The organism is Streptomyces sp. NBC_01198 (assembly GCF_036010485.1).
Classification (GTDB): Bacteria; Actinomycetota; Actinomycetes; order Streptomycetales; family Streptomycetaceae; genus Actinacidiphila.
Genome location: NZ_CP108568.1, coordinates 6,262,571 through 6,365,000, shown reverse-complemented (window position 1 = coordinate 6,365,000; position 102,430 = coordinate 6,262,571). Strand labels below are relative to the sequence as shown.

Here is a 102,430-nt window from a genome sequence, read left to right as displayed (position 1 = left end):
GTAGCTGATGCCCTGGTCGGAGTTGAGCCGGCGGGACACCGCCTCCTTGGCGATCATCTTGTTCACCCGGAAGTGCTTGCCGATGTCGCGCAGGAACTCGATGGCGGACAGGCCCGAGGTCCAGTCCAGGTTGTTGACCATGAGGGCCGCGTTCGGCCCTTCGAAGGACAGGTAGGGCTCGATCTGCCCTCGTACCCGCTCCACCCACTCGGCGACGACCGAGGGGTCGTTCAGCGTCCGCTCGGCGTTGGGCTTGGGGTCGCCGATCAGCCCGGTGGCCCCGCCGACCAGGCCCAGCGGGCGGTGGCCGGCCAGCTGGAGCCGGCGGATGGTGAGGATCTGGACGAGGTTGCCGAGGTGCAGGCTGGGGGCCGTGGGGTCGAAGCCGCAATAGACCGTGACGGGCCCGTCCGCGAACGCCTTGCGCAGTGCGTCCTCGTCAGTGGATACGGCGATCAGCCCGCGCCACTGCAGCTCGTCGACGATGTCCGTCACGGTTCCGTGTCTCCTCGGATATGGGTCGGCCAGGGGCCGGGCAGGGGCCGGATGTCGGTGCGTGCCCGGCTGAGGGGTGCGCACGGCGGCAGGTGTCCTGCCGGTGCGGTCGTGACGAGCCTACGCGGTCCTGGCCGCCGGTCGCGCTGCGGATTTCACCGCTTGCGCGGGGTGTGCGCGCGATAGGGGCTGACGGTGGGGTCGCCGTCGATCCAGTAGCGCCAGGGGTGGTCGGCCCCGTCGCCGCCCACTCCGGTGCGCGGCCCGGTGCGGATCGCGGCCGGGTCGGGCGGGGTGCCGGTGAGCATGCGGAACGGTCCGCCGCCGGCCGAGCAGGCGTCGGCCCCGTTGAGGTCGCGGTCGACGGACAGGGCGGTGGCGAGCCTGGCCGGTCCCTGGGCGAGGTCGGTGTCCTTGCGCGAGGAGGGGCGGTGGATGCGGGCCAGGTCGGCGCCCACGGTGATCATGCCTGCTCTGAGCAGGACCCCGCTGGGCCTGCCCTCGGGGCCGCAGACCAGGTTCAGGCAGTGCCACATGCCGTAGGTGAAGTAGACGTAGGTGTACCCGGGCGGTCCGAACATCACCGCGTTGCGGTCGGTGCGGCCTCGATAGGCGTGCGAGCCGGGGTCGTTGGGGCCGTCGTAAGCTTCGACCTCGGTCAGCCGCAGTTCGATCGGGCCGTCGTCCGTGCTGCGGACCAGGACCCGGCCGAGCAGGTCGGGGGCGATCTCCAGGACCGGTCGGTCGAAGAACGTGCGGCCCAGCGGGGTCCGCTCTGGTGCGGTGATCACGGGGCACGAGCGTAGTGGAACCAGCCGGCTGCGCTCTGCGTTCGTAGAGTTCGCCAAGATCTGTGCAGGAAACGGCAAGGGGAGGGTGTCCGGTAATGGGCTTCAAGAAGCTGATGGCGAGTCTGGGTGCGGGTGGGGCGTCGGTGGAGACCGAGCTGTTCCGGGCCGATGTGACGCCGGGCGGGGTGGTCCAGGGCGAGGTGCGGATCCAGGGCGGTTCGGTCGAGCAGCGCATCCAGGGGCTGTCGGTGGGCCTGCAGGCCAAGGTGGAGGTGGAGCGCAAGGACGCGCAGGGCAACGACGTCGAGTACCACCAGAACATCGAGTTCCACACGCAGCAGATCGGCTCGGAGTTCGTCCTGCAGCCGGGGGCGGTGCACAACGTGCCGTTCGCTCTCGACGTGCCGTGGGAGACGCCGGTGACGATGTTCCTGGGGCGGCATCTGACCGGGATGAACGTCGGGGTGACGACGGAGTTGCAGATCGCCCGGGCGGTCGACAAGGGCGACCTGGACCCGGTGAACGTGCATCCGCTGCCGGCCCAGGAGGCGCTGCTCGACGCGTTCGGGCGGCTGGGCTTCCGCTTCCACGGGGCCGACCTGGAGAAGGGGACGCTGCGTTCGACCCGGCAGCGGCTGCCGTTCTACCAGGAGATCGAGTTCCGTTCGCCGTCGCAGTATCCGGGGTTGAAGGAGGTCGAGCTGACCTTCGTCTCCGACGGGCACGAGATGGACGTCGTGATGGAGATGGACAAGAAGCCGGGACTGTTCGGCGGCGGCGACACGTACCGGTCGTTCGTCATGGGGATGCAGTCGTTCGAGCAGACCGACTGGGCGGACTACCTGCACCAGTGGCTGGCCGAGGTGGGCGCCAAGCGGAACTGGTTCTAGCCTGCCGGCCACCTGCCGCCTGGCCTGCGGGGACGGCGCGGTGCGAGGGTGCGGCGGGGATCCCGCCGGCAGGGCCTAGGCTCGGAGGCGCAGGTTTGGTTCGCGATCGAGAGGTGTCGAGGTGTCCGAGCAAGCGCGGCGACCGCTCCCCCATGACTTCCATCCGCCGGTGCCGGCGTTCACCGTGGTGAGCGACGACGTGACGGCGGGGGCGGCGCTCAAGGACGACCAGGTGTACGCGGCGGGCAACCTGTCGCCGCAGTTGCGGTGGGAGGGCTTCCCCGCGGAGACGAAGAGCTTCGCGGTCACGTGCTACGACCCCGACGCACCGACGGGCAGCGGCTTCTGGCACTGGACGCTGTTCGACATCCCGGCGTCGGTGACGGAGCTGCCCGGCGGCGCGGGTTCCGGGGACTTCCCCGGGTTGCCCGCGGGTGCGGTGCACGCCCGCAACGACTACGGGACCAGGGACTTCGGCGGCGCGGCGCCGCCGCCGGGGGACGGCCCGCACCGCTACGTCTTCACGGTCTACGCGGTGGACCAGGAGAAGCTGGGTCCTGACGCGGACGCCTCGCCCGCGGTGGTGGGCTTCAACCTGCGGTTCCACACGCTGGGCCGGGCCCAGCTGGTCGCCGAGTACGAGGTGCCGGCCGGCGGCTGACCCGTGGGCGGCCGGCTGTCCGGTCGCGCGCGGTGGTTAATGCGTTGCGCCCCGCCGCGGACCGCCGCACAGTGGTGCCTGCCCGGCTCGCCGGACGTCCCCGGTCATGCGCCCGGGTGGCGCGGCGGACACCGGGCCGGCCTGCACCGCAGTGGCGGGGGCGGCGGGGCGTTCGCGCTGGGCGGTACCACGCGCCCCCCGCTGCCTGCCGGATCCCGGTCTGGGGACCGGGGGTCCGCGCCGGCCGGCGCGCTCCGGACGCCGGGACGTTCATCACGTCCGGCGTCCGGGGCGCGGGCTTTCCGTCGCGACGCCGGCCGCCCGCCGGCACCCGCTTTCCCGCTGCTCTTTCCCGTCTGCTCCACCCCCCGTCACCTGCTGTCCGCCGGGGGGAAATTGCGTTGTCCGCGAGTGAACGCACGGGCACAGTGGAGCCACTTCGCCAGGGGGCGGAGCGGACCCGGGAGGTGGGCGGGATGCGTGACACGCTGGTGCTGAATGCGAGCTTCGAGCCGCTGTCGACGGTGTCGCTGCGGCGTGCGGTGGTCCTGGTGATGCAGGACAAGGCCGTCGTGGAGCAGGCGCATCCGGGGCTGCGCATCCGTGCCGCCGACGTGGACGTACCGCTTCCGCAGGTGATCAGGCTGTGCCGTTACGTGCGGGTGCCGTTCCGACAACGGGCACCGTGGTCGCGGCGGGGGGTGCTGGTACGTGACAGGCACCGGTGCGCGTACTGCGGGCGGCGGGCCACCACGGTGGACCACGTGCAGCCGCGGTCCCGCGGTGGCGGTGACACCTGGCTGAACACGGTGGCGGCGTGCGCTGAGGACAACCAGCGCAAGGCGGACCGTACGCCGGAGCAGGCCGGGATGCGGCTGCTGGCGCAGCCGTTCGAGCCGACGCCGGCGGACGCGCTGCTGCTGGCGCTGGGTGTGAAGGAGCGGGCCGGGCTGCCGGAGTGGCTGGCGCGGCCGGCCTGAGGGTGGACGTCAGGTGACGGCGTGACGCGGCCGGGCCCTGTCGGGTGACGGGGCCGGCCCTTCCGCGCGCCGGGGCCGTCGGGTGCGGTCAGTCGAGGACGAGCTGCACGATGGCGGCGATGCCGACCACGACGATCAGGGCGCGCAGCGCGGTGGGCGGCAGCCGGCGGCCGACGCGGGCGCCGATGAGCCCGCCGATGGTCGCGCCGACCGCGATGAGGCCGACGGCGGCCCAGTCCATGTGGGCGACGATGATGAAGAAGACCGCGGCGATGCCGTTGACCATGGCGGCCAGTACGTTCTTCAGGCCGTTGACGCGTTGCAGCGTCTCGTCGAGCAGCAGGCCCATCAGGGACAGGTACAGCACGCCCTGGGCGGCGCCGAAGTAGCCGCCGTAGACGCTCGCCAGGAACATCCCGGCGATCAGCAGCGGTCCGCCGTGGGCGGAGGCGTCGGTGCCGAGGCGTTCGCGGCGGGCCTGGACGGCGCGGGCGAGCCGGGGTTGCAGGACGACCAGGACCAGGGCGGCGGCGATCAGGACCGGCACGATGGCGTGGAAGGCCTGCGAGGGCAGGGTGACCAGGAGTACGGCCCCGGTGGCGCCGCCGAGCAGGCCGACGGCGCCGAGCCGGATCAGCCGGTCGCGCTGGCCGCTGAGTTCGCGCCGGTAGCCGATCGCGCCGGTGATGGATCCGGGGACCAGGCCGAGGGCGTTGGAGACGTTGGCGGTCACCGGTGACAGGCCGACCGCGAGCAGCACCGGGAAGGTCAGCAGGGTGCCGGAGCCGACGATGGTGTTGATGGTGCCGGCCCCGACTCCCGCGGCGAGGACGGCCAGTGCTTCTGCTGGGGACATCTGCGCTCTCCATGATCGGTGCGCATCCTCCCCGCCGGTCGGGTCGAGGGGTGCGCTGTGATCATGTCACAGCGGGTGTGGCCGCCGGTGCGGTGTCTCAGTCCTTGTCGAAGGGTGCCGCCTCGCGGCGCGGGGCCGCTTCCCGGCGGGGTGCGGGTGCGGTCGCGCCGCCACCGCCGCCGTTGCCGGAGACGCCGGGCAGGTTGACCATGCCGCCGAGGCCCTTGAGGGCGTCGTTGAGTTCGCTGGGGATGATCCAGAGCTTGTTGGAGTCGCCTTCCGCGATCTTCGGCAGCATCTGCAGGTACTGGTAGGCGAGCAGCTTCTGGTCCGGGTCGCCGGCGTGGATGGACTCGAAGACCGTGCGGATCGCCTGCGCCTCGCCCTCGGCGCGCAGCGCGGCGGCCTTGGCGTCACCTTCCGCGCGCAGGATCGAGGACTGCTTCTCGCCTTCTGCGGTGAGGATCTGGGACTGCCTGATGCCCTCGGCGGTGAGGATCGCGGCGCGCTTGTCGCGGTCTGCGCGCATCTGCTTCTCCATCGAGTCCTGGATGGAGGTGGGCGGTTCGATCGCCTTGAGCTCGACGCGGTTGACGCGGATGCCCCATTTGCCGGTGGCCTCGTCCAGGACGCCGCGCAGCGCGGCGTTGATCTCCTCGCGGGAGGTCAGGGTGCGTTCCAGGTCCATGCCGCCGATGATGTTGCGCAGGGTGGTGACGGTCAGCTGCTCGATGGCCTGGATGTAGCTGGCCACCTCGTAGGTCGCGGCCCGCGCGTCGGTCACCTGGTAGTAGATGACGGTGTCGATGTTGACCACCAGGTTGTCCTGGGTGATCACCGGCTGCGGCGGGAAGGGCACCACCTGTTCGCGCAGGTCGATGCGGTTGCGGATGGTGTCGATGAAGGGCACCACGATGTTCAGGCCCGCGCTGAGGGTGCGGGTGTAGCGGCCGAAGCGCTCGACGATGGCGGCGCTGGCCTGTGGGATGACCTGGACCGTCTTGATCAGCGCGATGAAGACGAGCACCACCAGGATGATCAGGACGATGATGATGGGCTGCATGTCCACTCCCCGCGCCGGTTGCCTGCGGAAATACGGTGTACTCCGACATGATCGATCTTGGCAGAGCTGCCGCCTGCCGCGGGCGGGGTTCGGCGAATTCCCGGCCCGGGAAGGGGTGTTCTGCCGTCACATCACGACGGCGGTCGCTCCGTCGATCTCCACGACGTCCACCTGCTGGCCGGGGTCGAAGACCCGGCCCTGTTCCAGCGCGCGTGCGGACCAGATCTCGCCGGCCAGTTTGATCCGGCCGTCCGATCCGCTGTCGACCCGTTGGAGCACGACGGCCTGCCGGCCCCGGAGGGCGTCGATGCCGCTGCGCTGTCCCGCGTGCTGCCGGTTCCGGTAGGCCAGCGGCCGTACGAAGACCAGCAGCGCGACGGACACCACCACGAAGGCGATGACCTGCGAGACGATTCCGCCGCCCAGTCCCGCGGCGGCGGCGCCCGCCACCGCGCCGACGGCGAACATCCCGAACTCGGGCATTGTCGTGATCACCAGCGGGATGCCCAGCCCCACTGCGGCTATCAGCCACCACACCCATGCGTCCACAGGCCCAATCGTAGGGGTGTGCATGGCAGTTGCGGCAGTACGCACGGGCGTAAAGGTCGAAAGAGCCGGGCGGCGCCGGGCTCCGGGGGGTCAGGACAGCGGGAGTCCGGCGGCGGTGTAGCGGTCGCCGCGCCGCTCGACGACCAGCGGGAGGCCGAAGCACAGCGACAGGTTGCGGGAGGTCAGTTCCGACTCGATCGGCCCGGCGGCGACCAGCTTGCCCTGGCGGATCATCAGCACGTGGGTGAAGCCGGGGGCGATCTCCTCGACGTGGTGGGTGACCATGATCATGGAGGGCGCGATCGGGTCGCGGGCCAGCCGGCCGAGACGGCGTACCAGGTCCTCCCGGCCGCCGAGGTCGAGGCCGGCCGCGGGCTCGTCCAGCAGCAGCAGCTCGGGGTCGGACATCATGGCGCGGGCGATCAGGGTGCGCTTGCGCTCGCCCTCGGACAGGGTGCCGAACCTGCGGTCGAGGAACTCGTTCATGCCGAGCCGGTCGAGGAAGGCGCGGGCGCGGTCCTCGTCGACCTGCTCGTAGCCCTCGTGCCAGGTGGCGGTCATGCCGTAGGCGGCGGTGAGCACCGTCTCCAGGACGGTCTGCCTGCGGGGCATCTTCTCGGCCATCGCGGCGCCCGCCATGCCGATGCGGGGGCGCAGTTCGAAGACGTCGACACCGCCGAGCTTGTCGCCGAGGATCGAGACGGTGCCCGAGCTGGGGAAGAGGTAGCTGGAGGCGACGTTGAGCAGGGTGGTCTTGCCGGCGCCGTTCGGGCCGAGGATGACCCAGCGCTCACCTTCGGCGACCGACCACGAGACGTGGTCCACCAGAGCCCGTCCGTCGCGGACCACGGATACGTCCACCAGCTCCAGTACATCGCTCATGAGCGCGTTGTCTCCCATTGCAGTCTCGTCTGTCCGGCGGCGCCTGGGACGGCACGTACCCGGAAGGATCCCCTGGGGAAAACTTACGCCACCGCGCGACGGGTCCAGTCCATAGGCTGGGGGCATGCTTGATGAACCTCGTTCAGGGCGGCTGACCGCGTGGGGAAATGCCCTGCTTGCCGGACTTGCCGCCCCCGATGACGTCGCGCAGCGGATCGTGGGCGGCGACGCCGTGCACCGGATCACGGCACTGCCCGGGGAGAACGGGCCGGTCGGACTGACCCTGGGCCTCGGCAGGCTCCGAGCTCTCGGGGTGACCGGGCTGCGGCTGGCGCTGCCGGTCGCCGGGCACCCGCTTGGCCTGAGCGGGCCGCCGGACTTCAACGACCTCGCGCTGGAGGCGGGCGAGGCGGTGCTGACCGCCGGGGCGCTGCCGCTCGGCCTGGTGCCCGAGGTCGCGGAGGCCGGTCCGGCCGGCGATGTGCACGTGGAGGTGGAGTGGCGCTGCCGGCCGGTGCGGAACGCGCCGCCGGCCGACGTGCCCTCGCTGGGCGAGGCCGAGCGCGAGCTGGCCGAGGCGCTGCGGGACGCGACGGCGGCGCTGGCCGCGCTGGACGTGGCGGGCTCGGGCGGCCCCGCCGCGCACGCGGCCCTGGACGCCTACCGGGCGCGGGCGGCAAAGGGCCGGGAGGTGCTCGCGCCGGGGTATCCGCCGCGGGCGGTGCGGGTGCTCGAGCTGGCGCAGCGGGTCGCGGCGCTGGTGGAGATCGCCGGCGACGGGCACGGCGCCGCGGTCAGCGCCTCGCAGATCGCGGCCCGGGCCGAGCTGCTGCGCCCGGTGGAGCGCACCGCCCGCCGCGCGCAGGTCGCCGCGTACAACGCGTATGTGGAGGAGGCGGAGCGGCGCCGGCCGTGACCGCACGGGGGGCCGGCGGGTGGCGCCGGCCGTGACCGCGCGGGAAGGCCGGCGGGTGGCGCCGGGCACCGGCGCGTGCTCCTGGGGGCGCGCGGGTCAGCCGGCGCCGTTGCGTACCGCCCACAGGGCGGCCTGGGTGCGGTCGGCGAGGTCGAGCTTCATGAGGATGTTCGACACGTGCGTCTTCACCGTCTTCTCCGACAGCACGAGCGCCCGGGCGATCTCCCGGTTGGAGCGGCCGTCGGCGATCAGCGTGAGCACCTCGCGCTCGCGCTCGGTCAGCGCGTTGCCCCGGCCGTGACCGGAGCCGCCGGGCTGGTCCTGGGAGAGCAGCGCGCCGGCAACCTCGGGCTGCAGCAGGACGTGTCCTGCGTGCACCGAGCGGATGGCGTCGGCGAGCGCGACCGGGTCGACGTCCTTGTAGACGTATCCGGCGGCGCCGGCCCGCAGCGCGGGCACCACGGTGCGCTGCTCGGTGAAGCTGGTGACGATCAGCACCCGGGCGGCGTTCTGCGCGTCGCGCAGCTGCCGCAGCGCCTCGATGCCGTCGGTGCCCGGCATCTTGACGTCCATGAGGATGACGTCGGGCCGCAGCTCCTCGGCGCGGGCCACACCCTCCTGGCCGTCGGCCGCCTCGCCGACCACCTCGATGTCGCCCTGGACCTCCAGGAAGGTGCGCAGGCCGCGGCGTACGACCTGGTGGTCGTCCACCAGCAGCACGCGGATCACCTTGTCAGCCACCGGGCACCTCCAGTTCGATCACGGTGCCCTTGCCGGGCGCCGATTGCACGGTGAGTGTGCCGCCGACGCCGCCGGCCCGGTCCCGCATCGAGACCAGGCCGAGGTGCCGGCCGGCGCGGCGGACGGAGCCGGGGTCGAAGCCCCTGCCGTCGTCGCTGATCCGCAGCCTCGCGCCCTTGCCGCGGCCTTCGAGGGTGATGGTGACGGCGGAGGCGTGGGCGTGCCGCAGCGCGTTGTGCATGGCCTCCTGGGCGACCCGCAGCAGGGCCTCCTCCTGGGAGGCGGGCAGGGCGCGGACGTCGCGGGCCCGGAAGGTGACGCCGGCGGAGTGGACCCGGTCGAGGACCTCGGCCTGGGTGCGCAGCGTCGCGACCAGGCCGTCGTCGTCGAGGGCGGCGGGGCGCAGCTCCACCACGACGGCCCGCAGCTCGTCCGCGGCCTCCGCCGCGAGCCCGGCGACCTCCCGCAGCTGGCCCTTGGCACGGGCCGGGTCGGTGTCGATCAGCGCGGCCGCGGCCTGCGCGGTCAGCCGCAGCGAGAACAGCTTCTGGGAGACCGCGTCGTGCAGCTCGTGGGCGATCCTGGCCCGCTCCCCCGCCAGCGTCAGCTCGCGGCTGCGCTCGTAGAGCCGGGCGTTGGTCAGCGCGATGGCCGCGTGGTCGGCGAGGATGCGCAGCAGGTCCTCGTCGTCCTGGGTGAAGCCGTGGCTGCCCGCTTCCGGGCGGGTCGGGCAGATCTTGTTGGCCAGGAAGAGGGCGCCGAGGATGTCCTCGCCGTCCATCACCGGCATGCCGATGAAGTCCTTCATCAGCGGGTGGCGGCGCGGCCAGCCGGCGAAGCTCGGGAAGTCGCGGACGTCGTCCAGGCGCTGCGGGGTGGCCTCGTGCAGCATCGCGGCGAGGATGCCGTGCTGCCGGGGCAGCGGGCCGATGGCCTTCCACTCCTCGTCGCTGACGCCGTCCACCACGAACTGCGCGAAGCCGCCGTGGTCGTCGGGCACGCCAAGGGCCGCGTATTCGGCGGCCAGCAGTTCGCGGGCGGAGCCGACGATGGTCTGCAGGACCTCGCGTACTTCGAGCCGGCGGTTCATCGCCAGGACCGCGGCGCTGACCGCTTCGATTCCGCCTCTGGGGGGCCTGCTGGGCATGCCTCCACCGTACCGGCGCGGGGCCGCCGCGCGGATGCGCCGCAAGGCCGAGCGGCCCTGGGTACGCCGACCTACGCCCTTGTGACCGCGGCGGGTAGGGCGGCCGGCCGAGGCGGGCGGCGCGGCGGCGTTCCTACGGTGGGGCCAGCGGGGGCCGGGCAGCCGGCCGGCCGCTCCGGGGCGCCGGGCGGCGCTCACGGCGACCATCGACGACGAGGGCGGGGATCATGCCGGTAGCGGTCATCACGGGGGCATCGAGGGGGCTGGGCCGGGCGCTGGCCGCGGAGCTGGCGGGCCGCGGCTGGCGGCTGGTGCTCGACGGGCGGGACGGGGCGGCGCTGCGGTCGGCGGCGGCGGGTCTGGAGCGTACGGCGGCGGAGTCCGCAGGCGGCGGGCACGAAGGGGGCGGGCACGAAGGGGGCGGCGGGAGTACGGCGGTGGTGCGGGCGGTGCCCGGCGATGTCACCGACCCGGCGCACCGGGCGGCGCTGGTGGCGGCGGCGCGCGAGCTGGGCGGGGTGGACCTGCTGGTCAACAACGCCAGCGCGCTGGGCGCCGAGCCGCTGGTGCCACTGGCCGAGCTGCCGGTGGCGGGGCTGCGCGCGGCCTTGGAGGTGAACGTGACAGCGCCGCTGGCGCTGGTGCAGGCGGCGCTCCCGGAGCTGCGGGCGGCCGGCGGCAGCGTGCTGAACGTCAGCTCGGACGCGGCGGTGGAGGCGTACCCCGGCTGGGGCGGTTACGGGGCGAGCAAGGCCGCGCTCGACCACCTGTCGGCGGTGCTCGCGGTGGAGGAACCGGGGCTGCGGGTGTGGTGGGTGGACCCGGGCGACCTGCGGACCGCGCTGTACGCGGCGGCGGTGCCCGACGACCCGGACTTCGCCGCGCGCCCGCTGCCCGAGGAGGTGGCGCCGGTCCTGCTGCGGCCGCTGGACGAGGGGGCGGCCAGCGGCCGCTACACGGCCTCGGGACTGGCGGGTGGGCGGTGAACGCGATGAGCCGGAACGCAGACCCCTATATAAGGGGAATAGGAGTCATGGCGGACACCGGGCATGCTTCGGACATTCTGCGCGACTTCCGGGTGCCGCCGGAGTCGCTGGCGACGGCGCCTCCGGCCCGGAGGGACGGGGTGCGGCTGCTGGTCGGCCGGCAGGGCAGCGGCGAGGTCGGGCACCACGCCTTCCGCGAGCTGCCCGGGCTGCTGCGGGCCGGCGACGTGCTGGTGGTGAACACCTCACGGACGCTGCCCGCCGCGCTGGACGGGCAGCTGGGCGGTGAGCCGGTGGTGGTGCACTTCTCCACCCGGCGGGGCGACGGGCGCTGGGTGGTGGAGGTCCGCGACCCCGACGGCCGGGGCTCCACGGTCCGCAGGGCGGGCGGGCCGGCGGGGGCGGTTGTGCGGCTGTCCGGCGGGGAGCAGCTGGTGCTCGACGAGCCGCTGGACCCGTGCGGCGACCGGTTGTGGGTGGCGTCGCCGTCGATGGCCGACCCGGTGCGCCATCTGCAGCGGCACGGGCGGCCGATCCGCTACGCCTACACCGAGCGCGACCAGCCGCTCGCCGCCCATCAGACGGTCTTCGCCACGGCGTCGCCCGACGGCCTGGGCTCGGCGGAGATGCCGAGCGCGGGCCGGCCCTTCACCGCCGCGCTGGTGACCGAACTGGTCTGCCGCGGGGTGCAGATCGCCCCGATCGTGCTGCACACCGGCGTCGCCTCGGCGGAGGCGTACGAGCCGCCCTACGCCGAGCCCTACACGGTGCCGGCCGCGACGGCTTGGCAGGTCAACGCGGCGCGGGCGGCCGGCGGCCGGGTGATCGCGGTGGGCACCACCGCGGTGCGCGCGCTGGAGACGGCGGCGGACCGGCGCGGGGTGGTGCGCCCGGCGCGGGGCTGGACGGAACTGGTGATCACCCCGGAGCGCGGGGTGCGCGCGGTCGACGGGTTGCTGACCGGGCTGCACGAGCCGGAGGCCTCGCATCTGCTGATGCTGCGGGCGGTGTCCGGCGACGAGTTGCTGGAGCGGGTCTACGCCGAGGCGCTGGGGCACGGATACCGCTGGCACGAATTCGGCGACGTCAATCTGCTGCTTCCATAAAGGTCACATAAAGCACCCCCCCGGTCACCGCAAGCGACCGGGGGGTCGCTGTCGTGTGAGGTGACCTATAGGACGTACGTCACATACTAAGCCGCCTAGTGGAATACCGGGACCGGAAAGGCGCCCGCCGATAAGGGAAATCGATCCCCGGCGGCCGGCCGTCTACGAATTCGATTCGTAGCGAGGTTCATTGACCCCCGTTTTGCGAGCCCCTAAGAATTCTCAGGTCCGCAACCGGAAGAGGTCCATTCCATGCAGCTCCCCACGATCCCGAAGATCGGCCGACTGTCCAAGAAACACAAGATCACGGCGGCCGGTGCCGCCGCCGCGGCTGCTGTTGTCCTGGCCGTCACCGGTCTCCAGGCGACCGGTGGTTCGGCTGAAGCCAAGGGCGACCCGACCGGGTTCTCGGTGGAATCCGGCCAGCAGGTCAAGAGCCTTGACGCCCAGGCGGGTCTGGCCTCGCAGCAGGCCATCAAGGACGACGCGGCGGCCAAGAAGAAGGCCGCAGCCGACGCCGCCGCCAAGCAGCAGGCCGCCGCCGACGCGGCGGCGAAGAAGAAGGCGGCGGCCGCCCACGCGGCCGCCGAGAAGAAGGCCGCGGCGGCCGCAGCCGAGAAGAAGAGGGCCGCCGCGAGGACCGCCGCCAGGGCCGCCGAGCGCGCCAAGGCCAGGCAGGCCGCGACCCGTTCCGTCCAGCGCCCCGCGCTCAAGGTCACCGCGAAGACCGTCGCGGTGAAGAAGGCGGCCGTCAAGGTCGCCGCGCCCGCCAAGGTGACCTACCCGGACAACCTCGACGGCTGGATCCGCGAGGCGCGTTCCGTGCTGGCCGCGCACAACATCCCGGTGCCGACCTACAACGGCATTTACCGGAACATCATCCGGGAGTCCTCCGGCAACCCCAACGCGATCAACCTGTGGGACATCAACGCCCAGAACGGCATTCCCTCCAAGGGCCTGCTGCAGACGATCGACCCGACCTTCAACGCGTACCACGTGTCGGGTACTTCGTGGAACATCTACGACCCGGTCGCGAATATCGCCGCCGCCTGCAACTACGCCTGGCACGTCTACGGCGGAATGGACAACGTCAACTCGGCGTACTGATCCGGCGCCTGCAAAAGGGCGGTGGGACCGAGGAGTCCCACCGCCCTTTCGCATACCGGCTCTTGCCGATAGCTTCCGCTACTTCCGCATGACCTCGGGCTCGTGCCGGCGCAGCAGGCGGGCGACGGCGACACCGCACACCACGGCCATCGCCAGCAGCACGACGACGTCCAGCGTCCAGGTGCCGGCGCTGTGCACCCACAGCGCGTCATGGGTCCTGCGGGTGGTGTCCCACGGCAGCAGCGTGTTGAGGTCGGCGGTGGAGCCGGCCGCGGCGACCGCCCAGCGGGCCGGCATCAGCCAGGCCACCTGCTCCATACCGGGTTTGCCGTAGAGCTGGAAGAGCACCCCGGTGAAGACGATCTGCACGATGGCGAACATCACCAGCAGCGGCATGGTCTTCTCCGCGGTCTTCACCAGCGCCGAGATGATCAGGCCGACCATCATCGAGGTGAAGCCGAACGCCATGATGACCAGGGTCATCTCCACCGCCGGCTGGCTGTGCAGGATGACGCCCTCGTCGGGCATCTTGCTGCGCGGCGCGAAGCCGATCCCGCAGATGATGGCGCCCTGCAGCGCGGTGATCAGCCCGAGCACGATGACCTTGGACATCAGATACGCCGAGCGCGACAGTCCGACCGCGCGCTCGCGCTCGTAGATGACCCGCTCCTTGATCAGCTCGCGGACGGAGTTCGCCGCGCCCGCGAAGCACGCGCCGACCGCGATGATCATCAAGATGGTGCCGGCGTCCCGGTTCGCGCGCAGCGACTTCTCCGGCCCGTAGCCGAGTCCGTTGCTCGCCGGGATCAGCACGCTGACGATGCCGAGCACGGTGGGCAGGATCAGCATCAGGCCGATGAAGCCCCGGTCTGAGGCGATCACCGACAGGTAGCGGCGGACCAGTGTCCACAACTGCGGGCCCCAGGCCTGCGGTTTGGGCGGCTTGGCCACCTGGTGCGGGATGTAGGGCGCGGCCTGCGGCGCCACGGCGTCGAGGTCCGCGGCATAGGTCTGGTAGTGCTGCGAGCCGCGCCAGCGGCCCATCCAGTCGTAGTCGCGGTAGGTCTCGAACGCCGAGAAGACATCCGCCCAGTTGTCGTAGCCGAAGAAGTTCAGCGCCTCGTCCGGCGGCCCGAAGTAGGCGACGGCGCCGCCCGGCGCCATCACCAGCAGCTTGTCGCACAGGGCCAGTTCGGCCACCGAGTGGGTGACCACCAGGACGGTGCGGCCGTCGTCGGCCAGGCCGCGCAGCAGCTTCATCACATCGCGGTCCATGCCCGGGTCCAGGCCCGAGGTGGGCTCGTCCAGGAAGATCAGCGACGGCTTGGTGAGCAGTTCGAGCGCCACCGAGACCCGCTTGCGCTGGCCGCCGGACAACGAGGTGATGCGCTTGTCGGCGTGGATGTCGAGCTTGAGCTCGCGCAGCACCTCGTCGATGCGGGCCTCGCGCTCGGCGGTGGCGGTGTCGCCGGGGAAGCGGAGCTTGGCCGCGTACCGCAGCGCGGTCTTGACCTGGAGCTCCTTGTGCAGGATGTCGTCCTGCGGCACCAGGCCGATGCGCTGGCGCAGTTCGGCGAACTGCTTGTAGAGGTTGCGGTTGTCGTACAGCACCTCGCCCTGGTCGGCGGGCCGGTAGCCGGTCAGCGCGCGCAGCAGTGTCGACTTGCCGGATCCCGAAGGGCCGATCACGCCGATCAGCGACTTCTCCGGCACCCCGAAGGAGACATCCCTGAGGATCGTCTTGGTGGTCCTGCCGTGCGGCACGGTCACCGACAGCCGGCGGGCCGAGAACGACACCGCGCCGGTGTCGACGAACTCCTCCAGCCGGTCGCCGACCAGCCGGAAGGTGCTGTGGCCGACGCCGACGATGTCGTTCGGGCCGAGCAGGTGGCGCTGGATGGGCTGGCCGTTGACATATGTGCCGTTGTGGCTGCCGAGGTCGACGATCTCGTAGCGGCCGTCCGGGTGCGCGCGGAACTCCGCGTGGTGGCGGGAGACCTGGAGGTCGATGACGACCAGCTCGTTCTCCAGCGCGCGGCCGATCCGCATGACCCGGCCCGTCGCGAGCTGGTGGAAGGTCGTCGGGCTGCGGTCGCCCTGCCCGGGCGCCGCGCCGCTCGCGGGCGGCTGCTGCGGTACGCCCTGCGGCGCCGGCGGCTGCTGGTACGGCGGTACGGCCTGCGGCTGGGCCTGCTGTACCTGCTGGGCGTGCGGCGGTATGTACGGCGGCGGGACCGGCCCGGCCTGCGGCGGTGTCTGTGCCGGTATCCGCGGCGGTATCTGTGCCGGCGGCGCCTGCTGGTGGAGCTGCTGCGGCTGCCCCGCCTGCGCGCCCTGCACTCCGTAGGCCTCGCCGCCGGCCGCCGCGACCGGCGTGCCGCCGGTGAAGCTGAGCTGCGGGCCGTTGGTGGCGTTGCCCAGGCTGACCGTGGCGCCGGGACCGACCTCGGTCTGCTGGACGCGCTGACCGTGGACGAAGGTGCCGTTGGTGCTGCCCTGGTCCTCGATCACCCAACCGCGGTCGCCACGGCGGATGGTGGCGTGCCGCCACGAGACCCGGGGGTCGTCGCAGACGAGGTCGGCCTGCGGGTCGCGCCCGAGGCTGTAGGACCGGGAGGCGTCGAGCGTCCAGGTTCGGCCGTTCAATTCGAGTACGAGTTCAGGCACCCCAAGCCCCATGTGTTGTCCCCCGTGATGTCCCCCATGAAGGGGAGTCTAGGGATAGCGAACATCGGGAGGAACTATCGCAGGCCCCGGTCTCGTAACAGAAAGCGCCCTCGCGAACGCGCTCCGGGTCCCCCCGCCTGCGGATTGTCCGGCACGCGGGACGGTTGGGCATCGGCGGCGGCCGGGCGGATACCGTGGAGGGACCATGAACGACGCCTCGCAAGCCGCGCCTGTCGCCGCCGTTCCCGCAGCGGACGTGCCGACCCTCCTGGTCAAGATCTACGGCAAGGACCGCCCCGGCATCACCGCCGGGCTGTTCGACACGCTCGCCGCCTACGGCGTGCACGTGGTGGACATCGAACAGGTGGTGACCCGCGGCCGGATCGTGCTGTGCGCGCTGGTGACCGCGCCCGCGCCGGGCACCGGCACCGAGGGCGACCTGCGGGCCACCGTGCACAGCTGGGCCGAGAGCCTGCGGATGCAGGCCGAGATCATCTCCGGGATCGGCGACAACCGGCCGCGCGGCGAGGGGCGTTCGCATGTCACGGTGCTCGGCAGCCCGCTGACCGCCGAGTCGACGGCGGCCATAACAGCGGTGATCACCGGCGTCGGCGGCAACATCGACCGGATCTTCCGGCTGGCGAAGTATCCGGTCACGGCGGTGGAGTTCGCGGTGTCCGGCGCCGAGCCGACGGCGCTGCGCTCGGCGCTCGCGGTGGAGGCGGCGGCCCGCGGGGTCGATGTCGCGGTGGTGCCGTCCGGGCTGCAGCGCAGGGCGCAGCGGCTGGTGGTGATGGACGTCGACTCCACCGTCATCCAGGACGAGGTGATCGAGCTGTTCGCCGCGCACGCCGGCTGCGAGGCGGAGGTCGCCGAGGTCACCGCCGCCGCGATGCGCGGCGAGCTGGACTTCGAGCAGTCGCTGCACGCCCGGGTGGCGCTGCTGGCCGGCCTCGACGTGTCGGTGGTGGACAAGGTGCGCGCCGAGGTGCGGCTGACCCCGGGCGCCCGCACCCTGATCCGCACCCTCAAGCGGCTCGGCTACCAGGTCGGCGTGGTCTCCGGCGGCTTCACCCAGGTCACCGACGACCTCAGGGACCGTCTCGGCCTGGACTTCGCCGCCGCGAACACACTTGAGGTGGCCGACGGGCGGCTGACCGGCCGGGTGGTCGGGCCGATCGTGGACCGGCCGGGCAAGGCCAGGCTGCTGCGCGCCTTCGCCGAGCAGGCCGGGGTGCCGCTGAGCCAGACCGTGGCGATCGGCGACGGCGCCAACGACCTGGACATGCTCAACGCGGCGGGTCTGGGGGTCGCCTTCAACGCCAAGCCGGTGGTGCGCCAGGCGGCCGACACGGCGGTGAACGTGCCCTTCCTCGACACCGTGCTGTATCTGCTGGGCATCACCCGCGAGGAGATCGAGGCGGCGGACGAGGTCGACGGCGACGAGACGTACTGACCCGAGGCAGCCCCCTCGCGCGCGGTCACGAATCGTGCGGAGTCACGAATTGCAGGGGGGTCAGGCCTCGTGCGGGGTCCAGAACGCGGTCAGCCGGGCGACGCCGTGCTCGACGGACTTCCACGAGCCGGTGAAGGTGAGCACCGCGAACGCCGCGGTGGGGAAGCCGCCGGACTTCATCCGGGCCAGCGCGTCGCTGTCCGCACTGCCCGTGAGGGCTTCGGCGAGGGCGTGCATCCCGGGGTTGTGCGCGACCACCAGCTGCGAGCCGACCTCGTCGGAGGTCTCGCTCAGCAGCGTGATCAGCTGGCCGAGGCTCGCGTCGTAGAGCCGCTCCTCGTAGACGGTACGGGGCCGGTGCGGCAGTTCGTGCGCGGCGAGCTTCCAGGTCTCGCGGGTGCGGACGGACGTGGAGCACAGCACCAGGTCGGGGGCGATGCCGTCGTCGGCGAGGCGGCGGCCGGCCATCGGTGCGTCCAGCCGGCCGCGGTCGGCCAGTGGCCGCTCGTGGTCGGGGACGGCCGGCCAGTCGGCCTTGGCGTGCCGGAGCAGGACGATGGTGCGGGGCGAATCGACGGTCATGCCTTTCAGCTTTCCAGAAAACCCGCAGTCAGGCGCGGGATGGCCGTGATCACCGGCCCTCCCGGGCCTTCACCGGGCACGCCCGCGAAGCCCGTCACGCTGCGTGTCCGCCCCGGTGTACCGCTGGCGCGCCGGGATGGTCACAGGATGTGACGGAGGACGTCGGGCAGCGCGGTGACGAGCCGGGACAGCACGTCACCGGTGGGCGCCGCGGTGGACGCGTCGGCGCTGCCGCCGCTGATCAGCGCGAGCAGCGCGGCGAAGGCGAGCGCGGGCAGCGCCACCGCCCACCACGGCAGCCGGGTCTGCACCCCGTCGGCCCGGCGCGCGGCAGGGGTCTGGGCGCCGATCCCGGCCTGCCGGGCCTGCAGGTGGGGGGACTGTGTGGTCACGCTGACCGCCTCCGTGGTGAACCGTCGAAGTGCCGTTGTCCGGCTGCACCTCGACGCTACGGGGGCGCGGCGGGCCGCCCCATCCGGCCGTCCACCCAGTTGACCCTGACCCTGACCCCCTAGGGATGGTGGGGTTGTCCCCACCCCCCGGGTCGGGGTCGGCGGTACGGGCGCTGACGGCCGGTCAGCTCACCGGCACGGCGGCCGGCTCACGGCGGGCCGCCGGATCGCGGTCATCCCATGCGTGCGGCGATGATGGCGACCACCGCGACGATCGCGGGCACCCCCATCATCAGGCCGAAAAGGGTCAGCAGCTTGCGCTGCGGCTGCGGGGGATTCGGTTCGAGTACGGGCATGCGTCCAGTCTGGCACCGGTGCCGCCGCGGACCGCGCCGGGGGTCACAGTTCGTCCTCGATGTGCCGGTTGCGGCCGGCCAGCACCCCGCACAGCACCTGCGGGACGACCAGCGCGATCATCAGGGCGATCGGCAGGCCCCAGCCGCCTGAGGACTGGTTGAGCGCGCCGACCAGGATCGGCCCGGGGATCGAGATCAGGTAGCCGGTGCTCTGCGCGAAGGCCGACAGGCGGACGACGCCGGCGCCGGTCCGCGAGCGCATCCCGATCATCGTCAGCACCAGCGGGAAGGCGCAGTTCGCCACGCCCAGCAGCAGCGCCCACACCCACGGGGCGGCGGCGGGCGCGGCCCACAGGCCGGCGAAGCCGGCCACCTGGAAGAGCCCGAGCACCACCACGATCGGGCCCTGCGAGCGCATCCTGGCCGCCAGTTGCGGCATCGCGAGGGACAGCGGCACGCCCATCACCATGGTGACCGCCAGCAGCAGGCCCGCCTGGTCGGCCGATATCCCGGCGTCCCGGAAGATCTGCGGCATCCAGCCCATGGTGACGTAGGCGGCGGTGCTCTGGAGCCCGAAGAAGGCGGCCATCATCCAGGCGGTACGGCTGCGGGTGATCCGCCCGTGCTCGCCGCTTCCTGCGCCAGCGGCCGCTGCCGGGGCGGCGGCCGTGCGGGGCGCGGCGGACCGGTCCCGTACCAGCGGCAGCCAGACCAGTGCGGCCAGCGCGGCGGGCAGCGCCCAGACGCCCAGGCCGAGCCGCCAGCCGTGGCCCATGGCGTCGGTCAGCGGCACCGACACCGCGGCGGCCAGCGCGGTGCCCAGCGACAGCGCCATCGAGTAGACACCGGTGACGGTGCCCATTCGGTGCGGGAAGTAGCGCTTGACGATCACCGGCATCAGCACGTTGGAGACGGCGATCCCGGCCAGCGCCAGGGCGCTGGCGGCCAGGAAGGCGGGGGTGCCGCCGGCGAAGGGCCGCAGCAGCAGGCCCGCGGTGATCAGGACCATGCCGGCGCAGACGACGGCGCCGGGTCCGTGGCGGCGGGCGAGCCGGGGCGCGGCGAAGCCGAACAGCGCGAAGCAGGCGGCGGGCACCGAGGTCAGCAGGCCCGCCATGGTCCCGCTCATGCCGAGGCCGTCGCGGACCTCCTTCATCAGCGGGCCGAGGCTGGTGACGGCGGGGCGCAGGTTGACGGCGGCGAGGACGAGTCCGGCGACGGCGAGCGTGGCAACCCAGGGCGGCAGCGCGGCGGCCGCCGACTCACGCGGGGGCGCGGTGTGCGGGGCGGCGGTCTCGGGGACGGCGGGCGGGTCGAGGGTCAGGGAGTCGTCATCGCGCATGGGCCCATCATAGAATGATGGGATGAATCTCGGACCCGTGCCCCGCAGCGCCACCCTCGCCGACCAGGTCATCGCCCGGCTGCGGTCCGAGATCACCTCGGGCGCCTGGCCGGTGGGCAGCCGTATCCCCACGGAACCCGAGCTCGTCGACCGGCTCGGGGTGGCGCGCAACACGGTCAGGGAGGCGGTCAGGGCGCTGGCCCACAACGGCCTGCTGGACATCAGGCAGGGCTCGGGTACCTACGTGGTGGCCACCAGCGAGCTGGCCGGGGTGATGCAGCGGCGCTTCGCCGGCGCCGAGCAGCTGCACATCGCCGAGCTGCGCGGGGCGCTGGAGGCCACCGCGGCCGCGCTGGCCGCCGGCCGCCGCGACGAGGCGGACCTGCGGCAGCTGGACGCGCTGCTCGACCGGCGTGAGCGGGCCTGGGCCTCGGGTGACGCGGAGGCCTTCGTCGAGGCCGACGCGACCTTGCACCTCGCGGTCGTCGCGACCTCGCACAACGAGGTGCTGACCACCCTCTACGCCGACCTCGGGCAGGTGCTGCGGGACTTCCTGCGGGCCGACGTCGGCACCGAGCTGCGCCCCGAGGACCACCTCGACCACGCCAGGCTGGTCGACGCGATCCGGGCCGGCGACGGGGAGCGGGCGGCCGCCGAGGCACGCGACCACGCCTTCCACTGCCGTTTCCGCGACGTGGCGGGCGCGGCGGCGGGCTGAGCCCGCAACCACGCCCGTACGGAAGCAGCCCCTACGCGCCGATGGCGTGCAGGCCGCCGTCGACGTGCACGATCTCACCGGTCGTCATGGGGAACCAGTCGGACAGCAGCGCCACCACGCCGCGCCCGGCGGGCTCGGGGTCGGACATGTTCCACTCGAGCGGCGAGCGGTGGTTCCACACGTCGGCCAGCTCCGAGAAGCCCGGGATGGACTTCGCGGCCATCGAGCCGATCGGCCCGGCCGAGATCAGGTTGCAGCGGATGTTCTGCTTGCCCAGGTCACGGGCCAGGTAGCGGGACGTCGCCTCCAGGGCGGCCTTGGCCGGACCCATCCAGTCGTACTGCGGCCAGGCGTACTGCGCGTCGAAGGTGAGGCCGACCACCGAGCCGCCGCCGTCGGTCATCAGCGGCAGGCAGGCCATGGTGAGCGACTTCAGGGAGTACGCGGAGACGTGCATCGCGGTGGCGACCGACTCGAACGGGGTGTTCAGGAAGTTGCCGCCGAGCGCGTCCTGCGGGGCGAAGCCGATCGAGTGGACGACGCCGTCCAGGCCGCCGAGCTCCTCGCGCACGACGCTCTCCAGGCCCGCCAGGTGCTCGGTGTTGGTCACGTCCAGCTCGATGACCTTGGTCGGGCGGGGCAGCTTGCGGGCGATCCGCTCGGTCAGGGTGGGCCGGGGGAAGGCGGTCAGGATGATCTCGGCACCCTGCTCCTGGGCCAGCTTGGCGGTGTGGAAGGCGATGGAGGACTCCATCAGCACACCCGTGATGAGGATGCGCTTGCCGTCGAGGATTCCGCTCATGGTGTTCAGTGACCCATGCCCAATCCGCCGTCAACGGGGATGACGGCTCCAGTGATGTACGCGGCGTCGTCGGACGCCAGGAAACGCACGGCGGCGGCGATCTCCTCCGGCTGCGCGTAGCGCGCCAGCGGCACCTGCGCCACGATGCCCGCGCGCTGCTCGTCGGTGAGCGCCCGGGTCATGTCGGTGTCGACGAAGCCGGGTGCGACCACGTTGAACGTGATGTTGCGCGAGCCGAGCTCGCGGGCCAGCGAGCGGGCGAAGCCCACCAGGCCGGCCTTGGAGGCCGCGTAGTTGGCCTGCCCCGCGGAGCCCAGCAGGCCGACGACCGAGGAGATCAGCACGACCCGGCCCTTCCTGGCCCGCAGCATGCCGCGGTTGGCCCGCTTGACCACCCGGAAGGTGCCGGTCAGGTTGGTGTCGAGGACGGCGGTGAAGTCCTCCTCGGACATCCGCATCAGCAGCTGGTCGCGGGTGATGCCGGCGTTGGCGATCAGCACCTCGACGGTGCCGTGCGCCGCCTCGATCTCCTTGTAGGTCTGCTCGACCTGCTCGGCGTCGGTGATGTCGCAGCGCAGCGCGAGCACGCCGAGCGCCACGAGGTCGGCCGGCGGCTCGCCCGAGCGGTAGGTGATGGCGACCTTGTCGCCCCCGTCGGCGAAAGCGCGGGCGATGGCGAGGCCGATGCCCCGGTTTCCTCCGGTGACGAGAACCGAGCGGCTCAACGGATCACTCCTCAGTCGTGAGTATCTCCGTGAAAGCTATCGTTCCCGGCACCGATCCGGGGAATCGGCCCCGACAGGCTGCTCCGGCCGACCCTGTGGGATTCCTACAGCGCCCGCCGTCAGCCGCGGCTGCGGGCTCCGGCCCGGCGGCGGCTGTAGACCAGCAGCCCGACGGCTCCGCTGGCCAGGATCGCGCTGCCGGAAAGCGCGGTCTCCAGGGTGCTGCTGCTCGCGGCCACGGTGCTGGTCGCGAGGCTGCCGGTGGTGGAGGTGACGGGCGCGTCACCGCCGTGGCCGTGGTGCACGACGGTCGACTTCGGCTCGCCGGCGGTGATCTGGGCGTCGGTCGGCGCCTTGGCGACCTCGGCGGTCGCCGCCTTCGCCGCCTGCGCGGTCTGTCCGAAGACGACATCCGCGCAGCCGTAGAAAGCCTCCGGGCTGTCGGAGCGCTGCCACACCTGGTAGATGAGCTGCCGCCCGGTGCGGGCCGGCAGGGTGGCGGGGAAGGTGTAGGTGCCGGGCGAGGAGGCCGCGGTGGTGTAGGTGGCGATCGGGGCGCTGTCCAGGTCGGACCACTTCAGCGGCTGGGCCGGGTTGTAGCCCTGCTTGGTGATGTAGAGCGTCATGACCCCGCGGTGCGGTGCGGTGACCCGGAAGGTGACGGTGGTCTGGCCGGCCTGCACGGGGGTGGCCGGCCAGTCGGTGCGGGCCCAGTCCAGCGCCCGGTACTTGTCGCGGTCGGCGGAGCACAGGTGGCCGTCGGGGATGATCGTCCGGCTCTGCCCGTTGGCGTTGGCGATGTTGACCTCGTTCCAGTCGTACAGCGGCTGGGTGCCGCTGTCGGCGACGAGGTCCTTGCAGACCTGGGACCTGGGGTTCTCCGGGCCTTCCGCGTAGCAGGCGGAGATCCGGCTGACCGGGGTGCTGAGCGCTCCGTGCGCGCTGGCCGAGCCGGGGGTGAGACCGGCGATGACCAGGGTGGTGGCGCCGACCGCGCCGAGGGCGGCGGCCTTGCGGCGTACTGACATGTGGGGGGCTCCTTGTCGAGCGTGCGGTGATGCGGTGCGGACAAGAGAGGGCGGTACCCCGAGCATAGAGATTGGTCTGGACCAAGCCAAGGGTGCCCGCACGAAGGCCCGTTGCCGCTCCCGGGCCCGCACCGGCGAGGCGCCGCGCCGAAATTCGCGGCACAGCGGCCGCCGGGCGCGGCATGATTCACTGCGGACACGCTGATGCGAAGGGAAGTTCGCCGTGCCTCATGAGGTCGATCAGTCATTCCTCGCGCTGCCGTTGCGGGCGCTCGCCGACGCGGCGCTGGCCAGGGCGCGCGCGCTCGGCGCCGACCACGCCGACTTCCGCCTGGAGCGGGTGCGCAGCGCGGCCTGGCGGCTGCGGGACGCGCGGCCGGCCGGGAGTTCGGACAGCACCGACCTCGGCTACGCGGTCCGGGTGGTGCACGGCGGGGCCTGGGGCTTCGCCTCCGGCGTGGACCTGACGATGGACGCGGCGGCGAAGGTCGCCTCGCAGGCCGTCGCCATGGCCAAGCTCAGCGCCAAGGTCATCGCGGCCGCCGGGTCCGACGAGCGGGTGGAGCTGGCCGACGAGCCGGTGCACGCGGACCGCACGTGGGTGTCGGCGTACGAGACCGACCCCTTCGGCGTCCCCGACGCGGACAAGACCGGGCTACTGGCCGAGTGGAGCAGCCGGCTGCTGGCCGCCGACGGCGTCTCGCACGCCGACGCCTCGCTGATCGCGGTGCACGAGAACAAGTTCTACGCCGACACCGCGGGCACCACGACCACCCAGCAGCGGGTCAGGCTGCACCCGCAGCTCACCGCGGTGAGCGTCGACCCCGGCACCGGCGGCTTCGACTCGATGCGCACCCTGGCCCCGCCGGTCGGTCGCGGCTGGGAGTACCTGACCGACGGCGGGTGGGACTGGGACGGCGAACTCGCCGCGATCCCCGGCCTGCTGGCCGAGAAGATGCGCGCGCCCTCGGTCGAGGCGGGCACGTACGACCTGGTGGTCGACCCGTCCAACCTGTGGCTGACCATCCACGAGTCCATCGGGCACGCCACCGAACTGGACCGCGCGCTCGGCTACGAGGCCGCCTACGCGGGCACCTCCTTCGCGACGTTCGACCAGCTCGGCACCCTGAAGTACGGCTCCCCGCTGATGCACGTCACCGGCGACCGCACCGCCGAGCACGGCCTGGCCACCGTCGGCTACGACGACGAGGGCGTGGCCGGCCAGTCCTGGGACCTGGTCAGGGACGGCGTGCTGGTCGGCTACCAGCTGGACCGCAGGATCGCCAAGCTCACCGGCTTCGACCGCTCCAACGGCTGCGCCTACGCCGACTCCCCCGGCCACGTGCCGGTGCAGCGGATGGCCAACGTCTCGCTCCAGCCGGCCCAGGACGGGCCGTCCACCGAGGAGCTGATCGGCGGGGTCGAGCGCGGCATCTACGTGGTCGGCGACCGTTCCTGGTCGATCGACATGCAGCGCTACAACTTCCAGTTCACCGGGCAGCGCTTCTTCCGTATCGAGAACGGCAGGCTGGCCGGCCAGCTCAAGGACGTCGCCTACCAGGCCACGACCACCGACTTCTGGGGGTCGATGGAGGCCGTCGGCGGGCCGCAGACGTACGTGCTCGGCGGCGCCTTCAACTGCGGCAAGGCCCAGCCGGGGCAGATCGCCGCGGTCAGCCACGGCTGCCCCTCCGCGCTCTTCCGGGGCGTGGGGATTCTCAACACCACCCAGGAGGCGGGGCGATGAGCATGGCGACGACGAAGCCGCACGAGATTGTCGAGCGGGCTCTCGAACTGTCCACAGCCGACGGCTGCGTGGTCATCGCCGACGAGGAGTCCAGCGCGAACCTGCGCTGGGCCGGCAACGCGCTGACCACCAACGGCGTGACGCGCGGCCGGACGCTGACGGTGATCGCGACCGTGGACGGCGGGCAGGGCGCCGCCTCCGGCGTGGTGTCGCGGTCCGCGGTGACCGCAGACGAGTTGGAGCCGCTGGTGCGGGCGGCCGAGGCGGCGGCCCGCGAGGCCGGTCCCGCCGAGGACGCGCAGCCGCTGGTGACCGGGGTGCCGCAGTCCGCGGACTTCACCGACGCGCCGGCCGAGACCGCCTCCGAGGTCTTCGCGGCCTTCGCGCCCGCGCTCGGCGAGGCCTTCGCCACCGCCAGGGCCGGCGGGCGGCAGCTGTACGGCTTCGCCTTCCACTCGGTGACCTCGACGTATCTGGGCACCTCGGCGGGGCTGCGGCTGCGGCACGACCAGCCGACCGGCACGCTGGAGGTCAACGCGAAGTCCCCCGACCGCACCCGCTCGGCCTGGGCGGGCGCGGCGACCAGGGACTTCACCGACGTCGACCCGCGGGCGCTGGACGCCGAGCTGGCGCAGCGGCTGGCGTGGGCGGAGCGGAAGATCGACCTGCCGGCCGGGCGGTACGAGACACTGCTGCCGCCGTCGGCGGTCGCGGATCTGATGATCTACCAGCTGTGGTCCTCGGGCGCCCGGGACGCGGCCGAGGGCCGTACGGTCTTCAGCAAGGCCGGCGGCGGCACCCGGGTGGGCGAGCAGCTCTCGGAGCTGCCGCTGACGCTGCGCAGCGACCCGGGCGAGCCGGGCCTGGAGTCGGCGCCCTTCGTGGTCGCCCACGCGTCGGGCGACGAGTCGTCGGTCTTCGACAACGGGCTGCCGGTCGGTCCGGTGGACTGGCTGCGGGACGGCACCCTGCGCCACCTGCCGACCACCCGGCACAGCGCCGCGCTGACCGGGCTGCCGATGGCGCCGGCGGCCGACAACCTGATCCTGGAGGGCGGCGGCGGGCAGTCGCTGGCCGAGATGGTGGCGGCCACCGAGCGCGGCCTGCTGCTGACCTGCCTGTGGTACATCCGCGAGGTCGACCCGGCGACGCTGCTGCTGACCGGTCTGACCAGGGACGGCGTCTACCTGGTCGAGGGCGGCGAGGTGACCGGGGTGGTGAACAACTTCCGCTTCAACGAGTCGCCGGTCGACCTGCTGGGCCGGGCGGTCGAGGCGGGCCGCAGCGAGCGGACGCTGCCGCGCGAGTGGAGCGACTACTTCACCCGGGCCGCGGCGCCGGCCCTGCGGGTGCCGGACTTCAACATGAGCTCGGTCAGCCAGGGCGTCTGAGGCGCGGAAGAGGGTCGGGGGGCACGGGGATGCTGGACGAGAAGCGGACGGTGAAGGCGTCGAAGTTCCTGTCGCTGGTGCTGCGGCACGAGCCGGAGCGGATAGGCGTCGCGCTGGACGAGGGCGGCTGGGTGGACGTGGGGGCGCTGCTCGCCGCCTGCGCCGCCCACGGCAGGCCGCTGACCCGCGCCGAGCTCGACCACGTCGTCGCCACCAACAACAAGCGGCGGTTCGCCTTCTCCGAGGACGGCCGGCGGATCAGGGCCAGTCAGGGGCACACGGTGGCGGTGGAGCTCGGCCTGGCCCCCGCGGTGCCGCCTGACGTGCTCTTCCACGGGACGGCGACGGCCACCCTGCCGCTGATCCTGCGGGACGGGCTGCTGCCGATGGCCCGGCAGGACGTGCATCTGTCGGCCGACCGCGAGACGGCCGTGCGCGTGGGAGCGCGGCACGGCCGTCCGGTGGTGCTCGCGGTGGACGCGGCGGGGCTGGCCGCCGCCGGCCAGGTCTTCCGGGTCAGCGCGAACGGGGTGTGGCTGACCGGTCCGGTGGCGCCGGAGTGGCTGCGCCAGCGGGCGGACTGACGGAGGCGGAGACGCGCACCTCCCCCACCCTGCTGCGCGGGCGGTCCGCGGCGTAACGTAGTGCCGAGCCGGAGCGGCGGCGCTGCCACCCGTGAGCAGCGCGGCCCGGCCAGTCGAGCGGGCGGTGGAATGCGATGCGGAAGCAGGGCAGCCCTGAGGTCCACCGGATCTCCGGGGCGCGTACCGGGCTGACCGAGGACGTACGCGGACGGCAGCGCCGGTACATCATCTCGATGTCGGTCCGTACGGTCTCGGTGATCCTCACCGTGGTGCTGTGGAACGTCGAGCGCCCGCTGGCCTGGGCGACTCTGGGAATCGGCCTGCTGCTGCCGTACGTCGCAGTGGTCTATGCCAATGCCGGTCGGGAGAACGCACCCGTCGCGCCGGCCGCCTACATCCCCCCGCCGGTCGTTCCGGTGCTTGAGGCAACCACAGTGGAATCCGGAGCGGAACGCGGCGCCGAGCCGTTCACCGATCCCACCGACCGTCCCTGACCTGCGGCTGGGGCGCGGCGGTCCGGATCGGCGCGAGCGCCGCACGGAAGCGGAACCTCAAGAAAAGCTCAGATCAATGGTGACGTTCCACTCCCGCGAGCGCGTCAGTGCATGACATACTTCGTAAGCGCTCCGCATCCCCCGTCGGGGCGATGGACCGACGCCGGGCGGCTCCCCCCGTGGCTGCCCGGCGTCGCCATGTCCGGGGCCTGCCGGGGTGGGGTTTACTGGGGCGCGTGAACGACGAGACGCCGATCTGCTCGGCCAAGGGGTGCCGCACGGCCGCGGAGTGGGTGCTGGCCTGGAACAACCCCAAGCTGCACACGCCCGACCGGCGCAAGACCTGGGTGGCCTGCGAGGAGCACCGCGAGCACCTGACGCAGTTCCTCGGCATGCGCGGCTTCCTCAAGGACGTGGTGCCGCTGGCCGAGTGGGAGCGTCAGCAGGACGCCGGCGACGGGCGGCGGTCAGCCGCCGATGGCTGACATCGGCCGGTCCGGCTGGAGGAACGCCGGGTCGTCCAGGCCGGAGCCCGGCTTCTTGCCCCACATCGCCGCCTTCCACAGCCCGGCGATCTCCGCGTCGGACGCCCCCGAGCGCAGCGGGCCGCGCAGGTCGGACTCCTCGCGGGCGAACAGGCAGTTGCGCACCTGACCGTCGGCGGTCAGCCGGGTGCGGTCGCACGCCCGGCAGAACGGGCGGGTGACCGAGCCGATCACGCCGACCCGGGCCGGGCCGCCGTTCACCAGCCAGCGCTCGGCGGGCGCCGACCCGCGGACGGTCTCGCCTTCCGGGGTGAGCCGGAAGCGGGCCCGCAGGCTGCCCAGGATCTCGTCGGCGGTGACCATGTCGGTGCGCTGCCAGCCGTGTTGGGCGTCCAGCGGCATCTGCTCGATGAAGCGCAGTTCGTAGCCGTGGTCCAGGGCCCAGCCGAGCAGGTCGGGCGCCTCGTCGTCGTTGACCCCGCGCATCAGCACCGTGTTGACCTTGAGCGGGGCCAGCCCCGCGGCGGAGGCGGCGGCCAGGCCCGCGATCACGTCGGCGTGCCGGTCCCTGCGGGTCAGGGTGTGGAAGACCTCGGGGCGCAGGGTGTCGAGCGAGACGTTGACCCGGTCGAGGCCCGCGGCGTGCAGCGCCTCTGCGGTCCTGCGCAGGCCGATGCCGTTGGTGGTCAGCGACATCCGGGGGCGCGGGTCGAGCGTGGCGCACTGCTCGACGATGCCGGCGAGTCCGGGGCGCAGCAGCGGTTCGCCGCCGGTGAAGCGGACGTCGGTGACGCCGAGGTCGGTGACCGCGATCCGCACCATCCTGACGATCTCGTCGTCGGTGAGCAGGTCGGGCCTGGCGAGCCACTGCAGGCCCTCCTCGGGCATGCAGTACGTGCAGCGCAGATTGCACTTGTCGGTGAGCGAGACGCGCAGGTCGGTGGCCACGCGTCCGTAGGTGTCGATGAGCACGGGCTCCGCCTCCCTCCGGGCGCGGGGTCGCGCCGTGGTCCTTCCACCCTAGGCCGTGTCCGGGCACATGGCGCTGTCCGCCCGGCAGGGCGGGCCCGTGCGCCGATGTGCAACAGACTGTTGAAATCGCTGGTCCACGTCCGGCCAGGGCCGGATACGGACGCGTTTGCGTCAACTCCGCGGCGCCGTCCGGCGGCGCGGCGGGCGGACGGGATGATCCACTGTCGGCGGCGCGCCGTATCCTCAATGACCATGCTGGACAACCGGACCGCGCCGCCGCCCCCTTCGCCCTGGCCCGCGGGCTATCCCGAGGGCTACGCGGTGGTCGACGTCGAGACCACCGGGCTGGGCAAGGACGACCGGATCGTGTCGGCCGCCGTCTACCGGCTCGACGCCCGCGGCGAGGTCCAGGACCACTGGTATTCACCGGTCAACCCGCAGCGCGACCCCGGCCCGGTGTGGATCCACGGGCTGACCCGCGCGATGCTCGCCGACGCCCCGCTGTTCCCGGAGATCGCCGGCGAGCTCGCCGAACGGCTCGCCGGGCGGGTGCTGGTGGCGCACAACGCGGTCTTCGACTGGTCGATGCTGGCCAGGGAGTACGCCAGGGCGCGGTCCGCCGCGCCGGTGGACCACCGGCTGTGCACCATCGTGCTGGCCAAGGAGCTGCGGCTGCCGCTGGCCAACCACAAGCTGGAGTCGCTGGCCGCGCACTACGGAGTGGTCCAGCAGCGCGCCCACCACGCCCTGGACGACGCCCGGGTGCTGGCCGAGGCCTTCCGGCCGAGCCTGCACCTGGCCGCCGCGGCCGAACTGCCGCTGCCGCTGCACACCTGCCGCCCGCTGACGGAGTGGGTGGACTCGGCGGTCCCCGCGCCGCGGTACGGGGCGCTGTACGGCTCGGGCCCGCGCTCCGGCTGGCGGCCGGCCCGCAGGCGCCCGGCGTGCCCGTATCCGAACCCCGGGCGGCTGGCGCCGGACGGGCCGCTGGTCCAGGGGATGCGGGTGGCCTTCTCCGGCGACACAGGTATAGACCGCGAGCTGCTGGAGGACCGGGCGACCGACGCCGGGCTGCACGTCGCCTCGTCGGTCAGCCGGCTCACCAGCGTCCTGGTGGCCAACGACCCGGACTCCCCCACCGGCAAGGCGGTCAAGGCCCGCGCCTACGGGACGCCGGTGATCGGCGAGCGGGAGTTCACCGAACTGCTCAAGGCCGTCACCCCGGCGTCCGGCGTCCACGGCTGACCGGCGCCCCGGGCCGCCGTCCAGGTGCGCCGCACGGCCGTCCGGGTGGCAGCCGGGCGACACGCCAACCGCCGGATTGCCGGGGCCGCCCGGGCCGCGCAGCCTGTGCCTCATGGCACGATGTGAAGTCTGCGGAAACGACTATGCGATGAGCTTCGAGGTGCACGCCCAGGGCGCGGTGCACGTCTTCGACTGCTTCGAGTGCGCCGTCCACCGGTTGGCGCCGATCTGCGAGCACTGCCGGGTGCAGATCATCGGGCACGGCGTGGAGGTGGACGGCAGCTTCTACTGCTGCGGCCACTGCGCCAGGGCGGAGGGCGGCGCCGGCATCGTCGACCACGCCGACACCCCGACGCACGCCTGAGCCCCGCCGGTCGCGGTCCGGCCCGCCGGGCCGCGCCCCGGCGCACCCCGACCCGACCGACCCCCCTACCGGCGAACGCCCCGCGGCCGAGTTGTACCGTCGTGGGGTGTACCGCTTCCTGCTGTCCCGCCAATGGGTGATCCTCACCCTCGTCGGTCTGCTGCTGATCCCGGTGATGATCAGACTGGGCTTCTGGCAGCTGCACCGCCATGAGCACCGGGTGGCGAACAACAGGATCATCGCGGCCGGCCTGAAGGCCACCCCGGTCCCGGTCGAGTCGGTGACCTCACCCGGCTACGCCGTACCGCGCAAGGACCTCTACCGCATGGTGACCGCCACCGGCCACTACGACACCGCCCACCAGGTCGTCGCCCGGCACCGCACCGCGGGCAACTCCGGGTCGGACGACTCCTCCGGCGGCGGCGAGGAGGTCGGCTACCACGTCGTCACCCCGCTGATCCTGGACGACGGCCGGGCGGTGCTGATCAACCGCGGCTGGATCTCGCCGGGCGACGACCCGACGAAGTTCCCGGAGATCACCCCGCCGCCGTCCGGCGAGGTGACCGTGGTGGGGCGGCTGCGCCCCGACGAGTCCACCTCCTCCACCGGCATCCGGGACCACAGGGGGCTGCCGTCGCGGCAGATCATGCTGATCAACGCCGGCGCGGTGAAGGCCGCGGGCGGCCTGCCCGAGCAGGTGGTCGGCGGCTACCTGGAGCTGGCGTCCACCTCGCCCGAGCCCCCGCACGGCCAGCCGCAGCGGATCCCCCCGCCCGACCACAGCAGCATCGGCCCGCACATGGCCTACGCCATCCAGTGGTGGCTGTTCACCGCCATGGTCCCGGTGGGCTGGGTGGTGCTGCTGCGCCGGGAGCGCGCCGAAGTGCTCGCGGCCCGCAAGAAGCAGTCGGGGACGCCGCAGGAGCCGGAGAGCAGCGTTCCAGTAGCGGTCTAGCCGCGGCACCATCAGACTCGACTGACACCACCCACAAGGCGGCGAGGCGGACCCGTGGCAGGACGTATCGAGGACTACGCGCTGATCGGCGACCTGCAGACCGCCGCGCTCGTCGGCCGGGACGGGTCGGTGGACTGGCTGTGCCTGCCGCGTTTCGACTCCGCCGCGTGCTTCGCCGCCCTGCTCGGCGACAAGGACAACGGCAGCTGGCGGATCGCCCCGCTGGACGGGGCGCTGTGCAGCCGGCGGTCCTACCGCGGCGACACCCTGGTGCTGGACACCGTCTGGGAGACGGACACCGGCACCGTGAAGGTCACCGACTTCATGCCGCAGCGCGACCACGCCCCTGACCTGATCAGGGTCGTCGAGGGCGTCTCAGGCACCGTCGAGATGCGCAGCGAGCTGACACTGCGTTTCGACTACGGCAGCGTGGTGCCCTGGGTGCGCCGCGCCGACCACCACCGGGTGGCCGTCGCCGGGCCCGACGCGGTGTGGCTGCGCACCGAGCCGCCGCTGCCGATGTACGGCAAGAACATGCGGACCTACTCCGACTTCACCGTCGCGGAGGGCGAGAAGGTCGCCTTCGTCCTGACCTGGCACCCCTCGCACGCCGCCCGCCCGCGCCGGATGGACCCCTTCGCCGCACTGGAGGACAGCGTGGCGGACTGGCAGAAGTGGTCCGACAGGTGCTGCTACGAGGGTCCGTGGCGGTCGGCCGTGCTGCGTTCCATGATCACCCTCAAGGCCCTCACCTACGCGCCCAGCGGCGGTATCGCCGCCGCCGCGACCACCTCGCTGCCCGAGGAGATCGGCGGGGTGCGCAACTGGGACTACCGCTTCTGCTGGCTGCGGGACGCCGCCCTCACTCTCAACGCCCTGGTCTCCGGCGGCTTCCTGACCGAGGCGAAGGCCTGGCGCGACTGGCTGCTGCGGGCGGTCGCCGGCGACCCGGCCGACCTGCAGATCATGTACGGCATCGCCGGCGAGCGGCGGCTGACGGAGTACGAGGTGCCCTGGCTGAAGGGGTACGAGAACTCCTCGCCGGTCCGGGTCGGCAACGCGGCGGCCGGCCAGCTCCAGCTGGACGTCTACGGCGAGGTCCTCGACTCGCTGTACCTGGCCAGGAGCAGCGGGCTGCGCGACGAGCCGCACGCCTGGAACCTGCAGCGGATGCTGATGGAGTTCCTGGAGTCCAAGTGGCACGAGCCGGACGAGGGCATCTGGGAAGTACGCGGCCCGCGCCGGCACTTCGTGCACTCCAAGGTGATGGCCTGGGTCGCCGCGGACCGCGCGGTGCGCACCGTGGAGGCCCATCCGCAGCTGCGCGGCAACGCCGGACTGTGGCGCTCCATGCGGGCGCAGGTGCACGCCGAGGTCTGCGAGAAGGGCTACGACGCCCATCGCAACACCTTCACGCAGTCCTACGGGTCGACCGAGCTGGACGCGGCCACGCTGCTGATCCCGCTGGTCGGCTTCCTGCCCCCCACCGACCGCCGGGTGATCGGCACCGTCGAGGCGGTGCAGCGCGAGCTGGACCACGGCGGCTTCGTACGCCGCTACTCCCCCGACGCCGCCAACGTCGACGGCCTGCCCGGCAGTGAAGGGGCCTTCCTGGCCTGCTCGTTCTGGCTCGCCGACGCGCTGCACGCCATCGGGCGCACCGACGAGGCCACCCGGCTGTTCGAACGGCTGCTGGCCGTACGCAACGACGTCGGGCTGCTGGCCGAGGAGTGGGACCCGGTCGCCCGGCGCCAACTGGGAAACTATCCACAGGCGTTCAGCCACGTCGGCCTGGTCAACACCGCGCTGGCGCTGGCGGGCCTCGACAAGAGGAGTGGCTGAGGGATGGATCTCGGACTCAAGGACCGGGTGTACGTGGTCACCGGCGGCGGCCGGGGCCTCGGGCTCGCCGCCGCCCGCGAACTGGCCGCGGAAGGCGCGATGGTGGTGGTCTCCGGGCGCAACGCCGCCACCGTCGACGCGGCCGCGGTGGAACTGGGCGGCCCCGACCGGGCGCTGGGCGTTGTCGCGGACAACGCCGACCCCGGGACGGCGGAACTGCTGCTGGCAACGGCCAGAACGCGTTTCGGCACCGTCGACGGTGTGCTGATCAGCGTCGGCGGGCCGCCCCCGGGCACGGCGGCCGGCGTGGGCGACGAGCACTGGCAGGGCGCCTTCGAGTCGGTCTTCCTCGGCGCGGTCCGCATCGCCCGGGCCGCCGCGGCCTGCCTGGGCGAGGGCGGGGTCATCGGCTTCGTGCTGTCCGGCTCGGTCCGCGAGCCCATCCCGGGTCTGGTGATCTCCAACGGCCTGCGCCCGGGCCTGGCCGGCTTCGCCAAGACGCTGGCCGCGGAGGTCGGTCCGCGCGGCATCCGGGTCGTCGGGCTGCTGCCGTCCCGTATCGACACCGACCGCGTACGCGAACTCGACGCGCTGCACGGCGACCCGGCGGTGACGCGGGCCCGCGCCTCGGCGCGGATCCCGCTGCGGCGCTACGGGACGCCGGAGGAGTTCGGCCGCGCCGCCGCCTTCCTGCTCTCGCCGGCCGCCTCCTATCTGACCGGGGTCATGCTGCCCGTCGACGGAGGCGCCACGCAGGCGCTGTGACCGGGCCCGTCCAGCGCCCGGTCCGCGGTGTCGCACCCCCTACGAACCGCCCTGCGCCGCCGAGGGCGGCGGGGTGGTACGGATCCGCTCCGCGAGCAGCTCCGCGATCTCGTCCCCGAGGCCGAGGTCGTCCCTGATCGCCAGCCATGCCCGCAGCTCCGCGGCTGCCGCCGGGTCGCCCACCCGGCGTTCGAACCAGGCGAGTTCGTCCAGCAGGACGGTGATCCGCAGCAGGTCGCGGTCGCCGGGCACCGCGGTGGCCCGCGCCAGCTGCTCGCCTGACGGCCGGGCGGGCAGCGCCGCCGCATAGCTGCGGCGGCGCTGCCGGGCGATCTCCAGCGCCCGCGGGCGGCCGAGCCCGAGGCACCGCAGGCCCCGGCGTACCGCCGCGTCCACGGTGAACTCCGAGGGCACACCGCCGGCCGCCGGCTCTTCCGCGAGCTCTCTCGCGAGGCGCAGGCACCGCGCCGCGACCCATTCGGGCCGCAGCGCCTGCTCGGCCTCACCGAGGCCGAGCAGGCGCCATGCGAGTCCGAGCCGGGTGGCGCGGTCCATCCCCGGCTCGCGGTTGACCGGGTAGCTGCCGGTGGAGGCGATGTCGACCACCGCCGCCAGGTACTGCCCCGGGACGCGCCCGCGGAAGTTCCCCCTCACGTACTCCGCGACCTCCTGCGAAGTGGTCAGGCGGACCAGGCGGCGGTAGTCGGACATCACGTCGGTCATGTGCGGTGCTGCTCCTCGGTCATCCTCTTGAGCGCTGCTCGATGGCGCCTTCCGGCACGTTCACGCCCGCCTCGCGGAAGGCGTTGACGCCGGACGGCAGGAACTGGGAGACGTCATAGTCCTCCTCGAAGAGCGGCCAGTAGTGCCCGGACGTGTTGTCGATCATGCTCACTTCCCCGTTCGCGAAGACCACCGAGCCCGCGCCGCGCAGATCCTCTCCGTTGAACAGCACCGAGTGCTTGACCTTGCTGGACACGTCGTGGATGATCCGCAGCTCGCCCGACCCGTCGACCCCCCAGAGGTACTTGCCGCCCTCGCTGACAGCGTCCTGGAACGCCTGGGATCCGGTGGCGATGGGCGCCACCCCCGCCGCCGCGGCATCGGCCAGCTCCTCCCTGAGGAGATCCTCGTCCATCATCTGGTTCGGGAACAGCGGGCAGCTGTTGTTGTGGACCAGCACCGAGGTGCCGCCGGCGAGCACGTAGTAGGTGTGCACCCGGTCGACGGTCAGGTTGTAGGTGACGATGTGGCCGGTGTAGTCGCGGAGGTGGGCCGCCTGGACGGTCCGGCCGTCGGCCGTGCGCAGCCGGTCGCCGACGTGCAGGTCCACCGCGTCCACCCAGCGGTCCCTGGTGACGTCCCAGAACGGGTGGTGCTGGGTGGAGGTGATCACCGACGAGCCGGCCGGAGCGGTGACGGTCAGGTCGGTGAAGTCCGTGTCGGTCAGGGTCTTGATCACCCTGGTGACGGTGTGCGGTCCGGTCCTGCCGGTGAGCGGGTCGGTGGCCATCACCGTGTCGCCCACCGCGAGATGGTCGATGGGCTCGGTGCCGCCGGAGCCCAGCAGGACGGGCGTGTCGCCCGGGAAGCTGTTGCTGGAGCACTTGAGGAAGTCCTCCAGTGCCTTGGCCCCGTCCCCTTCGGCGGCCTCGGTCGCCATCTTGGCCCCGGCGCGTTCCGCGATCTTCGCGCCCACCTTGCTCTCGGACTGGAAGAGCAGGTCCATCCCGATGTCCACGGCGGCGGCGCCGCAGGACTTGCCGTGCTTGATGCAGTTGTAGCTGTCGATGACGCCGAACGGGTCGAGATCGGCCCAGGTCAGATGGATCCCGGAGTCGTCGCCGAGCACACCGGCGGCGCGGGCGTCCTTGCAGAACTGGGTGACGCTCGGCACGTCCGTGGTGTTGTCGCACTTGCCGTGCGCCCAGTCCTGCAGTTGCTGGGTGTAGGAGCGGTCGGGCGCGTAGGGGTCGAGCCGGTACAGCTCGGTGACGGTCGGGACGCGGATGCCGTCCAGCGTGGGCTGGCCGTCCTTCGCCGTGCCGACGGTGAAGCCGCCGGACTTCGGGGGCTTGGACTTGTGGTGGCCGCCGGAGCCGCCGGAACCGCTGCCGACGGTGCCGGAGGCGTCGCCCGCCGGGTTGGACGCGCACGGCGGGTGGCCGTTGCACTGGGCGTCGGAGGACGCGCCGCCGCCGGGGTGCGGGCCGCATTCCGACTGGTCGTACAGGCAGCTGTTCTGCGTGCCCGCCGGATCGGTGCCCGCCGGGTCGCTGAGGTCGACCGGGTCGTTGTTCGCGTAGGCGTAGCCGTTCCACTGCTGTGGCTGGCCGTTGTCCATGACCGCGTCGGGACTGAGGAAGCGGCCGGTGCTTGTCTGGTACTCGCGTGCGCCGAGATGGGTCAGCCCGGTCACAGGGTCCTGGGTGCCGCCGACGAATCCGTGGTCGCCGGCCCACACCGTGGGCTGGGTGCCACGGGGGTTGCCGAACGGGTCGGCCGGGCGGCGGGTCTCGGTCAGCGTCGAGGCGTCCAGTGCGAGGGTCGCGGTGCCGTGGTCGTCGGCGAGCTGCCAGGTGAGTCCCGCGGTGCCGGTCGCCTGGCGGACCCCGCTGAGGCCGTTGGGCAGCTGGTAGGTACGCACGTCGGTGACCGCGCCGCTGCCGGTGTCGAGGGTCAGCTCGTCACCGCCGATGCTGAGCGTGGTCTTGCCGGGGTTGCGGCGCAGCAGCAGGTTGCCGTCGGCGTCGTAGACGTACGACGTGCTGCCCGTGGTGCCGGCCGTGGTGACGGTGTCGAGCTTGTCCTCCGCGTTCCAGGTCATGGAGCTGCTGCCGGAGGTGCCGCTGACCGCCGTGGTGTTGCCCAGCGCGTCGTACTGGTACGACGTCGGTCCGGGGTTGCCCGGCCCGGTGCTCGTGGTGTTCAGCAGGGCGTGCGGGCCGCCGGTGCCGCCGCCGGTGTTCGCCGCCGTGGTCGGGGTGTTCAGCTGCCCGGCCGGCGCGAAGACCTGGCTGGTGGTGACGTCCTTGGTGGTGTCGCCGGTGATGTCGTGCCGGACGGACTGCTTGCGGTTGCCGGTGGCGTCGTAGGCGTAGGAGGTCCAGTACGGTGCCGGGCCGCCGACCGTGGTCTTGCCGGCGGCGGCTCCGCTGGTGGGAGTGCTGTTCTTGCAGCCGCCGATGTTCGGCACCGACGGCTGGGCCTGCGTGGTGATGCCGCCGGTGTCGGTCCACGCGGTGGTCAGCCGACCGAGGTAGTCGTAGCCGAAGCACTGCTGGTCGGTCTGCGCCGGGGTGTTGTCGGGGATGTTCCTGATCGCCGTCAGCTGGCCGGCCGCGTTGCGGGTGTAGGTGGTCTGCTGGACCGCGCCGGTACCGGCCGTCTGCTTGTCCAGGTAGGAGCTCAGCAGGGCGCCCGACGACAGGTCGTAGTTGTCGGTGGCGACGATCTCGGTGCCCCACGGGTTGACCGTGGTGCGCACCGGGCGTCCGAAGGCGTCGTAGTCGGTGGACAGGTCGTAGACGGCAGCGCTCGAACCGTAGCCGAGCAGCGCGCCGTTGGGGTCGTAGCTGTAGGTGAGGGTCTCCGCGGGCAGGTTGCCGCGGGCGTCCGTACGCGACGACGCCAGCGCCCCGGTGAACTGGTTGTAGGTGGTCGTCGTGGTGAAGGGTCCGGCGAGCCCGCCTTCCGAGGACGGCAGGCTCACCGTGCTGCCGGTCACCCGGTAGCCGCTGTCGTATCCGTCGGCCGTGCTGGTGTAGGGCTTGCTGATGTCGCCGTTCAGATAGCGGGTGGAGCTCGCCGGTTCACCGAGCGCGCCGGCGACGGTGTCGTACGTCCACGCCCCGGTCTGGACCTTGGTGCTGCTGGGCGGTGTGGTGCTGTACGCGGCGGTCTTGCGCCCGATCAGGTCGTAGTCGTACGAGAGCGTGACGCCACGGGCGTCCGTCACCGTCTTGATCCGGCCGTCGGCGTCGTAGGTGGACGTGGCCTTGCCGGTGTCGGGGTCGGTCGCGGAGGTCTGCCGGCCGCGCAGGTCGAAGGTGCGGGTCCAGGTGTTCTTGGTCGTCGAGTCCGTCTGGCCGGACTGCGCGCCACCGGGGAAGTAGGTGTACGCCGTCACGTCGGCGTCGGTCGCCGTGCCGGTCGCGGTGGCGGTCCTGTACTGCCACAGCTGGCTGGTCTGGCCGAGCGAGTCGGTGATGGTGGTGGTCGGGGTGCCGCCCTTGGGGGGCGTCACATCGGTCTCGTCGATGCCGGGGTAGGCGGTGGTGGTGCGCCACTGCTGCACGGCGTAGGCGGAGAACACCGAGGCGACCGGACGGCCGAGGCCGTCGTAGTCGGTGCTGGTCGATCCGGGGACCGTGGCCTCGTCGGCCAGTGAGGGGACGGTGCCGGGCGGCGCGGTGTCGTCGTAGCGCGGCGCCTGGGTCTCCCGGACCCGGCCCTGGGAGTCGTAGATCGTAGTGGTCAGCACCCGGCCGTGGTAGGCGGATATGCCGGGTGTGTTCTGCTGCTGGAGCTGGCGCCCGAAGCCGTCGAAGATGGCGACGGAGGTGTTGTAGTGCGGCGTGTCGCTGGTCAGGCTCCGGGTGGTCACCGCGGACGGTCCGGCCGAGCCGTTCACCGCGTAGCTGTAGACGATGCTCGGGTTCTGGCCCGTGGTGCGGCCCGGGTTCCAGACCTTGGTGAGCCGGCCGAGCGAGTCGTAGGCCGCCGAGGTGACCTTGGTGTTGATGTCGGTGGTGGTCAGCGACAGGTCGCGGGCCGGGTCGAGGGTGGTGACCGACTTCCACGGGGTGCCGCTGCCCGGGGCGGGGCTGAGCAGCGTGACGGTGGAGGTCAGTTCGCCGGGGTGCGCGGAGTCGTAGCTGGTGGTCGTGGTGGCGCCGTCGGGGTGCGCGGCGTCGGTCGAGTTGGGGTCGGTGGCGCTGACGGTGCGGCCGTAGAGGTCGTAACCGCTGCTGCCCGTGGTGGCGTAGACCGGCTTGCCGGTGCTGTCGTAGTGGTCGAGGACCTGGAGCGAGGTCGCGTTCCCGGTGTCGCCGGCCTGGCCGAAGGGCTTGTCGTCGAAGAGGGTCCGCTTGTCCGAGACGGTGTTCGCGGTGGCCGGCTTCGCGGTGCAGGCGTTCGTGCCGGACACGGTGACGGTCTCGTCGTTCAGACCGGTGATCAGCGGATCGGGGCCGGCCGCGTAGGAGGAGCGCATGCACTGCTCGGGCTGGCCGTCCGCGACCCGGTCGACGGTCGACGTGCGGTCGGCGTGGTCCGGGTCGCCGACCGTGGTGGTGGTGACGGTCTGCCAGGAGCCGTTCTTCTTCTTCGCCCTGGTGGTGGCGACGGTCTTCACGCCGAGGTAGCGCGCGGTCAGGGCCGGCAGGGACGTGCCGCGCGAGTGGCTCGCGGTGGGGTCGGAGGCGGTGGTGGTGGTGACGTCGTAGGCGACGATGCCGCCGTCCGCCTTGTCGTAGGTGTCGGTCTCGTAGCTCTGGCCCGACAGCCAGTCGGAGTCGGTGATCGATTCGCCGAGCGAGTCCTTGACGGTGACCGCGCGGTGGCCGCCGCTGCCGTTGTCGTCGCCGTCCATGCCCTGGAGGTAGTGGGTGACGGTCTGCGACTTGGGCCCGTCCTCACCGTCGCCCGTGACGGCGGTGACCGAGGCGAAGCCGCGGAAGTCGTTCCAGGTGCGGGTCTTGGGGTCGGTCAGCTCGCTGTCGTCGTAGTGCCAGGCCGCCGGGCCGTAGTCGTAGCTGGTGGTGACGGAGGGGGTGTGGCCGACCGGGTCGTTCTCGGTCACGGAGTCGACCTGGTAGCGGTTGAACCAGTCGGAGACCGGGTCGGCGCCGTACTGGCTGCCTGGCGGATACCACTTGACGTTATAGCAGGCCATGGTGTCCGACGCGGCGGAGGCCGGCATCACGTTGCTGATCCGTGAGCAGGCCGGCAACCGGTAGTCGACCTGGATCTGCTCGCCCGTCTCGGTGGTGATCCGCTGGATCCTGGGCCGGTTGAAGATGGCGGGCGCGGGGACCAGGTTGGTGCCGTCGACCCGGTTCGGCATCTCGACCGGGGTGAAGGTGACCGGCGGCAGCGAGAGGTCGGGGCCGTCGTGCCCGGTGCGCACGACGGAGTCGAGCCACATGCTGGGCTTGGTGCCGTCCTTCGGGTCGGGGAAGTGCTGGGTGAGGGCGTAGCTGTCGATGTCCTTGTATCCGCCGCCGGTCAGCCACTGGGTGCTGATGGTCTGCAGCCGCAGGTTCGACCAGAAGCTCTCGCCGTAGTTCTTGCAGGCGGTGGCGTCCTTGTCGCAGTTCTGGTCGAAGGGGACGTCCGGCCAGTGCGAGGCGTCGTCCTTGGTGAGGGCGGCGCCGTCGCAGGTGTAACCGCCGTCGGTGGAGCAGCGGCCCTCGGGGGCGGGCGTGAAGACCACGCGGGCGGGCGCCTTGAGCGCGCCCTTGGCGGTCACCTCGTCGGGCAGCCGTACGCCGTAGGCGATGGTGGTCAGCGCACCGCCGCGGGTGTACGGGGTGAGGGTGCCGGTGCCGTTGTTCTGGCCGGCGCCGCGCTCGTAGTAGTTGGTCTCGGGCTGGTAGCTGTAGGTGGTGAGGTTGCCGTGCGCGTCCACGGCGTAGTCCAGGTTGAAACGCCAGGCCGTCTGGCACCAGGAGGCGTCACCCTTGGCGGCGTCGTAGCAGGGGTCGGTGCTCTTGGGCGAGTAGACCGGCTCGGTCCAGGCGGAGTGGGTCGCGGGGTCGGTGCCGTCGCCGCCGGGCAGGTGGTTCAGGCCGAAGTAGTAGACGTTGCCGGTGGTGGTGCTGACCTTGACGTACTCGCCGGTGGGCGTGCCGTTGACCGCGCCGGACAGGAACTCGACCTTCGACCCGTCGTCGTTCTGCAGCCGCCACGTGCCTGGGCTCTTGTCGTCGTGGACCAGCTGGCTCGACTGGCCGTCCAGCGAGAGGGTGATGCTGTCGCCGCCCCAGCACATGTCGCTGGAGTGCGCGATGCCGTCGTCGTCGCACCCCTTGAAGGAGCGCTCGACGTAGCCGGGCGAGTAGTCCCAGCCGTCGCCGATCCAGGAGGACTGGGAGTTGGTGGAGGAGGTCAGGCCGTCCACCGAGGAGGAGTCGTAGGACAGCGCCACCGCCGGGGTGTCGCCACCGGGGGCCGGCGGCAGCAGGATCGGGTAGCTGTAGCCGAAGCCGCCGTTGGCCGAGCCCGCGGCCCAGGCGCCGCTGGGGTTCAGGCTGGTGGCGGCGTAGCTGCCGCCGCCGCCCGCGGGGGTGGTGTCAGCGGCGATGACGAGGCCGCCGGCGGCGGCCGTCGCGGCCGACGCCGCCGGACCGGTCGTCGCGGGGACGACCACGTCGGCGGTCAGCCGCCGGGTCGCCGGGTCGTAGTGCGAGGGCAGCGGCGTGGCGGCCGCGCAGCCGCGGGCCTGCGGGGTCGTCAGGGCGCAGGCGGGGATGGCGACCAGGCGCGAGCGGGCGGCGACGTCACCGCCGTAGGCCGCGTCCAGGGCGCTGACGTCGACACCGACCTCGACCGATGCCGCGGGTCCCGCGGCCGCGCGGGACAGCGCCACGACGGAGCCGTGGTAACCGGTCGCGGCGGCGGCCGCGGGCGGGACGACGTCGACGGTGACCGGGGTGCCGGCGGCGGCCGGCGCGACAGGCTTCGCGTCCGCGGCGGCGGCGGCTCCCGCGGCCGGCCCGGCCGGCTTGGCGGAGGCCGCGGACGGGCGCACCCACACGCCGAGCTTCGCGGCGCGGGCGGGCTGCGGCCGGGAGGACCCGGTGGCGGCCGGCAGGTCGAGCGTCGTGGTCCCCGCGACGGTCGCGGCCTGGGTGGGCGGCCCGGCCCACTCGGCAGGCACCGGGCGGTCCGGCTTCGGATGGGCGGGAGCCGCCAACTGCGCACCGGGGACCGAAGGGGTCTTCGGCAGCGGCGTGTCAGGAGGTGACCAGATCGTGTGCGGGTCGACGGGCTTGGCCGTCGCCTCCGCCGAGACCGGACCGAGAAGTGCCGCCACGGTGGCGAGCACCGTCAGCACATCGGTCCATCGTGAACGGCCCTTGGTTGTGCCGGGCCGAGCCTGTCCCCAAAGACCCACGAGAACTCCCTCGCAAGCGACCGGCCGCCGGGATCAGGTCCTCGACGGCCACAGGTGAGACGGCGAGGATATACTTCAGAACTCATATTTTTTTCATCTGGTAAAGTATGTTGACGATAGCTTTACCAAGTCCCGGGAACCTATCGGCTGACAGTCCGTCCGATGGGTGACATGTCGGATCTCGCCGCTTGACGAACGCCTCCCGCCTGCCCTTACTGTGCGGCTCCACAGCGCCACAGGGCGCCGCAAGGGAGGGGAGCCCGATGGGGGGCATCAGCAGATCCACGCGCGTGAAGCGCCGACGGGACAGGCACGGCAGACGGGCCGTCGGTGTCCTGCTGGCACTCGCACTCACGCTGGCGGGGGCGGCGACAGCGGGACTGGCAGGACCGGCGGCGGCCGACAGCGGTACCGATCCCGTCGACGGCCATGTCACCGGGCTTCCGGCGGACGCCACACCCGAGGCCCGGGCGGTGGCCCAGGCGCAGGCGAGCGGGCAGCCGGTCGTCGTCGGCGCGCTCACCACGCCGTACGCGCAGACCACCGCCAACCCGGACGGCACGCTCACCCAGGACAGCACCCCGACGCCCACCCGGGTCCAGCAGGGCGGCAGCTGGGTGGCGGTCGACAGCACGCTCAAGGCGAACGGCGACGGGACCCTGTCGGCCAAGGCCTCGCTCAACTCCCTGACCCTGTCCGGCGGCGGCAGCGCGCCGCTGGCGAAGCTGACCAGCCCGGACGGCAGGACGCTGTCGATCGGCATGCCCTTCCCCCTGCCCGCCCCCGCCCTGGACGGCGACACCGCCGTCTACGGCGACGTCCTGCCCGATGTCGACCTCGACGTCACCGCAACCGACGTCGGCGGCATCCGCGAGGTCCTGGTCGTCAGGACCGCGGCCGCAGCGGCGAACCCGGCGCTCGCCTCGCTGCGGCTGTCGACCACCGGCTCCGGGCTGACCATGCAGTCCGACACCACGGGCGGCCTGCAGGCGGTCGACGCCACCGGTGCCGTCGAGTTCGTCGCCCCCACCCCCACCATGTGGGACTCCAGCAGTCCCGGCGTGACCGCGGCGAAGGCCGCCGCCAAGTCCGCGCCGACGGCGGACGCCGCCGCGCCGCAGACCGTCGCGGGCACCGACCCCAGTACCCCCGATGGCCCCGGCACCGGGGCGCAGACCGCGCAGATCCCGGTCAGCGCCAGCGCGGACGCGGTCACCCTCACCCCGTCCGCCGACATCCTGCACGGCGCCGGCACGCACTACCCGGTCTACATCGACCCGTCCTACCTGCCGTGGAAGGCAGGCGCCCCCACCTGGACCTGGGTCCAGTCCGCCCACCCCGACGCGGACAACTTCGGGCAGTACGGCAGTTCCCACAGCTCGCAGCCGGGCGTCGGCGTGTGCGGGACCTACCCCGACGGCGGCAGTTGCTCACCCTCCGACAAGGAGCGCACCTACTTCCAGTTCAACACCGCGTCCCTGCACGCGGTCGAGGACACCCTCGGCGCTGCCACCCTGACGGTCACCCAGACGTACTCGGCGGACTGGAGCTGCACCAACAAGTACTCGGTACGCGCCTACGCGTCGAGCACCGCCATCGGCCACGGCACCAACTGGGGCAACCAGCCCGGCGGCAGCCTGGTCGGCACCGACAGCGTCGGCGGCACCGGATCGGCCGACTGCGGCGACGTCGCGTTCGACTACAATGCGCTGGGCGCCGTCCGCACCGCGATGGGCGGGACCAACCCGGGCGTGGTCACCTTCGGGATCTACGGCGACGAGTCCGACGCCAACGGCCTCAAGCGGGTGTCGAACAAGGCGACCCTGAGCGTCACCTACGACAGCGTTCCCGACCTCCCCACCGGCTTCACCGCATCCCCGACCCCGCGCTACGCCTCGAACAACACCAACCAGGGCTGCGAGACGACCGCGAACCCCACCACCTCCGCCTTCCTCGGCAACCCCGGGGCGCAGGGCCTCCAACTCAAGGCGAACGTCTCCAGCCCGACCAGCCCCGCGCAGCCGGTACGCGGCTACTTCGACCTGTGGGATACCGACGGGACCGTCGCCAGCGGTTACACCGGCCTGGCGGCCTCCGGCAACCAGGCCGTCTACACCGTCCCGTCCAGCAAGTTGGAGGACGGCGGCTCCTACGGCTGGGACGTCGCCTCGGACGACGGCATCCTCACCTCCGCGGCCGCGCCCAGCGCGCACTGCCACTTCCGGGTGGACCTGACACCGCCGACGGTCACCGTCCCCACCGCACCCGACCTGATCCCGGCGGGCTCGCTCCCCGTCACCTTCCCGCCCTCGGGCAACGGCCAGGTCACCGGCGTCTTCGCGGGCGGCGGCGGCTGGGTGCCGTTCACCGCGACGGACCCGGCGCCGCACGGCACCCCCTCGGGCCTGGCGTGCATGCACTGGAGCTTCGACCCGACCCTGGCCGACGCGGGCTGGCAGTGCGGCGCCAAGCTCCCGACCTCCGCCGGCCTGGCGGTCTTCCCCACCCACTGGGGCACCAACATCGTCTACATCCAGGCCGAGGACAACGCGGGCAACTACTCCGGCATCGTGCCCTACGCCTTCTATGTGCCGTGGAACCCGCACGGCCCCGCCCCGGTCTTCGGCGACACCACCGGTGACGGCTCCCCCGACGTCGTCATCCCGGCGACCGACGGCAACCTCTACGCCCACTCGGTGCCTGGCAACACCCAGGCCACCAGCCCCGCGGTCAGCCTCGGCGCCAAGGCCATCGACTCCCCCGGCGGCGACGTCTGGAAGAACTACCAGATCAGCCACCGCGGCAGCATGCGCAGCGGGCTCAACGTCGACGACCTGATCGTCCACAAGGCCGGCTCGCCCGGGATGGACTTCTACTTCAATCCGGGGAACACCGGCACCGACGGCCGCTTCGACAAGAAGCAGGAGATCGCCAAGCCGCCGTGCGCCGGCTGCACCGACTACGCCGCCGACTGGTCCACCACCCTCCAGGTGGTCGCGCTCGGCGACGTGTCGAGCACCAGCCTGGACGCCGGCCACTTCGGCCACTACACCGGGCTGCTCACCACCGAGACCAACAGCGCCGGCGACGCGGCCCTGTGGTTCTACCCGACCGTCGCCTACGGGACGCTCGGCGCGCCGGTGAAGGTCGCGGCCACCGGCTGGAAGAACCTGGACCTGATGTCCCCCGGCGACAGCGCGGGCACCGGCAGACCCGGCCTGTGGACCCGTAACCGCGGCACGGGCGACATCGACAGCTACACCCTCACCACCGGCACGACCAGCACCGACGCCAACGGCGACCCGCTGGACGATCCGGCGCCGATCGTCACCGGGGTCAGCGCGGGCACCAAGTTCGGCAACCTGGTCACCGCCAACGACCCGCTCGTCGGCTCGGACGGCGACCTCACCGGCGACGGCATCCCCGACCTGTGGTCGGTCTCCAGCGCCGGCAGCCTCAACATCCGCCCCGGCACCACCGCCACCGGCGCCGCCGGCTCACCGGTGACCGGCACCGCCGCCTTCTACACCATCGGCAGCAACGGCAGCGCCGCCGACCAGTGGCCGCTGAGGAACTCGCTCGCCGACATCGACACCGGCAACCCGGCCACCGCCCACGGCGGCACCAGCTGGGGCACCGACCACACCGGCGCGGCGACCTCCGCGGCCGTCTTCGACGGCTCCACCGGGTACCTGCAGAGCGCGCACGCCGCCTTCGACACCAGCAAGAGCTACACCGTCTCGGCCTGGGTCAAGCTCGGCTCCACCGCCGCCACGATCACCGCGGTCAGCCAGAGCACCGTCAACCACCAGGCCTTCTACCTCGGCTACCAGCAATCCACCCATGACTGGTACTTCCAGACGATCACCACGGACGCCACCACCGGCGTCGGCTTCCCCACGGCGCACGGCGGTACCCGCGACGCGGCCGGCCAGGAACAGCCCGCCGCCACCGGGCTATGGACGCTGATCACCGGTGTCTACGACGCCGACACCCATATCCAGACCCTCTACGTCAACGGAGTCGCCGCCAACACGGCGGCGCAGAACACCACTCCGGTCTACGCCACGGGCGGCCGGCTGAACATCGGCGCCAACGCGATCATCGGCAGCACCGCCCTCTACAACCAGTGGAACGGCTCCGTCGCCGACGTCCGCACCTACCCGGCCGCCCTCACCTCCGACGAGGTGCACCACCTCTACACCACCTCGTAGCGGGTAGGCCGCCCGGCCGGCGCGCGGTCCGGGGTCAGTTGACCCGGGCCGCGCGGTGCCGGACGGCGCGGAGGCGGGCCTCGGCGGGCAGGTCGGGCAGGCCCGCGGAGGTGCGCGCGCGTTCCAGCACCTCGGAGTCCAGGCCGGTGACGACGTCCTGCGGGGTGGCGTGCGCGGCCAGGCCCATCACCAGCCGCACGGCCGGCGTACCGCGGTGCCGGGTGAGCACCGCGTTGGACCACTCGACGCCCTGGTAGGCCTCCGACTCCGAGCGCAGCACGTCCTCCAGCGCCCGGCCGCGCAGCAGCGCGCCCTGGCCGTCACCGCTATCGATCCTGATCTGCCGCAGCCGCTTGGCGCGGGCCTGGGCCAGCAGCCACCACAGGGCGGCCACGAAGAGGATCGCGAGCACCGCGATGACCACCGGCCACCACCAGTCGTCGGACCGGAACCGGGTCCTGTTGTGGTCGGTGAGCAGCACGTCCTTGGGGCCGGTGATGGGCCACCAGTCGGGCACCGTGAAGTCCCAGTGGCGCTGCAGGTCGAAGCTGCCGAACAGCACCGCCAGGCCCACCACCAGCAGGATCAGGCCGATCAGCCCGAGCAGGACCCGGTTGAAAGTGGTGCGCATCGCACGGTCACCCCTTCTTCTCTGCCCGCTGCAAGTGGATGCTCAGCTGCGGCTGCCTGGCCAGGCCCAGCTGCCGTACGGCCTCGCCGAGCACGGACGTCAGATCGCTGCGCACCGCCTCCAGTTCGCGGAAGTGCGAGGTGGCGCGGGCCTTGATCTTGCGGCGGCCGACGACGACCTTGGCCCAGCGCACCCCGGAGACCTCCATCGCCCGGTCCCGCAGCACCAGTTCGGCCGCGTGCCGGTCCAGTCCGGCGCGGACGCCCGCCGAGCCGCTGCGGGCCATCGGCAGCACCTCGCGCTCGCCGGGGGTCAGGGCCAGGATGAGCATCCACAGGCCCAGCGCGGCCGCCACCGCGGCGCCGAGGGTGATCCAGATGTCGTCCAGATGGCGGGTGGCCAGCTGGTGCGCGAGGCTGACCCGCCACTGCAGCGCCTTGTTGCCGGCGCGGACCGAGGCGACGTCGTAGAGGAACAGGCCGGCCAGGCCGAAGATCACCGCGGCGGCCAGCGCGGCCGGGAGCCGGCGGCCGGACCAGAAGCGGCGGACCTTGAGGCTGCTGCCGCTGCCGGGCAGCCCGGAGGTGTCGGCGGACGGCTCGACCTCGGGTTCCTTGGCGATGCTGACCCGCGCGTTCTCGGAGTCGGGCCTGGTCGGTTCCTGTCCACGGTAGACATGGCTGCCGGAGTCGTCGCTCATTCGACCCTCCCCTCGTCCTTGCGGGCCGCTGCCGAGTGCAGCCGCTCGACCTCGACGGCCACCTCGGGCACGTCCATACCCGTCAGCGCCTCGACCCTGCCGGTGACATGGCGGCGGACCGTGGCGCACACCGCCCCGAGATTCGCCGGATACCCCAGCTCCAGGGCCAGCCGCAGCCGGGCGGTGTCCTTGCGTACCGACACCGCGGCGTGCGGTTGCGCCTCGCGCGGCACCAGGTCGGCGCCCGGCGCGTGCGCAAGCACCTCACCGGCCGCCTGTGCGGCGATCTTCGCGACGACCCGGTCGGCGATCCGCAGGGCGCCGCGTTCGGCGGCGGGGAGCTGCCCGGGCGCGGCTGACACCATCAGCGCCGCCGGTCACGGTCGCGGTCGCGGTTCCGCGACCGGAAGAAGTCGCCGGGTTCGAGGTCGCCGTCGAAGAACTTGCCGGCCACGAAACCGACCGCGCCGAGCAGGGCCACCACGAGAAAGGCGCCGAAGCCGCCGAAGTACCCGGCGAACCCCAGTGCCATGCCGGCCACCAGGCCGATCACCGCCATGCTCATCGTCCGCTTCCCGTCCGTTCGGCCGCGCCCGCCCGTACCGCTGCGGGGCGGATCTCAGGGGCAGTGTTCCGCACCGGCGCCACTACTGGACCCGCTGGTCACGGTCGTCGTCATCGTCCTCGTCCGGCAGCTTCACGTCACCGACCGCGATGTTGACCTCGACGACTTCCAGCCCGGTCATCCGCTCGACCGCGGCGATCACGTTCTCCCGCACCGCGCGGGCGACCTCGACGATCGACACGCCGTACTCGACGACGATGTCGAGGTCGAGCGCGGTCTGCACCTCGCCGACCTCGGCCTTGACGCCGCGGGTCACCGAGCGGGTGCTGCCGGGGACGCGGTCGCGCACCGCGCCGAACGTACGGGACAAGCCGGTGCCCATCGCGTGGACGCCCACCACGTCACGCGCGGCGAGCCCGGCGATCTTCTCCACCACTCCGTCGGCGATGGTGGTGCGGCCGCGGCTCGCGGGGTCACCGAGTGCCTTGCGGGCCGAGCCGCCCGCGGTGCCCTTGTCGAGGGTCCTGCCGCCGTCCGCCACGAGTGACGAGCCGTCGGGCTCCGGCCGGTTGTGCTGCGCGCTGTCCGTCATCGCGAGTCGTCCCTTCGTATGGGCTGCTCCGTGCACCACACTATGTGCGCATGCCCGAGCGCGCTGCGGGGATGCGCCCACAGGGGACGGCCGACCCCCCATCCGAGTGGTCGGCACAGCGGAAGGCGATGAAGCCCGGTGACCATGGACCGACTGGCCAGGACCGTCAGGGAACAGGTGGCGCTGGGACGGCTCCTGCCGCTGGGCGAGGCCGGGGACGCCGCCTGGATCACCGAGAGCGCGGCCGTCGCCGCCCTGCGGCGGGCCGCGGCCGTCGTGCCCGGGGTACGGCTGGGCGCGGTGGCCCTGACGGTGGGTGAGGTCGCACCCGAGCCGGAACGGCTGGGCAGTGCCGCACCGGTGGGCGCGCTGCCGTATCTGCCGCTGCGTATCACCGCGGACTTCGAAGCGTCGCTCGACGAGCCGCTGCCGCACACCGCCGACCGGCTGCGGGCCGCGCTGTGGGCGGCGGCCGGCGAACGGCTGGGCCTGCCCGTCGCCTCGGTCGACCTCGCGGTCACCGGGCTGATCGACGGCGAGGTGATCGCGGACCCGGTGCTCGAAGGCGTCGTGGTGGACGACGGTGACCCGGCGCGCGAACTGGCCGGCGGTCCCGCTGCGGGCGATCCCGCAGCCCGGGTGGCGGCCGCCGCGCTGCTGGTGCCCGGTGTCGTGCGGCTGACCCGGCGGCTGGCCGGGCTCGGCGCCGGTGTCCGGGTCCGCGACACCGCGGCGGGCGAGGGCGACTACGCGTGCCGCCGGGTCCAGCTGCAGTTCGCGGTGGCGGCGGGCCACCGCCCGTACGTGGTGGCCCGGGCGGTGACCGCGGCGATCAAGCCGGTGGCGGTGACCGACTCCCCCGGTCCGGTGCTCACGGCGGTCGTGGTGACCGACACGCAGTGAGCCGCCGCCGGGTCTACTCGGCGCCGGCCAGGCTGCGCAGCCGCCGGGTCTGGGCGGCGCGCTCGGCCGCGAACTGCTCGGTCTCGGTGTGGATCAGGGCAGTACGCAGCAGGGCCTTGGTCTCGTTGACGGCGTCGCGCGGCGGGGCAAGCAGGGCGGCCGTCAGATCGGCGAGGGCGGCGTCGAGGTCGGCGGCCGGCACCACGAGGTTGGCCAGCCCGGTGCGCTCGGCCTCCTCGGCGTGCACGTAGCGGCCGGTCACGCAGATCTCCAGCGCGCGGCCGTAGCCGACCAGCTCGGCCAGCGGCTTGGTGCCGGTGAGGTCGGGCACCAGCCCGAGGCTGGTCTCGCGCATGGCGAACTGCACGTCGTCCGCGCACACCCGCAGGTCGCAGGCCAGCGCGAGCTGGAAGCCGGCCCCGATGGCGTGGCCCTGGACGGCGGCGACCGTGATCAGGTCGGTGCGCCGCCACCAGGTGAAGGCCTGCTGATACCGGGAGATGACCGTGTCGAGCTCGGCCTCCGACCCGCGCCCGAGCTCCAGGAACGACGGCCCGCCGTCGAACCCCTCGGGCGTGAACGCCTGCCGGTCGAGACCGGCGGAGAAGGACGGGCCCTCGGCGCGCAGCACCGCGACCCGTACCTGCCCCGGCAGCAGCCGGCCCGCCTCGATCAGCGCCAGCCACAGGGCGGGCGACTGCACGTTGCGCTTGGCCGGGTTGCACAGGGTGATCGTGGCGACGGTGCCGGTGCGGTCCAGGACGAGCCGGACTCCGTCGCGTTCGAGCAGGATCTTGTCATCGGGCATCGGGCACCTCCGAGCGGACCGCGGACTTGATTACTACTGAAGAGTAATCACCCGGTCGGTTCGCCGGCCCGCGGGGTGCGGGAGATGCCCGCCCGTCGCATCGGCTCGTCAGGGCCCGGTCAGGCCGTGACCGCCTTCTTGCCCCGGGTCGCCCCGCCGCGACCGCGCAGGGTCACGCCGGACTCGCTGAGCATCCGGTGCACGAATCCATAGGACCGGCCGGTCTCCTCGGCCAGTGCCCGGATACTGGCTCCGGAGTCGTACTTCTTCTTCAGGTCTGCCGCGAGCTTCTCGCGCGCGGCGCCGGTCACCCGGCTGCCCTTCTTCAGAGTCTCGGCCACCCGTGCCTCCTCCAGGGAAGTGCGCTATGGACTCTCATGATCACCCCTAAGCGCCTTCCTGGCCACCCATTCGACAAGGTCCGTCACCCGACATTCGCCACGTGAATGCCGGGATACGGGGCCAAGAACGGGTTCCGGCCGGAAATTTCCGCCGCGCAATTCCCGGCCGCGAACGTCATCCGCGCAATACCAGCAGGTCAGCGGGCGTGGGTAAGGTGTTTGCCGATGTCACACCACTGATCACCCTGCACAGCCGCCCCGCGGGCGACAGGGTGCGGGCGGTACCAGCCGGACTCACACAGATGACGGACCCGCGGTGGGCCGAATGATCGAATCGGCATGATCACCCGGCGTCCGAGCAGGTCGGCGGCGGTGCCGCCGGCCCCGGCCTGATCGGGCGCCGCGGCCGGGGTCGGGCGGCCCGGCCGGCAGACCGGCCCGCGACCCGCGGTCAGGCCAGCGAGACCAGGTCCGCGTAGTCCTGGCCCCACAGGTCCTCCACGCCGTCCGGCAGCAGGATGATCCGCTCGGGCTGCAGTGCCTCCACCGCGCCCTCGTCGTGGGTCACCAGCACCACGGCGCCGCTGAAGGTGTGCAGCGCGCCCAGGATCTCCTCCCGGCTGGCCGGGTCCAGGTTGTTGGTCGGCTCGTCGAGCAGCAGCACGTTGGCGCTGGAGACCACCAGCGAGGCCAGCGCCAGCCGGGTCTTCTCACCGCCGGACAGCACACCGGCGGGCTTGTCGACGTCGTCACCGGAGAAGAGGAACGAGCCGAGGATCTTGCGGATCTCCACCAGGTCGGTGTCCGGCGCCGACGAGCGCATGTTCTCCAGCACCGTGCGCTCCGGGTCGAGCGTCTCGTGCTCCTGCGCGTAGTAGCCGAGCTTCAGCCCGTGCCCCGGGGTCACCTCGCCGGTGTCCGGCGTCTCCACCCCGGCCAGCAGCCGCAGCAGCGTGGTCTTGCCCGCACCGTTCAGACCGAGGATGACCACCCGCGAGCCGCGGTCGATCGCCAGGTCGACATCGGTGAAAATCTCCAGCGAGCCGTACGACTTGGAAAGGCCGCTCGCCATCAGCGGCGTCTTGCCGCACGGCGCCGGATCCGGGAAGCGCAGCTTGGCGACCTTGTCGGAGACCCGCACCGCGTCCAGACCGGCGAGCAGCTTGTCGGCCCGCCGCGCCATGTTCTGCGCCGCCACGGTTTTGGTGGCCTTGGCGCGCATCTTGTCGGCCTGCGAATTGAGCGCGGCGGCTTTCTTCTCCGCATTGGCGCGTTCCCGCTTGCGGCGCTTCTCGTCGGCTTCGCGCTGCTGCTGGTACAGCTTCCAGCCCATGTTGTAGACGTCGATCTGGGAGCGGTTCGCGTCCAGATAGAAGACCTTGTTGACGACCGTCTCGATGAGGCTCACATCGTGGGAGATGACGATGAATCCGCCGCGGTACGTCCTCAGGTAGTCGCGAAGCCAGCTGATCGAGTCCGCGTCCAGGTGGTTCGTCGGCTCGTCGAGCAGCAGGGTGTCCGCGTCGGAGAACAGGATCCTGGCCAGCTCCACGCGGCGGCGCTGGCCGCCGGACAGGGTGTGCAGCTGCTGGCCGAGGATACGGTCGGGCAGGCCCAGGGCCGCCGCGATCGTGGCCGCCTCGGCCTCCGCGGCGTAGCCGCCCTTGGTGAGGAATTCCGTTTCCAGGCGGGAGTACTTCTTCATCGCGTTCTCGCGGGTGGCGCCCTTTCCGTTCGCCATCCGCTCCTCGTTCTCGCGCATCTTGCGCAGCACGGTGTCGAGGTCGCGCGCGCCCAGGATGCGGTCGCTGGCCAGCATGTCCAGGTCGCCGGTGCGGGGGTCCTGGGGGAGGTAGCCGACCTCCCCGGACCGCGTCACGCTCCCGGCGGCGGGCTGGCCCTCGCCGGCCAGCACCTTGGTCAAGGTGGTCTTTCCGGCGCCGTTGCGGCCGACCAGGCCGATGCGGTCGCCCTTGGCGACCCGGAAGGACGCGGATTCGATGAGGATGCGCGCGCCGGCGCGCAGCTCCAGGCCGGTGGCAGTGATCACGGGGTTGGCTCCATGGCGTGACGGATGGCCTCACGGCCGGGTGGGCGTGTCGGTGAACGCCAGAGCTAATCGAGGAACAGTGCGGCCATGGGGCCAGTCTACTGGCTCCGTGCAACTGCCTTCGCCCCTGTCCGCCCGGGCCGGGCGGCCCCCTCCACCTGCCACCCTCCTCGTGGCGCACGCCCCGACGCCCCCTGCACCACGCGCGGCAGCCTCTTGCCCACTGCCGGGCGGGGGCTTTCCCGTGCCACGTACGGTGCCCCGGTCGCCTGCGGCCCGGCGGGGGCTTTCCGACGGTAGTGCCGCGTGCGGGTGGCATGTCGCCCGCGGCCCGGCGGGGGCTGGTCGCGCAGTTCCCCGCGCCCCTGAGAGCTCGGCCTCATCCGCAGAGGGCAACCCCCAGGGGCGCGGGGAACTGCGCGACCCGCCACGACGGTGGGAAAGGTGTATCGCTGCCGCAAGTGGCAATCACCTGGGGGCGCGGGGAACTGCGCGCCAAGCCAGGACGGCGGGGCGGGCGACATGCCACCGCAGGTGGCAACCCCCCCAGCCCCAGAGAGGTTACGCCTCACCCGTGTGGACCTGGAAAGCCGCCTTGCGCATCGCCTTGGCCAGGACCGGGTCGGGGTGGGCGGCGGCCAGGGCTACGAGGACCTGGACGGTGCGGGGGTGGCCGACGTCGCGGACCTCTTCGAGCAGGCCGGGCACCGAGCCCTGGACGGCGGTCTCCAGGTGGCTGACCAGCAGATGATCCTCGCCGTGGTCCGCGACCGCGGCCGCCGTGTCGACCCACAGCCACGTCGCCTCCTCCCGCGTGAGCAGCCCCGTGGCGGTGTCGGGGTCGCCGCCGTCGAGTTCGGCGAGCCACAGGACCGCGTACGGCCGCAGCACCGGCTCGGTGACGACCGCGCGGACGGCCGGCTCGGCGGGGTCGCCGACGACCCGCAGCGCCTCGAACGCCAGCCCGCGCAGCAGCGCGTCGTCACCGCGGGCGGTGTCGAGGAGTTCGGCGACGGCCGGGGCGACGGGCCGAGCGGCGAGCCAGGCGCGGTATTCGGCGCGGGCCGGTCCCGGCGAGAGCCGGGCGCAGGCGCGGAGCATCGTGGCCGCGGACTGCTCCATGTGCCCGGCGGGCCCCTGCGCGGCCACGCAGATCTGCTCCAGCTTGACCCACACCGCCCAGCTGCCGAGCGGCGTCAGGGTGACCTCGTCGGGCCGCTGCGGGTCGCGGGGGCGGAGCGCTCCCACCCGTGCGGCGGCCTCCAGCGTCCAGTCGAGCAGCGTCGGAAGCGGGTCGCCCGCCCCGTCCGCGGGCGGCTCGTGGCGTTCTGTGCGCAGTTCGGCGACCCGCTGGCGGAGCAGGTCGAGCAGCGTGTCGATCGGCACGGGGCCGTTCGACAGGTGCAGGAAGGACAGCAACTGCGGTGCCGCCTCCACGACTTCGGCGACCAACGCCGGGTCGGGGCCGCTGCGGTCGCCGGGCAGGAAGGGGTGGGCGAGGGACCAGGCGTCGAAGAGCGCGACCCAGCCGCGCAGCACCGCGGTGTCGTCGGTGTCCCAGGCCCGCAGCCGCCAGCCGGGGCGGGCGGCGCCGCCGTGCAGTTCGATCAGCCCGGACAGCCTGGCTCGGTCCCAGGCGGTGCGGATCTGGCCGGGTGTCAGATCCAGCGCGGCCGAGGCCTTGGCGAGCGCGTCGGCCGGCAGTATCCCGGTCGGGCCCGCCGTACCTGGCCCGGTGCCCGCCCAGCGTGCGAGCCGTGCGGCGGCGGCGAGTTCGGCCCGGGCGAGCCGGGCGAGTTCCGGCAGCGGGGGCGTGCCTTCCGGCGGGCGCGGAGGCCTTGACCTGCGCGTGGTCGCTGTCCTGCGGGCCGCGGTGAGCGGCCGGCGGGGGACGAGGCGGAGCGGAGTGTCTCGCGGGCTACGGGACGTCACTGGAGCAGTCTCGCCGTTGTGCGCCCAGATTCCCAATCGGCCGGGAATTCCGCACCCCGACGCTCACATGAGCGGGGTCAGGAAGCGGCGGAGGGTCTCCTCGTAGCCGGCCGGGTCGACGTTCCACATCGCCCCGTGCTCGGCGCCGCGCACGGTGTGCAGGACCACCAGTTCCGGGCGGTGCGCCGCGAGTTCGCGGGACCGCCCCCAGGGCGCGAGGCTGTCCTCGGGGCCGTGGAAGATCAGGGTCGGCACGGTCGGCGGCGCCGGGTCCGCCGGGGCGGCGCCACGCCGTCCTGACGGTTCCGTACGTGCCTCCGCGGCGCGTACGGCCAGCGGGGCCAGGGTGCCTGGCAGCCCGTGCGACTCCGCGGCGGCGGCGACCGTCGCCCGCCAGTCGAGGACCGGCGAGTCCAGCACCAGGCCGCTGACGCGGTTCTTGACCGCGGACAGGTGCTGCGCGTGCAGTGCCATGGTCGCGCCGGTGGACCAGCCGTAGAGGACGATGCGCTCGGCGCCGTACTGCAGGGCGTAGCGCATCGCCGCGTCCAGGTCGCGCCATTCGGTGCGGCCCAGGTGGCCGATCCCGTCGGGCGGCGGCGGGGCCTCCTCGTCGCCCCGGTAGCCGAGGACCAGTTGGGTGAAGCCGTGGTGGTGCAGGGCCGGCAGCACGTTCATCGCGTGCGCGCGGGTCGTGCCGAAGCCGTGCACCGTGATCACCCAGGAGTTGCGGTCGCCCGGCAGGTACCAGCCGGGCAGCGGGCCCAGCTCGCTCGGCACGTCCACCTCGGTGTAGTCCAGGCCCAGTGCCGCCCGCGGGTTCCCGTAGTGCACCTGCGGGGTCAGCCGGACCGCGCTGCCCGCGTCGAGCGAGCCGTGCGGCACGGCGAGCAGTTTCCTGGTGACGGAGTAGGCGGTGCCGTCGGCCACGTCGCCGACCAGCGCGTGCACGCCGTCGGCGGCCAGGCCGTACCTGCCGCGGCGTGCGGAGGCGGTGGTCCTGGTCAGCACGACGCGGTCCTTGGTGACCGCGTGGACGGTCACCATTCCCTCCGGTACCGGGCCCGCCTCGGGCGGCTTGAGGGCGAAACGCGAGCCGTACCGGCCGACCGCCACGACGGCGGCGGTACCGGCACCCAGGGCGGCGGTGGCTGTCGCCACCGCAGTTCGTAGTCGCATCCCGTCCAGTCTCACCGACCCCCACGGCTCCGGCCACTCGGGCGCGGGTTTCGAGGGCCGCGCCGTCAGGCCGGGGGCTGGCCGTAGCCGGCGAGGCGGTCGGCCGCGGAGGCCAGGTCGGTGGGGGTGAGGAGGCGGGGCGTGCCGGCGGAGGTGGCGAGGAGCCAGACGCGGCACATCCACTCCAGCTGGGCCGTGCGCTCGTACGCGCTGGCGAGCGTGGAGCCGTGGGAGAGGGTCCCGTGGTTGGCCAGCAGGCACGCCGTGCGGTCGCGCAGGGCGTCGAGGGCGGCGGCGGCCAGTTCCGGGGAGCCGTAGAGCGCGTAGGGGGCGACGCGGACCGGACCGCCGAGGGCGGCGGTCATGTAGTGGATCGGCGGCAGCCGGTCCACCAGCGTGGACACCGCGGTGGCGTGCGGCGCGTGCGTGTGGACGATCGCGCGGGCCTCGGTGCCGCGGTAGACGGCGAGGTGGAGGGGCAGTTCGCTGGTGGGCCGCAGCTCGCCGCGGACCTGCCGCCCTTCGAGGTCGACGGCGACCGCGTCCTGCGGGCGCAGCCGGTCGTAGGGCACGCCGGTGGGCGTGACGACGACCAGTTCGCCGGCCCGCGCGGACACGTTGCCCGACGTGCCGACGACGAGCCCTTCTGTGACCGTACGGCGTGCCGTGCCGACCACGTCCGACCAGGCTTTCTCGACTTCGTCTCGCACGGCGGCGTCCTTCGCGGGTCGGGTGCGGGCCAGGCGTTGCCGTGGCCGCCGGGAGGGCAGTAGCGTCCCCGCACATCACAGGGGTCCACAGCGATTGCAGGTGCATTATGGCCACCGTCAACGGCGGTATCTCGTTCTGGTACGCGGGCACCGGCATACCGATGCCCCGCGAGCCGCTGCCCGGCGACCGGGAGGCCGACGTCGTCATCGTCGGCGGCGGCTACACGGGGCTGTGGACGGCGTACTACCTCAAGCAGGCCGTGCCCTTCCTGCGGATCACCGTGCTGGAGGCGAGATTCTGCGGTTACGGCGCCTCCGGCCGCAACGGCGGCTGGCTCTACAACGGCATCGCCGGCCGCGACCGCTACGCCAGACTGCACGGCCACGACGCGGCGGTCGCGCTCCAGCAGGCGATGAACGCCACCGTGGACGAGGTGGTGCGGGTCGCCGCCGTCGAGGGCGTCGAGGCGGACATCCAGCAGGGCGGCGTGCTGGAAGTGGCCTACTCGCCGGCGCAGTTGGCGCGGCTGCGGGCGTACCACGAGCGGGAGACGGCCTTCGGCGAGAAGGACCGGGTGCTGCTGGGCGCGGCGGAGTCGGCGCGCCGGATCAGGGCGGCGGGCACGGTCGGCGCGAGCTGGACCCCGCACGGCGCCCGGGTGCAGCCGGTGAAGCTGCTGCAGGGGCTGGCCGCGGCGGTGGAGCGACTCGGGGTGACCATCCACGAGTCGACCGCGGTGACCGAGATCCGTCCCAAGCACGCGGTCACCCCGTACGGCACGGTCCGCGCGCCCTATGTGCTGCGCTGCACCGAGGGGTTCACCGCGTCGGTCAAGGGGCAGCGCCGCACCTGGCTGCCGATGAACTCCTCGATGATCGTGACCGAGCCGCTGCCGCCCGAGCTGTGGGCGACGATCGGCTGGGAGGGCGGCGAGACGCTGGGCGACATGGCGCACGCGTACATGTACGCGCAGCGCACCGCGGACGGCCGGATCGCGCTGGGCGGGCGCGGGGTGCCGTACCGCTTCGGCTCGCGCACCGACAACGACGGGCGGACCTCCGACCGTACGGTGGCGGCGCTGCGCGAGGTGCTGGTGCGGCTCTTCCCCGCGACGGCCGGGGTCGCGATCGACCACGCCTGGTCGGGGGTGCTCGGCGTGCCGCGGGACTGGTGCGCCAGCGTGCAGCTGGACCGGACGACGGGCCTGGGCTGGGCGGGCGGCTACGTCGGCAGCGGGGTGGCGACGTCGAATCTGGCCGCCCGCACGCTGCGGGACCTGGTGCGGCAGGACTCGGGCCAGGGGCACGGCACCGAGCTGACGGCGCTGCCGTGGGTGGGCCACCGGGTGCGGCGCTGGGAGCCGGAGCCGCTGCGGTGGGCGGGGGTGCGCGGGATGTACGCGGCCTACCGGGGTGCGGACCGGCGGGAGCTGACCGGGCGCAGCGCCGCGACCGACCCGGTGGCGCGGTATGCCGACCGGATCTCCGGGCGGCACTGAACAGGCCAGCCGTGGAGTAGCGTTACCAGTCCGTTCACCTCCGCGTCATCTCGGCACCGCGAGTCCGCCGCCAGTTCACCTTCCGTTCACCAATGATCCGTACGGTCGCCTCGCCACTGTCCGATCGAACGATTGCCTGGGTCCATGGAACACATGACGCTCCTGATCGGAATCGTCATCGCCACCGCACTCGTGTTCGACTTCACGAACGGCTTCCACGACACCGCCAACGCGATGGCCACCACCATCTCCACCGGTGCACTCAAACCCAAGACGGCGGTGGCCATGTCCGCCGTACTCAACCTCGTCGGCGCCTTCCTGTCCGTCGAGGTCGCCAAGACCATCTCCGGCGGCATCATCGACGAGTCCGCCGGGATCAAACCCGCGATGATCTTCGCGGCGCTGGTCGGCGCGATCGTCTGGAACATGCTGACCTGGCTGGCCGGCCTGCCGTCCAGCTCCTCGCACGCGCTGTTCGGCGGCCTGATCGGCGCCACGCTGGTCGCCGTCGGGCGGCACGGGGTGCACGGCGAGGCGGTCGTGATGAAGGTCCTCATCCCGGCGCTCGCCGCGCCGATCGTGGCGGGCCTCGCCGCCACGCTGGCCACCCGGCTGAGCTACCGCGTCGGCCGGGACGCCGATCCGCGGAGCACCGCCAAGGGCTACCGCGCCGGGCAGATAGCCTCCGCGAGCCTGGTCTCGCTGGCCCACGGCACCAACGACGCGCAGAAGACCATGGGCGTCATCACCCTGGCGCTGATCACCGGCGGCGTCGTCGCCCCGCACTCCGACCCGCCGCTGTGGGTCATCGTCTCAGCGGGCGCGGCGATCGCGCTGGGCACGTACATCGGCGGCTGGCGGATCATCCGCACCATGGGCAAGGGCATCACCGACATCCAGCCGCAGCAGGGCTTCGCGGCGCAGACCGGTGCGGCCGCGACCATACTCGCCTCCTCCCACCTGGGCTTCGCGCTGTCCACCACCCAGGTCTGCTCGGGCTCGGTGATGGGCGCCGGGCTCGGCCGCACCGGCGCTGTGGTGCGCTGGAGCACCGCGGGGCGGATGGTCGCCGCGTGGGCGCTGACGCTGCCCGCAGCGGGCCTGGTCGCGGCCGGCGCCGCGCTGCTGACCGACCAGGGCACCTGGGGTGTGGCCACGGTCGCCGTCGCGGGTCTGGCGATCTGCGCCTCGATCCGGACCGCGGCCCGCCGCAAGCCGGTCACCCACGCCAACGTCAACGACGAGCCCGCAGCCGAGCCGCAGGGCGCGGTGACCGCCGCCATCGCCGCGGTGATCCCGCCGCCGGCCGGACCGCTGCCGGCCACGCCGGCCGGACCCGCCGCCCCGACCACCGCGACCGCCTGAAGGAGCCCCGTATGAGCATCGACTGGCACGCCCTCGGCACGGTCCTGGCCGTCACGCTGCTGTCCACCGTCGGCCTGGTCGGGGTCTTCACCCTCGGCGTGGTCGGCCTGTCCAGGCCCGGCGCGGCCGTCGCCCGCGGCGGTGCCTACGCCTGCTTCGCCGCCTGCGCCGCCGCGGTCGCCTGGGGCATCTGGCTGATCGTCGCCAAGTAGTGCCCGCCGGCGGCGCCGGGGTGTGGACCTCACCACACTCCGTCGCCGCAGGTCAAGGGCTGGTTGACGGGGTCACGCGCACGTGGTGGACTGCGGGGGCCATACGGCGGCAGGAGAGGAAGTCCGGTGCGAATCCGGCGCGGTCCCGCCACTGTCACCGGGGAGTGCGCTCCCAACCCGTACGTCACGGCCGGCTCGCCGGTTGGAAGACCGGGAGCGCGTTGATCCGGGAGCCAGGAGACTCTCACCGCCGGTCACGTCGAACCAGGGCGCGGACCCTGAGTGAGGACTTCTGCCATGCCCGGCACCCTTCCCTTTCCTCCTGATCCGCGTCCCGGCAGTCCGTGCCGGCGCACCCCGTCCTCCCGGGGTGTGACGGCGGCCTGAGCTGATGCGTGCCGATCGCGTATACGCGTACGGCGCCGCGCTCGGCTTTCTCGGCGATCTCGTCGCGGGTGACCCGCGCCGCGGCCATCCGGTCGCGGCGTTCGGGCGCGCGGCGGGGGCGGTCGAGCGCCGGATGTGGCGGGACGACCGGCTCAGCGGCGCCGTCTACGCGGCGCTGTGCGCCGGCGCCGTGGCGGGTGCCGTCGCCCTCGCCGGGCGGGCGGTGCGGCCGAACGCCGCGCTGTCGGCCGGGCTGACCGCGGCCTGCACCTGGTCGGTGCTCGGCGGTACGTCGCTGGCCCGGGAGGCGCGGGCGGTCGCGGCGGCGCTGGACGCCGGGGACGTCGAGGCGGCCAGGGCGCGGCTGCCGCACCTGTGCGGGCGCGACCCGCAGCACCTGGACGCGGACCAGATCGCCAGGGCCGTGGTGGAGTCGGTCGCCGAGAACACCTCGGACGCGGTGGTCGGCGCCCTGGTCTGGGGCGCGGTCGGCGGGCTGCCCGGACTCGCGGGCTTCCGCGCGGTCAACACGCTGGACGCCATGGTCGGGCACCGTTCGCCGCGCCATCTGCGCTTCGGGTGGGCCGCGGCCCGGCTCGACGACGCGGCCGGCTGGCCGGGCGCCCGGCTCACCGCGGCGCTGGCGGCGCTGGCCTCCCCGCACCCGATGGACGCCCTGCGCACCTGGCGCCGGGACGCCGCCGCCCATCCGAGCCCGAACGCGGGCCCCGTGGAGGCGGCCTTCGCCGGCGCCCTGCGGCTGCGGCTGGGCGGGACGCTGTCCTACGCCGGCCGTACCGAGCACCGCCCCGTCCTCGGCGCCGGCTACCCCTCCCCCACCCCCGCCGACATCCCCCGCGCCATCGCCCTCTCCCGGCGCGTGTCCGCCCTGTCGCTGGCGCTGACCGTGTCCGCCGCGCTCCTGCTCCCCCGCCTCCGCCCGGCGGCCGGCGGCCCGGTGGTGCCGGATCCGGCGGGTCCGGCGCTTTCGGTGCGTCCGGCGCTTCCGGCGCTTCCGGCGCTTCGCGGCGAGGGGGTGGCCCCGTGCACGGGCTGATGATCGCGGGGACGGCGTCCGACGCCGGGAAGAGCGTCGTCACCGCCGGAGTGTGCCGCTTCCTGGTACGCCGGGGGATGCGGGTCGCCCCCTTCAAGGGGCAGAACATGTCGCTCAACTCCTTCGTCACCCGCGACGGCGCCGAGATCGGCCGGGCACAGGCCATGCAGGCGCAGGCCGCCCGGGTCGAACCGACCGCGCTGATGAATCCGGTGCTGCTCAAGCCGGGCAGCGACCGCAGCAGCCAGGTCGTCCTGCTGGGCAGGGCGGTCGGCGAGATGTCGGCCCGCGGCTACCACGGCGGCCGGCAGGGCGAGTTGCTCGACGTGGTCGCGGACTGCCTGGCCGAGCTGGGGCGTTCGTACGACGCGGTGATCTGCGAGGGCGCCGGGAGCCCGGCCGAGATCAACCTGCGCCGCACCGACATCGTCAACATGGGCCTGGCGCGCCGCGCCGGGATCCCGGCCCTCGTCGTCGGTGACATCGACCGCGGCGGCGTCTTCGCCTCGTTCTTCGGCACCACCGCCCTGCTCGCCCCCGAGGACCAGGCGCTGATCGCCGGCTACGTGGTGAACAAGTTCCGCGGCGACGTGACCCTGCTGGAACCCGGCCTCGACATGCTGCGCGAGCTCACCGGACGCCCGACCCTGGGCGTGCTGCCGTACGCCCGCGGCCTCGGCATCGACGAGGAGGACGGGCTGCGGGTCAGGGAGTCCGACGCGGGGCGGCCGTACGGCGAGGACGTGCTCCGGGTCGCCGTCGTCGCGCTGCCGCTGATGTCGAACTTCACGGACCTGGACGCGCTGGCCGCGGAACCGGGCGTCGCCGTGCGCTTCACCGACCGCCCCGAGGACGTCGCCGACGCCGACCTGGTGGTGCTCCCCGGCACCCGCGGCACCGTCAAGGCGCTGGAGTGGCTGCGGGCCCGCGGCCTGGCGGACGCGGTGCGGCGCCGGGCCGCCGAGGGCCGCCCGGTGCTCGGCATCTGCGGCGGCTTCCAGATCCTGGCCGAGCACATCGAGGACGACGTCGAGTCCAGGGCCGGTACGGTCCCCGGCCTCGGCCTGCTGCCCGCCCGTATCCGCTTCGCCGCCGCCAAGACCCTTGCCCGGCCCACCGGTCGGGCCTACGGCGAGACGGTCGAGGGCTACGAGATCCACCACGGCGTCGCCGAGGTCCTGGGCGGCGACGAGGACTTCCTCGACGGCTGCCGGGTCGGCGCGGTGTGGGGCACCCACTGGCACGGCTCGCTGGAGAGCGACGGCTTCCGCCGGGCCTTCCTGCGCCGGGTCGCCGCCGCGGCGGGCCGCCGCTTCGTCCCGTCGCCGGACACCGACTTCGGCGCGCTGCGCGAGGCGCAGCTCGACCGGCTCGGCGACCTGGTCGAAGAGCACCTGGACACCGCCGCGTTGCTGCGGCTCATCGAGGACGGCGCGCCCGCCGGACTCCCCTTCGTCCCACCGGGGGCACCATGACCACCGTTCTGCTGCTGTCCACCGCCGACACCGACCTGCTCGCCGCGCGCGCCGCGATGGACGCGCACCCGGGCACCGCCTCTTACCGCATCGCCAACCCCTCCCGGGTCGATCCCGCGGTCGAGCTGCCCGGGCTGCTCGACGGCGCCGACCTGGCCGTGGTCCGGCTGCTCGGCGGTCGCCGGGTGTGGGAGGAGGGCCTGGCGGCGATCGCCGCCTCGGGGGTGCCTTCGGTGCTGCTGGGCGGCGAGAGCGTCCCGGACGCCGAGCTGATGGGGCTGTCCACCGTCCCGGCGGGCGTGGTCGCCGAGGCGCTGCGCTACCTGGTGGAGGGCGGCCCGGAGAATCTGGCCGAGCTGGCCCGCTTCCTGTCCGACACGGTGCTGATGAGCGGCGAGGGCTTCGAAGCGCCGCGCGCGATGCCGCAGTTCGGTGTGCACGGCGCCTTCGGCCACGAGCCGGACCGCCCCACGGTCGCGGTGCTCTTCTACCGGGCCCACGAACTGTCCGGCAACACCGGCTTCGTGGACACCCTGTGCGCGGCGATCGAGGAGCGCGGCGCGAACGCGCTGCCCATTTACTGCGGTTCGCTGCGCGGCGCAGCCGAGATGCAGCGGATGGTGGGGGCCCTGAGCGAGGAACGAGCGAACGGCACCCGCCAGGAGCGGAGTCGAGGCGAAGCGCGCACAACAGAGGGGCGCGGCGCAGCCGAGATGCAGCGGATGGTGGGGGCCCTGAGCGAGGAACGAGCGAACGGCACCCGCCAGCTGGAGGGGCCGGACGGTGGGCCGGGGCTGTATGACCTGTTGGGGCGGGCCGATGCCATCGTGGCGACGGTGCTGGCGTCCGGCGGGACGGTGCCGGCCGAGGCTTCGGCGGGTGGCGCGGACGAGGCGTGGGACGTCGGGGCGCTCGCCGAGCTCGACGTGCCGGTCCTGCAAGGCCTGTGCCTGACCTCGTCCCGCAAGGCGTGGCTGGAGTCGGACGCGGCGCTGTCGCCGATGGACGCGGCGATGCAGGTGGCGATCCCGGAGTTCGACGGCCGGCTGATCACCGTGCCGTTCTCGTTCAAGGAGGCCGGCGAGGGCGACGTGCCGGTCTACGTCGCCGACCCGGAGCGGGCCGCCCGTGTCGCGGGCATCGCCGTCCGGCACGCGGCACTGCGGCACAAGCCGAACGCCGACAAGCGGCTCGCGCTGGTCTTCACCGCCTACCCGACCAAGCACGCCCGGGTCGGCAACGCGGTCGGCCTCGACACCCCCGCCTCGGCGGTCCGGCTGCTCGAAGCGCTGCGGGACGCGGGTTATGTGACCGGCGAACACCCCGCTGGAGGCGACGAGTTGATTCACCGGCTGATCGCGGCCGGCGGGCACGACGTGGAGTGGCTGACCGAGGAGCAGCTGGCCGCCGCCCCCGCCCGGGTGCCGCTCGCCGACTACCAGCGGTGGTTCGCCACCCTGGACGAGGATCTGCGGGCCGGGATGCTGCGGCACTGGGGCGAGCCGCCGGGCTCGCTCTACGTGGACGGCGACGACATCGTGCTGGCGTCACTGCAGTTCGGGAACGTCGTCGTGCTCATCCAGCCGCCCCGAGGCTTCGGCGAGAACCCGATCGCCATCTACCACGACCCCGACATGCCGCCCTCGCACCACTACCTGGCCACCTACCGCTGGCTGGAGCACACCTTCGGCGCGGACGCCATCGTGCACCTGGGCAAGCACGGCACGATGGAGTGGCTGCCGGGCAAGGGCCTCGGGCTGTCGGCGGGCTGCGCGCCCGACGCGGTGCTCGGCGAACTGCCGCTGGTCTACCCCTTCATCGTCAACGACCCGGGCGAGGGCACCCAGGCCAAGCGGCGCGGCCACGCGACCGTCGTGGACCACCTGGTGCCGCCGATGGCCCGCGCCGAGACCTACGGCGACCTGGCCAAGCTCGAACAGCTCCTTGACGAGTACGCCCTGGTCAACGACCTCGACCCGGCGAAGGCCCCGGCGATCCGCAGCCAGATCTGGGAACTCGTCCGGGCCGCCGAGCTGCACCACGACCTGCACGTCGAGGAGCAGCCCGGTGACGGCGACTTCAACGACTTCGTGCTGCACGTCGACGGCTGGCTCTGCGAGATCAAGGACGTCCAGATCCGCGACGGCCTGCACATCCTGGGCGGCGGCCCGGTCAACGAGGCACGCGTCAACCTGGTGCTGGCAGTGCTGCGTTCGGCGCAGATCTGGGGCGGCGCCGGAGACGCGCTGCCGGGGCTGCGGGCGGCGCTGGCCGCGCATTTCGGCCTGGTCGAGAAGGAGTTGCTGGCCGAGCCCGGCGCGCCCGCGGCCGTACCGCCCGCACTGACCGCCCTCGCGGCGGGCCCGGCGCGTACCGCCTCGGACGCCGTGGACCTGCTGGAGCAGCTGGCCAGGCGGCTCGCTGAGACCATGGAGCAGCGCGGCTGGGGCGCCGGGGCCGCCGCCGAGGCGGTACGCGAGGTGCTGGGCGGGGCCGAGGTCCCGGCGGCCGTGCGAGTGCTGGACTTCGCCGCGACGGAGGTCGTACCCCGGCTGGCCCGCACCACCGACGAGATCGACCACATCCTGCGGGCGCTGCGCGGCGGTTACGTCCCGGCCGGGCCCTCCGGGTCACCCACCCGGGGGCTGGTCAACGTGCTGCCGACCGGGCGGAACTTCTACTCCGTCGACCCCAAGGCCATCCCGTCCCGGCTGTCCTGGGACGTCGGCACCGCCCTCGCCGACTCGCTGCTCGCCAGGCACCTCGCGGACAACGGCGGCTACCCGGCGTCGGTGGGACTGACGGTGTGGGGCACCTCCTGCATGCGCACCCAGGGCGACGACATCGCCGAGATCCTGGCGCTGCTGGGCTGCCGCCCGGTGTGGGACGACGCCTCCCGCCGCGTCACCGGCTTCGAGATCGTCCCCGCGGCCGAGCTGGGCCGGCCGCGTATCGACGTCACGGTCCGCATCTCGGGCTTCTTCCGCGACGCCTTCCCGCACGTGGTCGCCCTGGTGGACGACGCGGTGCGGGCGGTCGCCGAACTGGACGAGCCCGCCGACGTCAACTACGTGCGTGCGCACGCCGATGAGGACACCGCCCTGCACGGCGACCGGCGGCGGGCCACCGCGCGGATCTTCGGCTCCAAGCCCGGGGCGTACGGCGCCGGCCTGCTGCCGCTGATCGACGCGCGCAACTGGCGCTCCGACGCCGACCTCGCCGAGGTCTACGCGGTGTGGGGCGGCTACGCGTACGGCCGCGGGCTGGACGGGCGGCCCGCGCGCGGCGACATGGAGGCCGCCTTCCGCCGCATCCAGGTGGCGGCGAAGAACGTCGACACCCGGGAGCACGACCTCGTCGACGCGGACGACTACTTCCAGTACCACGGCGGCATGGTGGCCATGGTCCGCCATCTCACCGGGTCCTCGCCGGAGGCCTACGTCGGCGACAGCGCGCTGACCGACCAGGTCAGGACGCGCACGCTGGGCGAGGAGACCCACCGGGTCTTCCGTGCGCGGGTCGTCAACCCGCGCTGGATGGCGGCGATGCGGCGGCACGGTTACAAGGGGGCCTTCGAGATGGCCGCCACCGTCGACTACTTGTTCGGCTACGACGCCACCGCCGGTGTGGTGGACGACTGGATGTACGAGCGGCTGGCGTCGGAGTACGTCTTCGACGCGGAGAACGCGGACTTCATGCGGAAGTCCAATCCCTGGGCCCTGCGGGGGATTTCGGAGCGGTTGCTTGAGGCGGCGGAGCGGGGGCTGTGGGCCGAGCCCGACGCGGCCACGCTGGCGCGGCTGCGCGAGACGTATCTCGCCCTGGAGGGCGACCTGGAGGGGGACGCGTGAGGGCGCCTGCGGCGGGCTCTGCTCCCCGCCCCGCCCCTTCCCGAAACCGGGGCTCCGCCCCGGACCCCGGTCCTCAAACACCGGACGGGCTGGATACGCCGGGCGGGCTGGAGAGGCGCAGTGGGCTGGATGTGCCGGGCGTGACGAACAGCGACGAGGAGTCATCGTGACGATGCCGTATCCGTTCACCGCACTGGTCGGGCAGCAGGATCTGCGGCTCGCCCTGGTGCTCAACGCGGTGTCGCCCGCCGTCGGCGGGGTGCTCGTGCGGGGGGAGAAGGGGACCGCGAAGTCGACGGCGGTGCGGGCGGTGGCCGCGCTGCTGCCCGGGCTGCGGGTGGTGCCCGGGTGCAGGTTCTCCTGCGAACCCGGGGCCGCGGACCCGCAGTGCCCCGACGGGCCGCATCCGGCGGACGGCGGCGGCGCCGTGGAACGGCCCGCGCGGCTGGTGGAGTTGCCGGTCGGCGCCTCCGAGGACCGGCTCGTCGGCGCGCTGGACATCGAGCGCGCGCTCGCCGAGGGCGTCAAGGCCTTCGAGCCTGGCCTGCTCGCGGCCGCGCACCGCGGGGTGCTGTACGTCGACGAGGTCAACCTCCTGCACGACCACCTGGTCGACCTGCTGCTTGACGCGGCCGCGATGGGGGCGAGTTACGTCGAGCGCGAGGGCGTCTCGGTGCGGCACGCGGCCCGTTTCCTGCTGGTCGGCACCATGAACCCCGAAGAGGGCGAGCTGCGGCCGCAGTTGCTCGACCGCTTCGGGCTGACGGTGGAGGTCGCCGCGTCCCGCGAGACCGACGAGCGCGTCGAGGTGGTGCGGCGGCGGCTGGCCTACGACGCCGACCCGGGCGCTTTCGCGGCGCGTTGGGCGCCGCAGGAGCAGGAGGTGCGCGAACGCATCGTCGCCGCCCGCGCGCTGCTGCCCGACGTGCGGCTCGGCGACGCGGCTCTGAGGCAGATCGCGGCGACCTGCGCGGCCTTCGAGGTCGACGGGATGCGCGCCGACATCGTGATGGCCCGCACCGCGTCGGCGCTGGCCGCCTGGGCGGGCCGCACCGTGGTGCTGGCCGAGGACATCCGGCAGGCGGCGCTGCTCGCGCTGCCGCACCGGCGGCGCCGTAATCCCTTCGACGCGCCGGGGCTTGACGAGGACAAGCTCGACCAGACGCTGGAGCAGGCCTGGGCGGAAGCCGGACCGGACCCTGACTCCGAGCCCGACCACGACCCCGATTCCGACCCCGATTCCGACCCCGGGAAGGGGGACGGGGACGGCGGACCGGACCCCGATCCCGACCCGGACGGCGGCGGGGGCGGCGGCGGGCAGCCGGAGCCGGACGGCGGTGCGCCGGAGGGCGACCGGCCGCACCCGGCCGCCGGGGACGCCCCGTCCGACAGCCCGCCGCCGGCGCCCGGCGGCGAGGCCGGTCCTGGCGAGCAGCCCGCGGCACCGGCAGCCGAGCCGTTCAAGGCGCGGACGCTGACCGTACCGGGGCTCGGCGAGGGCGCGGCGGGCCGGCGTTCGCGGGCGCGGACCGCACAGGGGCGGACGACCGGGGCCCGGCGGCCGGACGGCGCCCTCGGCAAGCTGCACCTGGCGGCGACCGTGCAGGCGGCGGCACCGCACCAGCGGGCGAGGGGGCGCAGCGGCCCCGGACTCGTGCTGCGCAGGGACGACCTGCGGCAGGCCGTACGCGAGGGCCGCGAGGGCAACCTGGTGCTGTTCGTGGTCGACGCATCGGGTTCGATGGCGGCCAGGCAGCGGATGTCGGCGGTGAAGGGCGCGGTGCTCTCGCTGCTGCTCGACGCCTACCAGCGGCGCGACAAGGTCGGACTGGTCACCTTCCGCGGCACCGGCGCTGAGCTGGCCCTGCCGCCGACGTCCTCGGTGGACGCGGGCGCGGCCCGGCTGGAGACGCTGCCGACCGGCGGCCGTACGCCGCTGGCCGCGGGCCTGCTGAAGGCGCACGAGGTGCTGCGGATCGAGCGGCTGCGCGACCCGTCGCGGCGCCCGCTGCTGGTGGTGGTGACCGACGGGCGGGCCACCGGCGGCCCCGATCCGGTGGCGCTGGGCGCCCGGGCGGCCCGGCTGCTGGCCGCGGCGGGCACGGCCGCGGTGGTGGTGGACTGCGAGTCGGGGCCGGTACGCCTCGGCCTGGCGGGCGCGCTCGCCGCCGACCTCGCCGGGGTCGCGGTCACGCTGGGGGAACTGCGGGCGGACACGGTGTCCGCCCTGGTCAAGGACATCAGGAGGGCCGCCTAGTGCCGCAGGGACAGCCGAGCACGGTGCCCGACGACGGTCTGACGACCCGGCAGCGCCGCAACCGCCCGCTGACGATCGTGCACACCGGCGTCGGCAAGGGGAAGTCGACGGCGGCCTTCGGCCTCGCGCTGCGCGCGTGGAATCAGGGCTGGCCGGTCGGGGTCTTCCAGTTCGTGAAGTCCGCGAAGTGGAAGGTCGGCGAGGAGCGGGCGCTGCGGGTGCTCGGCGCCTCCGGCGAGGGCGGCACGGTGGCCTGGCACAAGATGGGCGAGGGCTGGTCGTGGGTGCAGCGCTCGCCGGAGAGCAGCGAGGAGGCCGCCGTCGAAGGCTGGCAGCAGGTCAAGCGGGACCTCGCGGCGGAGACCTACCGGCTGTACGTGCTGGACGAGTTCGCGTACCCGATGCACTGGGGCTGGGTCGACACCGCCGAGGTCGTGTCGGTGCTGCGGGACCGGCCGGGCACCCAGCACGTGGTGATCACCGGCCGCAACGCACCGCCCGCGCTGGTCGACGCCGCCGACCTCGTCACCGACATGTCGAAGGTCAAGCACCCCATGGACACCGGCCAGAAGGGGCAGAGGGGCATCGAGTGGTAGCCCGCCTCGTCATCGCCGCGCCCACCTCCGGCAGCGGCAAGACCACCGTCGCGACCGGTCTGATGGCCGCCTTCGCCGGCGCCGGCCTCGCCGTGTCCGCGCACAAGGTCGGCCCGGACTACATCGACCCTGGCTACCACGCCCTGGCCACCGGCCGCCCAGGCCGCAACCTCGACCCGTACCTGTGCGGCCCGCAGCGCGTCGCCCCGCTCTTCCTGCACGGTGCCGCCGGCTGCGACCTGGCCCTCGTGGAGGGCGTGATGGGCCTCTTCGACGGCGCCGCCGGCCAGGGCGAGCTGGCCTCCACCGCCCAGGTCGCCACGATCCTGCGGGCCCCGGTGGTGCTGGTCGTCGACGCGTCCGCCCAGGCCCGGTCGGTGGCCGCGCTCGTCCACGGCTTCGCGTCCTTCGACCCGCGGCTGCGGATCGGCGGGGTGCTGCTCAACAAGGTGGGCTCGGACCGGCACGAGCGCATCCTGCGCGAGGCGCTGGAGGAGGTCGGGGTGCCCTGCCTCGGCGCGATGCGGCGCGACACCGGCCTGGTCGTGCCCTCCCGCCACCTCGGCCTGGTCCCGGCCGCCGAACGAGCCACCGACGCACGGCACTTCGTCCGGGCGGCGGCGGCCGCCGTCCGCGAGTCCTGCGACCTGGACGCGCTGCTCGCCCTGGCTCGTACGGCACCCGCGCTCCAGGCCGAGCCCTGGGACCCCGCGAGGGAGGTGGACACGGCGGCCGGGCAGATCCCGCCCGTCCGGCGTTCGAGGACCGGGGGCGGGGGCCCGGTGGGTGGGGCGCCCCGCGTGCGCGTCGCCCTCGCCACCGGCCCCGCCTTCACCTTCCACTACGCAGAACAGGCCGAACTGCTCACGGCGGCGGGAGCGGAGGTCACCCCGTTCGACCCCCTGACGGACGAGTCGCTCCCCCCGCGCACCGACGGAGTCATCCTCGGTGGCGGCTTCCCCGAACTCCACGCGGCGGAGCTCGCCGCCAACGCCGCCCTCCGCCAGGAGATCGCCGGCTTCCCCGGCCCGGTCGCCGCGGAGTGCGCGGGCCTGCTCTACCTGTCCCGCACCCTCGACGGCCGGCCGATGTGCGGCCGGCTGCCGGTCGCGGCCACGATGACCGGCCGCCTCACCCTCGGCTACCGCGAGGCCGTCGCGCTGACCGGCAGCGCGCTCGCCGCACCGGGCACCCGGCTGCGCGGGCACGAGTTCCACCGCACGGCGGTGGACCCGCCGCGGGGCGCCGCCCCGGCGTGGGGCTTCACGCATCCCGAACGCCGCACCGAGGGCTTCGTGGACGGTGCCGTGCACGCCTCGTATCTGCATCTGCACTGGGCCGCCGAGCCGTCGCTCGCGACCCGTTTCGTCGAGAGGTGTGCCGCATGGACCTGCGACTGACCGGGGTCGGGGTCGGCCCCGGTGACCCGGAACTGGTGACGGTCAAAGGGGTGAACGCGCTGCGCGCCGCCGGGGCGGTGGTGGTGCCGGTGCTGGACACCGGCGAGACGGGCCGCGCGGAGGCGACCGTACGGCACTACGTGGCGGCGGACCGGATCGTCCAGGTGGTCTTCGCGCTGAACGAGCGGTCCGACCGGGCCCGCCGCGAGGCCGCGTGGGACGCGGCCGGGGCGCGGGTCGCCGAACTGCTGCGCACGCACGGCTCGGTGGCCTTCGCGACGATCGGGGACCCGAACGTCTACTCGACGTTCACCTATCTCGCGCACACCATCGGTGAGTTGTTGCCGCAGGCGGACATCAGCTCGGTGCCGGGTATCACCGCGATGCAGGACCTGGCGGCCCGCAGTGGGGCCGTACTGGCTGAGGGCACCGAGCCGTTGACGCTGGTGCCGGTGACCGCCGGGGCCGCGGTGCTCAAGGCGGCGCTCGAAGGCCCGGGCACGGTCGTGGCGTACAAATTCGGCCGGCTGGCGGCCGAGGTCGCGGCCGCGCTGGCGGCGACCGGCAGGACCGAAGGTGCCGTGTGGGGCAGCGCGCTGGGGCTGCCGGAGGAGTCGATCCGTCCGGCGGCCCGGTTGCTCGACGGCCCGCTGCCGTATCTGTCGACGCTGATCGCGCCCCCGCGGCGGGACGGCCGGGGAGGGAAACTGTGAGCGGCAAGGTCACCATCGTGGGCGCGGGGCCGGGCGCGGCCGACCTGCTCACCTTCCGGGCCGCCGCGGCCATCGCCGCCGCCGACATCGTCATCTGGGCGGCGAGTCTGGTGCAGGCGGCGGTACTCGAACACGCCAGGCCGGAGGCGGAGATCCTGGACTCGGCGACGATGTCGCTCGAGGACGTCGTCGCGGTCTACCAGCGCGCTCAGCGGGAGGACCTGCGCTGCGCGCGGATCCACTCGGGCGATCCCGCACTGTGGGGCGGTACGCAGGAGCAGGTCGACCGCTGCGCGGACCTCGGCATCGAGGTCGAGATCGTGCCGGGGGTGTCGTCGTTCTCGGCGGTCGCGGCGCTGGCCGGGCGGGAGTTGACGATTCCCGAGGTCGCCCAGTCGGTGGTGCTGACCCGTCTCGGCGGTGGGAAGACGCCGATGCCGCCGGGTGAGGAGGTGCGGGAGTTCGCCCGGCACGGGACGACGATGGCGGTCTTCCTGTCCGCCGCCAGGTCCGGGCAGCTCGCCGCCGAGCTGCTGGAGGGCGGCTATCCGACGGACACGCCGGTCATCGTCGCCCACCAGGTGAGCTGGCCCGAGGAGTTGCTGCTGCACTGCACGATCGCGACGCTGGAGGAGACCGTCAAGGCGCACCGCCTGTGGAAGCACACGCTCTTCCTGGTCGGGCCGGCGCTGTCCGCGTCGGGGACGCGGTCACACCTCTACCACCCCGGGCACTTCCACGGTTTCCGGCGGGCCGACCCCGTCGCGCGGCGCGAACTGCGCGAGTCCCGTGGCTGACGCGGTGATCACGGTCATCGGTACGGGGACGGGCGGGCCGCCGCCGGTCGTCGGCGCCGCCGACCTGGTCGTCGGGGCGGCCCGCCATCTCGACGCGGCCGAACTCCCGAGCGGCGCCCGGCGGTTGGTGCTCGGGCCGCTGGCTCCTGCGCTCGACGAGATCGGCGCCTGCGCGGCCGCCGGCCGCCGGGTGGTGGTGCTGGCGTCCGGCGACCCCGGTTTCTTCGGGATCGTACGGGCGCTGGGCGCGCGGTTCGGCGCGGCGGCGCTCGACGTACGGCCGTCGGCGCCGTCCGTCGCGGTCGCCTTCGCCCGGGCCGGGCTGAGCTGGGACGACGCGGTCGTGGTCAGCGCGCACGGGCGGGATCTGCGGGCCGCGGTGAACGTGTGCCGGGCGCACCAGAAGGCGGCCGTCCTGACCGGGCCCGGCGCCGGGCCGGCCGAACTGGGGGCGGCGCTGGCCCGTACCGGCCTGGACCGGCGGCTCGTGGTCGCCGCCGGGCTCGGCTCCCCGGACGAGGCGGTGGTCACCGTCTCCCCGGCGGAGGCCGCGGCGCGGGACTGGGGCGACGCGGTGAGCGTCGTGCTGTGCCTGCGGCCCGGCGCCCCGGCGCCCGCCGCCGCCACGGTCGCCGGGCCGGCCGGCGCTCCCGCCGGATGGGCGATGCCCGAGGAGGACTTCTCGCACCGGGACTCGATGGTCACCAAGTTCGAGGTACGGGCGCTGGCGCTGGCGCGGCTCGGGCCGCGTACCGGAGAGCTGGTCTGGGACATCGGGGCCGGGTCCGGCTCGGTGGCCGTGGAGTGCGCGCGGTTCGGAGCGGCGGTCGTCGCGGTCGACAAGTCGGCAGAGGCGGTGGCCCGGGTGCGGGCCAACGCGGCGGCCCACGGGGTGGACGTCGAGACGGTGCTGGGCCGCGCGCCCGCGGTGCTCGGGCGGCTGCCCGACCCCGACGCCGTCTTCGTCGGCGGCGGCGGCTCCGACGTGGCGGCCGTCGTGGCCGCGTGCGCGCGGCGGGCGCGGCGGGCGGTGGTCGTGACGCTCGCGGCGGTCGACCGGGTCGCCGAGGTCCGTGCCGCCCTCGGGGCGGCGGGCCTTGCGGCCGATGGCGTCCTCCTGCAGTCCTCCCGCCTGGCACCGCTGCCCGGCGGAGTCACCCGGCTCGCCGCGGCCAACCCCGTCTTCGTGCTGTGGGCCGAGCGGCCCACCGCCACCCGTACCGAAGGAGCACCCGCGTGATCGGCCTCATCTCCGCCACCGCGGCGGGCAGGACCGGCTGCGACCGGCTCGCCGCCGCGTGGCCGGAACGTACCCGCCGCTACGACGGCGCCCCCGTCCGCGACCTGCTCCCCGTCGCCTTCGCCGAGTGCGACCAGCTCGTCCTCTTCCTCGCCACGGGTGCGGCGGTGCGGCTGCTCGCCCCGCTGCTGGCCGGCAAGACCGCCGACCCGGCCGTCGTGACGGTGGACGAGGCCCACCGCCACGCGATCGCCCTGCTCGGCGGCCACGCCGCCGGGGCGAACGCGCTGGCGCTCGCGGTGTCGACGGTCCTGACCACCTCGCCGGTGATCACGACGGGGACCGACGCGACCGGCACGCCGGCCCTCGACACCCTCCCCTACCCCGCGGAGGGCGCGATCCCCGCCGTGACCCGCGCCCTCCTCGACGGCACCCCCGTCCACCTCCACGAGGACGCCACCTGGCCCCTCCCCCCCCTCCCCACCACCCCACCACCGGGTGCGACGGGCCGCGCCGCCACCGGCCCGGCTGCCCCGCCCACGCGCGGGACCGAACGCCCCACCCCCGACCCCACTGCCGCGACGAGCGAAAGTGGTCTCGTCGTCTGGGTCACGGATCGGGTTGTGGAGGGCGGGGAGGGGACCGTCGTGGTGCGGCCGCCGGGGCTGGTGGTGGGGGTCGGGGGGAGCCGGGGGGCCGGGGTCGGGGAAGTGGTCGGGCTGGTCAGGGGGTGCCTGGCGGAGGCCGGGCTCGCGGAGGGGAGCGTCTGGCGGATGGCCACCGTCGAGGCCAAGAAGGACGAGGCCGGGATCGTGGGGGCGGCGGCCCTGCTGGGCGTGCCGCTGGTCACGTTCGGGGCCGAGGCGCTGGCCCTGGTGGCCGTGCCCAATCCCTCGGCGGCGCCGCTGGTCGCGGTCGGCACCCCGTCGGTCGCCGAGGCGGCGGCCCTGCTGGCGGCCGGCCCCGGCGGCGAACTCGTCGCCGAGAAGCGGAAGTCGGCGATGGCCACGGCCGCGGTGGCGCGGCGCAGGCCGCGCGGGCGGCTGGCGGTCGTGGGGCTCGGCCCGGGCGCCCGGGACCTGCTGACGCCCCGCGCGACAGCGGAGTTGCGCCGGGCCTCGATCGTCGTCGGCCTCGACCAGTACGTGGCGCAGATCCGCGATCTGCTGCCGCCCGGCACCCGGGTGCTGGAGTCGGGGCTGGGCGCCGAGGAGGAAAGGGCGCGCACCGCGGTGGCCGAGGCCCGCGCGGGCCACGCGGTCGCGCTGGTCGGCAGCGGTGACGCCGGGGTGTACGCGATGGCCTCGCCGGCCCTGGCGGAGGCCGCTGACGACATCGACGTCGTCGGCGTGCCCGGCGTGACCGCGGCCCTGGCGGCTTCGTCGCTGCTGGGCGCCCCGCTGGGCCACGACCACGTGTCGATCAGCCTGTCGGACCTGCACACCCCGTGGGAGGTGATCGAGCGCCGGGTGCGGGCGGCGGCCGCCGCCGACCTGGTGGTCACCTTCTACAACCCGCGCAGCCGCGGCCGCGACTGGCAGCTGCCGAAGGCCCTGGCGCTGCTGGCCGAGCACCGCGGGCCGCGCACACCGGTCGGCGTCGTACGGGCGGCGTCCCGCCCGGACGAGGAGGTCACCGTCACCACCCTGGCCGACGTCGACCCGGCCACCGTGGACATGGTCTCGGTGGTCACCGTCGGCAACACCGCCTCCCGTGTCGTCGCGGGCCGGATGGTGACGCCGCGCGGTTACCGCTGGCAGGCCGGCCGGGACGGCGAAGGCGGTGGCGCGTGAACCGCGTCGTGCACCCCATCGAGCAGGAGTCCTTCCGCATCCTGCGCTCGCGCCTTGACACCTCGGGGCTTCCGCCGCTGCGCCGCGCGGTGCTGGAGCGGGTGATCCACTCCAGCGCGGACCTGGCCTACGCCACCGACCTGGTGGCGGACGAGGCCGAACTGGCCGCCGCGCACACCGCGTTGCACGCCGGTGCGCCGATCGTGGCCGACGTCGGCATGGTCGCGGCGGGCATCACCGCCCGCCGGGCGGTGTGCCGGCTCGCCGACGCGGTGGCGGGACAGGGGCTGACCCGCAGCGCGCACGCGGTCCGGCTGGCGTACGAGCAGGTCGGCCCGGGCGCGGTGTGGGTGATCGGCTGCGCGCCGACCGCGCTGGAGGAACTGCTCGTGCTGGACGCGGCCCCCGCGCTGGTGATCGGCCTGCCGGTCGGCTTCGTGGGCGCCGCGGAGAGCAAGGCCCACCTGCGCGCTTCCGGCCTGCCCGCGGTGAGCAACATCTCGGAGAAGGGCGGCTCCGCGGTGGCCGCCGCCGCGCTCAACGCGCTGCTCTACACCCCTGCCGCAGTACGAGAATCCAAGGAGAACGACCTGTGACACCCCCCGCATTGCTCCTCGTCGGCCACGGGACCCGTGACGAGGCGGGCGCGAGCGCCTTCCGCTCCTTCGTGGCGGAGTTGGGCGCCGCCCACCCGGGGCTGCCGGTCGGCGGCGGCTTCATCGAGCTGTCGCCGCCCCCGCTGGCCGACTCGGTCGCGGCGCTGGCCGACGCGGGCGTGAGGGACTTCGCCGCGGTGCCGCTGGTGCTGGTCTCCGCGGGGCACGCGAAGGGCGACATCCCGGCGGCGCTGGCCCGGGAGAAGCAACGGCACCCGGGGACGTCGTTCGCGTACGGGCGGCCGCTGGGGCCGCACCCGGGGCTGCTCGCGGTGCTTGAGCGGCGGGTGGACGAGGCGCTCGCGGGAGCGGACCGGGCGGGCGCGACGGTGCTGCTGGTCGGGCGCGGCTCGACCGATCCCGACGCGAACGCCGAGGTCTTCAAGGCGGCCAGGCTGCTGTGGGAGGGCCGCGGATACGCGGGCGTGGAGGCCGCGTTCGTGTCGCTGGCCGAGCCGTCGGTCCCGGCCGGCCTCGACCGCTGCCGGCGGCTGGGCGCGCGGACGGTCGTGGTGCTGCCGTACTTCCTCTTCAACGGGGTGCTGCCGGACCGGGTACGCGAGCAGGCCGCGGTGTGGGCGGCCGGGCCGGGCGGCGGCACCGAGGTGCGGTGCGCGGACGTGATCGGCCCGGCGCCGGAGCTGGCGGAGCTGGTGATGGAGCGCTATCGCGAGGCGCTGGAGGGCGATCTGCGGATGAACTGCGACAGTTGCGTCTACCGGGTGCCGATGCCCGGCTTCGAGGACCGGGTCGGCCGGCCGCAGCTGCCGCACCACCACCCGGACGACCCGTCCCACCCGCACGGCGGCCACGGTCACAGCCATGCTCACACCCACTGAACGCGGCGGGCGGACCGCCGGCGACGGCTACGACCTCGGGCACCACGGTGACGCGGAGGTCGGCGAGGGACTGGTGGACCTGGCGGTCAACGTCCGTACGGGCACGCCGCCGCCGTGGCTGGCCGAGTGGATCGCCGCCTCGCTGACCGGACTTGCCGGCTATCCGGACGGGCGGGCCGCCCGGCTGGCGGTCGCGCTGCGGCACGGCAGGGCGGACGAGCGGGAGGTGCTGCTGACCGCGGGTGCCGCCGAGGCCTTCGTGCTGCTGGCCAGGGCGCTGCGGCCGCGGCACGCGGTGGTGGTGCACCCGCAGTTCACCGAGCCGGAGGCGGCACTGCGGGCCGCGGGCCACCCGGTGGACCGGGTGCTGCTGCCGGCCGCGGACGGTTTCCTGCTGGACCCGGCCGCGGTGCCGCGGGACGCCGACCTGGTGGTGCTCGGCAACCCGACGAATCCGACGTCGGTGCTGCACCCGGCGACGCTCGTACGGGAGTTGGCGCGACCGGGGCGGACCCTGGTGGTGGACGAGGCGTTCATGGACGCGGTGCCGGGCGAGCCGGAGTCGCTGGCCGCGGCGCGCGAGGTGCCGGGGCTGCTGGTGCTGCGCAGCCTCACCAAGACCTGGGGGCTCGCCGGACTGCGGATCGGCTACGTCCTGGGCGCGCGCGAGCAGATCGCGGCGCTGGAGCGCGCCCAGCCGCTGTGGGCGGTGTCGACGCCCGCGCTGGCGGCCGCCGTTGCCTGCATGGGCGCGGACGCCCTTGCCGAGGCGGCCGACGCCGCCCGGCAGATGGCCGCCGACCGGGCGTATCTGCTGGGCCGGCTGGGCGGTTTCGGCGCGGTGCGGGTCGCGGGCGACGCGCCCGCCGCGCCCTTCGTGCTGCTGCGAATGGCGGATGCCGGGCAGGTCAGGGAGCGGCTGCGGGGCCTGGGTTACGCGGTGCGCAGGGCCGACACCTTCCCCGGTCTCGGCCCGGACTGGCTGCGGGTGGCGGTACGCGACCGCCGTACGACCGATGGCTTCCTCAACGCGCTGTCCACCGCTACGACCGAACTCCCAGTGCGGTGAGGTCGATCCCGCCGAACACCTGCTGCTGGTAGGCGTTGGTGAGCCTGCTGCCGCGGTAGACCAGATGGCGGGTGTAGATCAGCGGCACCATCGTGGAGTCGCTCATCGCGGTCGCGTCCGCTTTCTTCCACTGCTCGGCGGCCTCGGCGGGGTCGGTGAGGGTGTCGGCCTTCTCGACGATGTCGTTGAGGTTCGGGTCGTTCAGGCCCGAGTAGTTGCTCGGGCTGCCGGGCTCGACCAGGGTGCGCAGGAAACCGCCGCCGGTGGGCCAGTCGGCGGCCCAGACGGTGAGAGCCATGCCCCAGCCGGCCTTCTTCAGCTTGGCGGGCGAGGTCAGGGTGGCGTAGAAGTCCGTGGACGGCACCTGCACGATCTTGACCTTGATGCCGACCGCGGACAGCGAGTGCTGGATGGCCATCATGGCTTCCTGCAGCCGCGGCGAGTTGCTGGGCCCGGCGAGGGTGACGTCGAAGCCACCCGGTTTGTGGCAGCTCACCAAGTGCTGCTTGGCCGTGGTGGGATAGGCCGTGCCGTCGGTGTAGCCGTACGGGTGGGCGTCCGGGTCGTAGCCTTCGGTGACCGGTGGCAGCATCGTGGTGGCGACGTCACCCCCGTCGTACTGCCCGCCCATCACGGCCCGTATCTGCGAGCGGTCGACGGCGTATTGGATGGCCCGGCGGCACTCAAGGTTGTCGAACGGCGCGATGGCGGTCTGCAGGCTGAGGTAGCGGGTGGCGCCGGTGAAGACCAGGTCGGCGTGGCTTCGCAGCGACGGGTTGTTGAGCAGCTTGGTCTCAGCGCCGTCGGACAGCGTCTGCCCGTTGAGGTCGAGGTCGGCGGAGCCGTTGAACAGCGCTTCCTCCACGGCGTCCTGACTGCCGTAGAGCCGCAGCTCGATGGCGTCCGGCAGGGCGGAGCGGATGGGATCGGTGGACTGCTTCCAGTACGGGTTGCGGGTCATGCGCAGGCCGCCGTCGGCGCTGTAACTCGCGATCCGGTACGGGCCGCTGCCCACCGGCTGCTTCTGGAAGTCCTTGCCGTCGTTCTTGTCCGTGGCGCGCGATACGGGCGCGGCGATGGACATCGCCAGCACGTTGCGGAAGTCGGCGAAGGGCTTGTCGAGGGTGAAGACGATGGTGGAGGTGTTGGGGGTGCTGACCGACCGCAGGCCCAGCTTGTCCGGATCCGAGTCCCTGTACGGCCCCGGGTAGTTCTGGCCCTGGTCGAGCAGGTCCACGAAGTAGCTGGGCCCGGCGGCGAAGACCGACCGGTCGAAGGTGCGCTCGATGCCGTACTTGATGTCCTGCGACGTGATCGGCGTGCCGTTGTCGAAGGTCAGGCCCGGCTTGAGGGTGAAGGTCCAGGTGTGGCCGTCGGAGCTGACCCTGCCGGTGTCGGTCGCGAGGTCGGGCACCAGCTTGTGCCCAGCGGACCCGGGCACCGGTGCGTAGTCGACCAGTTTGCGCAGATAGAGGCGCTGCAGCTCCCATGACGCCTGCGTGTACGTGCGCGCCGGGTCGAGCATGCCGTCCTCCAGCGAGGAGGCGGCGAGTTCGAGGGTGCCGCCCTTCGTGCCTGAGGGGTTCACCACTCCGGTGAGGCCGCCGCCGTAGCCCGCACCCTCCTTGCCGCCGTGCAGCTTCAGCGCGGCGCTCTGCGCGAGCGTGACGTTCGGCGAGGTGGTGGGCGGCTTGGGGCCGTGGCCGCCCTTGCCACCGCCCAGCGGGACGAAGACCAGCGTGACGGATGCCGCGACGGCGGCGACGGCCAGGCCGGACACGCCCGCGATCCAGCGCCGCCTGGTGCGCCGGGCCGGGTCGAACTCCCCGGTGCCGCTGGGCCCGTTGAGCGGCGGCGGGGTGCCGGGCTGATACGGCGGCGGCAGCGGCACGTGCGGCCTGACGGCGTACGCCGGATGCTCCCCGGGCAGGGACGGCGGCGGGGTGGACTCCGGGGCCTTGCCGAAGGGGTTGGCCGTGGCAGGGGTGGGCGGCGGCGTGGCCGGCTGGGCGGGCGTGGCCGGCGTCTGCGCCGGGGGCGGCGTCCGGACCGGCGGGAAGGCGGGGAGTCCCGCACCGGCGCCGAAGGTGGCCCGCGGGTCGGCGCCGCCGCCCAGTGGCCGGGTCGCACGGTCGCCCTCGGGCGGCACGGCGGGGCCGGCGAGCAGCGCCGAGTGGCCGGACACGGTCAGCCAGGACCGCAGGCGGTCGCGGAAGACCGCCGCGTCGAAGTGCCGGGCGGCCGGGTCCTTGGCGAGCGCGGTGAGCACCAGCGCGTCCAGTTCCTTCGGCACCCGCGGATTGCGGGCCGAGGGCACCGGCGGCGGGGTGTGGACGTGCCAGTACATCAGGTTGATCGGGTTGCCGTCGGTGAACGGGGGTCTGCCGGTGAGCAGTTCGGTCAGCACGCAGCCGACGGCGTAGACGTCGCTGCGGGCGTCGACCTCGGCGCCGTTGATCTGCTCGGGCGACATGTAGCTGGGGGTGCCGATCGCGGAGCCGGTGGTGGTCAGCCGGGCGTCGGTGTCCAGCACGCGCGCGATGCCGAAGTCGGCGACCTTGATGACGCCTTCCGTGGTGACCATCACGTTCGCCGGCTTCACATCGCGGTGGACGGTGCCGTGGCTGTGCGCGTGGGCGAGCGCGTCGAGGATGTCGCTGGTGATCCTGACCGCCCGCTCGGGTGCGAAGTACACCGCCTGGCGGACGAGTTGGGACAGCGTGCCGCCGCGCACGTACTCCATGACGAGGAATGGCACCACCTCGTCGCCGTCGCGGACCTCGTCCTGGTCGTGGACGGTCACGATGCCCGGGTGGTTGAGCGCGCCGGCCGCCTGGGCCTCCCGGGCGAAGCGGCGCCGGGCGTCGGGGTCGCCGGCCAGTTCGGGCAGCAGCGTCTTGACGGCGACGGTACGGCCCATCCGGGTGTCGTGGGCGCGGTGCACACGGGCCATGCCTCCGGCGCCGAGCAACTCGGCCAGCTGGTAGCGCCCCGCGAATAGCCCGTCCGTCATGCCAGTCCCGCCCACTGTCGCGCTCAGCGCCCGCTGTGTCCACGGCCCCCGGCGCCGAACTGAACTGGACCGCTTCAACTCCCCTGGGCCCTGGGCGAGTCTGTGGTCTCGGGGAAAGCCTAGAGGGCGGCGCCGCTGGTGCGGCGCCGCCCTGAAGGCTTTCGTTCCCCCGTTGTGACCTTGCTACGGATATGTCTGCGTATTCCGTCAGTCCTGTGTGTCCGCGTCAGCGGCGGACCTGCGGCGGCGGGCGGCCAGCAGATACGCCGTCCCGCCGGCGGCCAGCAGGCCCGCGGCGCCGATCGCCAGGTAGGGGGTGGACGAACTGGCCCCGGTCTCGGCGAGGTTGCGGTCGTCGGGGCCGCTCTGGGTGAGGGTGCCGGTGCCGCCGGAGGTGCCGGCCGACCCCGAGGCGCCGGCCGAACCGGCGGTCGAGCCGCCGGAGGTCGTGGAGCCGGCCGAACCGGTCGTGCCCGCCGAGCCGGTGGAGCCGGTCGTGGTGCCTGTCGTGCTGCCGGTGGTGGTGCCGGTCGTGGTGCCGCTTGTCGTGCCGGTGGTGGAGCCGGTCGTGGAGCCGGTGGTCGATCCTGTGGTGGTGCCAGTGGTGCTGCCGGTCGTCGCGCCGGTGGTCGATCCTCCCGTCGTACCGGAGGTCGTACCGGACGTCGAACCGCTCGTGGAGCCCGTGGTCGATCCTGTGGTCGATCCCGTGGTGGACCCGGAGGTCGAGCCGCCCGAGGTGGAACCTCCAGACGTGGAACCGCCCTTGTGCGGCGTCCGGCAGGTGGCCTGCGCCAGCGTCACCTCGCCGCTGACCTTGGCCACGCCCAGTCGCAGCGGGTTGAGCCGCACCTTGAGGCGCAGCGCGGTGGCGGCCGCGGTGTCCGAGGTGGTCGAGGTCCTGGTGAGGTCCAGGCTCACCCGGCCGACCCCGGGTACGGTCAGGTCCGTGGTGCCGACCGCGCCGAGGGTGACCCGCCGCCCCAGCACGGTCAGCCCGACCAGCTCGGCGTGCGCGGTGGGCCGGTGGCCGGTCTGGCAGGTGGCCTTCGCGGTGATCACGTCCGCCTTGACCAGGGCCAGCAGCGGCACCCCGGGGACGTGCACCTGGGCGTGCAGGACGTTGGCGTACCCCTCGGCCTTGTGCGCGTCGGCGGTGGCGCGCGCGGTGGCCGCGTCGGCCCGCAGGATGCTGATGCCGCGCCCGCGCTCCACGCCGCTGCCGACCTTCACGGTGAGTGCGGTCCGCCGGGCGTCGGCGGGCGCGTGCACGTCGTTCAGCGACACGTTCACCGGGACGTCGACGGTCCTGCCGAGCAGCGAGACGTCCAGGTCGGCCCGCAGCACGGCCGCGCCGGACGTGCCGCCGCCCGTGGCGCCGGCGGGCGCCGCCTGCACGGCGGGCGCGGCGACGGCCGCGGCCCCCGCGGCGAGGGCGACGGCCGCGCCGATGGCGGCGGCCGAACGGCGGGCGGGCAGCGAGAAGTTGATGGTGCGGTACACGGTGTGGGACCCCCACGGGTGACATCGGTAAAAGATGGATTCCCCGGCGGCGAGGTGGTGCTGGGACAGCTGCCGGGGAGCTAGGGCAGCCATGTTTACGCACTGAGAGTGAATCCGCGGCTACGCGCCGCCAGTTCACCCATAAGGGTGGTTTCCGTGAATATCTTCGAATTACGTGGCACGGCCGTTCCCGCGCGTCACCCGCATGGCGGGGAGCACGGCTGCACCCCTGGTCACGCGCCGGGTCGCCCGGGCGGCAACGGGGTTGCCCAACGCCCCGTGGGGGCGCGGCGTTACGGGCCGGTCAACAGCGCGCCCGGGCACGGGTGGCGGCCGCGTACCGTACCCACCGCTCCACCGGGGCCTGCGGGGAGCCGCGTTCAGGCCACCACGGTGCCGCGCAGCACGATCCGGCGCGGGGCCGCGAGCACCCGGACGTCCGCGCGCGGGTCGGCGTCGTAGACGACCAGGTCGGCCGGTGCGCCCTCGGTCAGGCCCGGGCGGCCGAGCCATTCGCGGGCGCCCCAGGTCGCCGCGGACAGCGCCGCCTCGACCGGCAGGCCCGCGGTGACCAGTTCCTCGACCTCGGCGGCGATCAGCCCGTGCGGCAGGCTGCCGCCGGCGTCCGTACCGGCGTAGACGGCGATGCCTGCGTCGTAGGCGTTGCGCACCGTCTCGTGGCGGCGGGCGTGCAGCCGGCGCAGGTGGTCCGACCAGCGGGGGAACTTGGCCTCGCCGCCAGCTGCGAGGCGCGGGAAGGTGGCGATGTTGACCAGGGTCGGCACGATGGCGACGCCGTGCTCGGCGAAGAGCGGCACCGTGTCGTCGGTGAGCCCGGTGGCGTGCTCGACGCAGTCGATGCCGGCGGCCACCAGGTCGGCGAGCGAGTCCTCGGCGAAGCAGTGCGCGGTGACCCTGGCGCCCTCCTCGTGGGCGGCCGCGATCGCCTCGGCCAGCGCGTCCTTGGGCCAGCAGGGCGCCAGGTCGCCCTGCTCCCGGTCGATCCAGTCGCCGACCAGCTTGACCCAGCCGTCACCGCGCCTGGCCTCCCGGCGGACGTAGGCGGCCAGGTCGCCCGGCTCGATCTCATGGGCGTAGTTGCGGATGTAGCGGCGGGTACGGGCGATGTGCCGGCCCGCCCTGATGATCCGCGGCAGGTCGTCGCGCTCGTCGGTCCAGCGGGTGTCGCTGGGCGAACCGGCGTCCCGCAGCAGCAGCGCGCCCGCCTCGCGGTCGGCGAGCGCCTGCTTCTCCGCCGTCTCCCGGTCGACGGCGCCGTGCGCGTCAAGGCCCACGTGGCAGTGCGCGTCGACCAGTCCGGGCAGCGCCCAGCCCTCGACGGCGACCGCCTCGGCGGCGGGCCGCCGGTGGCTGATCCGGCCGCCGACCACCCACAGCTCGTCGCGTACGTCGTCCGGTCCGGCCAGGATTCGGCCCTTGATGTGCAGCACGTCGCCCATGACGGCACTGTAACGAGGTGGAACCGCGACCATGTCGCGAGGTCACACCGCCGTGAGCCGGCTGAACGTACTGCGGTACTCGCTGGGGGTCAGGCCGACCCGGCGCAGCAGGTGCTGGCGCAGCGAGTCCGCGGTGCCCAGGCCGCTGGCCCTGGCGACCTGGTCGACCGGCAGCGCGGTGGTCTCCAGCAACTCGCGTGCCCGCTCCAGGCGCTGGTGCAGCAGCCACTGCAACGGGCTCAGCCCCGTCTCCGCGTGGAAGCGCCGGGTGAGGGTCCGCACGCTGACCGCCGCGTGCCGGGCCAGGTCGGTCAGGGTGAGCGGCTGGTCGAGCCGGGTCATCGCCCAGGCGCGGGTCTCGGCGAAGGACGTGCCCGTCTCGGCCGGCAGCGGCGTCTCGGTGAACTGCGCCTGCCCGCCCGGCCGTACCGGCGCCACCAGCGCGTGCCGGGCCACGCTGTTCGCGACGGCGGCGCCGTAGTCGGTGCGGATGATGTGCAGGCACAGGTCGATGCCCGCCGCGTACCCCGACGACGTGACCAGCTGGCCGTCCTGCACGAACAGGACGTCGGGCTCGACGATCACGGCAGGGAAGCGGCCGGCGAACTCGCTGGTGTACGTCCAGTACGTGGTCGCCCGGCGGCCGTCGAGCAGGCCCGCCTCGGCCAGCAGGAAGGCACCGGTGCAGATCGAGGCGACCCGCTTGCCGGCCGCCGCGGCGCGGCGCAGCGCAGCCAGGACGCGCGGGTCGGGCAGCTCCCGGGACCCGGTGCCCGCAACGATCACCGTGTCCGCCCGGTCCACCGTGTCGAGCCCGCCGCGGATCACCACGTCGGCGCCGCCGCTGGTGCGGACCACGCCGGGCTCCGGGGTGCACAACTCCACCTCGTAGCCGGGCATACCGTCCACCTCGACCTTGGCGAAGAGCATGTCGGGCACCGCGAGGTTGAACATCGACACCGGCTCGTGCCCGATGACCACGACGCGGTGCGGACGGTGCGGGGCGGCAGGCATGGCCAGAACCTCCGGGTGTTTGGCATTACGGCCACTACTGTACGCCGCGGGGCCGCGCCAGGCTGGTGGGCATGGCACCCGACCTCACCGCACGCACCGGGCAACTCCCCTCCCCCGCACGGAACATGGGCGACACCGCCCGGCGTCCGGCGACCCCCGGCCGCACGCTGGCCGCCGCGCTGCTCGGCTTCTTCCTCATCACCCTCGACGCGTCCGTGGTCAACGTGGCACTCCCGGCGATCGGCAGCGACCTGCACGGCGGGCTGTCCGCGATGCAATGGGTGGTGGACGGCTACACCCTGGCCTTCGCGGCGCTGATGCTGTCCACCGGCGCGCTCTCCGACCGGATCGGTGCCGGGCGGGCCTTCACCGGGGGCGTCGCGGTCTTCGCCGCCGCCTCGCTGGCCTGCGGCGCGGCGCCGGGGCTCGGCCCGCTGGTCGGCGCCAGGGTCCTGCAAGGGGCTGCCGCGTCCGTGGTGCTGCCGTCCTCGCTCGCCCTGGTCAGGCAGGCCTACCCCGACGCCGCCCGGCGGGCCAGGGCCATCTCGCTGTGGGCGGTGGGCGGTTCGTCGGCCATCGCGCTCGGGCCGGTCGTCGGCGGCGCGCTGACCACCGCGTGGAACTGGCGGGGCATCTTCCTGGTCAACCTGCCCGTCGCGATCGTCGCCCTGCTGCTCCCCGACCGCACCGGGCCCACGGAACGGCGCCGGGTGCCGCTGGACGTCCCCGGCCAGCTGACCGCTGTGCTTGCGCTGGCCACGCTGACCTTCGCGGTGGTCGAGGGCGGCGAAGCGGGTTGGGGCGCGGCCGGGGTGGCGGTTGCCGCGACCGCCGGCTTCTTCGTGATCGAGTCCAGGCACCCGCACCCCGTGGTGCCCCTCGGCCTGTTCCGCAACCGCGTCGTCACCGTCTCCATCGCGGCGGGCGCGGCACTCAGCGTCGGCTTCTTCGGGATGTTCTTCGTACTCGGCCTGTTCTTCCAGGAGTTGCGCGGGCAGTCCGCGCTCACCGCCGGGCTGATGTTCGTGCCGATGACGATGCTGATCTCGACGGTGAACGTGGTCTCGGGCCGGGTCACCAACCGCTACGGGCCGCGGCTGCCGATGCTCGTCGGCCAACTGGTGATGGTCGCGGGCCTGCTGCTCCTGCTGCCCGTCGACGCGGATACGCCGGTGGCGCTGCTGGCGGCGGCGATGGTGCCGCTCGGGCTGGGCGGGGCGCTCGCGGTGCCGCCGCTGACCGCCGCGACGATGGGCGCCGTGCCCGCGGAGCGGGCCGGCCTGGCGGCCGGGGTACTCAACGCGGGCCGCCAGGTGGCGGGGGCCCTGAGCGTCGCGCTCTTCGGGACCCTGGTGGGAGACCGGTCCCACTTCCTGGCCGGAATGCGGCTCAGCCTCCTCATCGCCGCGGCTCTCGTCTCCCTGACGGCCGTCGCCACGGCCGCCGCCCTCCGCGCAACCCCAGCCGGGGGCTGAGCGGGCGGTGCCAATTGCGCCGGCGCTGCCCCCCTCCCACCGCCGTGGCTGGCCGCGCCGTTCCTCGCGCTCCTGAGGGGGTGCCACTTGCGGTGGCCTGTCGCTTCACCCCGGCGGGGGCCGGCCGCGCCGTTCCTCGCACCCCTCAGGGGGTGCCGTGGCGGCGGGCCGATCGGTCAGGCGGGTGTGCCGTTGATGCGGCGGGGGAGGGCGAGGGGGTTGGAGTCGCGGAGTTCTGGGGGGAGGAGGGCAGGCGGGGTGTCCTGGTAGGCGACCGGGCGGAGCCAGCGCTCGATGGCGGTGCCGCCCACCGACGTGGACGTCGAGGTCGTGGCCGGGTACGGCCCTCCGTGGTGCTGCGCGGGGGCGACCGCGACGCCGGTGGGCCAGCCGTTGACCAGGACGCGGCCGGCGAGCGCGGTGAGCCGCCCGAGCAGCGCCGCCGCGGCCCCGCCCTCCTCCGCGGCCTCGGCCTCGCCGAGATGTGCCGTCGCGGTGAGGTTGCCCGGCAGCCGGTCGAGGACGGCGGCCAGCTCCGCCGCGGAGCCGTAGCGTACGACCACGGTCAGCGGCCCGAAGCACTCCTCAAGGAGCAGTTCGTCGAGTTCGCCCGCGCCGACGGTGACGAAGCCGGGGCGTACTCCCGTCTCCCCCTCCCCCGCGGCGGCGACCGGCGCGGACACGCCGGGCAGCGCGGCACGGGCGGCGGCGCCCTTGAGGAAGTTGTCCCGCATGCGGGAGTCGAGCAGCACCCCGGGCGCCGCGTCCCCCGCCGCCGCGGTCAGCGCGGCCAGCAGCCGGTCGCCGTCCTCGCCGGCCGGGGCGAGCACCAGGCCCGGCTTCGTGCAGAACTGCCCGGCCCCGAGGGTGAAGGACCCGGCGAGGCCGGTACCGATCTGCTCGGCCCGCTCGGCGGCGGCAGCCTCGGTGACGACGACCGGGTTGAGGCTGCCCAGCTCGCCGTAGAAGGGGATCGGCTGCGGGCGGGCGGCGGCCGCGTCGTAGAGCGCGCGACCGCCGGGGATGGAGCCGGTGAAGCCCGCGGCGGCGACGAGCGGGTGGCGGACGAGTTCGACGCCGGCCTCGAAGCCGTGCAGCAGCACCACCGTGTCGGCGGGCAGCCCGACCGCGACGGCGGCGCCCCGCAGCAGGTCGGCGCACAGCGCGGAGGTGGCCGGGTGGTCGGGGTGGGCCTTGACGACCACCGGGCAGCCGGCGGCCAGCGCGCTGACGGTGTCGCCGCCGGGGACGGAGAAGGCCAGCGGGAAGTTGCTCGCCGCGTAGACGGCGACGACGCCGAGCGGGATCTTCATCCGCCGCAGGTCGGGCCGCGGGATCGGCTGCGCGGCCGGATCGGCGTGGTCGATGATCACGTCGAGGAACGCGCCCTCGTCCACGACGTCGGCGAAGGCTCGCAGCTGGTAGGCGGTCCTGGCCAGCTCACCGGTCAGCCGGGGCACCCCGAGCGCGGTCTCTGCGTCGGCGGCGGCGACGACCTCGGCGGCCGATTCCTCCAGCGCCCCGGCGGCGGCCCGCAGCAGCCGGGAGCGTACGCTGCGGTCCGCGAGCGGGGGGATCGCGGCGGCGGCGGCGCGGACGGCGGCGTCCACGTCCTCAGCCGTGGCCTCGACGGCGACCTGCTCGCGTTGCTTCCCGGTACGGGGGTCGACGCTCCAGACTGGTGCTGCCACCGGAATAACCTCCACATTTCCGCACTGCTCACCGTCGCCGTTCTATATACTGAACGACGTCTTCACATGTGAATCTTTAGGGAGCCTACGTCCGGGCCTCCCGGCCGAACAAGAGGGGTCGAGCGCAATGGGTGCTGCCGAGGGAGCCGGTTCCCAGGTCAAGTCCGCGGTCCGCACGGTCGAGCTGCTGGAGTTCTTCGCGGGCCGGCCCGGCATGCACAGCCTCGCCTCGGTGCAGGAGTCGGTCGGCTACCCCAAGTCCAGCCTCTACATGCTGCTGCGCACCCTGGTCGACCTGGGCTGGATCGAGACCGACGCGACGGGGACGCGGTACGGCATCGGCGTGCGCGCGCTGCTGGTCGGCACGTCCTACATCGACGGGGACGAGGTCGTGGCCGCCGCCCGGCCGACGCTGGACCGGATGTCGGACGACACCAGCGAGACGATCCACCTGGCGCGCCTGGACGGCACGAGCGTGGTCTACCTGGCGACCCGGCAGTCGCAGCACTACCTGCGCCCGTTCACCCGGGTCGGCCGCAGGCTGCCCGCGCACTCCACGTCGCTCGGCAAGGCCCTGCTCGCCACGTATACGGACGAGCAGGTGCGCAAGCTGCTGCCGGAGACGCTGGAGCCGCTCACCGAGCACACCCACACCGACCGGGAGAAGCTGATCGCCGAGCTCGCGGTCATCCGCGAGCAGGGTTTCGCGGTGGACCGCGAGGAGAACACCCTGGGGCTGCGGTGCTTCGGGATCGCGGTCCCCTACCGCACCCCGGCGCGGGACGCCGTCAGCTGCTCGGTGCCGGTCGCCCGGCTGACCGCGTCCCACGAGCAGATGATCAAGGACGCGCTCTTCGACGCCCGTGACCGCCTGCTGCTTGCCACCCGCCGCCTCTGAGCCGGGCCCCGGCGGGCCACCCCAGCGGCCGGGAGCGCCGGGCGCGGCCGTAGGGTCGCAGGATGGGCACTGACGGGACCGGGTACGACCCGGAGTTGTACGCCAGGCGGCGCGAGTCGTTCGGGGCCGCGGCGGCGGAGTACGCGGCGCATCGTCCGGACTATCCGGCGGAGGCCATCGCGTGGGCCCTGGCGCCGGCCGGGGACGCTGGGGCGCTGGACGTGCTGGACCTGGCCGCGGGGACCGGCAAGCTGAGCCGGAGCCTGGTCGCCCTCGGGCACCGGGTGACCGCGGTGGAGCCGGACACGGCGATGCTCGACGAGCTCCGCCGCCGAGTGCCGGAGGCCACCGCCGTCGTCGGCTCCGCGGAGCGGATCCCGCTGCCGGACGCGTCGGTGGACGCGGTGCTGGTCGGGCAGGCGATCCACTGGTTCGACCAGGGCAAGGCGCTGCCCGAGATCGCCCGGGTGCTGCGGCCCGGCGGCCCGCTGGCGACGCTGTCCAACGCCGACGACGACCGGGTCGAGTGGATCGCGGGGCTGGGCGACGTCTCGCCGAGCCAGGTGTCGTACCTCGGCTGGGCGACGAGCCCGGGCCGCAGGATCGAGCAGAACCCGGCGTTCTCCGCCACCGAGGACGCCGACTTCCCGCACGCGCTGCGGCGCACCGCCGACTCGCTCGTCGCCACCGTGGCGACCCACTCGCACATGCTGGTGCTCGACCCGGCGGAGCGCGAGGCGGCCAAGGAACGCGTCAGGGAGTATCTGCGCTCGCGCCCGGAGACCTCGGCCGGCGAGTTCGATCTGCGGCTGGTGACCCGGGTGCAGCGCTGCGTGCGTGCCGGCGGCTGATGCCGTTGGCAAGCACCGGCCACACCACGTCGACCAGCGGTTACCGCGGGAAAGAAAGATGATTCCCGACCACTGCCCAGAGCCTTTCCCCGCTGCTACGCTCTCGCCGCGCCGTGGCGGGGAGGTCCGGGCAGGAAGAGGTGACCGTGGGCACTGCCGTCGACGACGATGCCGCCGCCTTCCACGAGTTCTTCGAACGGCACTACGCCGAACTCGCGCGTCTCGCGCATCTGTTGACCGGTGAGGCGGACGCCGCGGACGACCTCGCGGCGGACGCGCTGGTGGCTTTGTGGCGGCGCTGGGACCGGGTGCGGACGGCCGACCACCCGGTGGCGTACGCCCGCGGTGTGGTGGCGAACCTGGCCCGTTCGCGGATCCGCAGCGCGGTCCGCGAGCGGCGCCGGATCGCGCTGTTCTGGTCGCAGCGGCCCGAGCGCACCGACGGGCCCGACCTGCCGGCCGTGCTCGACCTGCGGGAGGCGCTGCAGCGGCTGCCGTTCCGCAAGCGGGCCTGCGTGGTGCTGCGGCACGCGTTCGACCTGTCCGAGCGCGACACGGCGGCGGCGCTGGGGATCTCGGTCGGCACGGTCAAGAGCCAGACCTCCCGGGGGATCGCGGAGTTGGAGAGGCTGCTCCAACCCCGGACGGCGGAAGCCGGTACGGTGCAGGAGGCCGGATCGGCGGCCGTACCGGATTCCGCCGGTCCTGAACGCCTGCCGCGCGCCGGGACATCGGACGGCACGGCCGGCGCGGCAGACGGCGCTGCGGGTGGAATCGGCCCCGGCGCGCAGCGATTGCTGGGTGCGGCGGGTCCTGTGACTCGTGCTCGTACTCGTACGGGACGGGGAATGTGATGACCGATCTGCCGGAGCGGCTGCGGAACGCGGCCGACGCCCACCGGCCCGACAGGGAACGCATGCTGGCCAGGGTCGAGCACGCGATGGCCGCGGACGGCGCCGGGTCCGGTGACCACGAGTCCGGCGCCCGGGGCCACGACCGGCCGCCCGCCGCGCCCTGGATGCGGGTGACGGCGGTGACCGCGGCGGTGGCCGGCGCGATCGGTATCGGCGGCCTCGCGGTGGGCGCGGTGACCGGCGACGGCCAGCCGGCCGGCACGGCCGTCACCTCGGGCGACACCGGCACCGTCCGGCCCTCGCCCACCGCGGCGGGTACGTCGACCGGCGCGGGCGCGCGGGTGCCGGTGCCGCACCACGGCGCGGCGGCGTCCGGTCACCACAAGACGTCGGCGACCCCGCGCGCCACCGGCAGCGGCCGTACGCCCACGGTGCCGCCGTCCGACCCGTCACCGCCGGCCACCGCCCACAACACCTCACCTGGGCCGTCCCGCGGGCAGGTCGAGGGGCCCGAGTCGCCGGCGAGCAACGGCCCGCTGTCCTCCAACGGCGCCGTCGCGGCGGCCAGCAACGACTACTGGACGCAGAGCGACGTCCAGCTGACCACCGATCAGACGCTGACGTCGCTGACCGTCGAGTTGCGCGTCGCCAGGAACAACGGTGAGACCAGCACCGGTTCCTACACGGCGCTCTCGGACCGCACCAGCGCCCGGATGACCGTGGAGGGCCACGACCTGGTCTACCGCTGGACGCTCAACGCCGGGCAGACCCTGGGTCCTGGCGCGTACACCTTCTCGGCCCAGTTCAACCACGACCAGGGCCAGGGCGGTACGGACGGCGACCGCTACACCGTCACCGCCGGCTACGGATCGGGCGCCACCGCGACGGTCGGCGGCGGATTCTGAGCCGTGCCGCGGCGGCGCCGGGAAATATCCCGGAAATAATCGGGGAAGCACGGCAACCTCCCGTGTCCCGGTGGCGACTTGGGTATGCACCACCCTCCTGCCTCACCGACCGGTGATGCTCCGGGGCGCGGCGGTACCCCCATGATCGCCGCGCTCCGGTCAACCGGCGGGCAGTGCGGAGCGGACCGCCGCCAGGTCGGCGTCGGAGGCAAGTCCCGCGTGATAGAGCCGCAGTTGGGTGGCGCCCAGCTCGGCGGCGTGCGCGAGGTCGGCGGCGAGGGTGCCGGGGCTGCCGCCCATGCCGGAGACCACGGCGAAGTTGGCGGCCACCACGGTGCTCGGGGAGGCGTGCGCGGCGACCGGGGCGATCACCGCCTCGCGGCCCGCGGCGCCGGCCGGCCCGCCGGGGCAGGGCAGCACCAGGCCGTCGACCCGGCCGAGGATCCTGGCCGGCTGCACCCCGGCGTTGGCGCCGCAGCGGTACGCGGCCGGGTCGGCGTGCATCAGCACCTGGAAGCCGGGAGCGGCAGCCGCGCGGACCGCGGCGACGGCCCGCTCCTGGAGCGAACCGGCCGTCTCCGTACGCCAGGCCAGGGCCGGTGCGGCCCACCGGGCGCCCATTAGCCGCTCGATGCCGTCCGGCCCCGCCGCGTCGGTGCCGCCGTCCGCCCACACCGGCGCCAGGGCGGTACGGACGGCCGCCGCCAGCTCCTCGGGGTCGGCGCCGAGACCGGCGTAACCGTCCTTGCAGTACGGGCAGAAGCACAGCGACATCAGGTAGTGGGCGGCGTCGCCGAGCGGCACGCCGCCGATCTTGTCGTGCGCGTGCAGGTGCGCCAGGCCGTACCAGCCGAGCGACTCCAGTTCGGTGCCTGCGGCGCCGGGCCGGGCTGCGGCCTCGGCGGCGAGGTCGAGCAGATACTCCTGGACGGCCGGCTGGGCGATGCACGGCGCCCACGGGTAGCGGTCCCCGTAGGCGTTGACGACGCTGGTCCGCGGATGCTCTGCGCCCAGCCGGGAGTTGTGGGCGAGCACCACCCAGCTGTGCACGTCGAGCCCGGCGGCCCGCAGTTCGCCGGCCGCGGCGGCCCAGGCGTCCTCCGCGGCGGCCCACGAGCCGGCCGCGTACGGCCGCAACTCGCGGTCCTGCCAGCGCTTCTCGTCCGGCGGGTAGAGCGCGGCGGCGTAGGCGGCGGTGACCACCCGGTGCCGCGGGTGGCGCGGGGTGAGCGCCCGGGTGGAGTGGTAGGCGGCGGCCAGGGTGACCTGCTGGACGCCGAGCGCGGCGATCCGGCCGGCGGCGGCCGGGTCCCCGATCACGTCCCAGGGGTAGACGAAGGCGGAGCTGCGCATGTCAGTGCTCCCCCAGCAACGCGAGCCCGCTCTCGATGAGTTCGGCCAGCTCCTTGACATGCGCGGCGGACGGCTCCGACAGGGGCGGCCTGACCTTGCCGACGTCCAGGCCGCGCAGCCGCACCGCCGCCTTGACCAGCGAGACCGCGTAACCGCGGCCCTGGTTTCGGAGGTTGACCAGCGGGCGGTAGAAGCCGTCGATCAGCCGGTCGACGACGGCGTCGTCGCCGGTGGTCAGCGCCCGGTGGAAGGCCAGGGCGATCTCCGGCGAGAAGGCGAAGACGGCCGAGGAGTAGAGGGTGACGCCGAGGCCGCGGTAGGCGAGCCCGGTCAGCTCGGCAGTGGGCAGGCCGTTGAAGTAGAGGAAGCCGCCGCCGGGCAGTTCGGTGCGGACCGCGCTGATGATGCGCTGCATCAGGTCGAGGTCGCCGTAACCGTCCTTGAGGCCGATGATGTTGCGGACCTTGGCGAGTTCGACCACGGTGGACGGCGTGAAGACAGCGTTGTCGCGCTGGTAGACGATGACGTCCAGCGCGGTGCCCGCCGCGAGCGCGGTGTAGTGCCGCAGCAGGCCCTCCTGGTCGGGGACGACCAGGTAGGGAGGCATCGCCAGCAGCCCGTCGGCGCCCGCCCGTTCGGCGATCCCGGCGTACTGGACGGCCAGGGCGGTGCCGTAGCCCGCGCCGGCCACCACCGGCACCCGGCCCGCGGTCTCCTCGACGGCGGCGGCCACGCACACGCCGAACTCCTCGGGCGACAGGGCGTGGAACTCCCCCGTGCCGCAGCAGGCGAAGACCGCCGCCGCGCCCGCGTCCACCCCGGCGCGCACGTGCGCGCGGAAGGCGTCGAGGTCGAGGGCGCCGTCCGGGCCGAAGGCCGTCACGGGGAAGAACAGCAGGCCGTCGAGACGCTCGGCGAGTGAGGGTGAGGTCATCGGGTTCCCCTTGAAGGTCCGGTCTGTGCGCTCATATGATTCACGTCTATATTCATGAACGCTGCCACGTTAAGCGAGCATCCAGATGCGGGTCAAGACGATGCGCACAGGTCAGATGTGCCCGCGATCGGCCGTGCGCGTCCACATACCTGAACGCGGGCCACGGATATACTCGTCGACGGCGCCCGCCGGCCCACCGCCCCGGCGGTGACCGCCCGCGCACGTCATGCCAGTGGCCCCCTGGGGCCGGTGAGACCGAGGAGACCTGCCCATGCCCACTCCCCGCACCATTCTGCTCACCGGCGCCGCCGGCGGTCTCGGCACCCTCATGCGCGCACTGCTGCCGTCCTACGGCTACCGGCTGCGGCTCCTCGACCTGGTGCCGATCGACGGCGAGCCCGACGCGATCACCGCGGACCTCGCCGACCGCGAGGCGCTGCGCGCCGCCGTACGCGGCGTCGACGCGGTCGTCCACCTGGCGGGCATCTCCCTGGAGTCCACCTTCGAGAAGATCCTGCGGGCCAACATCGAGGGCACGTACAACCTCTACGAGGCCGCGCGGGAGGAAGGGGTGCGGCGGATCGTCTTCGCGTCCAGCAACCACGCGGTCGGCTTCACCCCGCGCCCGCAGGGCGACGACCCGCTCATCCCGGTGGACACGCCGCGACGGCCGGACACGTACTACGGGCTGTCGAAGTGCTTCGGTGAGGATCTGGCGCAGCTGTACGCGGACCTGCACGGGATCGCCACGGTGTCGATCCGGATCGGGTCGTGCTTCCCCGAACCCACCACGGTCCGGATGCTGTCGGTCTGGATGAGCCCGGCGGACGGGGCACGCCTCCTCCACGCGGCGCTCACCGCGAAGGTCACCGGGCACACGGTGGTCTACGGCAGCTCGGCCAACACGCGGCTGTGGTGGGACCTCGGCCCCGCCCGAGCCCTGGGATACGAACCCCAGGACGACTCCGAGGTCTTCGCCCCCGCCCTCCTCGCCGCCCAGGGCCCCCTCGACCCGGCCAACCCGGCCCACGCCAACCTGGGAGGCGCCTTCTGCACGTCCCCCCCGCGCTGGCCCCACTGACCTCCCCGACCCCAGCCCCCCTCCCAGGGGCGCGAGCAACCACCGCGCGCGCGACCACCCACCGGCCGGTGGTCCGGGGATGGCAGCAACAGCCCCTTCCGGCCGGTGACGACATGCAGCCCGTCGACGGCTGGTCGCGCCGTTCCCCGCGCCCCTGTGGGGCTCGGCCCAGCCGCAGAGGGCAACCACCAGGGGCGCGGGGAACTGCGCGCGCAACCACCCACCGGCCGGTGGTCCGTGGATGGCAGCAAGGACCCCCTCGGGTCGGCGGGGGGAGCCCCCCGGAGGGGACGGCGTGGGATCGTACGGGGGTGGACCCCCGGATTGTGATGCGCGAGGCGGCGCCCGCCGCCGAGGGCGCCGTGCTGCTGTTGCACGGTGGCGCCGAGAAGGGCATGCGGCGGCCCTCGTGGCTGAACCCGCCGTCCAGGCGCATGCGGCCGTTCGTGAAGGCCGTCGCGGACGGCAGCGTGGCGGTCGCGGAGGCCCGGTACCGGCACCGCGGGTGGAACGGCGACCGCGCCGACCCCGCGCAGGACGCCGCCGCGGCCCTGGCCGCGCTGCGGCACCGCACCGGCGGCCTGCCGACCGTGCTGGTCGGCCATTCGATGGGCGCCAGGGCCGCGTTGCGGATCGCGGCGGAGCCCGGCGTCGTGGGCGTCGTCGCCCTCGCCCCGTGGTGCCCGCCCGAGGACCCGGTCGACCAGCTGGCCGGCGGCCGGCTGGTCCTCGTGCACGCGGCGGCCGACCGGATCACCTCCCCGCGGGAGTCGCTGCTGACGGCGATCCGCGCGCGGGCCGCGGGCGCGCAGGTGTGCCGGTTCCTGGTGCCCGGCGGGGACCACGCGATGCTGCGGCACGCGGGGCTGTGGCACGCGCTGACCGCCGCCGCGGTGCACGGCCTGCTCGGTCTGCGCCCGCTCCCGCCGGAGGCCGCCTCGGCGTTCGCGCTGCCCGCGGGGTCCCCGGACGGGCTGGAGTTGCGGGCCGTCCCTCGGGCGGCCGGGTAATGGAACCGCAAAGCGGAGTCGGTCGTTAGCCGGACATGACCGCTATGACGCCTGGCTCGAATGTGCCGCTGTCCGTTCCCCGTGTGGCCGTCGACGTGGCCGCACCGGTGCGGCTCGACGTGTCGGGCCTGCTCCTGACCGCCGACGGCAAGGTGCGCTCCGACGACGACTTCGTCTTCTACAACCAGCCGCAGGGCGGCCCGGGGGTGACCCACCGCTCGGGCGGCGGGTCGGGCCCGGACGCCATCACGGTGGACACCGAGGCGGTGCCCGCCGGTGTCGAGAAGATCGTGGTGACGGCGAGCCTGGACGGCGGCGGCCCCTTCGCCGGGACGACGCCGACCGCCACCGTGCGCAACGCCGACGACGGTTCGGTGCTCGCCACCTTCACGCCGGCCGGGCTCGGCCCGGAGACCGCCCTGGTGGTGGTCGAGGTCTACCGCAGGGGCGGCGCCTGGAAGGTCCGCGCGGTCGGGCAGGGATACGCCAACGGCCTCGCGGGGATCGCCACCGACTTCGGGGTGAACGTCGACGAGCCCGCCGCGCCCGCCGCCGCACCGCAGGCCGCGCCGCAGCCCGCCCCGCCGTCCGGCCCCGCCGCCACACACCTGCCGCCCCCGCCGGCCGCCGCACCCGCCGCCCCGGCCGCGCCGCCCGCCGCGCCCGGCCGGATCAACCTGGACAAGGGCCGGGTCAACCTGCGGAAGAACGAGACGGTGTCGCTGGTCAAGGGCGGCAAGCCGCTGCTGTCCTCGGTACGCATGGGGCTGGGCTGGGAGCCCGCCTACGGCGGCCGGGACATCGACCTGGACGCGTCGGTGATCGTCTACGGCCCGCAGCGCAACCACCTGGAGACCTGCTACTTCGGCCGGCTCAGCATCCTGAACGGCGCGATCCAGCACTCCGGCGACAACCTCACCGGCGACGGCTCGGGCGACGACGAGTCGATCACCGTCCACCTCGGCGGGCTGCCGCCGGAGGCCACCGGGCTGCTCTTCACCGTCAACTCCTACTCGGGGCAGAAGTTCAACAAGGTCGCGAAGGCGTACTGCCGCCTGCTGGACGCGGCTTCCGGCGAGGAGCTGGTGCGCTTTGACCTCACCAGCGGTGAGGCCCGCACAGGTGTGCTGATGGCCAAGTTGATCAAGCAGTTCTCCGGCGAGTGGGAGATGACCGCGCTGGGCTCCTTCGTGGACGCCCGCACGGCGAAGTCCCTGGTCAAGCCGGGGGCAGCCGCTCTCTGAGGCCGCGTCACACCGGCCCGCGACGGCCCGGACTCCCTTGCGGGGCCGGGCCGTTGTGCTGCCCGCGCACCGCGCCCGGCCGCCATGTCATGGTCATCTAAATTTTACCGCTGCCCGTCTACCCGCATAGACCCGTTGGCCGGGACCCTGGTCGAGCACGCCCGTATCTCCCCCACCCCTAGCCACGGGAGCGCTCAGCCATGGCCAAGAACCCTCTCGCGTACCGAATAGGCTCAGTCGCCGGCGCCGCCGCGCTCGCCGCCACCGCCCTGCTGGCCGGAAGCGGCACCGCGCAGGCCGCGCTGCCCACCCCCATCGCCGCCTCCACCGCCCGCAGTTACCTGTCGGGGATGACGGCGACCGCCGAGACCCACGCCTCCACCTACGACCGCGACCTGTTCCCGACCTGGATCACCATCTCCGGGACCTGCGACACCCGCGAGTACGTGCTCAAGCGCGACGGCAGCAGCGTGGTGACCGACAGCTCGTGCAAGTCCACCTCGGGCAACTGGAGCAGCGTCTACGACGGGGTGACCACCACCAACCCGTCGACCTTCGACATCGACCACCTCGTGCCGCTGTCGGAGGCGTGGGACTCCGGCGCGTGGGCGTGGACGACCGCGCAACGGCAGGGCTTCGCCAACGACGTGACCCGGCCGCAGCTGCTCGCGGTGTCGGCGTCGGCCAACCGTTCCAAGGGCGACGACGACCCCGCCGAGTGGCTGCCCCGCGCGTCCTACCAGTGCACGTACGCGCGCGCCTGGGTGCAGGTCAAGCACTACTACGGGCTGAGCGTGGACAGCGCGGAGAAGTCGGCGCTCAGCTCGATACTCAACGGCTGCTGAGCCGGCGGAGGGCCGCGGAAACGATACGGCTGCCCGCCCCGGGGGGCGTACTCCGGGGCGGGCGTCGCCGCGTGCCGTGCCTGGCCGCGGGCGGTCTGCGGGCGCCGGGGGCCGGTGACGGCGGGGCGGCCCGGGCCGTGCGCCCGGCCCGCCCCGGCCCTCGCGTCCGCTCAGGCCCCGTCGCGGGACCGCGCCTTGAAGGCGGCCTTGCGGGCGTCCTTGGCGGCCCTGCGGTCCGGGTGCAGGCGGCCCATCGCCTCCAGCACGTCGGCGGTCGCCGGGTGCTCCACCCGCCAGGCCGCGTCGAAGAAGCCGTCGTGCCGGGCGACCAGGTCGCGCACCAGGTCCGACAGCAGCTCCGTGTCGTCGTCGGCGGCGAGCTGGGCGGCCAGCGTGTCGATGGTCAGCCAGAAGATCATGTCCGCGTCGGGCGTCGGCACGTCGGACGCGCCGCTCTCGGTGAGCCACACCCGGGCGAGACCGCCGAGTTGCCGGTCGTCGAGCACCTCGCGCAACGCGGGTTCGGCCTCGGCGCCCACCAGGGTCAGGGTCTGCTGGCACATCAGCCGGCGGCCCGGTGCCGCCTCGTCGTCACCGCGAGCCGCCGCCAGCAACTCCCGCGCCGCGTCGACCGGTTTGCGGTCCTTGAGCCACAACTCGGCCTCGGTGCGGGCCGCCTGGTCGGGATAGCCGGCCAGCGCGTCCAGCAGTTCGGTGCCGGTGGCGCCCGCGAGGTCGCCCACCAGCGGGGCCGACGCGCCGGCGTCGACCAGCAGTTCACGCAGGCCGTGCACGCCGAGCGGGGTGAGCCGCACCAGGCCGTAGCGGGAGATCTCGTCCGGGTCCAGCTCCTCGCCCGGCTCCGGCGCGCCCGCCGCCTCGTCCTCCTCGATCAGCGCCTCGTCCACCGGCTGGTAGTCCAGCAGCCCGGACGGCGCGAGCAGCCGGAAGTGGTCGTCGAGCCGCATCATCACCTCGGTGACCTCTTCGAGCACCGCGTCGCTGGGCTGCTCCATCTCGTCCGGCACCACGAGCGAGGCCGCGAGCACCGGGAGCGGGACCGCGCCCTGGCTGGTCTCGGTGGCGTCGTCCAGGGCCATCAGGGTGTAGAGGTTGGCCAGCGCGGTGTCCAGGAACTCGGCTTCCTCGTCCGGGTCCCAGTCGTGCTCGTCCGCGCCAGGCACGTCGCCGTCGTCCATGACGTCCCGCAGGTGCTCGATGTCCGGCGACGCCGCCTCGGCCAGCGCGGCCTCGGCCGCGGCGAGCCACACCTCCAGCACGTCCTGCGGCGCCCCCGCCGTGACCCGCTCGTAGGCCTCCCCCGGCACGGCCCGGCCGGCCGCCTCGCCCGGCGGGGTGGACTCCTCGGCCTCCTCCTCGATCTCCAGCTCGACCAGCCCGGTGTCCACGGCGACGGCCCACGCCTGGGCGGTCTCGCCGAGGCCGTCCTCGTCCTCCGCCTCGCCTGCCGCCAGCCCCAGCTCCTCCGCGGCGGCCACCAGGTCGGCGTCGAGCAGCTCCCCCATGGCGTCCACCACGCGTACCGGCGCCGCCCACCGGGCCAGCCGCAACGCGCGGTCGAGCAGCGGCACGGCCAGGGCCAGTTGTGCCAGGTCGTCCACGGGAAGCAGCCGGACGGGCGGCAGGACGAGAGGACTTGCGGACATCGGGACAGCTCCCATTCGGCGTTCGGGCTCGACTACGGCGGCGGACCGCGCCACCGCGCGTACTCAGCGTAGGCCCTCCCGGCGGGGCGCTGCTCTCCCGCTCGCCCCGGCGCCTGGCCGGTCCCTGCGCACGGGGTGCGCATCCGCCGGGCGCGGTGCCTGTGCGGTCCCCCTCCGCAAGGGGGCGCCCGACAGGGGCGCGGGGAACTGCGGGACCAGCCACGCACCCACCGGTGGTCCGGCAACGACAGCAACAGCACCGCCGGACCGGTGAGCGCACAGCCCCGCCCCTGGGGGGCACCCCCTTGCGGCGCGTCCGCACAGGACGCACGGTGGTGGGATGAACGGGGTGGGGGAAGCACGGCGGCGCGCGTCCGAGGCGCAAGGAGCCGCAATCGGCACGCGGCAGCACGTCACCGTGCTGCTGCCCGTGGCACTGGCGGCGGACCCGCCCTGGCCGGCAGGACCCCTGCCGTTCGCGGTGGGAGCGCGGGTCGCGGACGCGGCGGGCAGGCGGGGGCTGTTCACCCCCGCCGCCGCCCGCGCGCTGTACGACCGCCGCTGGCACCTGCGTACCGCACGTACGGAGGGACCGCTGGGGCTCGACGGCATGGAGCTGCTGCGCACCCCCACCGCCAGGAACACCCAACAGGCGCTCGCCGTAATGCACTTCACCGTCGCGGGCGGCACCCCGATGCTGCCGTTGCTGCGGTCGGTCAGCCACCGGCGGCAGGCCGGGCAGCCCGATCCGCTCACCGGGGCGATGGCCCCGGCCGCGCTCCTCGACGGTGTCGCCGACACCGCCGTGCCCGCCGCACCGTTCGCCCTGTCCCGCCCGTACACCGTGGCCTTCCTGACGCCCGGCGCAGACCTCGGCGCACTCGCGCTGCGGGACGCGGAGACGGGGGAAGTCGGGGCGGCGGCCGACGAGTTCCTGCGGTCGCTGGCGTCCCGTTCGGTGCCGGACGACATCCCGCTCGGCCCGGAGTCGGTACCGGAGGCGCGCGCCGAGGTCCGGCGGATATCGGCGGACTGGAGCGCGCTGGTGCTCCGCCAGGGCGCCGCCTTCCTCGGCCACCGGGCCGACACCGGCGCGGGCGACTTCTACGACTGGGCCGAGTACAACGCCCGTACGGTCTACCTGGACGCGCTGCTGCTCGGCACGGTGCAGCGCCATCACATCGACGAGCTCACCGACGACCTGTCCGCCGTCTTCGAGGGGCCGGGTCTCGCGCGCCGGGTCGCCGCGCTCGAACAGCGCATCGCGCTGTTCCGCAGTACGTACTGGCGCGAACACCTCAGCGCGCACGGCCCGGCCAACGACCTGCTGCTGGCCTTTCAGGACAAGCACCGGCTCCCGGAGCGCTTCGAGCAGATCCTCGGGGAGGCGGCGGACTACGCGCGGCTGGCGCAGACGCAGGAGAGCCAGCAGATCGCGGGCGCGCTCGGCGTGCTGACGGTGCTGGGGCTGCCGCTGGGCACCGCGCTGTCCATCCTGCAGGTGCTCGGCGACTCGCATCCGTGGCACCTGGCGCTGGCCCTCACCGCGTCGTTCGCCGCGACCGCCGCGGCGCTCACCACGCGCTACGGCCGCCTCGTCGTCTCCTCGCTGCGCGGCGGGGCCCGCCGCCGGTAAGACCCGCCCACGCCCTGCGACCCCCCGGGGGCGGCCGCGGTCGCGCCCCGGGGCCCGCCGCCGGTCAGTTGTGGTGCAGCACCGCGTTCAGGCCGCCCCAGGAACCGGTGCGCTGCAGGACCTCCACCTTGCCGGTGGTGGAGTTGCGGCGGAAGAGCAGGTTGTCCGCGCCGGACAGTTCGACGGCCTTCACGATCTGGCCGTCGGGCAGCGTCACCCGGGTGCCCGCGGTGACGTAGAGGCCGGCCTCGACCACGCAGTCGTCGCCGAGCGCGATGCCAAGGCCCGACTCAGCGCCGAGCAGGCAGCGTTCGCCGACCGAGACGATCTGCGTACCGCCGCCGGACAGCGTGCCCATGATGGAGGCACCGCCGCCGATGTCGGAGCCGTCGCCGATCACCACGCCCTGGGAGATGCGGCCTTCGACCATGGAGGTGCCCAGGGTGCCGGCGTTGAAGTTGCAGAAGCCCTCGTGCATCACCGTGGTGCCCGCGGCGAGGTGCGCGCCGAGCCGGACACGGCCCGCGTCGGCGATCCGCACGCCGGCCGGTGCCACGTAGTCCGTCATCCGGGGGAACTTGTCGACGCCGTGGACGGCGAGGTGCAGGCCCTCGGCGCGGGCGGCGAGGCGGGCGGCTTCGAGGTTCGCCACCGGGACCGGGCCGATCGAGGTCCAGGCGACGTTCGCCAGCACGCCGAACAGGCCTTCCAGATTCTGCCCGTTGGGGCGGACCAGGCGGTGGCTGAGCAGGTGCAGCCGCAGATACGCGTCGTGCGCGTCGAGGGGCTTGTCGTCCAGGGACCCGACGGCGGTCCTGACGGCGACCACCTCGACGCCGCGGCGCGGGTCGGGACCCAGCGCCGCCGGGGCCGCGCTCCCCAGGGTCTGCGCGGCCTCCTCCGCGGTCAGCCGCGCGGTGCCCGCGGGGCCCGGCTCCGCGGTGAGCTGCGGGGCGGGGTACCA

The 102,430-nt window shown here is 73.6% G+C and carries 85 protein-coding genes, 1 pseudogene and 1 riboswitch (2 of these 87 cut by a window edge); of the genes and pseudogenes, 47 read left to right on the top strand and 39 right to left on the bottom strand.

The genetic code is table 11. The features are described 5' to 3' along the window. Both tyrS and OG702_RS28285 read right to left on the bottom strand, forming a co-directional pair. A protein-coding gene (gene tyrS / locus OG702_RS28290) for a tyrosine--tRNA ligase (RefSeq protein ID WP_327291767.1) crosses the window boundary here: on the bottom strand, positions 1–495 show its start. It extends 765 nt beyond the left edge of the window; 495 of the gene's 1,260 nt are visible here — the first part of the coding sequence; it begins with the start codon at positions 493–495; its stop codon lies off the left edge, out of view. A gap of 155 nt (positions 496–650) precedes the next feature. Beyond that, positions 651–1,286: a DNA-3-methyladenine glycosylase gene (locus OG702_RS28285; protein WP_327291766.1), complete on the bottom strand. Its 636-nt coding sequence runs from the start codon at positions 1,284–1,286 to the stop codon at positions 651–653. Positions 1,287–1,381: 95 nt separating this feature from the next. Here OG702_RS28285 and OG702_RS28280 point away from each other — a divergent pair, with 95 nt between their 5' ends. The 3 genes from OG702_RS28280 (at position 1,382) to OG702_RS28270 (ending at position 3,817) form a co-directional block, all read left to right on the top strand. Further along, on the top strand, positions 1,382–2,176 hold the full coding sequence (locus tag OG702_RS28280) for a sporulation protein (protein ID WP_327291765.1): 795 nt from the start codon (positions 1,382–1,384) through the stop codon (positions 2,174–2,176). Between the two features lie 121 nt (positions 2,177–2,297). Beyond that, a complete protein-coding gene (locus tag OG702_RS28275) occupies positions 2,298–2,837 on the top strand; it encodes a YbhB/YbcL family Raf kinase inhibitor-like protein (RefSeq protein ID WP_327291764.1) in 540 nt (179 codons plus the stop codon). A 476-nt stretch (positions 2,838–3,313) separates the two neighbouring features. Continuing rightward, positions 3,314–3,817: an HNH endonuclease gene (locus OG702_RS28270; RefSeq protein WP_327291763.1), complete on the top strand. Its 504-nt coding sequence runs from the start codon at positions 3,314–3,316 to the stop codon at positions 3,815–3,817. An 88-nt stretch (positions 3,818–3,905) separates the two neighbouring features. On the opposite strand, the gene OG702_RS28265 is transcribed toward OG702_RS28270, so the two are convergent. The 4 genes from OG702_RS28265 to OG702_RS28250 all read right to left on the bottom strand — a co-directional run bounded on the left by OG702_RS28265 (position 3,906) and on the right by OG702_RS28250 (position 7,167). Then, the gene (locus OG702_RS28265) at positions 3,906–4,673 is read right to left on the bottom strand and encodes a sulfite exporter TauE/SafE family protein (protein WP_327291762.1); all 768 of its coding nucleotides are present in this window, start codon (positions 4,671–4,673) and stop codon (positions 3,906–3,908) included. Between the two features lie 97 nt (positions 4,674–4,770). Further along, positions 4,771–5,736 carry an SPFH domain-containing protein gene (locus OG702_RS28260; protein ID WP_327291761.1) on the bottom strand — a complete coding sequence of 322 codons (966 nt, stop codon included), beginning with the start codon at positions 5,734–5,736 and terminating at the stop codon, positions 4,771–4,773. 126 nt (positions 5,737–5,862) lie between these two features. Beyond that, complete coding sequence (locus tag OG702_RS28255) at positions 5,863–6,309, bottom strand: NfeD family protein (protein ID WP_327291760.1); 447 nt, start codon at positions 6,307–6,309, stop codon at positions 5,863–5,865. Between the two features lie 66 nt (positions 6,310–6,375). Then, positions 6,376–7,167, bottom strand: coding sequence for an ABC transporter ATP-binding protein (locus OG702_RS28250; RefSeq protein WP_327291759.1), 792 nt, complete (start codon positions 7,165–7,167; stop codon positions 6,376–6,378). Positions 7,168–7,291: 124 nt separating this feature from the next. Here OG702_RS28250 and OG702_RS28245 point away from each other — a divergent pair, with 124 nt between their 5' ends. Continuing rightward, positions 7,292–8,083: a hypothetical protein gene (locus OG702_RS28245; protein ID WP_327291758.1), complete on the top strand. Its 792-nt coding sequence runs from the start codon at positions 7,292–7,294 to the stop codon at positions 8,081–8,083. 96 nt (positions 8,084–8,179) lie between these two features. On the opposite strand, the gene OG702_RS28240 is transcribed toward OG702_RS28245, so the two are convergent. Together OG702_RS28240 and OG702_RS28235 are read right to left on the bottom strand one after the other, a co-directional pair. After that, positions 8,180–8,824: a response regulator transcription factor gene (locus OG702_RS28240; RefSeq protein ID WP_327291757.1), complete on the bottom strand. Its 645-nt coding sequence runs from the start codon at positions 8,822–8,824 to the stop codon at positions 8,180–8,182. Beyond that, on the bottom strand, positions 8,817–9,971 hold the full coding sequence (locus OG702_RS28235; protein WP_327291756.1) for a GAF domain-containing sensor histidine kinase: 1,155 nt from the start codon (positions 9,969–9,971) through the stop codon (positions 8,817–8,819). Before OG702_RS28235 ends, OG702_RS28240 begins: the two co-directional genes overlap by 8 nt. Positions 9,972–10,198: 227 nt before the next feature. Between OG702_RS28235 and OG702_RS28230 the strand changes: the two genes are divergently transcribed. The 3 genes from OG702_RS28230 (at position 10,199) to OG702_RS28220 (ending at position 13,170) form a co-directional block, all read left to right on the top strand. Next, the gene (locus tag OG702_RS28230) at positions 10,199–10,957 is read left to right on the top strand and encodes an SDR family NAD(P)-dependent oxidoreductase (RefSeq protein ID WP_327291755.1); all 759 of its coding nucleotides are present in this window, start codon (positions 10,199–10,201) and stop codon (positions 10,955–10,957) included. A 47-nt stretch (positions 10,958–11,004) separates the two neighbouring features. Beyond that, positions 11,005–12,063, top strand: a complete 1,059-nt coding sequence (locus OG702_RS28225) for an S-adenosylmethionine:tRNA ribosyltransferase-isomerase (protein WP_327291754.1) — start codon at positions 11,005–11,007, stop codon at positions 12,061–12,063. Between the two features lie 252 nt (positions 12,064–12,315). Beyond that, complete coding sequence (locus OG702_RS28220) at positions 12,316–13,170, top strand: transglycosylase SLT domain-containing protein (RefSeq protein WP_327291753.1); 855 nt, start codon at positions 12,316–12,318, stop codon at positions 13,168–13,170. A gap of 78 nt (positions 13,171–13,248) precedes the next feature. On the opposite strand, the gene OG702_RS28215 is transcribed toward OG702_RS28220, so the two are convergent. Next, the gene (locus OG702_RS28215; protein ID WP_327291752.1) at positions 13,249–15,849 is read right to left on the bottom strand and encodes an FHA domain-containing protein; all 2,601 of its coding nucleotides are present in this window, start codon (positions 15,847–15,849) and stop codon (positions 13,249–13,251) included. A 193-nt stretch (positions 15,850–16,042) separates the two neighbouring features. Between OG702_RS28215 and serB the strand changes: the two genes are divergently transcribed. Beyond that, entirely contained in the window at positions 16,043–17,293 is a 1,251-nt protein-coding gene (serB, locus tag OG702_RS28210; protein WP_327291751.1) for a phosphoserine phosphatase SerB, read from the top strand. Between the two features lie 60 nt (positions 17,294–17,353). Here the strand turns inward: serB and OG702_RS28205 are convergent, their stop codons facing one another. From OG702_RS28205 to OG702_RS28190, 4 genes are all read right to left on the bottom strand, one after another. Beyond that, positions 17,354–17,875, bottom strand: a complete 522-nt coding sequence (locus tag OG702_RS28205) for a SixA phosphatase family protein (RefSeq protein ID WP_327291750.1) — start codon at positions 17,873–17,875, stop codon at positions 17,354–17,356. A gap of 140 nt (positions 17,876–18,015) precedes the next feature. After that, positions 18,016–18,225 carry a hypothetical protein gene (locus OG702_RS28200; RefSeq protein WP_327293408.1) on the bottom strand — a complete coding sequence of 70 codons (210 nt, stop codon included), beginning with the start codon at positions 18,223–18,225 and terminating at the stop codon, positions 18,016–18,018. Between the two features lie 275 nt (positions 18,226–18,500). Further along, positions 18,501–18,623, bottom strand: a complete 123-nt coding sequence (locus tag OG702_RS28195; RefSeq protein WP_327291749.1) for an SGM_5486 family transporter-associated protein — start codon at positions 18,621–18,623, stop codon at positions 18,501–18,503. A 43-nt stretch (positions 18,624–18,666) separates the two neighbouring features. Continuing rightward, on the bottom strand, positions 18,667–19,965 hold the full coding sequence (locus OG702_RS28190) for a CynX/NimT family MFS transporter (protein WP_327291748.1): 1,299 nt from the start codon (positions 19,963–19,965) through the stop codon (positions 18,667–18,669). Positions 19,966–19,987: 22 nt separating this feature from the next. Between OG702_RS28190 and OG702_RS28185 the strand changes: the two genes are divergently transcribed. Continuing rightward, entirely contained in the window at positions 19,988–20,683 is a 696-nt protein-coding gene (locus tag OG702_RS28185) for a FadR/GntR family transcriptional regulator (protein ID WP_327291747.1), read from the top strand. A gap of 31 nt (positions 20,684–20,714) precedes the next feature. On the opposite strand, the gene fabI is transcribed toward OG702_RS28185, so the two are convergent. From fabI to OG702_RS28170, 3 genes are all read right to left on the bottom strand, one after another. Next, positions 20,715–21,485 carry an enoyl-ACP reductase FabI gene (gene fabI, locus OG702_RS28180; protein ID WP_327291746.1) on the bottom strand — a complete coding sequence of 257 codons (771 nt, stop codon included), beginning with the start codon at positions 21,483–21,485 and terminating at the stop codon, positions 20,715–20,717. A gap of 5 nt (positions 21,486–21,490) precedes the next feature. Continuing rightward, positions 21,491–22,210, bottom strand: a complete 720-nt coding sequence (fabG, locus tag OG702_RS28175; RefSeq protein WP_327291745.1) for a 3-oxoacyl-[acyl-carrier-protein] reductase — start codon at positions 22,208–22,210, stop codon at positions 21,491–21,493. A gap of 119 nt (positions 22,211–22,329) precedes the next feature. Further along, positions 22,330–23,238, bottom strand: coding sequence for a lytic polysaccharide monooxygenase auxiliary activity family 9 protein (locus OG702_RS28170; protein WP_327291744.1), 909 nt, complete (start codon positions 23,236–23,238; stop codon positions 22,330–22,332). Between the two features lie 223 nt (positions 23,239–23,461). Here OG702_RS28170 and OG702_RS28165 point away from each other — a divergent pair, with 223 nt between their 5' ends. The 5 genes from OG702_RS28165 to OG702_RS28145 all read left to right on the top strand — a co-directional run bounded on the left by OG702_RS28165 (position 23,462) and on the right by OG702_RS28145 (position 27,939). Beyond that, positions 23,462–24,985, top strand: a complete 1,524-nt coding sequence (locus tag OG702_RS28165) for a TldD/PmbA family protein (RefSeq protein WP_327291743.1) — start codon at positions 23,462–23,464, stop codon at positions 24,983–24,985. Beyond that, positions 24,982–26,376, top strand: a complete 1,395-nt coding sequence (locus OG702_RS28160) for a metallopeptidase TldD-related protein (protein ID WP_327291742.1) — start codon at positions 24,982–24,984, stop codon at positions 26,374–26,376. The genes OG702_RS28165 and OG702_RS28160 overlap by 4 nt, the downstream gene beginning before the upstream one ends. A 32-nt stretch (positions 26,377–26,408) precedes the next feature. After that, positions 26,409–26,960, top strand: coding sequence for an RNA 2'-phosphotransferase (locus tag OG702_RS28155; RefSeq protein ID WP_327293407.1), 552 nt, complete (start codon positions 26,409–26,411; stop codon positions 26,958–26,960). 134 nt (positions 26,961–27,094) lie between these two features. Further along, positions 27,095–27,454, top strand: a complete 360-nt coding sequence (locus OG702_RS28150) for a DUF3099 domain-containing protein (RefSeq protein WP_327291741.1) — start codon at positions 27,095–27,097, stop codon at positions 27,452–27,454. Between the two features lie 236 nt (positions 27,455–27,690). After that, a complete protein-coding gene (locus OG702_RS28145) occupies positions 27,691–27,939 on the top strand; it encodes a hypothetical protein (protein ID WP_327291740.1) in 249 nt (82 codons plus the stop codon). On the opposite strand, the gene moaA is transcribed toward OG702_RS28145, so the two are convergent. Beyond that, positions 27,922–28,911, bottom strand: coding sequence for a GTP 3',8-cyclase MoaA (gene moaA / locus OG702_RS28140; RefSeq protein ID WP_327291739.1), 990 nt, complete (start codon positions 28,909–28,911; stop codon positions 27,922–27,924). The two genes, OG702_RS28145 and moaA, sit on opposite strands and share 18 nt — an antisense overlap. A gap of 246 nt (positions 28,912–29,157) precedes the next feature. On the opposite strand from moaA, the gene OG702_RS28135 reads away from it, so the two are divergent. From OG702_RS28135 to OG702_RS28115, 5 genes are all read left to right on the top strand, one after another. After that, positions 29,158–30,156: a DEDDh family exonuclease gene (locus OG702_RS28135; protein WP_327291738.1), complete on the top strand. Its 999-nt coding sequence runs from the start codon at positions 29,158–29,160 to the stop codon at positions 30,154–30,156. Positions 30,157–30,268: 112 nt separating this feature from the next. After that, the gene (locus OG702_RS28130; RefSeq protein ID WP_327291737.1) at positions 30,269–30,520 is read left to right on the top strand and encodes a hypothetical protein; all 252 of its coding nucleotides are present in this window, start codon (positions 30,269–30,271) and stop codon (positions 30,518–30,520) included. 106 nt (positions 30,521–30,626) lie between these two features. Further along, complete coding sequence (locus tag OG702_RS28125) at positions 30,627–31,475, top strand: SURF1 family cytochrome oxidase biogenesis protein (RefSeq protein ID WP_327291736.1); 849 nt, start codon at positions 30,627–30,629, stop codon at positions 31,473–31,475. A 54-nt stretch (positions 31,476–31,529) separates the two neighbouring features. Continuing rightward, entirely contained in the window at positions 31,530–33,317 is a 1,788-nt protein-coding gene (locus OG702_RS28120) for a glycoside hydrolase family 15 protein (protein ID WP_327291735.1), read from the top strand. Between the two features lie 3 nt (positions 33,318–33,320). After that, complete coding sequence (locus OG702_RS28115) at positions 33,321–34,082, top strand: SDR family oxidoreductase (protein WP_327291734.1); 762 nt, start codon at positions 33,321–33,323, stop codon at positions 34,080–34,082. A 39-nt stretch (positions 34,083–34,121) separates the two neighbouring features. Here OG702_RS28115 and OG702_RS28110 read toward each other — a convergent pair whose 3' ends face one another. Further along, a complete protein-coding gene (locus OG702_RS28110) occupies positions 34,122–34,805 on the bottom strand; it encodes a hypothetical protein (protein ID WP_327291733.1) in 684 nt (227 codons plus the stop codon). A 19-nt stretch (positions 34,806–34,824) separates the two neighbouring features. Continuing rightward, the gene (locus OG702_RS28105) at positions 34,825–42,141 is read right to left on the bottom strand and encodes a polymorphic toxin-type HINT domain-containing protein (RefSeq protein ID WP_327291732.1); all 7,317 of its coding nucleotides are present in this window, start codon (positions 42,139–42,141) and stop codon (positions 34,825–34,827) included. Between the two features lie 350 nt (positions 42,142–42,491). Between OG702_RS28105 and OG702_RS28100 the strand changes: the two genes are divergently transcribed. Next, positions 42,492–46,415, top strand: a complete 3,924-nt coding sequence (locus OG702_RS28100) for a LamG domain-containing protein (protein WP_327291731.1) — start codon at positions 42,492–42,494, stop codon at positions 46,413–46,415. Between the two features lie 34 nt (positions 46,416–46,449). Here the strand turns inward: OG702_RS28100 and amaP are convergent, their stop codons facing one another. The 5 genes from amaP to OG702_RS28075 all read right to left on the bottom strand — a co-directional run bounded on the left by amaP (position 46,450) and on the right by OG702_RS28075 (position 48,903). Then, on the bottom strand, positions 46,450–47,046 hold the full coding sequence (amaP, locus tag OG702_RS28095; RefSeq protein ID WP_327291730.1) for an alkaline shock response membrane anchor protein AmaP: 597 nt from the start codon (positions 47,044–47,046) through the stop codon (positions 46,450–46,452). Between the two features lie 7 nt (positions 47,047–47,053). After that, positions 47,054–47,746 (bottom strand): DUF6286 domain-containing protein, encoded by a 693-nt coding sequence (locus OG702_RS28090; RefSeq protein WP_327291729.1) that lies wholly within the window; start codon positions 47,744–47,746, stop codon positions 47,054–47,056. Next, positions 47,743–48,111 (bottom strand): Asp23/Gls24 family envelope stress response protein, encoded by a 369-nt coding sequence (locus tag OG702_RS28085; RefSeq protein ID WP_327291728.1) that lies wholly within the window; start codon positions 48,109–48,111, stop codon positions 47,743–47,745. Before OG702_RS28085 ends, OG702_RS28090 begins: the two co-directional genes overlap by 4 nt. Beyond that, on the bottom strand, positions 48,111–48,311 hold the full coding sequence (locus OG702_RS28080; protein WP_327291727.1) for a hypothetical protein: 201 nt from the start codon (positions 48,309–48,311) through the stop codon (positions 48,111–48,113). Before OG702_RS28080 ends, OG702_RS28085 begins: the two co-directional genes overlap by 1 nt. 82 nt (positions 48,312–48,393) lie before the next feature. Beyond that, the gene (locus tag OG702_RS28075; RefSeq protein WP_327291726.1) at positions 48,394–48,903 is read right to left on the bottom strand and encodes an Asp23/Gls24 family envelope stress response protein; all 510 of its coding nucleotides are present in this window, start codon (positions 48,901–48,903) and stop codon (positions 48,394–48,396) included. A gap of 144 nt (positions 48,904–49,047) precedes the next feature. On the opposite strand from OG702_RS28075, the gene OG702_RS28070 reads away from it, so the two are divergent. Next, a complete protein-coding gene (locus OG702_RS28070; protein WP_327293406.1) occupies positions 49,048–49,806 on the top strand; it encodes a nucleopolyhedrovirus P10 family protein in 759 nt (252 codons plus the stop codon). Positions 49,807–49,819: 13 nt separating this feature from the next. On the opposite strand, the gene OG702_RS28065 is transcribed toward OG702_RS28070, so the two are convergent. The 6 genes from OG702_RS28065 to OG702_RS28040 all read right to left on the bottom strand — a co-directional run bounded on the left by OG702_RS28065 (position 49,820) and on the right by OG702_RS28040 (position 56,826). Continuing rightward, positions 49,820–50,614: an enoyl-CoA hydratase/isomerase family protein gene (locus OG702_RS28065; RefSeq protein ID WP_327291725.1), complete on the bottom strand. Its 795-nt coding sequence runs from the start codon at positions 50,612–50,614 to the stop codon at positions 49,820–49,822. 119 nt (positions 50,615–50,733) lie between these two features. Beyond that, the gene (locus OG702_RS28060; protein ID WP_031522969.1) at positions 50,734–50,955 is read right to left on the bottom strand and encodes a helix-turn-helix domain-containing protein; all 222 of its coding nucleotides are present in this window, start codon (positions 50,953–50,955) and stop codon (positions 50,734–50,736) included. 451 nt (positions 50,956–51,406) lie between these two features. Then, the gene (locus tag OG702_RS28055; RefSeq protein ID WP_327291724.1) at positions 51,407–53,005 is read right to left on the bottom strand and encodes an ABC-F family ATP-binding cassette domain-containing protein; all 1,599 of its coding nucleotides are present in this window, start codon (positions 53,003–53,005) and stop codon (positions 51,407–51,409) included. Positions 53,006–53,566: 561 nt separating this feature from the next. Continuing rightward, positions 53,567–54,937 (bottom strand): hypothetical protein, encoded by a 1,371-nt coding sequence (locus OG702_RS28050; protein ID WP_327291723.1) that lies wholly within the window; start codon positions 54,935–54,937, stop codon positions 53,567–53,569. Positions 54,938–55,000: 63 nt separating this feature from the next. Continuing rightward, a complete protein-coding gene (locus OG702_RS28045) occupies positions 55,001–56,116 on the bottom strand; it encodes an alpha/beta hydrolase (RefSeq protein WP_327291722.1) in 1,116 nt (371 codons plus the stop codon). A 65-nt stretch (positions 56,117–56,181) separates the two neighbouring features. After that, entirely contained in the window at positions 56,182–56,826 is a 645-nt protein-coding gene (locus tag OG702_RS28040; protein WP_327291721.1) for a class II aldolase/adducin family protein, read from the bottom strand. Between the two features lie 107 nt (positions 56,827–56,933). On the opposite strand from OG702_RS28040, the gene OG702_RS28035 reads away from it, so the two are divergent. The 16 genes from OG702_RS28035 (at position 56,934) to cobC (ending at position 78,032) form a co-directional block, all read left to right on the top strand. Further along, entirely contained in the window at positions 56,934–58,325 is a 1,392-nt protein-coding gene (locus OG702_RS28035) for an NAD(P)/FAD-dependent oxidoreductase (RefSeq protein WP_327291720.1), read from the top strand. A 144-nt stretch (positions 58,326–58,469) separates the two neighbouring features. Next, complete coding sequence (locus OG702_RS28030) at positions 58,470–59,690, top strand: inorganic phosphate transporter (RefSeq protein WP_327291719.1); 1,221 nt, start codon at positions 58,470–58,472, stop codon at positions 59,688–59,690. Between the two features lie 11 nt (positions 59,691–59,701). Beyond that, positions 59,702–59,902, top strand: coding sequence for a hypothetical protein (locus tag OG702_RS28025; RefSeq protein WP_327291718.1), 201 nt, complete (start codon positions 59,702–59,704; stop codon positions 59,900–59,902). Positions 59,903–60,017: 115 nt separating this feature from the next. Further along, positions 60,018–60,146, top strand: a riboswitch (cobalamin riboswitch). Positions 60,147–60,293: 147 nt separating this feature from the next. Further along, positions 60,294–61,346 carry a cobalamin biosynthesis protein gene (locus OG702_RS28020; RefSeq protein ID WP_327291717.1) on the top strand — a complete coding sequence of 351 codons (1,053 nt, stop codon included), beginning with the start codon at positions 60,294–60,296 and terminating at the stop codon, positions 61,344–61,346. After that, the gene (locus tag OG702_RS28015) at positions 61,346–62,821 is read left to right on the top strand and encodes a cobyric acid synthase (RefSeq protein ID WP_327293405.1); all 1,476 of its coding nucleotides are present in this window, start codon (positions 61,346–61,348) and stop codon (positions 62,819–62,821) included. The genes OG702_RS28020 and OG702_RS28015 overlap by 1 nt, the downstream gene beginning before the upstream one ends. Continuing rightward, positions 62,818–66,672, top strand: coding sequence for a cobaltochelatase subunit CobN (gene cobN, locus OG702_RS28010; protein WP_327291716.1), 3,855 nt, complete (start codon positions 62,818–62,820; stop codon positions 66,670–66,672). Before OG702_RS28015 ends, cobN begins: the two co-directional genes overlap by 4 nt. 166 nt (positions 66,673–66,838) lie before the next feature. Further along, positions 66,839–68,929, top strand: coding sequence for a putative cobaltochelatase (locus tag OG702_RS28005; protein WP_327291715.1), 2,091 nt, complete (start codon positions 66,839–66,841; stop codon positions 68,927–68,929). After that, positions 68,929–69,525, top strand: coding sequence for a cob(I)yrinic acid a,c-diamide adenosyltransferase (gene cobO / locus OG702_RS28000; protein WP_327291714.1), 597 nt, complete (start codon positions 68,929–68,931; stop codon positions 69,523–69,525). The genes OG702_RS28005 and cobO overlap by 1 nt, the downstream gene beginning before the upstream one ends. Continuing rightward, the gene (locus OG702_RS27995; protein ID WP_327291713.1) at positions 69,519–70,925 is read left to right on the top strand and encodes a cobyrinate a,c-diamide synthase; all 1,407 of its coding nucleotides are present in this window, start codon (positions 69,519–69,521) and stop codon (positions 70,923–70,925) included. Before cobO ends, OG702_RS27995 begins: the two co-directional genes overlap by 7 nt. Continuing rightward, positions 70,910–71,638: a precorrin-2 C(20)-methyltransferase gene (gene cobI / locus OG702_RS27990; RefSeq protein ID WP_327291712.1), complete on the top strand. Its 729-nt coding sequence runs from the start codon at positions 70,910–70,912 to the stop codon at positions 71,636–71,638. Before OG702_RS27995 ends, cobI begins: the two co-directional genes overlap by 16 nt. Beyond that, a complete protein-coding gene (cobM, locus tag OG702_RS27985; protein ID WP_327291711.1) occupies positions 71,635–72,435 on the top strand; it encodes a precorrin-4 C(11)-methyltransferase in 801 nt (266 codons plus the stop codon). The genes cobI and cobM overlap by 4 nt, the downstream gene beginning before the upstream one ends. A gap of 4 nt (positions 72,436–72,439) precedes the next feature. Next, complete coding sequence (gene cbiE / locus OG702_RS27980) at positions 72,440–73,675, top strand: precorrin-6y C5,15-methyltransferase (decarboxylating) subunit CbiE (RefSeq protein ID WP_327293404.1); 1,236 nt, start codon at positions 72,440–72,442, stop codon at positions 73,673–73,675. After that, a complete protein-coding gene (gene cobJ / locus OG702_RS27975) occupies positions 73,672–75,468 on the top strand; it encodes a precorrin-3B C(17)-methyltransferase (RefSeq protein WP_327291710.1) in 1,797 nt (598 codons plus the stop codon). Before cbiE ends, cobJ begins: the two co-directional genes overlap by 4 nt. Next, positions 75,465–76,064 (top strand): precorrin-8X methylmutase, encoded by a 600-nt coding sequence (locus OG702_RS27970; protein ID WP_327291709.1) that lies wholly within the window; start codon positions 75,465–75,467, stop codon positions 76,062–76,064. Before cobJ ends, OG702_RS27970 begins: the two co-directional genes overlap by 4 nt. After that, positions 76,061–76,963, top strand: coding sequence for a sirohydrochlorin chelatase (locus OG702_RS27965; RefSeq protein WP_327291708.1), 903 nt, complete (start codon positions 76,061–76,063; stop codon positions 76,961–76,963). Before OG702_RS27970 ends, OG702_RS27965 begins: the two co-directional genes overlap by 4 nt. Next, on the top strand, positions 76,947–78,032 hold the full coding sequence (gene cobC, locus OG702_RS27960) for an Rv2231c family pyridoxal phosphate-dependent protein CobC (protein ID WP_327291707.1): 1,086 nt from the start codon (positions 76,947–76,949) through the stop codon (positions 78,030–78,032). Before OG702_RS27965 ends, cobC begins: the two co-directional genes overlap by 17 nt. Here the strand turns inward: cobC and OG702_RS27955 are convergent. The 4 genes from OG702_RS27955 to OG702_RS27940 form a co-directional block, all read right to left on the bottom strand. After that, on the bottom strand, positions 78,007–81,045 hold the full coding sequence (locus tag OG702_RS27955) for an ABC transporter substrate-binding protein (protein ID WP_327291706.1): 3,039 nt from the start codon (positions 81,043–81,045) through the stop codon (positions 78,007–78,009). The genes cobC and OG702_RS27955 overlap by 26 nt on opposite strands. 207 nt (positions 81,046–81,252) lie before the next feature. Next, positions 81,253–82,548: an SCO1860 family LAETG-anchored protein gene (locus OG702_RS27950; RefSeq protein ID WP_327291705.1), complete on the bottom strand. Its 1,296-nt coding sequence runs from the start codon at positions 82,546–82,548 to the stop codon at positions 81,253–81,255. A gap of 380 nt (positions 82,549–82,928) precedes the next feature. Beyond that, complete coding sequence (locus OG702_RS27945) at positions 82,929–84,008, bottom strand: amidohydrolase family protein (RefSeq protein ID WP_327291704.1); 1,080 nt, start codon at positions 84,006–84,008, stop codon at positions 82,929–82,931. A gap of 42 nt (positions 84,009–84,050) precedes the next feature. Next, a complete protein-coding gene (locus OG702_RS27940) occupies positions 84,051–85,022 on the bottom strand; it encodes a GlxA family transcriptional regulator (protein ID WP_327291703.1) in 972 nt (323 codons plus the stop codon). 71 nt (positions 85,023–85,093) lie between these two features. Here OG702_RS27940 and OG702_RS27935 point away from each other — a divergent pair, with 71 nt between their 5' ends. Further along, positions 85,094–86,497, top strand: coding sequence for an MFS transporter (locus tag OG702_RS27935; protein ID WP_442814563.1), 1,404 nt, complete (start codon positions 85,094–85,096; stop codon positions 86,495–86,497). A gap of 176 nt (positions 86,498–86,673) precedes the next feature. Here the strand turns inward: OG702_RS27935 and OG702_RS27930 are convergent, their stop codons facing one another. After that, positions 86,674–88,188: an aldehyde dehydrogenase family protein gene (locus OG702_RS27930; RefSeq protein WP_327291702.1), complete on the bottom strand. Its 1,515-nt coding sequence runs from the start codon at positions 88,186–88,188 to the stop codon at positions 86,674–86,676. Positions 88,189–88,315: 127 nt separating this feature from the next. Here OG702_RS27930 and OG702_RS27925 point away from each other — a divergent pair, with 127 nt between their 5' ends. The 4 genes and pseudogenes from OG702_RS27925 (at position 88,316) to OG702_RS27910 (ending at position 91,696) form a co-directional block, all read left to right on the top strand. Further along, positions 88,316–89,086: an IclR family transcriptional regulator gene (locus OG702_RS27925; protein WP_327291701.1), complete on the top strand. Its 771-nt coding sequence runs from the start codon at positions 88,316–88,318 to the stop codon at positions 89,084–89,086. A gap of 62 nt (positions 89,087–89,148) precedes the next feature. Next, positions 89,149–89,937 (top strand): class I SAM-dependent methyltransferase, encoded by a 789-nt coding sequence (locus tag OG702_RS27920; protein WP_327291700.1) that lies wholly within the window; start codon positions 89,149–89,151, stop codon positions 89,935–89,937. Positions 89,938–90,083: 146 nt separating this feature from the next. Further along, positions 90,084–90,650, top strand: a pseudogene (locus tag OG702_RS27915) (SigE family RNA polymerase sigma factor); the annotation flags it as partial. Between the two features lie 140 nt (positions 90,651–90,790). After that, a complete protein-coding gene (locus tag OG702_RS27910) occupies positions 90,791–91,696 on the top strand; it encodes a hypothetical protein (RefSeq protein ID WP_327291699.1) in 906 nt (301 codons plus the stop codon). 159 nt (positions 91,697–91,855) lie between these two features. On the opposite strand, the gene OG702_RS27905 is transcribed toward OG702_RS27910, so the two are convergent. Together OG702_RS27905 and OG702_RS27900 are read right to left on the bottom strand one after the other, a co-directional pair. Then, on the bottom strand, positions 91,856–93,049 hold the full coding sequence (locus tag OG702_RS27905) for a hypothetical protein (RefSeq protein ID WP_327291698.1): 1,194 nt from the start codon (positions 93,047–93,049) through the stop codon (positions 91,856–91,858). Position 93,050: 1 nt separating this feature from the next. After that, complete coding sequence (locus tag OG702_RS27900; RefSeq protein ID WP_327291697.1) at positions 93,051–93,983, bottom strand: 5-dehydro-4-deoxyglucarate dehydratase; 933 nt, start codon at positions 93,981–93,983, stop codon at positions 93,051–93,053. A 271-nt stretch (positions 93,984–94,254) separates the two neighbouring features. Between OG702_RS27900 and OG702_RS27895 the strand changes: the two genes are divergently transcribed. From OG702_RS27895 to OG702_RS27880, 4 genes are all read left to right on the top strand, one after another. Beyond that, positions 94,255–95,064: an NAD-dependent epimerase/dehydratase family protein gene (locus tag OG702_RS27895; protein WP_327291696.1), complete on the top strand. Its 810-nt coding sequence runs from the start codon at positions 94,255–94,257 to the stop codon at positions 95,062–95,064. Positions 95,065–95,375: 311 nt separating this feature from the next. After that, positions 95,376–96,074 carry an alpha/beta fold hydrolase gene (locus tag OG702_RS27890; protein ID WP_327291695.1) on the top strand — a complete coding sequence of 233 codons (699 nt, stop codon included), beginning with the start codon at positions 95,376–95,378 and terminating at the stop codon, positions 96,072–96,074. Between the two features lie 44 nt (positions 96,075–96,118). Further along, on the top strand, positions 96,119–97,318 hold the full coding sequence (locus OG702_RS27885; protein ID WP_327291694.1) for a TerD family protein: 1,200 nt from the start codon (positions 96,119–96,121) through the stop codon (positions 97,316–97,318). Between the two features lie 200 nt (positions 97,319–97,518). After that, positions 97,519–98,163 carry an HNH endonuclease family protein gene (locus OG702_RS27880; RefSeq protein ID WP_327291693.1) on the top strand — a complete coding sequence of 215 codons (645 nt, stop codon included), beginning with the start codon at positions 97,519–97,521 and terminating at the stop codon, positions 98,161–98,163. Positions 98,164–98,333: 170 nt separating this feature from the next. Here the strand turns inward: OG702_RS27880 and OG702_RS27875 are convergent, their stop codons facing one another. Further along, positions 98,334–99,830, bottom strand: coding sequence for a hypothetical protein (locus OG702_RS27875; RefSeq protein ID WP_327291692.1), 1,497 nt, complete (start codon positions 99,828–99,830; stop codon positions 98,334–98,336). A gap of 340 nt (positions 99,831–100,170) precedes the next feature. On the opposite strand from OG702_RS27875, the gene OG702_RS27870 reads away from it, so the two are divergent. Beyond that, a complete protein-coding gene (locus OG702_RS27870; RefSeq protein ID WP_327291691.1) occupies positions 100,171–101,466 on the top strand; it encodes a hypothetical protein in 1,296 nt (431 codons plus the stop codon). A 64-nt stretch (positions 101,467–101,530) separates the two neighbouring features. Here the strand turns inward: OG702_RS27870 and dapD are convergent, their stop codons facing one another. Beyond that, positions 101,531–102,430: the 3' portion of a 2,3,4,5-tetrahydropyridine-2,6-dicarboxylate N-succinyltransferase gene (gene dapD / locus OG702_RS27865; RefSeq protein WP_327291690.1), read on the bottom strand. It continues 78 nt past the right edge of the window; 900 of the gene's 978 nt are visible here — the last part of the coding sequence; its start codon lies off the right edge, out of view; the stop codon is at positions 101,531–101,533.

Bases quoted from the DNA above. Each gene is read 5' to 3' on its own strand.
- OG702_RS28280 (WP_327291765.1), top strand. From the start codon at position 1,382: ATGGGCTTCAAGAAGCTGATGGCGAGTCTGGGTGCGGGTGGGGCGTCG.
- OG702_RS28270 (WP_327291763.1), top strand. From the start codon at position 3,314: ATGCGTGACACGCTGGTGCTGAATGCGAGCTTCGAGCCGCTGTCGACG.
- OG702_RS28265 (WP_327291762.1), bottom strand. From the start codon at position 4,673: ATGTCCCCAGCAGAAGCACTGGCCGTCCTCGCCGCGGGAGTCGGGGCC.
- OG702_RS28260 (WP_327291761.1), bottom strand. From the start codon at position 5,736: ATGCAGCCCATCATCATCGTCCTGATCATCCTGGTGGTGCTCGTCTTC.
- OG702_RS28255 (WP_327291760.1), bottom strand. From the start codon at position 6,309: ATGCACACCCCTACGATTGGGCCTGTGGACGCATGGGTGTGGTGGCTG.
- OG702_RS28250 (WP_327291759.1), bottom strand. From the start codon at position 7,167: ATGAGCGATGTACTGGAGCTGGTGGACGTATCCGTGGTCCGCGACGGA.
- OG702_RS28245 (WP_327291758.1), top strand. From the start codon at position 7,292: ATGCTTGATGAACCTCGTTCAGGGCGGCTGACCGCGTGGGGAAATGCC.
- OG702_RS28235 (WP_327291756.1), bottom strand. From the start codon at position 9,971: ATGCCCAGCAGGCCCCCCAGAGGCGGAATCGAAGCGGTCAGCGCCGCG.
- OG702_RS28230 (WP_327291755.1), top strand. From the start codon at position 10,199: ATGCCGGTAGCGGTCATCACGGGGGCATCGAGGGGGCTGGGCCGGGCG.
- OG702_RS28225 (WP_327291754.1), top strand. From the start codon at position 11,005: ATGGCGGACACCGGGCATGCTTCGGACATTCTGCGCGACTTCCGGGTG.
- OG702_RS28220 (WP_327291753.1), top strand. From the start codon at position 12,316: ATGCAGCTCCCCACGATCCCGAAGATCGGCCGACTGTCCAAGAAACAC.
- OG702_RS28215 (WP_327291752.1), bottom strand. From the start codon at position 15,849: ATGGGGCTTGGGGTGCCTGAACTCGTACTCGAATTGAACGGCCGAACC.
- serB (WP_327291751.1), top strand. From the start codon at position 16,043: ATGAACGACGCCTCGCAAGCCGCGCCTGTCGCCGCCGTTCCCGCAGCG.
- OG702_RS28205 (WP_327291750.1), bottom strand. From the start codon at position 17,875: ATGACCGTCGATTCGCCCCGCACCATCGTCCTGCTCCGGCACGCCAAG.
- OG702_RS28195 (WP_327291749.1), bottom strand. From the start codon at position 18,623: ATGCCCGTACTCGAACCGAATCCCCCGCAGCCGCAGCGCAAGCTGCTG.
- OG702_RS28190 (WP_327291748.1), bottom strand. From the start codon at position 19,965: ATGCGCGATGACGACTCCCTGACCCTCGACCCGCCCGCCGTCCCCGAG.
- OG702_RS28185 (WP_327291747.1), top strand. From the start codon at position 19,988: ATGAATCTCGGACCCGTGCCCCGCAGCGCCACCCTCGCCGACCAGGTC.
- fabI (WP_327291746.1), bottom strand. From the start codon at position 21,485: ATGAGCGGAATCCTCGACGGCAAGCGCATCCTCATCACGGGTGTGCTG.
- OG702_RS28170 (WP_327291744.1), bottom strand. From the start codon at position 23,238: ATGTCAGTACGCCGCAAGGCCGCCGCCCTCGGCGCGGTCGGCGCCACC.
- OG702_RS28160 (WP_327291742.1), top strand. From the start codon at position 24,982: ATGAGCATGGCGACGACGAAGCCGCACGAGATTGTCGAGCGGGCTCTC.
- OG702_RS28150 (WP_327291741.1), top strand. From the start codon at position 27,095: ATGCGGAAGCAGGGCAGCCCTGAGGTCCACCGGATCTCCGGGGCGCGT.
- OG702_RS28135 (WP_327291738.1), top strand. From the start codon at position 29,158: ATGACCATGCTGGACAACCGGACCGCGCCGCCGCCCCCTTCGCCCTGG.
- OG702_RS28130 (WP_327291737.1), top strand. From the start codon at position 30,269: ATGGCACGATGTGAAGTCTGCGGAAACGACTATGCGATGAGCTTCGAG.
- OG702_RS28115 (WP_327291734.1), top strand. From the start codon at position 33,321: ATGGATCTCGGACTCAAGGACCGGGTGTACGTGGTCACCGGCGGCGGC.
- OG702_RS28110 (WP_327291733.1), bottom strand. From the start codon at position 34,805: ATGACCGACGTGATGTCCGACTACCGCCGCCTGGTCCGCCTGACCACT.
- amaP (WP_327291730.1), bottom strand. From the start codon at position 47,046: ATGCGCACCACTTTCAACCGGGTCCTGCTCGGGCTGATCGGCCTGATC.
- OG702_RS28090 (WP_327291729.1), bottom strand. From the start codon at position 47,746: ATGAGCGACGACTCCGGCAGCCATGTCTACCGTGGACAGGAACCGACC.
- OG702_RS28085 (WP_327291728.1), bottom strand. From the start codon at position 48,111: ATGGTGTCAGCCGCGCCCGGGCAGCTCCCCGCCGCCGAACGCGGCGCC.
- OG702_RS28080 (WP_327291727.1), bottom strand. From the start codon at position 48,311: ATGAGCATGGCGGTGATCGGCCTGGTGGCCGGCATGGCACTGGGGTTC.
- OG702_RS28075 (WP_327291726.1), bottom strand. From the start codon at position 48,903: ATGACGGACAGCGCGCAGCACAACCGGCCGGAGCCCGACGGCTCGTCA.
- OG702_RS28070 (WP_327293406.1), top strand. From the start codon at position 49,048: ATGGACCGACTGGCCAGGACCGTCAGGGAACAGGTGGCGCTGGGACGG.
- OG702_RS28065 (WP_327291725.1), bottom strand. From the start codon at position 50,614: ATGCCCGATGACAAGATCCTGCTCGAACGCGACGGAGTCCGGCTCGTC.
- OG702_RS28045 (WP_327291722.1), bottom strand. From the start codon at position 56,116: ATGCGACTACGAACTGCGGTGGCGACAGCCACCGCCGCCCTGGGTGCC.
- OG702_RS28035 (WP_327291720.1), top strand. From the start codon at position 56,934: ATGGCCACCGTCAACGGCGGTATCTCGTTCTGGTACGCGGGCACCGGC.
- OG702_RS28030 (WP_327291719.1), top strand. From the start codon at position 58,470: ATGGAACACATGACGCTCCTGATCGGAATCGTCATCGCCACCGCACTC.
- OG702_RS28025 (WP_327291718.1), top strand. From the start codon at position 59,702: ATGAGCATCGACTGGCACGCCCTCGGCACGGTCCTGGCCGTCACGCTG.
- OG702_RS28020 (WP_327291717.1), top strand. From the start codon at position 60,294: ATGCGTGCCGATCGCGTATACGCGTACGGCGCCGCGCTCGGCTTTCTC.
- OG702_RS28015 (WP_327293405.1), top strand. From the start codon at position 61,346: ATGATCGCGGGGACGGCGTCCGACGCCGGGAAGAGCGTCGTCACCGCC.
- cobN (WP_327291716.1), top strand. From the start codon at position 62,818: ATGACCACCGTTCTGCTGCTGTCCACCGCCGACACCGACCTGCTCGCC.
- cobI (WP_327291712.1), top strand. From the start codon at position 70,910: ATGGACCTGCGACTGACCGGGGTCGGGGTCGGCCCCGGTGACCCGGAA.
- cobC (WP_327291707.1), top strand. From the start codon at position 76,947: ATGCTCACACCCACTGAACGCGGCGGGCGGACCGCCGGCGACGGCTAC.
- OG702_RS27955 (WP_327291706.1), bottom strand. From the start codon at position 81,045: ATGACGGACGGGCTATTCGCGGGGCGCTACCAGCTGGCCGAGTTGCTC.
- OG702_RS27945 (WP_327291704.1), bottom strand. From the start codon at position 84,008: ATGGGCGACGTGCTGCACATCAAGGGCCGAATCCTGGCCGGACCGGAC.
- OG702_RS27940 (WP_327291703.1), bottom strand. From the start codon at position 85,022: ATGCCTGCCGCCCCGCACCGTCCGCACCGCGTCGTGGTCATCGGGCAC.
- OG702_RS27935 (WP_442814563.1), top strand. From the start codon at position 85,094: ATGGCACCCGACCTCACCGCACGCACCGGGCAACTCCCCTCCCCCGCA.
- OG702_RS27925 (WP_327291701.1), top strand. From the start codon at position 88,316: ATGGGTGCTGCCGAGGGAGCCGGTTCCCAGGTCAAGTCCGCGGTCCGC.
- OG702_RS27920 (WP_327291700.1), top strand. From the start codon at position 89,149: ATGGGCACTGACGGGACCGGGTACGACCCGGAGTTGTACGCCAGGCGG.
- OG702_RS27910 (WP_327291699.1), top strand. From the start codon at position 90,791: ATGACCGATCTGCCGGAGCGGCTGCGGAACGCGGCCGACGCCCACCGG.
- OG702_RS27905 (WP_327291698.1), bottom strand. From the start codon at position 93,049: ATGCGCAGCTCCGCCTTCGTCTACCCCTGGGACGTGATCGGGGACCCG.
- OG702_RS27900 (WP_327291697.1), bottom strand. From the start codon at position 93,983: ATGACCTCACCCTCACTCGCCGAGCGTCTCGACGGCCTGCTGTTCTTC.
- OG702_RS27895 (WP_327291696.1), top strand. From the start codon at position 94,255: ATGCCCACTCCCCGCACCATTCTGCTCACCGGCGCCGCCGGCGGTCTC.
- OG702_RS27885 (WP_327291694.1), top strand. From the start codon at position 96,119: ATGACGCCTGGCTCGAATGTGCCGCTGTCCGTTCCCCGTGTGGCCGTC.
- OG702_RS27880 (WP_327291693.1), top strand. From the start codon at position 97,519: ATGGCCAAGAACCCTCTCGCGTACCGAATAGGCTCAGTCGCCGGCGCC.
- OG702_RS27875 (WP_327291692.1), bottom strand. From the start codon at position 99,830: ATGTCCGCAAGTCCTCTCGTCCTGCCGCCCGTCCGGCTGCTTCCCGTG.
- OG702_RS27870 (WP_327291691.1), top strand. From the start codon at position 100,171: ATGAACGGGGTGGGGGAAGCACGGCGGCGCGCGTCCGAGGCGCAAGGA.